At 37.9% G+C, this 115,343-nt stretch carries 109 protein-coding genes, 1 tRNA gene and 1 pseudogene (2 of these 111 cut by a window edge); 50 read left to right on the top strand and 61 right to left on the bottom strand.

What is annotated here, in order from left to right:
• Positions 1–1,251: pseudogene (bglX, locus tag QOX35_RS10805) on the top strand (beta-glucosidase BglX); it begins 1,024 nt to the left of the window's first position.
• Between the two features lie 72 nt (positions 1,252–1,323).
• On the opposite strand, the gene QOX35_RS10800 reads toward bglX, so the two are convergent.
• Both QOX35_RS10800 and QOX35_RS10795 read right to left on the bottom strand, forming a co-directional pair.
• A complete protein-coding gene (locus QOX35_RS10800; RefSeq protein WP_283686896.1) occupies positions 1,324–1,653 on the bottom strand; it encodes a hypothetical protein in 330 nt (109 codons plus the stop codon).
• A 91-nt stretch (positions 1,654–1,744) separates the two neighbouring features.
• A complete protein-coding gene (locus QOX35_RS10795) occupies positions 1,745–3,007 on the bottom strand; it encodes a phosphoglycerate kinase (RefSeq protein WP_135103471.1) in 1,263 nt (420 codons plus the stop codon).
• A 556-nt stretch (positions 3,008–3,563) separates the two neighbouring features.
• Here QOX35_RS10795 and QOX35_RS10790 point away from each other — a divergent pair.
• The 13 genes from QOX35_RS10790 to QOX35_RS10730 all read left to right on the top strand — a co-directional run bounded on the left by QOX35_RS10790 (position 3,564) and on the right by QOX35_RS10730 (position 15,855).
• Positions 3,564–4,556: an AAA family ATPase gene (locus QOX35_RS10790; RefSeq protein WP_135103472.1), complete on the top strand. Its 993-nt coding sequence runs from the start codon at positions 3,564–3,566 to the stop codon at positions 4,554–4,556.
• Positions 4,557–4,608: 52 nt separating this feature from the next.
• On the top strand, positions 4,609–4,965 hold the full coding sequence (locus QOX35_RS10785; RefSeq protein WP_283686895.1) for a four helix bundle protein: 357 nt from the start codon (positions 4,609–4,611) through the stop codon (positions 4,963–4,965).
• A 40-nt stretch (positions 4,966–5,005) separates the two neighbouring features.
• Positions 5,006–5,875: a DUF58 domain-containing protein gene (locus tag QOX35_RS10780; RefSeq protein WP_283686894.1), complete on the top strand. Its 870-nt coding sequence runs from the start codon at positions 5,006–5,008 to the stop codon at positions 5,873–5,875.
• Positions 5,876–5,898: 23 nt separating this feature from the next.
• The gene (locus QOX35_RS10775; protein ID WP_283686893.1) at positions 5,899–6,960 is read left to right on the top strand and encodes a hypothetical protein; all 1,062 of its coding nucleotides are present in this window, start codon (positions 5,899–5,901) and stop codon (positions 6,958–6,960) included.
• An 11-nt stretch (positions 6,961–6,971) separates the two neighbouring features.
• On the top strand, positions 6,972–7,955 hold the full coding sequence (locus QOX35_RS10770) for a vWA domain-containing protein (RefSeq protein WP_135103478.1): 984 nt from the start codon (positions 6,972–6,974) through the stop codon (positions 7,953–7,955).
• A 24-nt stretch (positions 7,956–7,979) separates the two neighbouring features.
• Positions 7,980–9,008, top strand: a complete 1,029-nt coding sequence (locus QOX35_RS10765) for a vWA domain-containing protein (protein ID WP_283686892.1) — start codon at positions 7,980–7,982, stop codon at positions 9,006–9,008.
• Between the two features lie 110 nt (positions 9,009–9,118).
• On the top strand, positions 9,119–9,916 hold the full coding sequence (locus QOX35_RS10760; RefSeq protein ID WP_283686891.1) for a tetratricopeptide repeat protein: 798 nt from the start codon (positions 9,119–9,121) through the stop codon (positions 9,914–9,916).
• A gap of 2 nt (positions 9,917–9,918) precedes the next feature.
• A complete protein-coding gene (locus QOX35_RS10755) occupies positions 9,919–10,773 on the top strand; it encodes a BatD family protein (protein ID WP_006844558.1) in 855 nt (284 codons plus the stop codon).
• A 52-nt stretch (positions 10,774–10,825) separates the two neighbouring features.
• On the top strand, positions 10,826–12,661 hold the full coding sequence (locus QOX35_RS10750; RefSeq protein WP_135103485.1) for a BatD family protein: 1,836 nt from the start codon (positions 10,826–10,828) through the stop codon (positions 12,659–12,661).
• Positions 12,662–12,672: 11 nt separating this feature from the next.
• The gene (locus tag QOX35_RS10745; RefSeq protein WP_283686890.1) at positions 12,673–13,515 is read left to right on the top strand and encodes a tetratricopeptide repeat protein; all 843 of its coding nucleotides are present in this window, start codon (positions 12,673–12,675) and stop codon (positions 13,513–13,515) included.
• A 44-nt stretch (positions 13,516–13,559) separates the two neighbouring features.
• On the top strand, positions 13,560–14,255 hold the full coding sequence (locus tag QOX35_RS10740; protein WP_006844561.1) for a phosphatase PAP2 family protein: 696 nt from the start codon (positions 13,560–13,562) through the stop codon (positions 14,253–14,255).
• Positions 14,256–14,333: 78 nt separating this feature from the next.
• Entirely contained in the window at positions 14,334–14,588 is a 255-nt protein-coding gene (locus QOX35_RS10735; protein ID WP_135103488.1) for a DNA-binding protein, read from the top strand.
• Between the two features lie 145 nt (positions 14,589–14,733).
• A complete protein-coding gene (locus QOX35_RS10730; RefSeq protein WP_006844563.1) occupies positions 14,734–15,855 on the top strand; it encodes a universal stress protein in 1,122 nt (373 codons plus the stop codon).
• Between the two features lie 97 nt (positions 15,856–15,952).
• Here the strand turns inward: QOX35_RS10730 and QOX35_RS10725 are convergent, their stop codons facing one another.
• On the bottom strand, positions 15,953–17,860 hold the full coding sequence (locus QOX35_RS10725; protein ID WP_283686889.1) for a TlpA family protein disulfide reductase: 1,908 nt from the start codon (positions 17,858–17,860) through the stop codon (positions 15,953–15,955).
• Positions 17,861–18,134: 274 nt separating this feature from the next.
• Between QOX35_RS10725 and QOX35_RS10720 the strand changes: the two genes are divergently transcribed.
• Together QOX35_RS10720 and QOX35_RS10715 are read left to right on the top strand one after the other, a co-directional pair.
• Positions 18,135–20,225 (top strand): dipeptidyl-peptidase 3 family protein, encoded by a 2,091-nt coding sequence (locus tag QOX35_RS10720; protein WP_283686888.1) that lies wholly within the window; start codon positions 18,135–18,137, stop codon positions 20,223–20,225.
• Between the two features lie 111 nt (positions 20,226–20,336).
• Positions 20,337–21,401: a tetratricopeptide repeat protein gene (locus QOX35_RS10715; protein WP_283686887.1), complete on the top strand. Its 1,065-nt coding sequence runs from the start codon at positions 20,337–20,339 to the stop codon at positions 21,399–21,401.
• A 4-nt stretch (positions 21,402–21,405) separates the two neighbouring features.
• On the opposite strand, the gene QOX35_RS10710 is transcribed toward QOX35_RS10715, so the two are convergent.
• Entirely contained in the window at positions 21,406–22,047 is a 642-nt protein-coding gene (locus QOX35_RS10710) for a hypothetical protein (protein ID WP_283686886.1), read from the bottom strand.
• The gene (locus QOX35_RS10705) at positions 22,028–22,837 is read right to left on the bottom strand and encodes a metallophosphoesterase family protein (protein WP_283686885.1); all 810 of its coding nucleotides are present in this window, start codon (positions 22,835–22,837) and stop codon (positions 22,028–22,030) included. The genes QOX35_RS10710 and QOX35_RS10705 overlap by 20 nt, the downstream gene beginning before the upstream one ends.
• 416 nt (positions 22,838–23,253) lie before the next feature.
• On the opposite strand from QOX35_RS10705, the gene QOX35_RS10700 reads away from it, so the two are divergent.
• Positions 23,254–23,535, top strand: coding sequence for a hypothetical protein (locus QOX35_RS10700; protein WP_006844569.1), 282 nt, complete (start codon positions 23,254–23,256; stop codon positions 23,533–23,535).
• Between the two features lie 123 nt (positions 23,536–23,658).
• On the opposite strand, the gene dnaG is transcribed toward QOX35_RS10700, so the two are convergent.
• Entirely contained in the window at positions 23,659–25,659 is a 2,001-nt protein-coding gene (gene dnaG / locus QOX35_RS10695; protein WP_283686884.1) for a DNA primase, read from the bottom strand.
• 289 nt (positions 25,660–25,948) lie between these two features.
• On the opposite strand from dnaG, the gene QOX35_RS10690 reads away from it, so the two are divergent.
• Together QOX35_RS10690 and QOX35_RS10685 are read left to right on the top strand one after the other, a co-directional pair.
• Positions 25,949–27,268, top strand: a complete 1,320-nt coding sequence (locus QOX35_RS10690; protein ID WP_283686883.1) for a YihY/virulence factor BrkB family protein — start codon at positions 25,949–25,951, stop codon at positions 27,266–27,268.
• A gap of 9 nt (positions 27,269–27,277) precedes the next feature.
• Positions 27,278–28,651, top strand: coding sequence for an MATE family efflux transporter (locus QOX35_RS10685; protein ID WP_283686882.1), 1,374 nt, complete (start codon positions 27,278–27,280; stop codon positions 28,649–28,651).
• Positions 28,652–28,685: 34 nt separating this feature from the next.
• Here QOX35_RS10685 and queF read toward each other — a convergent pair whose 3' ends face one another.
• The 4 genes from queF to QOX35_RS10665 form a co-directional block, all read right to left on the bottom strand.
• On the bottom strand, positions 28,686–29,153 hold the full coding sequence (gene queF, locus QOX35_RS10680; protein ID WP_283686881.1) for a preQ(1) synthase: 468 nt from the start codon (positions 29,151–29,153) through the stop codon (positions 28,686–28,688).
• 1 nt (position 29,154) lies between these two features.
• Entirely contained in the window at positions 29,155–29,811 is a 657-nt protein-coding gene (queC, locus tag QOX35_RS10675; protein WP_283686880.1) for a 7-cyano-7-deazaguanine synthase QueC, read from the bottom strand.
• Between the two features lie 164 nt (positions 29,812–29,975).
• The gene (locus tag QOX35_RS10670) at positions 29,976–31,607 is read right to left on the bottom strand and encodes a M56 family metallopeptidase (RefSeq protein ID WP_283686879.1); all 1,632 of its coding nucleotides are present in this window, start codon (positions 31,605–31,607) and stop codon (positions 29,976–29,978) included.
• On the bottom strand, positions 31,607–31,978 hold the full coding sequence (locus tag QOX35_RS10665; protein WP_283686878.1) for a BlaI/MecI/CopY family transcriptional regulator: 372 nt from the start codon (positions 31,976–31,978) through the stop codon (positions 31,607–31,609). The genes QOX35_RS10670 and QOX35_RS10665 overlap by 1 nt, the downstream gene beginning before the upstream one ends.
• 227 nt (positions 31,979–32,205) lie before the next feature.
• Between QOX35_RS10665 and QOX35_RS10660 the strand changes: the two genes are divergently transcribed.
• Positions 32,206–32,278: transfer RNA gene (locus tag QOX35_RS10660), tRNA-Lys, on the top strand.
• Positions 32,279–32,634: 356 nt separating this feature from the next.
• On the opposite strand, the gene catB is transcribed toward QOX35_RS10660, so the two are convergent.
• The 4 genes from catB to QOX35_RS10640 all read right to left on the bottom strand — a co-directional run bounded on the left by catB (position 32,635) and on the right by QOX35_RS10640 (position 35,688).
• Positions 32,635–33,267, bottom strand: coding sequence for a type B chloramphenicol O-acetyltransferase (gene catB / locus QOX35_RS10655; RefSeq protein ID WP_283686947.1), 633 nt, complete (start codon positions 33,265–33,267; stop codon positions 32,635–32,637).
• A 371-nt stretch (positions 33,268–33,638) separates the two neighbouring features.
• The gene (locus QOX35_RS10650; protein WP_283686877.1) at positions 33,639–34,205 is read right to left on the bottom strand and encodes a bactofilin family protein; all 567 of its coding nucleotides are present in this window, start codon (positions 34,203–34,205) and stop codon (positions 33,639–33,641) included.
• 36 nt (positions 34,206–34,241) lie between these two features.
• Positions 34,242–35,264 carry a ParM/StbA family protein gene (locus QOX35_RS10645; RefSeq protein WP_135103585.1) on the bottom strand — a complete coding sequence of 341 codons (1,023 nt, stop codon included), beginning with the start codon at positions 35,262–35,264 and terminating at the stop codon, positions 34,242–34,244.
• Positions 35,265–35,316: 52 nt separating this feature from the next.
• Positions 35,317–35,688 (bottom strand): bactofilin family protein, encoded by a 372-nt coding sequence (locus tag QOX35_RS10640; protein ID WP_135103586.1) that lies wholly within the window; start codon positions 35,686–35,688, stop codon positions 35,317–35,319.
• 644 nt (positions 35,689–36,332) lie between these two features.
• Between QOX35_RS10640 and QOX35_RS10635 the strand changes: the two genes are divergently transcribed.
• From QOX35_RS10635 to QOX35_RS10605, 7 genes are all read left to right on the top strand, one after another.
• Complete coding sequence (locus QOX35_RS10635) at positions 36,333–38,120, top strand: L-fucose isomerase (protein WP_283686876.1); 1,788 nt, start codon at positions 36,333–36,335, stop codon at positions 38,118–38,120.
• 29 nt (positions 38,121–38,149) lie between these two features.
• Entirely contained in the window at positions 38,150–38,794 is a 645-nt protein-coding gene (locus QOX35_RS10630; protein WP_283686875.1) for a class II aldolase/adducin family protein, read from the top strand.
• Positions 38,795–38,798: 4 nt separating this feature from the next.
• Positions 38,799–40,259 carry a rhamnulokinase gene (locus QOX35_RS10625; RefSeq protein WP_283686874.1) on the top strand — a complete coding sequence of 487 codons (1,461 nt, stop codon included), beginning with the start codon at positions 38,799–38,801 and terminating at the stop codon, positions 40,257–40,259.
• Positions 40,260–40,281: 22 nt separating this feature from the next.
• Positions 40,282–41,622: an L-fucose:H+ symporter permease gene (fucP, locus tag QOX35_RS10620; protein WP_283686873.1), complete on the top strand. Its 1,341-nt coding sequence runs from the start codon at positions 40,282–40,284 to the stop codon at positions 41,620–41,622.
• 323 nt (positions 41,623–41,945) lie between these two features.
• The gene (locus QOX35_RS10615; RefSeq protein WP_283686872.1) at positions 41,946–42,821 is read left to right on the top strand and encodes an alpha-1,2-fucosyltransferase; all 876 of its coding nucleotides are present in this window, start codon (positions 41,946–41,948) and stop codon (positions 42,819–42,821) included.
• A 184-nt stretch (positions 42,822–43,005) separates the two neighbouring features.
• Positions 43,006–44,007 carry a glycosyltransferase family 2 protein gene (locus QOX35_RS10610; protein ID WP_283686871.1) on the top strand — a complete coding sequence of 334 codons (1,002 nt, stop codon included), beginning with the start codon at positions 43,006–43,008 and terminating at the stop codon, positions 44,005–44,007.
• Positions 44,007–44,813, top strand: a complete 807-nt coding sequence (locus QOX35_RS10605) for a LicD family protein (protein ID WP_283686870.1) — start codon at positions 44,007–44,009, stop codon at positions 44,811–44,813. Before QOX35_RS10610 ends, QOX35_RS10605 begins: the two co-directional genes overlap by 1 nt.
• Here the strand turns inward: QOX35_RS10605 and QOX35_RS10600 are convergent.
• From QOX35_RS10600 to rpmB, 7 genes are all read right to left on the bottom strand, one after another.
• Positions 44,808–46,145 (bottom strand): HU family DNA-binding protein, encoded by a 1,338-nt coding sequence (locus tag QOX35_RS10600; protein WP_283686869.1) that lies wholly within the window; start codon positions 46,143–46,145, stop codon positions 44,808–44,810. The genes QOX35_RS10605 and QOX35_RS10600 overlap by 6 nt on opposite strands.
• Complete coding sequence (locus QOX35_RS10595) at positions 46,138–46,428, bottom strand: HU family DNA-binding protein (RefSeq protein WP_283686868.1); 291 nt, start codon at positions 46,426–46,428, stop codon at positions 46,138–46,140. The genes QOX35_RS10600 and QOX35_RS10595 overlap by 8 nt, the downstream gene beginning before the upstream one ends.
• Positions 46,429–46,445: 17 nt before the next feature.
• Positions 46,446–47,741 carry a 30S ribosomal protein S12 methylthiotransferase RimO gene (gene rimO, locus QOX35_RS10590; RefSeq protein WP_283686867.1) on the bottom strand — a complete coding sequence of 432 codons (1,296 nt, stop codon included), beginning with the start codon at positions 47,739–47,741 and terminating at the stop codon, positions 46,446–46,448.
• A 3-nt stretch (positions 47,742–47,744) separates the two neighbouring features.
• On the bottom strand, positions 47,745–48,698 hold the full coding sequence (gene ftsY, locus QOX35_RS10585) for a signal recognition particle-docking protein FtsY (protein WP_283686866.1): 954 nt from the start codon (positions 48,696–48,698) through the stop codon (positions 47,745–47,747).
• A 146-nt stretch (positions 48,699–48,844) separates the two neighbouring features.
• Positions 48,845–49,006: a DUF4295 domain-containing protein gene (locus QOX35_RS10580; protein ID WP_135103598.1), complete on the bottom strand. Its 162-nt coding sequence runs from the start codon at positions 49,004–49,006 to the stop codon at positions 48,845–48,847.
• A 14-nt stretch (positions 49,007–49,020) separates the two neighbouring features.
• Entirely contained in the window at positions 49,021–49,209 is a 189-nt protein-coding gene (rpmG, locus tag QOX35_RS10575; protein WP_006842174.1) for a 50S ribosomal protein L33, read from the bottom strand.
• 17 nt (positions 49,210–49,226) lie between these two features.
• Positions 49,227–49,466, bottom strand: coding sequence for a 50S ribosomal protein L28 (rpmB, locus tag QOX35_RS10570; RefSeq protein ID WP_006842175.1), 240 nt, complete (start codon positions 49,464–49,466; stop codon positions 49,227–49,229).
• A gap of 183 nt (positions 49,467–49,649) precedes the next feature.
• Between rpmB and QOX35_RS10565 the strand changes: the two genes are divergently transcribed.
• From QOX35_RS10565 to gap, 3 genes are all read left to right on the top strand, one after another.
• Positions 49,650–50,663, top strand: coding sequence for an NAD-dependent epimerase/dehydratase family protein (locus QOX35_RS10565; RefSeq protein ID WP_283686865.1), 1,014 nt, complete (start codon positions 49,650–49,652; stop codon positions 50,661–50,663).
• Between the two features lie 242 nt (positions 50,664–50,905).
• On the top strand, positions 50,906–51,778 hold the full coding sequence (gene rluF / locus QOX35_RS10560) for a 23S rRNA pseudouridine(2604) synthase RluF (protein ID WP_283686864.1): 873 nt from the start codon (positions 50,906–50,908) through the stop codon (positions 51,776–51,778).
• A 267-nt stretch (positions 51,779–52,045) separates the two neighbouring features.
• The gene (gene gap / locus QOX35_RS10555) at positions 52,046–53,050 is read left to right on the top strand and encodes a type I glyceraldehyde-3-phosphate dehydrogenase (RefSeq protein ID WP_006842178.1); all 1,005 of its coding nucleotides are present in this window, start codon (positions 52,046–52,048) and stop codon (positions 53,048–53,050) included.
• A 79-nt stretch (positions 53,051–53,129) separates the two neighbouring features.
• Here gap and QOX35_RS10550 read toward each other — a convergent pair whose 3' ends face one another.
• The 8 genes from QOX35_RS10550 to QOX35_RS10515 all read right to left on the bottom strand — a co-directional run bounded on the left by QOX35_RS10550 (position 53,130) and on the right by QOX35_RS10515 (position 57,903).
• Entirely contained in the window at positions 53,130–53,591 is a 462-nt protein-coding gene (locus QOX35_RS10550; protein WP_283686863.1) for a DUF4252 domain-containing protein, read from the bottom strand.
• Positions 53,588–54,148, bottom strand: a complete 561-nt coding sequence (locus tag QOX35_RS10545; RefSeq protein ID WP_283686862.1) for a PG0215 family putative anti-sigma factor — start codon at positions 54,146–54,148, stop codon at positions 53,588–53,590. Before QOX35_RS10545 ends, QOX35_RS10550 begins: the two co-directional genes overlap by 4 nt.
• Positions 54,145–54,642 carry a GFO_1088 family ECF-type sigma factor gene (locus QOX35_RS10540; RefSeq protein WP_252638229.1) on the bottom strand — a complete coding sequence of 166 codons (498 nt, stop codon included), beginning with the start codon at positions 54,640–54,642 and terminating at the stop codon, positions 54,145–54,147. Before QOX35_RS10540 ends, QOX35_RS10545 begins: the two co-directional genes overlap by 4 nt.
• Before the next feature lies 1 nt (position 54,643).
• Positions 54,644–55,147 (bottom strand): DUF4252 domain-containing protein, encoded by a 504-nt coding sequence (locus QOX35_RS10535; RefSeq protein WP_135103607.1) that lies wholly within the window; start codon positions 55,145–55,147, stop codon positions 54,644–54,646.
• A gap of 50 nt (positions 55,148–55,197) precedes the next feature.
• Positions 55,198–55,668: a DUF4252 domain-containing protein gene (locus QOX35_RS10530; protein WP_283686861.1), complete on the bottom strand. Its 471-nt coding sequence runs from the start codon at positions 55,666–55,668 to the stop codon at positions 55,198–55,200.
• Between the two features lie 181 nt (positions 55,669–55,849).
• Complete coding sequence (locus QOX35_RS10525; protein ID WP_283686860.1) at positions 55,850–56,671, bottom strand: META domain-containing protein; 822 nt, start codon at positions 56,669–56,671, stop codon at positions 55,850–55,852.
• Positions 56,672–57,082: 411 nt separating this feature from the next.
• The gene (locus QOX35_RS10520; protein ID WP_283686859.1) at positions 57,083–57,622 is read right to left on the bottom strand and encodes a 1-acyl-sn-glycerol-3-phosphate acyltransferase; all 540 of its coding nucleotides are present in this window, start codon (positions 57,620–57,622) and stop codon (positions 57,083–57,085) included.
• Positions 57,622–57,903: a hypothetical protein gene (locus QOX35_RS10515; RefSeq protein WP_135103604.1), complete on the bottom strand. Its 282-nt coding sequence runs from the start codon at positions 57,901–57,903 to the stop codon at positions 57,622–57,624. The genes QOX35_RS10520 and QOX35_RS10515 overlap by 1 nt, the downstream gene beginning before the upstream one ends.
• Before the next feature lie 152 nt (positions 57,904–58,055).
• On the opposite strand from QOX35_RS10515, the gene QOX35_RS10510 reads away from it, so the two are divergent.
• Positions 58,056–59,708 carry a glycogen/starch synthase gene (locus QOX35_RS10510; protein WP_283686858.1) on the top strand — a complete coding sequence of 551 codons (1,653 nt, stop codon included), beginning with the start codon at positions 58,056–58,058 and terminating at the stop codon, positions 59,706–59,708.
• Between the two features lie 144 nt (positions 59,709–59,852).
• On the top strand, positions 59,853–62,438 hold the full coding sequence (gene glgP / locus QOX35_RS10505) for an alpha-glucan family phosphorylase (protein ID WP_283686857.1): 2,586 nt from the start codon (positions 59,853–59,855) through the stop codon (positions 62,436–62,438).
• Positions 62,439–62,524: 86 nt separating this feature from the next.
• Here the strand turns inward: glgP and mazG are convergent, their stop codons facing one another.
• From mazG to QOX35_RS10490, 3 genes are all read right to left on the bottom strand, one after another.
• Complete coding sequence (gene mazG / locus QOX35_RS10500; protein ID WP_283686946.1) at positions 62,525–63,307, bottom strand: nucleoside triphosphate pyrophosphohydrolase; 783 nt, start codon at positions 63,305–63,307, stop codon at positions 62,525–62,527.
• 46 nt (positions 63,308–63,353) lie between these two features.
• Positions 63,354–65,390: a protein-disulfide reductase DsbD family protein gene (locus tag QOX35_RS10495; RefSeq protein ID WP_283686856.1), complete on the bottom strand. Its 2,037-nt coding sequence runs from the start codon at positions 65,388–65,390 to the stop codon at positions 63,354–63,356.
• A gap of 152 nt (positions 65,391–65,542) precedes the next feature.
• Entirely contained in the window at positions 65,543–67,189 is a 1,647-nt protein-coding gene (locus QOX35_RS10490) for a phosphoethanolamine transferase family protein (RefSeq protein ID WP_283686855.1), read from the bottom strand.
• A 147-nt stretch (positions 67,190–67,336) separates the two neighbouring features.
• Between QOX35_RS10490 and QOX35_RS10485 the strand changes: the two genes are divergently transcribed.
• The gene (locus tag QOX35_RS10485; RefSeq protein ID WP_283686854.1) at positions 67,337–68,530 is read left to right on the top strand and encodes an outer membrane beta-barrel protein; all 1,194 of its coding nucleotides are present in this window, start codon (positions 67,337–67,339) and stop codon (positions 68,528–68,530) included.
• Positions 68,531–68,588: 58 nt separating this feature from the next.
• Here the strand turns inward: QOX35_RS10485 and trpA are convergent, their stop codons facing one another.
• The 11 genes from trpA to trpB form a co-directional block, all read right to left on the bottom strand.
• Positions 68,589–69,362, bottom strand: coding sequence for a tryptophan synthase subunit alpha (gene trpA, locus QOX35_RS10480; protein WP_283686853.1), 774 nt, complete (start codon positions 69,360–69,362; stop codon positions 68,589–68,591).
• Positions 69,355–69,978, bottom strand: coding sequence for a phosphoribosylanthranilate isomerase (locus QOX35_RS10475; RefSeq protein ID WP_283686852.1), 624 nt, complete (start codon positions 69,976–69,978; stop codon positions 69,355–69,357). Before QOX35_RS10475 ends, trpA begins: the two co-directional genes overlap by 8 nt.
• A complete protein-coding gene (gene trpC, locus QOX35_RS10470) occupies positions 69,975–70,757 on the bottom strand; it encodes an indole-3-glycerol phosphate synthase TrpC (protein ID WP_283686851.1) in 783 nt (260 codons plus the stop codon). Before trpC ends, QOX35_RS10475 begins: the two co-directional genes overlap by 4 nt.
• A gap of 8 nt (positions 70,758–70,765) precedes the next feature.
• On the bottom strand, positions 70,766–71,980 hold the full coding sequence (locus QOX35_RS10465) for an MFS transporter (RefSeq protein ID WP_283686850.1): 1,215 nt from the start codon (positions 71,978–71,980) through the stop codon (positions 70,766–70,768).
• Positions 71,944–72,516 (bottom strand): NAD(P)H-dependent oxidoreductase, encoded by a 573-nt coding sequence (locus QOX35_RS10460; RefSeq protein ID WP_283686849.1) that lies wholly within the window; start codon positions 72,514–72,516, stop codon positions 71,944–71,946. The genes QOX35_RS10465 and QOX35_RS10460 overlap by 37 nt, the downstream gene beginning before the upstream one ends.
• 20 nt (positions 72,517–72,536) lie before the next feature.
• Positions 72,537–73,535 (bottom strand): anthranilate phosphoribosyltransferase, encoded by a 999-nt coding sequence (gene trpD / locus QOX35_RS10455; RefSeq protein WP_283686848.1) that lies wholly within the window; start codon positions 73,533–73,535, stop codon positions 72,537–72,539.
• Positions 73,536–73,606: 71 nt separating this feature from the next.
• Complete coding sequence (locus QOX35_RS10450) at positions 73,607–74,971, bottom strand: TrpB-like pyridoxal phosphate-dependent enzyme (RefSeq protein WP_283686945.1); 1,365 nt, start codon at positions 74,969–74,971, stop codon at positions 73,607–73,609.
• Positions 74,972–74,982: 11 nt separating this feature from the next.
• Positions 74,983–75,549, bottom strand: a complete 567-nt coding sequence (locus QOX35_RS10445) for an anthranilate synthase component II (protein ID WP_283686847.1) — start codon at positions 75,547–75,549, stop codon at positions 74,983–74,985.
• Positions 75,546–76,109 (bottom strand): cysteine hydrolase family protein, encoded by a 564-nt coding sequence (locus QOX35_RS10440; RefSeq protein ID WP_283686846.1) that lies wholly within the window; start codon positions 76,107–76,109, stop codon positions 75,546–75,548. The genes QOX35_RS10445 and QOX35_RS10440 overlap by 4 nt, the downstream gene beginning before the upstream one ends.
• A 4-nt stretch (positions 76,110–76,113) precedes the next feature.
• Positions 76,114–77,520: an anthranilate synthase component I family protein gene (locus tag QOX35_RS10435; RefSeq protein ID WP_283686845.1), complete on the bottom strand. Its 1,407-nt coding sequence runs from the start codon at positions 77,518–77,520 to the stop codon at positions 76,114–76,116.
• Positions 77,521–77,554: 34 nt separating this feature from the next.
• Positions 77,555–78,739 carry a tryptophan synthase subunit beta gene (gene trpB / locus QOX35_RS10430; RefSeq protein WP_283686844.1) on the bottom strand — a complete coding sequence of 395 codons (1,185 nt, stop codon included), beginning with the start codon at positions 78,737–78,739 and terminating at the stop codon, positions 77,555–77,557.
• Between the two features lie 362 nt (positions 78,740–79,101).
• Between trpB and QOX35_RS10425 the strand changes: the two genes are divergently transcribed.
• Positions 79,102–80,106, top strand: a complete 1,005-nt coding sequence (locus QOX35_RS10425) for a metallophosphoesterase family protein (RefSeq protein ID WP_283686843.1) — start codon at positions 79,102–79,104, stop codon at positions 80,104–80,106.
• Positions 80,107–80,142: 36 nt separating this feature from the next.
• On the opposite strand, the gene QOX35_RS10420 is transcribed toward QOX35_RS10425, so the two are convergent.
• From QOX35_RS10420 to QOX35_RS10390, 7 genes are all read right to left on the bottom strand, one after another.
• Positions 80,143–80,574 (bottom strand): acyl-CoA thioesterase, encoded by a 432-nt coding sequence (locus QOX35_RS10420; protein WP_135103626.1) that lies wholly within the window; start codon positions 80,572–80,574, stop codon positions 80,143–80,145.
• Between the two features lie 5 nt (positions 80,575–80,579).
• Positions 80,580–80,873, bottom strand: a complete 294-nt coding sequence (locus tag QOX35_RS10415; RefSeq protein WP_135103627.1) for a DciA family protein — start codon at positions 80,871–80,873, stop codon at positions 80,580–80,582.
• Complete coding sequence (recF, locus tag QOX35_RS10410) at positions 80,870–81,979, bottom strand: DNA replication/repair protein RecF (RefSeq protein ID WP_135103628.1); 1,110 nt, start codon at positions 81,977–81,979, stop codon at positions 80,870–80,872. The genes QOX35_RS10415 and recF overlap by 4 nt, the downstream gene beginning before the upstream one ends.
• Before the next feature lie 164 nt (positions 81,980–82,143).
• On the bottom strand, positions 82,144–82,860 hold the full coding sequence (locus QOX35_RS10405; RefSeq protein ID WP_283686841.1) for a terminase small subunit-like protein: 717 nt from the start codon (positions 82,858–82,860) through the stop codon (positions 82,144–82,146).
• A 249-nt stretch (positions 82,861–83,109) separates the two neighbouring features.
• Positions 83,110–83,847, bottom strand: a complete 738-nt coding sequence (locus QOX35_RS10400) for a NigD1/NigD2 family lipoprotein (protein WP_283686840.1) — start codon at positions 83,845–83,847, stop codon at positions 83,110–83,112.
• A gap of 191 nt (positions 83,848–84,038) precedes the next feature.
• Complete coding sequence (locus QOX35_RS10395; RefSeq protein ID WP_283686839.1) at positions 84,039–84,650, bottom strand: polysaccharide deacetylase family protein; 612 nt, start codon at positions 84,648–84,650, stop codon at positions 84,039–84,041.
• Positions 84,651–84,713: 63 nt separating this feature from the next.
• Positions 84,714–88,181 carry a protein O-mannosyl-transferase family gene (locus QOX35_RS10390; RefSeq protein WP_283686838.1) on the bottom strand — a complete coding sequence of 1,156 codons (3,468 nt, stop codon included), beginning with the start codon at positions 88,179–88,181 and terminating at the stop codon, positions 84,714–84,716.
• Between the two features lie 280 nt (positions 88,182–88,461).
• Between QOX35_RS10390 and QOX35_RS10385 the strand changes: the two genes are divergently transcribed.
• The 6 genes from QOX35_RS10385 to QOX35_RS10360 all read left to right on the top strand — a co-directional run bounded on the left by QOX35_RS10385 (position 88,462) and on the right by QOX35_RS10360 (position 95,591).
• The gene (locus tag QOX35_RS10385) at positions 88,462–89,019 is read left to right on the top strand and encodes a hypothetical protein (RefSeq protein ID WP_283686837.1); all 558 of its coding nucleotides are present in this window, start codon (positions 88,462–88,464) and stop codon (positions 89,017–89,019) included.
• Between the two features lie 145 nt (positions 89,020–89,164).
• Positions 89,165–89,728, top strand: coding sequence for an RNA polymerase sigma factor (locus QOX35_RS10380; RefSeq protein ID WP_283686836.1), 564 nt, complete (start codon positions 89,165–89,167; stop codon positions 89,726–89,728).
• A complete protein-coding gene (locus QOX35_RS10375; RefSeq protein WP_283686835.1) occupies positions 89,703–91,025 on the top strand; it encodes a porin family protein in 1,323 nt (440 codons plus the stop codon). Before QOX35_RS10380 ends, QOX35_RS10375 begins: the two co-directional genes overlap by 26 nt.
• 303 nt (positions 91,026–91,328) lie before the next feature.
• Positions 91,329–93,593 carry a GH92 family glycosyl hydrolase gene (locus tag QOX35_RS10370; protein ID WP_283686834.1) on the top strand — a complete coding sequence of 755 codons (2,265 nt, stop codon included), beginning with the start codon at positions 91,329–91,331 and terminating at the stop codon, positions 93,591–93,593.
• A 167-nt stretch (positions 93,594–93,760) separates the two neighbouring features.
• On the top strand, positions 93,761–94,348 hold the full coding sequence (locus QOX35_RS10365; protein WP_283686833.1) for an acyl carrier protein phosphodiesterase: 588 nt from the start codon (positions 93,761–93,763) through the stop codon (positions 94,346–94,348).
• A 148-nt stretch (positions 94,349–94,496) separates the two neighbouring features.
• A complete protein-coding gene (locus tag QOX35_RS10360) occupies positions 94,497–95,591 on the top strand; it encodes a glycosyltransferase family protein (protein ID WP_283686832.1) in 1,095 nt (364 codons plus the stop codon).
• A gap of 130 nt (positions 95,592–95,721) precedes the next feature.
• Here the strand turns inward: QOX35_RS10360 and QOX35_RS10355 are convergent, their stop codons facing one another.
• Positions 95,722–96,498 carry a hypothetical protein gene (locus QOX35_RS10355; RefSeq protein WP_283686831.1) on the bottom strand — a complete coding sequence of 259 codons (777 nt, stop codon included), beginning with the start codon at positions 96,496–96,498 and terminating at the stop codon, positions 95,722–95,724.
• A 290-nt stretch (positions 96,499–96,788) separates the two neighbouring features.
• On the opposite strand from QOX35_RS10355, the gene QOX35_RS10350 reads away from it, so the two are divergent.
• From QOX35_RS10350 to QOX35_RS10335, 4 genes are all read left to right on the top strand, one after another.
• Positions 96,789–97,064 carry a zinc ribbon domain-containing protein gene (locus tag QOX35_RS10350; protein ID WP_283686830.1) on the top strand — a complete coding sequence of 92 codons (276 nt, stop codon included), beginning with the start codon at positions 96,789–96,791 and terminating at the stop codon, positions 97,062–97,064.
• 9 nt (positions 97,065–97,073) lie between these two features.
• Positions 97,074–97,964 carry an AraC family transcriptional regulator gene (locus QOX35_RS10345; RefSeq protein ID WP_283686829.1) on the top strand — a complete coding sequence of 297 codons (891 nt, stop codon included), beginning with the start codon at positions 97,074–97,076 and terminating at the stop codon, positions 97,962–97,964.
• Positions 97,965–98,520: 556 nt separating this feature from the next.
• Entirely contained in the window at positions 98,521–99,282 is a 762-nt protein-coding gene (locus QOX35_RS10340) for a GNAT family N-acetyltransferase (protein ID WP_283686828.1), read from the top strand.
• 250 nt (positions 99,283–99,532) lie between these two features.
• Entirely contained in the window at positions 99,533–100,060 is a 528-nt protein-coding gene (locus tag QOX35_RS10335; RefSeq protein ID WP_135103643.1) for a hypothetical protein, read from the top strand.
• 72 nt (positions 100,061–100,132) lie between these two features.
• Here the strand turns inward: QOX35_RS10335 and QOX35_RS10330 are convergent, their stop codons facing one another.
• The 8 genes from QOX35_RS10330 to bamJ (QOX35_RS10295) form a co-directional block, all read right to left on the bottom strand.
• Positions 100,133–100,711 (bottom strand): DUF4468 domain-containing protein, encoded by a 579-nt coding sequence (locus QOX35_RS10330; RefSeq protein ID WP_135103644.1) that lies wholly within the window; start codon positions 100,709–100,711, stop codon positions 100,133–100,135.
• Positions 100,712–100,784: 73 nt separating this feature from the next.
• Complete coding sequence (locus tag QOX35_RS10325; protein ID WP_283686827.1) at positions 100,785–101,933, bottom strand: hypothetical protein; 1,149 nt, start codon at positions 101,931–101,933, stop codon at positions 100,785–100,787.
• Positions 101,934–101,937: 4 nt separating this feature from the next.
• Positions 101,938–102,918 (bottom strand): D-alanine--D-alanine ligase, encoded by a 981-nt coding sequence (locus QOX35_RS10320; protein ID WP_283686826.1) that lies wholly within the window; start codon positions 102,916–102,918, stop codon positions 101,938–101,940.
• Between the two features lie 24 nt (positions 102,919–102,942).
• On the bottom strand, positions 102,943–104,010 hold the full coding sequence (locus QOX35_RS10315) for an RluA family pseudouridine synthase (protein WP_283686824.1): 1,068 nt from the start codon (positions 104,008–104,010) through the stop codon (positions 102,943–102,945).
• Positions 104,010–104,633 (bottom strand): PASTA domain-containing protein, encoded by a 624-nt coding sequence (locus tag QOX35_RS10310; RefSeq protein WP_283686823.1) that lies wholly within the window; start codon positions 104,631–104,633, stop codon positions 104,010–104,012. Before QOX35_RS10310 ends, QOX35_RS10315 begins: the two co-directional genes overlap by 1 nt.
• Before the next feature lie 161 nt (positions 104,634–104,794).
• Positions 104,795–105,259, bottom strand: coding sequence for an Lrp/AsnC family transcriptional regulator (locus QOX35_RS10305; protein ID WP_006842228.1), 465 nt, complete (start codon positions 105,257–105,259; stop codon positions 104,795–104,797).
• A 142-nt stretch (positions 105,260–105,401) separates the two neighbouring features.
• Positions 105,402–106,421 (bottom strand): BamJ family beta-barrel-assembly machinery protein, encoded by a 1,020-nt coding sequence (gene bamJ / locus QOX35_RS10300; RefSeq protein WP_135103649.1) that lies wholly within the window; start codon positions 106,419–106,421, stop codon positions 105,402–105,404.
• 16 nt (positions 106,422–106,437) lie between these two features.
• A complete protein-coding gene (gene bamJ / locus QOX35_RS10295; protein WP_283686822.1) occupies positions 106,438–107,025 on the bottom strand; it encodes a BamJ family beta-barrel-assembly machinery protein in 588 nt (195 codons plus the stop codon).
• A 171-nt stretch (positions 107,026–107,196) separates the two neighbouring features.
• On the opposite strand from bamJ (QOX35_RS10295), the gene QOX35_RS10290 reads away from it, so the two are divergent.
• The 4 genes from QOX35_RS10290 to QOX35_RS10275 all read left to right on the top strand — a co-directional run bounded on the left by QOX35_RS10290 (position 107,197) and on the right by QOX35_RS10275 (position 111,178).
• The gene (locus tag QOX35_RS10290) at positions 107,197–107,892 is read left to right on the top strand and encodes an SIR2 family NAD-dependent protein deacylase (protein ID WP_283686821.1); all 696 of its coding nucleotides are present in this window, start codon (positions 107,197–107,199) and stop codon (positions 107,890–107,892) included.
• Between the two features lies 1 nt (position 107,893).
• Positions 107,894–108,991 (top strand): carbohydrate-binding family 9-like protein, encoded by a 1,098-nt coding sequence (locus QOX35_RS10285; RefSeq protein WP_283686820.1) that lies wholly within the window; start codon positions 107,894–107,896, stop codon positions 108,989–108,991.
• A 13-nt stretch (positions 108,992–109,004) separates the two neighbouring features.
• Positions 109,005–110,084, top strand: coding sequence for a family 10 glycosylhydrolase (locus QOX35_RS10280; RefSeq protein ID WP_283686819.1), 1,080 nt, complete (start codon positions 109,005–109,007; stop codon positions 110,082–110,084).
• A 170-nt stretch (positions 110,085–110,254) separates the two neighbouring features.
• On the top strand, positions 110,255–111,178 hold the full coding sequence (locus QOX35_RS10275) for a hypothetical protein (protein WP_283686818.1): 924 nt from the start codon (positions 110,255–110,257) through the stop codon (positions 111,176–111,178).
• A gap of 65 nt (positions 111,179–111,243) precedes the next feature.
• Here QOX35_RS10275 and QOX35_RS10270 read toward each other — a convergent pair whose 3' ends face one another.
• A complete protein-coding gene (locus QOX35_RS10270) occupies positions 111,244–112,698 on the bottom strand; it encodes an aminoacyl-histidine dipeptidase (RefSeq protein WP_283686817.1) in 1,455 nt (484 codons plus the stop codon).
• A 303-nt stretch (positions 112,699–113,001) separates the two neighbouring features.
• Positions 113,002–114,015 (bottom strand): lysylphosphatidylglycerol synthase transmembrane domain-containing protein, encoded by a 1,014-nt coding sequence (locus tag QOX35_RS10265; RefSeq protein ID WP_283686816.1) that lies wholly within the window; start codon positions 114,013–114,015, stop codon positions 113,002–113,004.
• Between the two features lie 107 nt (positions 114,016–114,122).
• Between QOX35_RS10265 and rsmA the strand changes: the two genes are divergently transcribed.
• Together rsmA and corA are read left to right on the top strand one after the other, a co-directional pair.
• Entirely contained in the window at positions 114,123–114,920 is a 798-nt protein-coding gene (rsmA, locus tag QOX35_RS10260) for a 16S rRNA (adenine(1518)-N(6)/adenine(1519)-N(6))-dimethyltransferase RsmA (RefSeq protein WP_135104453.1), read from the top strand.
• Between the two features lie 32 nt (positions 114,921–114,952).
• A protein-coding gene (gene corA / locus QOX35_RS10255; RefSeq protein WP_135103656.1) for a magnesium/cobalt transporter CorA crosses the window boundary here: on the top strand, positions 114,953–115,343 show its 5' portion. The gene runs 554 nt beyond the window's last position; only the first 391 of its 945 coding nucleotides appear in the window; it begins with the start codon at positions 114,953–114,955; its stop codon lies off the right edge, out of view.

Here is a 115,343-nt window from a genome sequence, read left to right as displayed (position 1 = left end):
GAAGAGTGCTTGAAGCTAAATATAAACTTGGTTTGTTTGAAGACCCTTTCCGCTATTTGAAACGTGTAGGAGAGCCATTGGTGACACCAGAATCGAGAGCTTTGGCTCGTGAAGCTGCCAGACAATCTACTGTTTTACTGAAGAATGCAAACCAAACTTTGCCTTTACAGAAAAAAGGAAAAATTGCTTTGGTCGGTCCTCTTATGGATTCCCAATATGATATGATGGGTACATGGGCACTTACTGCCGATAAGAAATATTCGATAACACTAAAAGAAGGGATTAAAAATGCAGTAGGTGATAATGCCACTGTAGTATATGCAAAAGGAGCAAATATAGTTGATGATGAGTTTATCTTTGATAAGTCAAATTTTTATGGTTTCCCATTTGTATCCAAAGATCCTAAATCTCCGGAAGAATTACTAAAAGAAGCTATTGAAGTTGCAAAACAGTCTGACGTTGTAGTTGTTGCTTTAGGTGAAGGAAATAGCCAAAGTGGAGAATCGGCATCAAGAACAAATATTGATCTTTTCGAAAACCAAAAAACATTACTTAAAGAACTTGTGAAAACAGGTAAGCCTGTAGTATTGGTGTTATTCAACGGACGTCCTCTTACATTAACCTGGGAAGATGAGAATTGTGCTGCCATCGTAGAGGCTTGGGCTCCCGGTAGTGAAGCAGGTAACGCTGTGGCAGATATCTTATTTGGCGATTACAATCCATCGGGTAAGATAACAATGACTTTCCCGCGTTCGGTTGGGCAAATTCCTATCTATTACAATCACATGAATACAGGTAGCACCGTATGTAGAAGGCGGGCCTCATAAGTTTAAAGCAAATTATATTGACGAGGTTAATGAGCCGCTTTATCCATTCGGATATGGTCTTAGCTATACTACTTTCGAGTATGGTGATGTTAAGCTCAACTCAAATAAGATGAATGAGAACGGAAGTGTAGAAGCTAGTATAACTGTATCGAATACAGGAAATAAAGATGGAAATGAAATCATACAGCTATATATCAGAGATGAGGCTGCCAGTATTTCAAGACCGGTGAAAGAACTGAAAGGTTTTGAGAAGATATTCCTGAAAGCAGGTGAAACAAAAACAGTTAAGTTTACAATAACTGCCGATCAGTTGAAATTCTACAATAATAATATAGATTATGTTTGTGAGCCGGGTATGTTTGAAGTCATGATTGGAAAGAATAGCCAAGATGTAAAATCAAGTAAATTCGAGTTGGTGAAATAATCGATTCTTTTTAAATATTATAATTATAACAGAAAAACACCTTCGGAATATTCATCCGAAGGTGTTTTATTATTATTTTGAGGTATCAGAGGACGAGGATGTAGATGGTCTGTTCTCAAATTCATATTTGTTTAACCATACTTTATTCCACCCCAACAGCTTGCCGTCCACAAACCTGAGTTTATATATTCCCTCATCAAACGCTTTATAGCCCCAAACTATGACATTGTCTTTAGCTTCCACTACTTCATATTGATCTCCCATAATAGAGACAATCTGTTGTTGAGACATTCCTATGCTAATATTCCTGATGTTTTTGTCTGCATTTTTCATGCTATTGTATGTGCTACATGAAAACAGGAGCATGCTGAAAGTAATTAAAAGTAATAGTTTTTTAGCCATAGCATTTGTTTTGATTATTTTAGAATAAAGATAAAAAAAGTCCGTATAATATTATACGGACTTTACATATTTTATTTGATTAATTAAAATCTTAGTATCCTCTGATAGCTTTAATTCCCGGAAGAACTTTACCTTCGATGAATTCAAGTAAAGCGCCACCACCTGTAGAAACATAAGATACCTCATCTGCAAGGTTGAACTTATTTACAGCAGCAACAGAGTCACCACCACCTACAAGAGAGAAAGCTCCGGCTTTGGTAGCAGTAGCAACAGCTTCAGCAGTTACTTTTGTTCCTTGAGCGAAGTTGTCGAACTCGAATACACCTACAGGACCATTCCAAAGAATAGTTTTTGAAGCCATAAGTACATCTGCAATTTCTTTTTCGCCTTTAGGACCTATATCTAATCCCATCCATCCGTCAGGGATAGCGTTAGCTTCTGATATTTCAGTATTAGCGTCGTTGCTGAAAGCATCTGCTATTTTAGCATCGCTTGCTATTACTAATTGTACACCATTCGCTTTAGCTTTGGCTACAATTTCGTTAGCAAGGTCTAGCTTGTCATTTTCTACAAGAGAATTTCCGATCTTACCACCTGCTGCTTTGATGAAAGTAAATGCCATACCACCACCAATAACAAGATTGTTTACTTTATCCAATAGGTTTTCAATGATGTCGATTTTTGAAGAAACCTTAGCACCACCAATGATAGCAGTAAACGGACGTGCTGTATCTTTCAATACTTTTTCTACAGCGTCAATTTCTTTCTGCATCAGGTAACCGAACATTTTGTGTTCAGCATCGAAGTAATCTGCAATAAGAGCGGTCGAAGCATGTGCACGGTGAGCTGTACCAAAAGCATCGTTTACATAAACATCTGCATAAGAAGCAAGTGTTTTAGTGAACTCTTTTTGGCTTTCTTTTATAGCCTTTTTTGCAGCAGCTTTTTCTTCATCGCTTGCATCTTCGGCCAAACCACGAGGCTTGCCTTCTTCTTCGGCATAGAAACGAAGATTTTCGAGCAATAATGCTTCTCCCGGTTGAAGGGCAGCAGCTTTTACTCCAGCATCTTCGCCTACACAATCGTTTGCAAACTGTACATCTACACCAAGAAGTTTAGATACGTGAGCAAGGATATGTTTCAATGAATATTTTTCTTCTACTCCTTTTGGACGGCCAAGGTGAGATGCTATAATTGGGCTACCACCATCAGCTACGATCTTTTTTAGGGTAGGCATAGCCGCACGAATACGAGTGTCATCTGTGATGTTGAATTGTGCATCTAGAGGCACATTGAAATCAACTCGTACAAAGACTTTTTTGCCTGCAAAGTTGAATTTGTCAATTGTAATCATGATTTGTTTTAGTTAAATATAAATAATATTACTGATTATCAATGCTTTGTTAGGGGCTGCTGCCCATTTTAAAAAGTGATACAAATATACTAAATTCTGTGAGAGATATTTTATGAAAAAATGAAATTATAGTAAAATTTGACAGAATATTAATTTAACTCGAAGATTTGTTAATCCGAGTTTGCAAAAAAGATAAAACTTTAGTTCACTCATTTTATAGGTGATTAAAATGAGAATGTACTTCTCTCTTTTCTTTATTGTATTTTTGAGATCAAAGGGTAAATCTTTCACTTGGCTATAGTTCTTTTTGTACAATGCGTATCTGAAGGTAATCTTTTCATAGTGTTATGATTGTTAGACTATAATTAAAGAATGGAAATATAAAAAGTTGATTTATGTTATATCTGCTTTTTGATATTTATTTCTAGGCCTTTAAATACTTCATTCTGCTTAATTTTTTTTAACTCCGAATTATCGCTTTTAAGATTTAACATTTCTATTTTTGTCGTGCTTACTAAAAATGAAGATCAATATAAACTCAAAATAGAAGAAAAATATGGCACATGTTGATATTCGGGAGCTTACCGAAAGAATTCAAAGCAAAAGTTCATTCGTCGAATCACTCACAATGGGAATGGATCGGGTTATTGTGGGCCAAAAGCATCTGGTAGAGTCGTTGCTTATCGGTCTGCTCGCTGATGGACATATATTGCTGGAAGGTGTTCCCGGTCTCGCAAAAACGTTGGCAATAAAGTCTTTGGCATCACTTATCGATGCTAAATATAGTCGTATTCAGTTTACTCCCGATTTGCTTCCGGCCGATGTGGTGGGAACAATGATCTATAGCCAGAAAACTGAAGAATTCTTAGTGAAACATGGGCCTGTATTCTCTAACTTTGTATTAGCCGATGAAATTAACCGTGCTCCAGCCAAGGTACAAAGTGCTTTGCTTGAGGCTATGCAAGAACGTCAGGTTACTATCGGAGAGAAAACCTACAAGTTGCCTTCTCCTTTCCTTGTGATGGCTACACAAAACCCTATTGAGCAGGAAGGTACTTATCCGCTTCCTGAAGCTCAGGTTGACCGTTTCATGCTGAAGGTGGTGATTAACTATCCGAAGAAAGAAGAAGAAAAATTGATCCTCAGAAATAACCTCGCCGGAGATTATGGTAGCCTTCAGCCGGTAATGAAAGCCGAAGAAATCATAAGTGCCCGTGAAGTGGTTCGTGATGTTTATTTGGACGAAAAAATTGAAAAATATATTGTAGATATAGTATTTGCTACTCGTTTCCCTGAAGATAACGGGCTGGCATCTTTGAAAGGTATGATCGGGTTCGGAGCTTCTCCACGTGCATCTATCAGCCTTGCCCTTGCTTCAAGAGCTTATGCTTTTATCAAACGCAGAGGATATGTGATACCTGAAGATATACGTGCAGTATGTCATGATGTATTGCGTCACCGTATCGGTTTGACATACGAAGCTGAGGCAAATAATACTACATCTGATGAAATAATAAGTGAAATCTTAAATAAGATTGAAGTTCCGTAATTGATCACAGTCAACAGTTAACAGAGAGCAGTTAGCAATGTAATAAACTGAAATGATAACAAACAGTCTTGTATATGAAAAAGCTTATTCTTTTGCAATAAGAATTGTAAATGCTTATAAGTTCTTGAAAGATAAACAAGAGTTTGTTCTATCAAAACAACTGTTGAAAGCAGGAACTTCTGTCGGAGCTAATATAGCAGAAGCCAACGGCGCTATTTCGGATTCGGATTTTTCAGCTAAAATCAGTATAGCATATAAGGAAATATTGGAGACTAAATATTGGCTTTCTTTACTTAAAGATACCGGATATATTTCTTCTGATACTTTTAATGACGTGCATGAAGATGCTGATGAAATAGCTAAAATGTTATACTCTATATTAAAGATAACTCGAATAAATAAAATTTAATAATTGTTGACTGTTAACTGATAACTGTTAACTGAACAAGATGGAAACAAGCGAATTATTAAAGAAAGTACGTCAGATAGAGATTAAAACCCGTGGATTATCCCGCAATATTTTTGCCGGTCAGTATCACTCTGCTTTTAAGGGGCGTGGTATGGCTTTTTCAGAAGTGCGAGAATATCAGTATGGAGACGATATCCGTGATATAGATTGGAACGTGACAGCACGATACAACAAGCCTTATGTAAAGGTCTTCGAAGAAGAACGCGAGCTTACCGTTATGTTGCTTGTCGACGTTTCTGCCAGTCAGGATTTTGGTACACACCTTTCTGTAAAGAGAGATGTGGTAACCGAAATTGCTGCTACTCTGGCCTTTTCTGCTATACAAAATAACGATAAGATCGGAGTAATCTTCTTTTCTGATAAGATCGAAAAATTCATCCCTCCAAAGAAAGGGAAGAAACATATCCTGTACATTATCCGCGAATTGATCAACTTTCAGGCAGAAAGTCCCAAAACTGATATGGGAATGGCTCTGAAATTTTTGACAAATGCTATAAAAAAGAGGTGTACAACCTTTATGATATCCGACTTTATTGATGTCAAAGATTACTACAATGCGCTCACGATAGCAAATCGTAAACACGATATTGTTGCGTTGCAGGTATATGATTCTCTCGAAACTCAGTTGCCTAGCATTGGTCTTATGAAGATACTGGATGCAGAGACCGGAAGCGAACATTGGATCGATACATCGTCTCGTAAGGTAAGGCAGACGTATAAAGATTGGTGGCAGAAACAACAGGATAGTATGCAAACCTCATTCAATCGCAGCAAGGTGGACAGTGTATCGGTGCGTACCGATGAAGATTATGTGAAAGCATTGTTGGCTTTATTTAAAAAGAGAAGTTGAAAATAAAATCGATACATTGATATATGTTGAAATTGAAAAATATAATACTGCTTAGCTTATTCTTCTGTTTGAGTTTTGCGCTTCATGCACAAAAGTCGACCGTAAGGGCTACTATACAGCCGTCGGATATCTTGATTGGTGAGCAGGCAGTTATAAATGTAGAAGTTATTGCCCCCAAAGGGAAGAATATTATTTTTCCTGCCTACAAGGATACACTAATCAGGGGGGTAGAAGTTCTCGCGATGTTGAAGCCGGATACAACAATGACTGAGGTGATGACTATCAATCAGAAATACATTGTTACATCATTCGACTCTACGCTGTATCATATACCTTATATGCTGGTGATAGATGGCATAGATACCCTGAAGACAAATGATTTTGGGCTCAAAGTGTCTGCTCCGCAACTATCCGACTCTACGTTAGCTTATCTCGAACGATTGAAAAATCATGAGACTGACTCTATCGATTTTGCTAAGCTTCAGATAAACGATATTAAGGATGTCCAATCTCCTCCATTTGTATGGCTCGACTATTTGGAATACTTGTATATACTTTTCCTGGCATCTCTTATTATATTATTGATTGCTGCCTTAGTTTATCTCTATTACAGGAAAAAGAAAAAAGGATATTATTTTACTCCTAAAATTGTATTGCCTCCCCACGTCGAAGCATTGCAGGGTCTTGATAAACTCAAGGATTCAAAAATGTGGCAGCGAGGTATGGAGAAAGAATATTATACCGAATTGACTGATATCCTTCGTAAGTATATTGGTCGTCGTTTTGATATTGCTGCTCCCGAAATGATATCGGACGATATTATTGCAGCTGTTCATCTGGTTACAGATACAAAATCTGCGACAGACGGACTTGCTCAAATCCTGAAACTGTCCGATCTTGTGAAGTTTGCAAAATATACACCTTTTGCCGATGAAAACGACCTTAGTTTGGTTAATGCATTCTTATTTGTAAATCAGACCAAAATAGAAGAAAGACCTACATTGGAAGAACAGAAGGAAGGAAAAGAAGCGCAGGGAGAAACAAGTGCAACAGGAAATCAAAATATGAATAATAAACCAAGCTAAAAGATACAGAAATGGAATATGCCAATCCGAAATATTTATACTTACTCTTATTGCTTATACCTCTTATTGGGTGGTATATCTTTAAGCTAAGGAAAATGCAGGCTACATTCAAGTTGTCTTCTGGCTATGCATTCGAAAAAGCACCGTCGACACTGAGGGTATATATGCGTCACTTTCCCTTTTTGTTGAGGGTAATTGCTATTGCCCTTGTTATAATAGTGTTGGCAAGACCTCAGAGTGTCAATTCTTCAGATATATCCAAGTCGGAAGGAATAGACATTATTATGGCGTTGGATATATCAGGAACCATGATGGCGAATGACTTCTCTCCAACTCGTTTGGAGGCGGCAAAAAAAGTTGCATCTGAATTTATCAACGACAGGCAAAGCGACCGTATCGGTTTGGTCATTTTTGCGGGTGAGAGTTTTACTCAATGTCCGTTGACTACAGACCACCGGGTACTTCTCAACTTACTGAGTGAAGTTAAATTCGGAATGATAGAAGATGGTACAGCCATAGGATTGGGACTAGCCAATTCCGTAAACAGATTGAAAGACAGTCAGTCAAAATCTCGTGTTGTTATCCTTCTGACAGACGGATCTAACAACGCCGGACAGATTGCTCCGTTGACCGCTGCCGAACTGGCTGCATCATACGGAATACGTGTGTATACGATTGGTATAGGTTCTAGAGGAACGTCAGTGGCACGTGTCATGACTCCGTACGGAATGCAATCGATGAATGTATCGGGTGACTTTGACGAACGCACATTGACCGAGATAGCCTCTAAAACGGGAGGTTCGTATTTCCGTGCTACGGACAATACCAGTCTGAGCGGCATATATGACGAAATAGATCAAATGGAAAAGTCTCATATAAGTGTAAATACTGTGACAAAGCGTAAAGAGCTTTATTTGCCTTTTGCAATTATGGCTTTAGTGCTGATCGGAGGAGAACTTATTCTACGACGTACATGGTTGAGAAATATTCCATAAATAAAACAAGTGTAAGCATTAATTATGAGTGTATTTAAGTTTGCAAATCCCGAATTCCTATATTTGTTCCTTGCCATACCTTTATTTGTTATTGGCTTTATCTTATTAAATATAGCTAAACGTAAAAGTGTGGAAAAGCTGGGGACATTGTCTTTGGTGAAGAAAATGATGCCGGAACTATCGTTAAAACGTTCTTATCTTAAATTTTGGATAACGATGGTTGCAATAGCATTTGGTATCATCGTTTTGGCTCGTCCACAATTTGGGACAAAGGTTGAGAAAGTAGATAAAAAAGGAATAGAGTTGGTTATTGCTATAGACGTTTCTAATTCGATGATGGCAGAAGATATCAGCCCGAGCCGATTGGTAAAGGCAAAGCAAATATTGACTCGTATCATCGATGAACGTAAGAATGATAAGGTAGCAATTGTGGTTTTTGCAGGAGAGGCATTTATACAGTTACCTCTGACACCTGACAACCAATCGGCGAAGTTATTCCTCGAAACGATCAATCCGAGTCTTGTGCCTGTACAGGGTACTGCCATTGGTAGTGCTATAGATATGAGCATGAGTTGCTTCTCTAACGATGCGGATATAGATAAAGCTATTGTCCTTATCACAGACGGAGAGGGGCATGAGGGTAATGCAGAAGAGGCTGCTGCCCGTGCTGCCGGTAAAGGTGTGCATGTGAATGTAGTAGGGATAGGAACAGCAGAGGGTGCAATGATTCCCGAAGCTGAAAATTCACGAGATATAAAAAGAGACACGCAAGGGCAACCCGTAGTTACCAAGCTTAATGAAGAAATGTGTCGTCAGATAGCAAAAGCCGGAGAAGGATTGTATGCGCATGCTGATAATTCTAACAGTGCGCTGAAAAGCTTACAGGCAGAGCTGGATAAACTACAGAAGAAAGAAATAGATGGTATTGCATATTCTGAATATGACGAAAAATATCAGATTTTTGCATGGGCTCTATTGGTTTTACTCTTTGTAGAGATTTGTATCTTCGAAAAGAAGAATAGAATATTCAGAAATATAAGGTTGTTTAAGTAAAATAAGTAATGCACGTTTTTTGTCATGCTAATTTAATGAAGAGCTTAGTCGGAGAGATATAAGATTTATTACTTTGTTTTGAAATGACATCATAATTGAATATCGACGAAATGAAAAAAATTATATTTATAACACTTTTTACCCTGATCGCAGTTAGTTTATCGGCTCAGAAAGAAGCACGCAAGGCCGTTCGCTCAGGTAATAAGGCATATAAAGACCAACGATATGGTGCTGCCGAAGCCGAATATCACAAAGCATTGAAAGATGATGCCGCATCGAAAGAAGCTTCTTTCAATCTTGCAAATGCATATTATAAACAACAAAAGTGGGATGATGCCTTGAAAGAGTATCAACATTATCTCACATTGGAGAATCAGAATCCAATTAAGATGAGTGCTGCTTGGAGTAATATGGGAAACACTTTCTTGAAAAAGAAAGCAAATGAAAAAGGACAAGGTCAACAAGCTCCTGTACCTCAGGGTCAGCAGCCCGCGCAGCCCCAACAGCAGCAAGGAGACAATCTTAAAATGTCGATGGAAGCGTATAAGAACGCATTGCGTTTGAATCCGAAAGATGACAATACACGTTATAATCTGGCTGTTGTACAGAAAATGATACAAGACCGACAAAACGAAGATCAGAATAAGGATCAAAATAAAGATCAGAACAAAGATCAAAAACAAGACCAAAATAAGGATCAAAACCAAGACCAGAATCAGAATAAGGATCAGAAACAAGACCAAAAAGATAAGAAGGATCAAAATCAAATGTCGCAAGACAATATGCAACAGATGTTGCAAGCTATAGAGCAAGACGAAAAAAATACTCAAGAACGCGTAAACCAAGCGAAGGCTCAGGAACGCAAGCAAAAGAATGAAAATAATAGAAAGCAGAATAAAGACTGGTAATAATGAAAAGAAGTAATATTCTCTCATTTCATCGGCTTTTAGTTTTGTTCTTCGCCTTATCTTTTTATATCTCTTTAGCAGGACAGGAGAACAAAGTGAGGATAAAAGCACCTGAAACAGTAACTGTTGGAGAGCAGTTTACAGTCGCTTATATTGTGGAAAGTGATAAGGAAGTGAAAGAACCTGTAATCATCAAAAATATGAATGGGTTTGAAATTCTTTACGGGCCTTCTTTGTCCGCATCAAGTTCTACCGTGTTCAAAAAAGGGAAGAGGGTACAGTCTTTTTCGGCTACATCAACCTATATACTTCGTGCACCCGAAAAAGGTAAGTTTTCTTTGCCACAGGCAGAAGTGAATATCGATGGTAAGAAGTATAAATCGGAAAGTTTTAAGATAGAAGTACGATCACTGGAAGAGAATATAGCTAAGGTGAAGGATGTAGATGCTTTTCTAAAAGTGGTAGCCTCCAAAACCAGTGTTAACCTCTCGGATACGCTAACCCTCTCTTATCGTCTGTATACAACAAAGGATATATATAAGATCGTGGATGTAGACTTTCCGTATCTGAATGATTTCTATTCAAGTGATATAACCCGCTTGAGACAGTCATTTTCTGAAGAAGTGATAAACGGAAAAACATACAAAGTCGTGGAAATGCGAAAACTACTCTTGCAACCGCGCAAAATCGGAGAAATGGTATTGCCCGAGGGCTCAGTGACTGTTCAGTATTCGACTCCTACGGGACGGAAAGTAAGAGATATTTGGGGAGATGTATACGACGAGTCGGTGACTAACGACAAGGTGCTGAAAATAGATTCGGTAGTTATACGTGTTCAAGACTTGAAAGCTATATAAAGTAAAAATATTACTTTTGTGATAATCTTTAGAAAAATAAATTGAGAGAGTAATGAAGAGGTGTTCGTTTTTATTGATATTATTACTCATAAGTGTTTCAAAAATATTGGCCGATGACATCTCGTTTGTCATCAATGCTCCTGCATCTACCGTAAAAGGAGCTCAGATACAGCTGCAATATATATTGAAAGGAGGGAGTGGAAACAATATCCAGATTCCTGATGAGATAAGAGGATTTGATATTCTTTTCGGACCCTCTGTATCCCAGGTTTATAGCTCTTCTAATATCAATGGGAAAGTTAGCTCTGAGAGCAATACAACTTTCACCTATGTGCTGATGGCTAATGCTGAGGGGACATTTACACTACCTGCTGCGTCAATTAAGGCTAATGGTAAGAATTATAGATCGGGAACGGCTCAAATAAAAGTATTGCCACCCGATAAGAACGCACAGCCTCAACAGCCGGGACGTAATCCTCAAGTTATTACGCAGACATCAAAAGAAGGAAATGTGAGTCCTGATGATGCCTTTGTAAGAGCCATATTCTCTAAAACTAAAGTAAAAGAACAGGAAGCTGTTGTCGTAACATTCCGATTCTATACCGTACTTAATATCAGAGATGTCGGTAAGATTCAATTCCCTGAATTTGAAGGCTTCATGACAGAGGATTTTGATATGGCCACAAACCGACAAATGACAGCTGAGCATTATAAAGGTCGAAACTACATGGCAATAGATGTAAAGAAGACCTTGTTGTTTCCTCAGCGATCGGGCAAGATAACCATTCCTTCGGGAACGATGGAGATTGTTTTTGAGGTTTCCTCAGGACGTAAAGTGCAGACCTTCTTCGGTCCTCAGGATGTGATGACAGAAGCTAAGAAGATATTGAAAACAACACCTGTTACTGTCGATATTTCGGCTCTTCCGTTACAAGATAAACCTGCTAACTTTTCGGGAGCAGTGGGTGCATTTACGTTTACGCCTACTATTTCTTCACAGAAAGTGAAAGCGAACGATGCTGTAACCATCAAGCTAAATATCTCGGGTACAGGTAACCTGAAGCTTATAAAGAATCCGGAAATAAAATTCCCTAAGGATATAGAGACTTACGATCCTCAGGTGAAAAACGATTATAAGTTGACTGAGAACGGTTTGTCGGGTACAAAGACGATAGAATATATGTTTATCCCTCGCTATCCGGGTAAGTTTACTATTCCTCCTATCGAATTTTCATATTTCGATACACGTACCAATACTTACAAAACAGTATCTTCTCCATCTTACGAATTGGATGTAGATAAAGATCCGAATGCCGGGAAGAATGTGTCAACAAGCTATTCTAATCAGAAAGAACTGGAGATAAATCAGGATATACGTTATATAAAAACAGGCAGCTACTCATTTAAGAATCCGAACGACTTCTTTGTAGGCTCTCTTTCCTATGTTCTTTGCTATCTCATCCCGCTTGCATTGTTTATTATCTTCTCGATTATATATAGGAAGCAAATACAGGCAAATGCAGATATAGCCCTGATGCGCACCAAGAAGGCAAATAAAGTTGCAACTAAACGCCTGAAACTTGCTAAACAATATTTGCTTACACATAAAAAGGATAATTTCTATGAAGAGATACTTCGTGCTGTGTGGGGATATCTGAGCGATAAACTGACTATTCCGGTAGCTGATCTCAATAGAGAGAATATTGAAACAGAGCTTCGCAAATACGGAGTTGGAGATGATATTATAGGAACGTTTATAAATATACTCGATACCGGAGAGTTTGCACGTTATGCTCCGTCAGAATCGGATGATGCGATGGATAAGCTCTATAACGACACGGTAGATGCTATCGGTAAAATGGAAAATACAATCAAAAAAATAAAATAATGATGCGTGAGATGAAACGAGTCATATTATCATACATATTCTTCCTTTTTGTATTCGCTATATCTTCATATGCACAAGATACAACTAATGTAAAATTAGATAGTGCAACAGTGAAGCCTTCTGCTACGATTGCAGACAATAAGGGCGGTGATAATACTGTATTTGATAAAGCGAACGAGTTATACAATAGCGGAGACTTCCGCAAAGCAATAGATTTGCTGGAAAACGAAAAGAATGAACAAAAGAAACAGGGGTTAGAGTCTGCGGAATTATATTATAACCTTGGTAACTCATATTATCGGGTTAATGAAATTGCAAAAGCCCGCCTATATTACGAAAGAGCACATTTGCTCGATCCGGGAGACAGGGATACGAAGCATAATATAGATTATATTATGACTAAGATTGAAGATAAGATTCCTGTTGCTGATACGTTCTTTCTTAGTATCTGGTTCAATGGGGTACAAAATCTGTTTAGCTCAAATAGCTGGGCGAATATCGGTGTTGTTTCATTTCTCTTATTGATCGGCTGTTTGGTGTTATTCTTCTTCACGAAACTGATTACGATTAAAAAAATAGCTTTCTATACCGGTATAGTATTCATTATAGTCGTTATATTTGCCAATGTGTTTTCGTTTAGGCAAAAGAGCCGCTTGGAATACCGGGACACTGCCGTAGTAATGGCTGCTTCGGCTCCTATGGTTAGCTCTCCCGATATAAATAGCAAAGAGCTTACCGTATTGCACGCAGGAACGAAAGTGTCGATAACAAAAGAAGATCGTAACTGGCTTGAAGTAGAAATCGATAATGGTACAGTGGGCTGGATACAGCGCGATAAACTGGAAATAATCTGATTCCTTTTCTTCCATTTATATATTTACATGAGAATATTATTTTAATGAGTTTAGTAGAACGAATTTTACCCTATGAGAGGAATCTCTTTTTGTGGCTTAATGATCAGCATACCTCTTATTGGGATGTTTTTATGTGGATATATAGCGGCAAGCTTGTATGGCTTCCACTTGCAATCGTTGCAATAGGTGTTTTTGTCTACAAAATAAAATGGAAAGAGGCACTTCTATTATTACTCTGTGCCGTTTTGGTTGGCGTGCTTTGTGACTATGTCTCTTCTTCTCTAATAAAGCCCTTTTTTGAACGTCTCAGACCTACCCATCATCCCGACTTTCAGAACTATGTAGACACTGTTCGTAATTACCGGGGAGGAAAGTATGGGTTTATATCCAATCATGCCGCTAATGGTTTTGGTATTGTCGCTTTTACATCTCTACTTTTCAGATATAAATATTATACAATCACCGTTCTTTTATGGGCATGCATAACAGGGTACTCCCGAATATACCTTGGTGTGCATTTTGTATCCGACGTTGTTGGAGGTGCAATATGGGGTGCATTGGTCGGTATTTCTATGTATTATGTTTATTTAACCTCACGCAGGTATATCTTAAAAGTTCCTAAAGAAGAATTGAAAATTCCTGTCTACACAAAAGTTAGGGCTCAGATACTAATGTGCACGATTTGGGTTCTGGTGATTTCGATCGCCATTTATAGCGCAGTATTTAATATTCCCACATAAAATCCATTGTTTTTCAAAAAAGAATTTTATAACTTTAGAACATATTCCTAATCATTTACCATTTAAAACTTAGAGAGTATGACTAGAGTTATCAGATTTGCAGAGCTAAGAAGGATTAAGGACACCTTACCGGATGGAAGTATACACCAAATAGCAGAAAAGTTAGAACTCCCGGTGGAAACTGTATGGAACTACTTTGGCGGATATAGTTACGAAAAAGGTCAAAGCTGCGGAATTCATATAGAACCGGGCCCGGATGGAGGATATGTCTCTATTGATGATACCACTATTTTGGATATGGCTTTAGAAATGATGGAATCAAGGGAGGCCTAAGAGAATAAGAGAGATGAATACGCCAAAAAGTGTTCATCTCTTTTCAAATATATCCGAACGTTTTTAGCTGCAAACATGATAATTTGCAATACTGAGAAAAAACGATTACAAAATTTGTACAAGAAATTATATAAATATGCCGATTATGGAAGATAAATTAGTAACACTAGCTATTCATACAAATGAAAAAGCCCAAATATTAAAACATGTATTGGAAGGTGAGAACATTGAAGTACATATCAATGATGTAGATCTTGATAATCCCGGAGTATCGGCCGGAGTTCGTATCCGAATAAAAGAATCTGATCTTCCTAAGGCGTTGAGTGTTGTAGAAAGTCGCCATCTGTTTAGCTACGATGAGGAAGAAACATATCGTACCGATGATGGACGCCAAAGGATTTTAATCCCTGTGGACTTCTCCGATTACTCTCTTAAGGCTTGTCGTATCGCTTTCAATCTCGCTCGTGAGCTGGGTGCAAAGGTCAAAATACTCCATGTGTATTTCAATCCTTATTATCCTACTGCCCTTCCTATGGCAGAGGCTTTTGCCTATCAAGGGAAAGAGGAAAAGGAATTTCAAAACATAATAGAGAAAGTAAAAGAAAATATTCAACGTCTCTGCAATACCATCGATAAGAAAGTCTCTGAAGGCGAATTTCCGTCAGTGAACTACTCTTATGTGCTTAGAGAAGGTTTGCCTGAAGAAGAAATTGTGACATTTACAAAGGAATATAAGCCATCAATCATCGTAATGGGCACTAGAGGGAAAGACCAGAAGGATGCCGACCTGATAGGTAGTGTAACAGCCGAAGTGATAGAAATGACACATGTGCCGCTGATAGCCATTCCCGAGAATACTCCGTTTAAGGATTTCAAGGATGTGAAGCACATTGCGTTTCTTACAAACTTTAGCCAAAGAGACCTTATTTCGTTCGACTTGTTAGCTAAATTATTACAACCTTATCAGGATATCCGTATCTCTTTGACTCATATTGCTGTGAAAAAATCGGATCAGTGGGACGAAATTAAGCTTCAAGGTATTAAAACGTACTTCTCGAAGCAGTATCCAAATTTGAATCTCGATTATAAGCTCATCGATACTTCCGATATGCTGAAAAGCCTCGACGAATATATAAAAGATGATGGAATACAGGTATTGGCACTAACAACCAGCAAACGCAATATATTTGCCCGGATGTTTAGCCCTAGTATCTCCCGCAAAATGTTGTTCCACTCAGATACTCCGTTATTTGTATTGAGAGGGTAGAGCGGCTTGATAAGACATATAGTTGTACTTTATATATCTATCCGTATCTCAGACAAGATACGGATAGCTTTTTTTTAATAGAGCTTATGCTATTCACTCACCATACTTTCGATAATTCTTCTAAGATTTTATCATTTCCGGGATATCCTGTAGTTTCAAAAACTTTCTTACCGTTCTTGTCAAAAATCATATAGGTTGGAATCCCATCTATATTATATTTCTTTTCCAAAGCACCCCATTGTAGATCTGTAAGGTAATAATGTAGACCACCGATCTCAGGCAGCATGCTTGTCCATTTACCCTTAGGCGATGTTTCTCCCGAAATATATACAGAAACAACTCCTTTTTCTTTCATTTGAGGTTTTATTGGTTTTATTGTTTTCATAGCCATCAGGCACGGGCCGCACCACGTTGCCCAAAAATCGACAAAAACAACTTGTCCCTTGTATTTAGCAATAATAGATTCCAGTATTTTATCATTTGTCACAACCGGTGTTGATTCAATCATAAAACCACCCTTTGCCAATGCAGCTTCCTGTTCTCGCTTACTTTTTTCAAAGATTTGTGTATATACCTCTTTATAATACGGTGTTGAAGCTTCAGACAATTTCTTTTCATCATCTGACGTTAGTTCTTCCAAAAGAAAACCTTTCTTTATTATTTTTGAAACCTTTTCCATGTCTTGGAAATATCCGGATTTAGTATCTGTTATCTCTTCGATACTTAAATCAGCAGGTTTACTATTCAGCAAGTTTAATATCGTATAACTAAGATCATCAGAGTAAACCAACATCGGGTCATTAAGATCCAATTTTTTAAGAGCAAGAAAATCTTTTTCTGTTGCTTTAGGAAGAGTTTTTTCAACAGGTTTATTCCAATCCAGTTTATTTTTTTTGCGATAGCTCAATTCGTATACTCTGTGTTTCAGGGATATATTGTTTATAAGAGAACTTTTTAGATTATACTTCAGAATTTGCTTCATAGCCTGAGGCAGGTCTGATTTTTCAACTTTCTCTATCTTTTCGTCATAAAGCTTAAAGATATAATCAAGGTACTGCTGACTGTCCATGTCCAAAATTGCCGGATCGCTAAGATCCCAATATGCATGCAACATAAAATTATAAGCAATCACAGAATCTTTGTATTGTAAAAGCTGTGTATTCAGCTCGGATAATCCACCGGTGAATCCTCCGAAAGCCAAATTCGGCTGCGGGTTATAGCGAGAATTCCGTTTTGAGAAAGCCGTCGCATCATAATACACTTCCATATCTTCTCCCGGGTTGAGTATTACCTTTATCGATATATTATTACAAAAAAGATATCCTGTGGATGTAGAATACAGGTCTATATCGAAAGTGTATTTCCCATCTGATTCTTTTTTCCCTGCAACTTCATCCCTTTCCTGTGCAATTATATTTTCTACGCTAAGCTCGGGTTCGCCTATTGCATACCCATCTTTTAACCCTGTCAGGTATAAAGTCACTTTTGTCCTGCCGGACTTAAATACAGGCTCCGGTAGCTTGTAATCTTTATTGGTTTTATAATTCAATACATTATCAGGTAAAGAGGGTTTATAAGCTTTAGCTTTTCCTGTAAGGTCGATATCCCATATCTTGAAACAATTATCACAATCAGATTCAATAAAGTCTATTGTTTTAGTTCCTTTTGGTATCGGCGGAAAGAATAGTGTAAAATGAGTCTTGCCACTCTCGGGCATCCAATGCTCTTTATTGAGTTCTATGCTATCTGCTCCTGTTATTATATACTTTTTTCCATCAGCTTGAATATATGTGGCCGAGTCTATCCGAATCCAGGTTTCCGGATAAGAATAAGCATCTATATACAAAATTGTGGCCGAATCAGTCAGGATGATCTTGTCTATCTCAATCGTTTTTGTATTCTTTAATCCATACACAGGTCTTTCTATTATTTTAGGACCGGGTTTTGTACACTGGGTTATAGATAAACTCAAAAGAAGGAGAAAAAATAAATAAATTGTTTTCATGGTATTGTTATTATGATAGTTAGCAATACAAAAGATTTTCCTAAGTTAGTTAAATAATCCAGACCAGAATCATTTGTAATAAACTATGTCATGAATTATAAGATATATTCTTTGCTATTTTTATTACTTTTGGAATAAAATATCTAATATATCGTTTAACCTGTTCTTCGCAATAAAAAGGTAACACGTAAAAACAATCAAAAAAGTGTCACTTTTGTCACCTTTTTGAGATTATAGATATAATGAGACTATCGAACAATAAATATATAACTCAATGAAAAAAACAGTATTAATTGCTATGACAGGATTTTCAATGTTGTTTGCAGGCTGTGGAGGAACGCAAAAAGCATCCCATGGAGAGGCTGCATTGACAGACTCTGTTCCTGCTGATTTTAAATATGAGGTTGATGCCTTTGCCGATCTCCAAATTCTACGTTATTACGTTCCCGGGTTCAATAACCTTTCGTTACAACAAAAGGAACTGGTCTACTATCTATCGATGGCAGCCATCGAAGGGCGTGATATTCTTTACGACCAAAATAATAAATACAATCTGGCTATCCGCCGTGTGCTCGAAGCTATATATGAAAATTATAAAGGTGACAAGAATACGAACGATTATAAAGAGTTTGAGGTTTATCTAAAGCGTGTATGGTTCTCTAACGGTATACATCATCACTATGGAGAAGAAAAATTCCTTCCGGGCTTTTCTAAGCAGTTTTTTGCCGAACAGGTAAAAGCCTTACCTGATAATCTGATTCCAAGAACCAGCCGTTCGGGAAGCGAGTCTGTGAGTGCAGATGATTTTATAAAAATGATTACTCCTGTCATGTTTGATCCGAATGTAATGGCGAAGAAAGTAAATCAGTCGGGTAACGACCTTATTCTTTCTTCAGCTAATAACTATTATGGAGAAGGCGTCACTCAGAAGGAAGTACAGGCTTTCTATGGAGCTATGAAAGATACGACAGATCAAACTCCGATTTCTTACGGACTTAACAGCCGCCTTGTAAAACAAGGAAATAAGCTGGTAGAAGATGTATGGAAAGTAGGAGGTCTTTATTCTCCTGCTATTGAACGAATCGTAGGATGGCTTGAGAAGGCTGAGGCTGTAGCTGAAAATGATCAACAGAAAGCTGTTATCACTAAGCTGATTTCTTATTACAAAACAGGAGACCTAAAGACATTTGACGAATATGCGATAGCGTGGGTAGAAGATCTGAAATCTCAGGTTGATTTTGTAAATGGCTTTACCGAAGTATATGGTGATCCGCTAGGAATTAAAGCAAGTTGGGAATCGGTGGTAAACTTCAAGAATGTAGAAGCTACCAAACGAACAGAAGTTATCAGCTCAAACGCTCAATGGTTTGAAGATCACTCTCCGGTGGATAAACGTTTCAAAAAAGAAAGTGTGAAAGGGGTGTCTGCAAAAGTAATTACAGTAGCTCAACTGGGCGGAGATTGTTATCCTGCAACGCCTATAGGTATCAACCTGCCTAATGCCGACTGGATACGGAAAGATCATGGGTCAAAATCGGTGACAATAGAAAATATAATGGAGGCCTACGACGCTGCTGGAGCACATACAGGCTTTAATGATGAGTTTATGTGGTCTGAGCATGAAGTTAATTCCGTAAAGCAATATGGTTTTATAACAGACGTATTGCATACCGACCTTCACGAATGTTTAGGACATGGCTCGGGCAAATTGCTGCCGGAGGTTGATCCGAATGCATTAGGAGAATTCAGCTCGACAATAGAAGAAGCCCGTGCCGATTTGTTCGGACTTTATTTCCTTGCCGATCCTAAGCTTGTAGAACTAGGCATAATACCGAATGCTGATGCATACAAAGCAGAGTATTATAAGTTTATGATGAACGGTCTTATGACTCAGTTGGTGCGGATAGAGCCGGGTAAGAATATAGAAGAATCGCACATGCGCAATCGTCAGTTGATCGCTAAGTGGGTTTATGAAAAAGGAAAAGCAGACAATGTAGTCGAATATAAAGTGAGAGACGGAAAAACATACGTTGTAGTGAACGATTACAATAAATTGCGTACTCTGTTTGGGGATCTGTTAGCTGAAATTCAACGTATAAAATCGGAAGGCGATTTTAAAGGGGCAAAAGCGATTGTAGAAAATTATGCTGTCAAGGTAGATCAAAAATTGCATAGTGAAGTTTTGGCTCGTTATAAGAAGTTGAATATGAAGCCTTACAAAGGATTTGTAAACCCTACTTTCGAATTGGTGAAAGATAGCAATGGTAAAATTACAGATGTGAAAATTAATTATAAAGAAGGTTATGCAGAGCAAATGATTCGATACTCGAAAGAGTTCTCTTCATTGCCAACATTCAATGATTAATGTTTTATAGACGTTAAGATAAATGCAAAAAAGATCGGAAATTATATCTCCGGTCTTTTTTATTTATATATTTGCTATGCTAAACACCATAAAAACATGTACTAGACGCAAATGAAAATCTTAATTATATCATCAATCTTCTTTCTTTCAACTCTTCCCTTGCTTTCGCAGTCCAAAAAGGATATTGCGGCACAAAAGGGAATAGAAGCAGTAAAATTAATGGACTGTGGAAAAGTAGAAGAAAGTATCACTCTGCTTAAGGAAGCTCAAAAGCTTGATCCGGCTAATATTGTGTATCCTTACGAAATAGCTTATGCGCATTGTCTCGAAGAAAATTATGAAGAGGCTATTAATATTTTGAAACCGATACAGGATAATGAAGATGCTTCGGATACGTTTTTCCAGATGTTGGGTATTTGCTATAACTCTATAGGAAATAATGAAGGTGCAATAAAGACCTTTGAGGAAGGTATAAAGAAATTCCCCGATTCAGGTGCTCTTTATTTTGAATTAGGAAATGTGTATATGGCTCAAGATGAAAAATACACTGCACTGTCTTATTTTGAGAAAGGAATCGCAGCAGACCCTAAATATCCGTCTAATTATTATTGGGCAGCTAAAATATATTTAGATACAGAAGATGAAGTATGGGGGATGCTCTACGGTGAACTGTTTATGAATCTGGAGCGTAATACACATCGCACAGTTGAGATGAGTAAGTTGCTCTATGAGACATATAAGAGTGAGATCACGATTGTGAGTGACTCTGCTGTGTCTGTCAGTTTTTGTAAATATGCAGGACTGGATTTAAAAAATAATTCGGAATCCTCTTTTGGTAGTGGGATTTACGAACCAATCCTTATGTTGTCTCTTCCGCATGTCAAAACTTTAGATTTGGCTACATTGAGTACGATTCGCACTAATTTTTTGAATATCTACTATAAAAATAATATAGAGAATATATATCCAAATGTACTGCTCGACTATCAAAAGTTGTTGATGAATGCCGGACACCTTGAAGCCTATAACTATTGGATATTGATGCAGGGAGATCCTTCCGAATTTCTTCAGTGGAAATCCGCGAATGAAAGTAAATGGAAAAGCTTTACAGACTGGTTTTCCAATAACCCGATCAAGCTGTCTTCTAAAAACAAGTTTGTAAAAGACCAGTATTGATTTTTTAAAAGAATTGGAGCTTCAAACCAAACGATAATCTTAAATAGTCTTTTGGCTTAAGGTACTTGTTCGTAAAAGCACTTGCAAGGTATAAGTCATTTGTACTTAGTTCGTAAAAAGCCGTAACAGACTTAGCAAAAAAGCGCTTTTCGTGTGGAATCTTATACGTAAGCCTTTGTCCTATATAGACATTAAAACGCATCTTTGTAGAGAACGAATAGTAATCGTTTGGATATTTGTCGGGTTCACTTATCCAAAAATCTCCGTTAAGAATAGTGTTGATATACAAGCCACAGGCTAGCGGATCTATATAGAATCCTTTTGTCCCTATTGGCTTTGTCCAGGGAATAAAGTTTTGCTTCAAGGTAAATGTTATCTTATTTTCTTTTGTTGAGTATTTAGGAAGAAATCCAAAGAACACATCCGTTTCCCACTGATTGTTTTTTCCATAGTCCCATCCTGTTCCTATCGATATAAGCCCCATCCCGCCTGCATACTGAAATTTTATATGTGTAGGAATGAGATTGGCCCACTGGTTCTGATATTTTTCTACACGTTTTTCGTAGCCATTCTGAGAATAACCGAATAGGTTGAATAATAGGACGAGTGATAAAAAAGATATATATTTAATAAGCGACCACTTCATAGTCATAGGTGTTATCTGAATTTAATGTGAATAGTAAATATTTCTTTTTAGCTATATTGGGTGTGCCATAATAGATTATTCCATCATCGAAGAGATCGTCTACTGCTATGTTGTGATCGTGAGCATTGAGGCAAAATTGAAGATTCGGAAATTCTTTTATATAGCGTTGAAATACATTGGCTATATTGTTGTTGAACTGCTCTGAAAAAGGACGGACATGCATTGCCATTACTGTTTTATCGTATTCATCCTTCTTGTCTTTTATTTCTTGTTCTATAAATTGAAAGTCGGGTACAGGGAGCGAATAATCAAATTCCAAGGCATTGGTGTTTAAACATACGAACTTCGTCCTTCCGGCAATGAAAGAGAAATTTTCTTCACCAAAAACTTTCCTGAAGACTTCTATTCCATTTGCGAGGCAATCGTGATTCCCCAATAAGACTACATAAGGTACTTTCAGTTTGTTTAGAATATCCCGTTGCCATAGAAATTCTTTGGTAAGCCCAAAATCTGATACATCACCTCCGTGAATAACGAAATCTATATCGTTTCTTTTATTTAGTGCATTCACAAAAGCCTCTGTTTCGTCATACCATCGTTGGGTATCGCCAATCATCGCAAACCGTATTGTTTCTTTGTTTCTACAAGTTTCCTCTATTCGTGCTATATTCTTTTTGTTGATATCTGTTTTCCCTGAAATGCGACCATCGTACGGATGATATTCGATCATCTCGCATGACTGAAATATACATAAAATACCAAGCAGTAATATTCCTATCGATTTTTTCATTTAACTTATTATTTGGAGGTACAAGAGTACTGCCAATAAATATAATTAGGAAAAGAAGGAAAGACCTGTACAATTTTATTGAGCTTTTTTAAGGATGTTTTAACGAAAAGTCCTTATCTATCCTTGATTCTTCGTGTCAACTATTCTGTAATAAATGATGCTTAGTGATTACTTGCGAAAAATATTCAGAGTTGTATCGTCATCGACAGAAGCCAATCTCAAAGTGCAAAATAAGGATGTGATAAAAACAATAAAGAAGCGGAAGATAATGACTGAGATATTTTATTTCGCACCTGTCACTAAGCTGTTTATGTATATATGTAAAAAGGCTTCTTTGTTAAGGCGTATAAATAGGAGAGTTAATCAAGCCTTGTCTAATTAAATAATGCTTACCTTTACTTTCAAAATATATAATAATGAAGCTAAAAGAAGAACAAAAAAACAAATCGGTACTGACAACCAGTTATGTACTAACAAACGGATCTCCCATAACCTTCGTCCTCTATGATGAAGACGGAGACTGGCAGTTGTTTGGTGATGATGAAGTTGATGACGAAGAGGATGCTTATCTGGTATCGGTAGATGAGATATTGGAGATGGAACCGATATTGAAGAAACTCCCTGATTTGCAACCGGGACAAGCTGCTACAAGAGAAAAAGATAGTACGCGCTGGTTTATAGTCGAGGATGAAGAATAAGGTACTCTAAGTTTCCACGAAGAGTTATTGTCGTATTTTATATAGATATGTGACTAAGCCTTTCCTTTTATAAAGGTCATTGATATGTGAGGATGAGGTACGGCAATAAATACTTTAGACTGTTTACCACCGTAGAATAATTCTTTCGCCTAATTCCTTTGCCAGAATCCTTTTTATTTCGTCCATTTCCTTAAGCTTTTGCATAAGGATCATAACTCCGTCCCAGTCTTTTTCCTTTTGTTTCTTTTCCAGATCTTCTTTGATCTCTTTCATCTGTTTCGATATATGAGCATCTTTTAACTCGGTAACTGCACGAGGTACGTTTTTCCAGAGATGTTTTTCTTCGGCAAGAGGAGTGTCTTCTTTTTTAAGATTCTCCCCAAATTGTTTTATATGCAGCTTACTCAACTGATATCTGTCGCTTACCAACTCGGCCGCAATCTTGCTTATGTGAGCGTCTGTATGCGCCAGAAAGTAACGGCTAGGGTTGAAATATTCATTAGCCGAGTGTTCTATTGCATCTTCCAGTATTGTTTTATATAAAGGATTCGTAAACCAAAAACCATCTCTTTGCAAGTCAAATTTCACCCAATCTATTACGGTTGTGGGCATATCGCCTGTTGCCGGATTGTTTTCTCCTCCTTCAATCAATATTTTCATTCCATACCGGACAATAAAGTAGAGGATCGCCAATTCAAATTTATCAATGTTAGTCTTTTTTACTCCCGCTTTCCCCCTGTGTGTTTCGGGCTGTGAGAGGTCAACGTTGATTGCCGATAGTTCCGGATCTATTTTCGGCTGAGGAGCCTTCTCTAGGTGAGCAAGCCTTTTCTTATTTACTTCCTGAATAAGTATCCGTTCGTCTATATTCAGTAGTATACTGCAATCTTTTATATATACACTGCGTATAATGTTGTCAGGAATAACCGCTATACTGCTTACTATGTCGGAGATAAGGGTTGCTCGCTTTATAGGGTCATTACCCGCATCATCTAATAGTAATTGTGTTTTGAAGCGTATGAAATCCACTTCATGTTCCTGTACATATTTTGTCAGCGACTCGGCATTTTGTTTGCGTGCAAATGAATCGGGGTCTTCACCATCAGGAAGGAGTACCACCTTTATTTTCATTCCTTCTTCAAGCAAGAGGTCTATCCCTCTCAGCGCCGCTTTTATACCGGCAGCATCACCATCGTAGAGTATAGTTACATATTCTGTAAAGCGATGAATGAGCCTGATTTGTCCGTGAGTAAGTGCTGTTCCTGATGACGCAACTACATTTTCTATACCCGCCTGATGCATCGATATCACGTCGGTGTATCCCTCTACCAGATAGCAGCAGTCGGCTTTGGTGATAGCCTGTTTTGCAAAATATATTCCATATAGTTCGCTTCCTTTGTGGTATATTTCACTTTCGGGAGAATTTACGTATTTTCCTGTGTTCTCTGCCTTTTTTAGAATACGTCCGCCAAAAGCAACAACTTTTCCCGATAATGTGTGTACGGGAAATATAACTCGCCCTCGAAAACGGTCGATGAGAGCGCCGTTACTCTCACTTTTTATAGTGAGACCTGTTTTTACAAGGAATTCTTCTTTATAGCCATTTCTTATAGCTTCCTGCGTGAGGCTGTCTCTTTGTTCGAGACTGTATCCGAGTTGGAATTTCTGTATAATATCTTCACGGAATCCTCTTTCTTTAAAATAACTTAGACCTACAGATTTACCCTCGATATGTTCATGCAGAGTCTTTACAAAATGATTTCGGGCAAAGTCATTTAATATAAATAGACTTTCACGCTCGTTATAAGCCTGCTTCTGCTCATCGGTTAACTCCCGCTCTTGTATTTCGATGTTATACTTCTTCGCCAGATAACGGAGTGCATCGAAATAAGAGAGCTGCTCATGCTTCATAATGAAGTGAACAGCGGTTCCTCCTTCGCCACAAGCAAAGCATTTACATATATTCTTGGATGGAGAAACGTAGAATGATGGAGTTCTGTCTTCGTGGAACGGACACAGCCCTACATAGTTTATACCTCTACGCTTGAGCGTAACAAACTGAGATACTACATCCACTACTTGTGCAGCATCTATTATACGGTCTATGGTGGCTTGATCTATCATTGTTATTTACTAACACGAAAGTAATAAAAATATCCCAGTATAGATATTTTATATTTCTATGCCAAAGTTAAATTATACTTATCGGTCTTCCTCTTTCGTGAATATTCTACACAGTGTCTCTTATGGTTAGGTTATTGGTCTAGTGTAGAGATTTTTTACAAATTTTAGCAATGAAGATTGATCTTATTGGTAGATATATTTGTTACTATTTTTTAAGATTCTATCTATCAAGTATGTTTACTTATAAAGAACAAGCTATATTTGTAAATATTTCGGATAAAAATCTCGTATGATTGAAAGAATAAAAGAGTTTGTAAAAAGAGTAATTCGATTTCTTACGTATGATATCTGGCGGATAAACAAGCGCGAGAGATCGTCTCGTAAAATGGGATTGTACGATATTATTAAGTCTTTTATCCTAGCCATCAGGAATATTGATGGAGAGCAACTTTTTACACGTGCATCAGCATTGACATATAGCACCTTACTGTCTATCGTCCCCATGCTAGCTGTATTGTTTGCCATAGCTCGAGGCTTTGGTTTTCAGAATATTGTAAAGACTCAACTCTTTAGCTATTTTGCAGGACAAGAGGAGATATTGAATAAGGCGACAGCTTTTATCGACAAATCGATCGAATATGCTCAGGGTGGGATTTTCTTGGGCGTCGGCGTCATCTTGTTATTGTATACTGTAATCAATCTGCTTTCGAACATAGAAGATAACTTCAATAAAATATGGCAGATAAAAAAAGGACGTACCTATTTTCGGATGTTCACGGACTATCTGGCTCTTATCATTATTGCGCCTGTTTTTCTTATATGCAATGCCGGGGTTAATATTCTTTTGAGTACTACAGCCGAGCAACAGTATATACTGGGACTGGTTATTGGGCCTTTTATGAAAGTTATTCCTTTTCTTATTACCATTTTACTCTTTACAATACTATATATCTATATTCCTAATACGAAGGTTAAGTTTACTAGTGCCTTATTAGGCGGTGTGTTTACGGGTATATGTTTTCAGGTATTCCAAATGCTGTATATTGGTGGTCAGATTTGGATATCTAAATACAATGCTATATATGGTAGTTTTGCTGCTTTGCCTTTGTTGCTCCTATGGTTGCAACTGACATGGTTTTTTGTTTTGTTTGGTGTGCAGCTATCTTTTGCTTATCAGAATGTAAATAAGTTTAGTTTCGAACATGAAACTTCTAAAATAAGTCGTCGCTATAAGGATTTTGTTGCATTACTAATAATGACTTTGATTGTTAAGCGGTTTGAAAAAGGTGATATGCCTTACACTGCTGATGAACTTTCGGAGCAATATAAAATCCCGACAAAATTGACTAGTGATACTCTTTTTTATTTGCAGGATATCGGGCTTATTGTAGAGACTCCATCTCAAAATGCATTAGTACCCGCTTTTATACCTGCTTTGGATATCAATCATATTACCGTAAGTTATCTGTTTGAGAAAATAGAGATGTATGGCTCAGAGGATTTTGTGATTGATACAAATGTAAAATTCAGGAAAGAGTGGGAGACTATTTTAGAAATTAAAGAGCTTTCGGATAGCGAAAATGGGGACAAACTGCTCAAAAATTTATAATTCATATACGTGAAATCAGGTATTCATAATCTTACCGAGGGAAAAATATTCTCTACCTTAATACGTTTGGCTTTACCCCTGATGGGTACAAGCTTTTTACAGATGGCTTACACGCTGATGGCTATGTCGTGGGTTGGCAGGCTGGGTACTGTATCTCATCCCGAAATAGCAACCAAATCGGAAGCTGCAATCGGTGCTATAGGTATGTTGTTGTGGTTGACTTCATCGGTCGCATATCTGGCTATGATCGGATCGGAGGTCGCAGTCGGTCAATCGATAGGTGCGAAGAAAATGAAACGTGCAGCTATATACGCCTCACATTCTACAACTACCTCTATCGTGCTTAGCGTGGTATGGGTGTCTACACTCTTTATTTTTGCTAATCCTATCTTATCTTTTTTCAAACTATCTGCTGATATTACAGCCGATGCGGTACTTTATTTACGAATACTCACTATTAGTCTTCCGTTTCAGTTCTTGTCATATAATTTCGCAGGGATATACAATGGTGCAGGGCGAAGTACTGTTCCGTTCAAAAATAATGCAGCAGGGCTTGTATTAAATATGATACTCGACCCTATATTGATGTTTGGTATGGGGATGGGATTGCACGGTGCCGCTATTGGCACAGTTGCTGCACAATTGTTTGTGTTTTCTTTGTTCTTTTATCAGATTAAATATGGTAATCGTATTTTAGGCGATTTCTCCTTCTTTATTAAGCCGAAAGGTATTTACCTTAAACGCATAATTTTTCTAGGAACGCCTGTTTCAATAATGAACTCATTGTATGCCATCATTAATATGAACTTGGCACGTGTTGCTTCTATTCATGGCGGTCATTTAGGCATGATGGCTCAGACAACCGGAGGACAGATAGAGGCGGTTACATGGAATACATCGCAGGGATTTTCTACAGCCCTAAGTGCCTTTGTTGCTCAGAACTATGCTGCCAATAAATTGGAAAGAGGTAAAAAGGCATATATCTATACGATACGTGTTATGTTTACGTTAGGAATTTTTGTCAGTATTGCATTTATTTTGTTTGGTGCTCAAATTTTTGGAATAATTGTTCCTGAAGAGAATGCTATGCGGGCCGGAGCCGAATATTTGTTTGTTATGGGGTTGGTTCAGATTTTTATGATGTTTGAGTTGACTACACAAGGTATGTTTAATGGTATTGGCCGCACAGTAGAGCCTGCCGTGATAAGTATTACATTCAATGCGCTACGCATCCCTTTGGCTTATTATCTGGCTTCGCAAATGGGCATTGTAGGGGTGTGGTGGGCAATTGCTATATCTACGGTATGTAAAGGCATAATACTGCCTGTTTGGTTTACAGTAGTCTATAAAAGAGTACAAAAACGAAGACCTAAGATTGCATAATCAGAATAAAAAAAGAGGCTTTGAAGCCTCTTAACTATTTATATATTTGCTGTGGGTTATGATTTATCAGACGCTCTTCTGCCAGTCGCTCAAACTTCGTACCCCGACGTCCATAGTTGCAAAACGGATAAATACTAATGCCTCCACGTGGTGTAAATATTCCTACCACTTCAATATATTTCGGATCCATCAGTTCAATAAGGTCTTTCATCATAATATTTACACAGTCTTCATGGAATGCCCCATGATTGCGAAAGCTAAATAAGTATAACTTAAGACTCTTGCTTTCTACCATTTTCACATCAGGTATGTAGTTGATGTGTATTGTTGCAAAATCGGGTTGTCCCGTAATAGGACATAGGCTTGTAAACTCCGGGCAATTGAATGTTACCCAATAGTCATTTTCCTTATGTTTGTTCTCAAAGGCTTCTAATACTTCAGGAGCATAATTATCTTTATATTCGGTTTTTCCGCCTAAATGGCTAAGTCCTTCTATTGTCATATTATAGTTTTGTCTTTAGATAGTTGTCTAATCCTTGTTTACGCAATTTGCAAGAAGGGCAGTGCCCGCAACCATCGGCAATAATGCCGTTGTAGCAGGTCAGGGTTTGAGTACGAATGATATCGAAAACACCCAGCTCATCAGCTAATTGCCATACAGCAGTTTTATCTCTCCACATCAATGGCGTATGTATCTGGAAATGTTCGTCCATAGCCAGATTAATAGAAGCATTTGTTGAAAGTATAAATGTGTCTCTACAGTCGGGGTAACCACTGTAGTCAGCTTCTGATACTCCTGTTACAATGTGGCGTATACCGTGCGAGCGAGCAATGACAGCCGCAAAAGTAAGGAATAATAGATTACGTCCCGGTACAAACGTATTTGGATAAGAGTCTGCCGGTTTTTCCTGATCCATAACAATATCGCTTGTCAAAGAGTTGACGGATAGTTGGCTGATAATAGATGCGTCCAGCAGTTGGAATGGTACATTGGCTTTTTCGGCAATAGCCTTTGCTACTTCTACCTCTTTGGAGTGACGTTGCCCGTAGGTAAAACACAGCGTGCGAACGGATGCGAAATTTTCAAGTGCCCAGTAGAGGCATGTTGTTGAATCTTGTCCACCCGAAAACAAGACTAACGCTGATTCTGTTTTATTCATTCTATAACTTTGTTTTTTACGTGGTTAATCCTAAGATACACGGAGGAGAAATCTCTCTTCGGCTACAAAAGTAATGAATAATAGGTGAAAAATGAAAAGTGAAAACGAAAAAGAGTTGTATCCTTATTTTGCGGATACAGCTCTCTTTGATACTTTAAGATTATTTATTGGGGCTTGATTCCATTTAGCAGTAAAACCATACCGATTATACTCTGTTGGATTGTTTCACCATTCAGGTTTTCAGTGTTTTTAGATATGTTTTTTTGAAACGGTCCGGGAGTGGCAGACTCTTGTCCGATTTTTTTATCACCATTATAGTAATTTGCCGAATCCAAGTCTATAACGATATAACCGTCTTTTTCGCTGAAATTTTTCCAGTCATCAAAGTTGATTCTCTTTCCGTTCCGATAGGCTTCTATCCTGTATTTATCCAAATCGATTGATTTAAAAAAAGCTTCTTCGCTTCCTGCTGCATTTATCATATCCTTTTGTTTTTCATGGGATATGGCATATGCAGCTATCATTCTGCGTTGTATTGTTGCTGCGTTTAAATTTTTGGTGTTTTCTGCAATGTGAATTGTTCCTCCGTGAGTATAGGATAGTATTTTATCACCTTTGTAATAAAATGCGGAGTCTGACGTAACAAGAATCTTGCCGTCTTTTCTTTCAAAGTTTTTCCATAAATTAAAATCGATTCTTTTGCCCTTTTTGTAGGCTTCTACCCTATACTTTTTCAGGTCGATAGTGTCGGAAGGGTGGGTGACAGGTTTTTGTTGTTCGACGTTTATTTCCGAATTTTCGGCTACCTCAGTTTTCTCATCAGTCTTGTCGGTCTTTTGCGAATAAGCATTTTTTTCTATACCTTCAGCGTCTGAAAGCTCGTCCAATTTACTTGTTAGTAGAGGGTGGGCAAAAATTGATACGGCAATTGCAAATACAGGAACCAGAAGTAGATACTTCATTTTTGCATGCGGATTGTTGTTTTCTTTTAACATCATAGTGATTCTTTTTTCGAGTTTACTGTGGTTAAAGCTGTTGGTCATAAAGGTGAGATGTTGTGAGCCGACAGCTTTTTTAATTAATAAAATTTGATATGTTTTAGCATCGATGCCTGATTTTAGTACACAGTTATCTGCTTCAAATTCGTGAACATTACGCAGTTCTCTTCTAAAAAGCCACGCAAAGGGGTTGTACCATTGAAAAAGTACGAAAAGCTCTGAAAAGAGTAAGTCGAATGAGTGCCTATTCCTTATGTGCGATAATTCGTGAGTCAGTACTATTTCTTTGTTTTCATTATAATCTTTTCGAGATATAATAACGTAATTCATCCAGCTGAATGAAGGGATGTCTTTATCTGTAATAAGAATATTAATCCCGTCTGTTTTCAGTCTTTCACATCCCTTTATCATAGCCAATATGTGCAAAGTAGAGTAAGTGTTACGTATCAGTATAAAGAGTGCTCCTGCCAGATAAATGATTCCCACTATCCTAATCCAATCTATTGTTGCATGTTCTGCGACTACTATGGAAGTGGCGGAGGTGGCGGGGATGAATTCTATCGGAGCCGATTCGCTGGTTAGTGATGATTCGTATGCGGCAATGGTCTGATGTACTTCGTTTAATGCAGAGGTTTTTATTTTTATAAGAAAGATAAAAAGGCTGCTGATATAAAATAAAAGAATACAAAATCTGTTTATTCTGAAAAATTTATTCCGGCTATATATCAGTTTATATATTATATAGAAGAAGAATAAAGCACAGGAAACCTTGGTGCTGTATATTAATAAGTCTGCCATCACTTTTTATTTTTAGCTGCATTTTCCACTTTTTCTATTAACCCCTTTAGGTCTTCGACGGAAATTTTCTCTTCTTCGACAAGTGAAGATACCGCTCCCAAATAAGAGTTGTTGAAGTATTCGCTGATTATCTTTGTCAGTGTGTGTTTTTTGAAGCTATCCTTGCTTACCAGTGCATAATACCTGTAAGCTTTTCCTGTAGGTTCGTAGCCCACATAACCTTTGTCCTCAAGTATACGAATTAATGTTGATATTGTGTTTACATGAGGTTTTGGGTCATCATACAGGTCTTGAATGTCTTTGACTCGCATAGGACCTTGCGACCAAAGAATGTCCATTATTTCCTCTTCTTTTTTTGTTAGGCTTTTCATGTTAGATATTTATTTAAAAACAAATATAACTAAAATTTTTAGTTGTAACTATATTTTTTAGTTAAAAGGTGTTTTCAGAAAAATTATTGTATTCAAAATCAATGTTTAGCTATATTTATAGTAGTGTATTATTTAAGACGAAGAAAAAGAGTGATTAATAAAAGCTAATTTTTCCTAGATTAATTTTCTTAAAAAGAATAATTATTATACTTTTGCACTCACCAAACGACTCCGTAGCTCAGCTGGTAGAGCAATTGACTCTTAATCAATGGGTCGAGGGTTCGAGCCCCTCCGGGGTCACTGATAATAGGCCACTTATGCATAGCGTAGGTGGTTTTTTATTACAATTTTGTCTAGTTTAAGATGGGGTTTCATATCCAAAGTTGAACCAAGAGTGATACTGTTCTTAAAATTTTTTAATAGGCATACTACCACTATCTACATACAAATATTATCCTTTACAATGTGTTTTCCACAAGATACATGTCGAAGTCATGAGAAATTTTATTGGTCATTTTGGAAGAGGGTAAAATGTGATAGCGAGAAAGTAAATAGACCACTTGGAGATATTTAATACTTGGAGATAGATTCTCATGTCTGTTTTTATAAATAACAATAAATCTTTGGGCTCTTCATGTGAAGAGCCCAAAGATTTATTAAACTATATGGTTGTGATAAAATTCATATAGCAATTCTATATTATCAGAACAAATTATAGGAATAGCTTCAGATAATTTTTCTTCATCCCAATCCCACCATTTGATTTCTAAAAGCATTTTGATGTGCTGTTCAGAAAATCGTGATTTGATAGTTTTCGATGGATTTCCGCCAATAATCGTATAAGGGGCAACGTCTTTAGTGACCACCGACCGACTGCCAATTACGGCACCATCACCGATTTTTACTCCTGACATGATTATTGCCTCGGTTCCAATCCAAACATCATTTCCGACAACGGTATCTCCTGCGTTTTCAAATCCATCAATTGCTTTATTGAAGATTTCCACCTCCGGCATATAAAAAAATGGGAAACTGGATATCCAACTGTGTCGATGCCCTTGATTTCCAGCCATAATAAAACTAACGCCACTTCCAATGGAACAAAATGAACCTATAATCAATTTATCGATATCATTTCTATCTAGCATTAAATAGCGAGCGCAGTCATCAAAAGAGTGTCCATGATAGTAACCTGAATAGTAGGAGTATTTGCCCGCAATAATATTGGGGTTGGTAATGTGGTCTTTGATTATTTTGCCTTTAAAAGGACTTTCAAAAAAATTAATCATTTTAGCAGATCTTAAAAATTTAACAAATAAAATTCTATGGCATTCACTGAGTGCCATGTACGAAACATTTATTTGCTGTATGCTAATCAGATTTCTTCATTAGACAAATATAATGAAAAGTACCTGGATATACCAAGTTTTCATGTGTTTATACCTTATTGAACGCCCTCACTATCTTTTTTGAGTTATTAGACTGTTTAGATTGATAAACCTTTTCCACGAATTTATCAGATTTATACGGACTGTTTTTTTATTGATTTAATCGTCTCAAATCTTCCAAGAAAGAGTCTGAGCTGTGGGGGCACATTTTATTAAAAAATTAAAGCTTGTAAAGAATTCTTTACAAGCTTTTGTTTTTATGAGTATATGCGTTACCACCAATTATCACTTTCATCCACAGGCTTTGCTTCAGTTTTTTTGTCTTGGATTATCGGGCTTTTTTGCTCTTTATTTGGTGGGTTGTTGAAAGCTCTTGAATCCTTTTGGGGAATTTCTTCTTCTATTTTGGAGAAAGAATCTACAGAGATCGTTGTTCCTTCTTTTTCAAGATAGTTTTTTGCTTCTGCAATCTTTATATTTAATATAGGAACTTCCAGTAGAGGATCTAATACAACTTCACCATTAACAACGCAACCCGCATTTATGACAGCTGCCTTGGCTGTAATTGTACCTTCTATAACCGCTGTCGGGCCAAGTTCTAAACTCTCTGCACAAATGATATTACCTGTTACTTTGCCGTCAATGATGCAACCTACGGCCGTTACACTACCGGTAATCTGAGCATTAATATCAACAGTCAGAGTGTCTTCTACATAGAAATTTTTCTCTTGTCCTTCGGTTAGGTATAGTGAGCCTAATACAATTACGTCTCGTCCCAATTCTACGATTCTGGCAGGTTGAGGCTCGATCTCATCAATTTTTCGCTTAAAGAGAAACATTCCTGATCTTTATAAAGTAATATTCTATACTATTATTTATTCTCCCGAAAAGTTAGCTACTACAGTAGTGGCATTTCCTATATCTATACCTACAGATGATTTGAATTTGCCATGTCCTACGCGTAACGAGTTAATTGCATAACCTTTACTTGCTAATGTTTCCGGATTATCTAAAACTGTTATTTCTGTGAATTTGCCGAATTCCTCCTTAAAGCAATCGATAAGCTCTTCATAATACATAGCACCTCCACACATATATATACGGTTGGCTTTAACCAGGTTGGAGTCATTAATGACACTGCGTAAGTTTGGAGATATGACTTCTTGATAATATGTTTGAATAACACTTTTACGTATTTCTCTTAAATCGATATTTTGACGATTCAAGAAAATATATCCACGTTTGAATGCTTCATCAATTTGATGTGTATTTCTAAGCTCTAAATAATATTTGCTCTTCAGTTCATTTATCATCAGATTTACAGCATAACGAATTCCATGCGTACTGATCATTGTTTGTTCAATAATACCCGAATCTGTACTAAGGATAGATTCAAATGTTCCAAACCCACAACTGAATACAAAGAAATTTCCTGAAACCTGAGGTTCACCTTTGCGTATTCCGATTGTACATCCTACAATTTCAGGAATCACTTCAACCTTCTGTACTTCTAATATTACTCTTTTCTTATTCCCCGCATTGTGTGTTGAAATGTCATAATCGAGCATATGAGTGCGTTGGAAAAATTCTATGGCTTTGTCTTTATAAATATAATAAGTAGAATAAGGAAAACCTGTGGTGATTGTTATCGGTTGCTCCACTTGATTTTCTACTAACAGCATAGCTGCTTTAGCTAATATCTGATAGTCTATATCATCCGGTGATGAGTTTATTAACTTATGAGGAGATTGACCTTCATTCAGGGCAAGGTCTCCACAGATATACCATTTATTATTATGTTGAATTTTCAAGCCGTGAAGCAAATCCTTCGCTGTTTGTGACAGATTTGTATTATTATTTTCAACTAAGCTGGGAAAAGATTGGATTTCATAAACCATAGCGATAAAATATTAGATTCGTTAATAATTATGGGGATAAATAAACTTTATTTTATGAAAGAAGAGGTTTCATAGCGATGAGTCCTTCGTATGTTGCGCCATGCTCTAATGTGAATATTTGCGCATTAAGTTTGCCCACTATTCTACCCGTACTTTTTATGGAGATAGACTCGGTTACGCATATATTACCTTCGATACGACCGAATACAACTAGATTTTTTGCATGAATATTTCCTCGAACTATACCTGTTGTACCAATTACAACAGTATGAGCCTGTTTTATATCTCCTACTATAGTCCCTTCCACGCGTATGTGATGCGTTTCTTCTACAGATCCATAGAGCACAAAACTTTTACAGATTATTGTAGGCGTTTGAGAGGAAAGATCAAACGAGTCTTGCCTAAAATCCTCCTTTTTAGCCATAGTCAATTACGTTAACAATATTTATATAGTCACATTTGTACAGAAATCCGGGCAATTCCTTAAAAACGAATTGTTATTTACAAATATATATGAAAAGTAATATTAATCATTAAGAAATGTATATAAAATTTATTTTCATATGCAATTAATTCTCTTTGAAAAGTATAAAGGATATGATTTTGTAGTGGTAAATGGTCTGATAATTAACTGTATATGCTTGTTGATTTGTGCCAATTAATATAATAAGGGCTGGAAATAGAGTCTAAAAAACGAAATAAAAACTGCCTGATGTCGAAATAGTACTATTCATTCATCGGAAAAATGAAAGCTTGTTGAGTATCTAAAATATATATTTGGAGTTATAAGTCGTTGTAATAGAGTGGATGCTGGACGAATAGAAAAAAGCTCATTCTAATTAACTTTTTATCTGATATTTCTTTAATGTTAGATTCAATGTCTTTGAATTTAATTCCTTAAGATATAATTATACTATCACCACCCCTATTTATAATAGTAAGGATATGGAACCGGTGGTAAGCTTGTAACAATTAAAAATCTAATTCAATCAAAGAAAACACAATCTCCTGTTTATTTATTGAATATAAAACCAAAATATAGTAATTAACCATTAATATCTAAAATATATGGCTGGGAAAAGATTTCAAGGTGAATGGCCTAAAATCGGTATTCGTCCTACTATCGATGGACGCATGGGAGGGGTGCGAGAGTCTCTTGAGAACCAAACAATGAATATGGCAAAAAGTGTGGTAGACTTGTTAACCTCTACTTTACGCTATCCCGACGGGTCGTCTGTTCAGTGTGTTATTGCAGATTCCACAATTGGTCGTGTAGCAGAGAGTGCAGCCTGTGCCGAGAAGTTTCGTAGAGAGGGAGTGGGGATAACAATCTCAGTTACTCCGTGCTGGTGTTACGGTAGCGAAACGATGGATATGGAGCCGCATACAATCAAAGCTGTTTGGGGATTTAATGGTACGGAACGTCCCGGGGCAGTCTATCTGGCTGCAGTCCTTGCTGGACATGCACAGAAAGGATTACCTGCCTTTGGTATCTATGGACATGATGTTCAGGATGGAGGTACTACCGAAATACCTGGCGATGTAAGACAGAAGTTGTTGCGCTTTGCTAAAGCTGCATTGGCTGTAGCAACTATGCGAGGTAAATCTTATCTTTCCATTGGTTCGGTGTGTATGGGTATTGCCGGTTCGGTAGTTAATACCGATTTTTTTGAAGATTATTTAGGTATGCGTTGCGAGAGTGTAGACGAGGTAGAAATTATTCGCCGCATGACAGAAGGGATATATGATAAAGAAGAATATGAAAAAGCCTTAGCTTGGGCGAAGACCCACTGTAAAGAAGGGCAAGATACGATAAATCGGGACGATTTGAAAAAAGATCGTGCGGCAAATGATAAGGATTGGGAATTCATTGTGAAAATGACATTGATTGTTCGTGATCTGATGATAGGCAATCCCAAATTGAAAGAAATGGGATTTGGAGAAGAGGCCTTAGGGCATAATGCTCTTGCCGCGGGCTTTCAGGGGCAACGCCAATGGACAGATTTCTATCCTAACGGCGATTTTACAGAGGCTATCCTCAATTCCTCTTTCGATTGGAGAGGTATTCGCGCACCATATATATTAGCTACAGAAAATGATTCGCTGAATGGTACGGCAATGTTGTTTGGTTATCTTTTGACAAATACCGCTCAGATCTTTGCAGATGTGCGTACTTATTGGAGTCCTGAGGCTGTAGAACGAGTGACAGGGAAAAAGTTAGAAGGTTTAGCTTCGGGTGGTATGATTCATCTCATAAATTCCGGTGCTGCGTCTCTGGATGGGAGTGGTCGCCAAAGCGATGAGGCAGGGAAACCTGTAATGAAACCTTTTTGGGATATTTCACAAGCCGAAGCCAAGTCGTGTTTAGATGCTACTACATGGATGCCTGCCAACCGTGAGTATTTCCGTGGAGGAGGTTTTTCTTCTAAATTTCTTACTCGTGGTGGAATGCCATGTACCATGGTTCGCCTAAACCTTATAAAAGGACTGGGCCCGGTCTTGCAAATAGCCGAAGGGTGGACTGTAGATCTAGATCCGGATGTGCATAAAATTTTAGATGAGCGTACAGATAAAGGATGGCCTACCACATGGTTTGTTCCTCGCCTGACCGATGATCCTAATTTTAAAGATGTGTACTCCGTGATGAACAACTGGGGAGCCAATCATGGTTCTATCAGCAGTGGACATATCGGAGCCGATTTGATAACGTTGGCTTCTATGCTTCGTATCCCTGTTTGTATGCATAATGTATCTTCGGATGATATTTATCGCCCTGCCGCATGGTCTGCTTTCGGGATGGATAAAGAAGGAGCCGATTATCGAGCTTGTCAGGTTTATGGTCCTCTTTATAAATAGTTTTTTGTACCTTCGATAATAAAAACAGTATGATAAACGCGGAATATATAGAACGGTTTATAGAAGCTGCCCATCGTGTAGGACAAGAACGTCTACAGCTTTGTAGCAGTGGTAATTTGTCGTGGAGAGTAAATAAAGATTTAGCTTTGGTTTCGGGTACAGGTTCGTGGTTGCCACGTATTGCCAAAGAAAATGTCGCTATCTGTAATATCTCTACCGGCATGCGTGTCGATGGTCCTAAGCCATCGATGGAAAGTGTTTTCCACCTGGGGGTTTTACGTCAGCGTAAAGATATGAATGTGGTGTTGCATTTTCAGTCAGAGTTTGCGACAATTGTATCCTGTATGAAAAACAAGCCGAAAAGCTTTAATGTAGTTGCCGAAGTTCCTTGCTACTGTGGCAAAGAAATTGCAGTTATACCATATTATCGTCCCGGATCGAAGGAACTGGCCGATGCTGTAACACATGCCCTGACTGATCATGATTGCGTGTTGATGAGTAAACATGGGCAGGCTGTTTGTGGAAAAGACTTTGATGATGCTTTTCAAAAAGCGGTTTTCCTCGAGTTGGCATGCAGCATTATTGTGCGTGCAGGTGAAGGAAATTATGATATCTTGAGCGATGATGAAATTCGCGATTTGGAAGTTTATATTTTAGGAAAAACACAAAAATAACAACATGGCATATTTGGCTCTGGATTTAGGGTCAGGAAGTGGACGGGCTATTGTAGGAACAATAGTGGACGGACGTATTTGCCTAGATGAGATCTACCGCTTTGGAAATGTTCCTGTAAAATTGGGAAGTACATTGTGCTGGGACTTCTTGTCGTTATTCCAAAATGTAAAACAGAGCATTTATTTGGCCGTAAAGAAGGGTTATGATTTACAAGGTCTTGCTGTTGATACATGGGGTGTTGATTTTGGGTTAATAGACAGAGCGGGAAGATTATTGTCCAATCCCGTATGTTATAGGGATAGTCGTACGCAAGGTGTTTCTCAAAAAGCGGAGGCTATCATTTCTAAAAGAGACATGTATGCTATCACAGGTATTCAGCAAATGGAGATCAATACCGTTTTTCAATTGCTGAGCATGAAAGAGCAGAATGCTCAGGTACTTGCTATTGGCGATGGTTTATTGTTTATCCCCGATCTGATAAATTTTTATCTTACAGGTAATATGTATAATGAATATACAATAGCCTCCACTTCGCAGTTGGTAAATGCTAAGACAAGAACGTGGGAGAAGTCTCTATTCGATAAGTTGAATCTTCCTTTATATCTTTTCAAAAATATTATTAAGCCTTGTTCTCTTGTCGGAAATCTTACCGATGATATTGCACAAGAAACGAATGCTGAAAATATTAAAGTTTTTGCCGTCGGGTCGCATGATACGGCAAGTGCCATTGCTGCTATTCCGTTTGATGGAGAAGAATGGGCTTTTCTTAGTTCGGGTACATGGTCTCTGCTGGGGATACAAACGGACAACCCGATTCTCACGCAGGAGGCTATGGATAACGAATTTACGAACGAAGGTGGGGTTGGAAAGATTCTGTTTATGCGTAATATTTCGGGATTGTGGATACTTCAACAATTAATAGCCGAGTGGGAGAAGTGTGATGAAGAATGTTCTTACCAATACCTATTGTCGGAAAGTGAAAAGTGTAAACCTTTCGGAAGCCTTATCAATAGCGACGATCCTGATTTTACCATTCCCTCATCTATGAAAGATGCTATACAATCGTATTGCAAGCGGACGGATCAATATGTACCTCATACCCAAGGCGAGTTGGTTCGCTGTGTTCTCGAATCACTAGCAGTGAAATATCATTTTGTGATGAAGAAATTGGAGCAGTGTTCCGGCAGAACGATTAAATATCTTTCGGTAGTAGGAGGGGGAAGCCGCAACGAACAGTTAAATCAATTTATTGCAGATGCTCTGAATGTAGAGGTTGTAACCGGGTTAACAGAGGCTACAGCAATCGGAAATATTATTCAGCAAGCAGTAACAGATAAAAAAATAAAAAATATAAGGGAGGGACATCAGATTGTAAAAAACAGCTTTAACTTTAAAACCTATTATCCTCAGAATTCGAGAGAGTGGGAGTTGTTTGCTACTAGAATGGAGCATTTGATAACGTAAAAACAACAAATTTAAGACCAATATGAAGACCAAATCAGAAAAGCTTTTATTTATCGGAAAAGATGGACAAAACTATTTGTTCCCTTTTATTCTGATAACCTCTTTGTTCTTTTTGTGGGGATTTGCCCATAGTCTGCTGGATGTGTTAAACAAGCACTTTCAAGACTCGCTACATTTATCAAAGGCGCAATCGGGAGCTGTTCAGGCTTCGGCTTATGGGGCATATTTTCTGATGGCTATTCCTGCGGGATTAATTGCTCGTAAATTTGGTTATAAAAGCGGAGTCGTTGTCGGATTAGCTCTTTTTGCATTGGGGGCTTTCTGGTTTGTTCCTGCCGTAGAGATAAATACTTTTTGGGCTTTTCTTTTAGGACTCTTAATCTTGTTTTGCGGACTTACTTGCCTTGAGACAGTAGCCAATCCGTATACTATTGTTTTAGGTTCGCCCGAAACTTCAGCAAGCCGTATCAATCTCGCTCAAACTTTTAATGCTATCGGTTGGATTTTAGGGCCCCTTGTAGGCTCTGTTCTTATATTTAAAAATGAGTCGGATCGGTCGACAATCGAATTATTTGTTGATGCTATTAAAAAAGTTTTTCTTGGTGCTAATGACGCGGTTGCAAATATTGTAGAAGCGGTTGGAGATCATACGAGCAATTCCGTTTTGATGTTTCCATACGTAGGATTGGGTTGTGTGGTAGTTCTGGTGTTGGTGTTTTTCTTGTTTGCAAAACTACCTGAAATAAAATCGGATAATCATAAAGATACGTCAATCCTAAATAATAATACCGTAACGCGAGATCTGCCATTGATAAAACAAAGACATTTTGTGTTGGCGGTCGTTGCTCAATTTTTGTATGTAGCAGCGCAGACGGGTATTGGTAGCTTTTTTATAAATTACGCAATAGAAGTAAAAGAGTTGCAACTGACCGAAATACAGGCCGGTTTGTTACTTGGCTTAGGCGGAATGTCGTTATTTGCAGTCGGAAGATTTTCGGGAAGTATGATTATGCAGAAGATGAAGCCGGGATCTCTGCTTGGTTTGTGTGCTGCTATAAATACATTACTGATGTTTTTTGTTATCATGAATCATAATCGGTTTGGAATAATCGCTCTGATCAGCTGTTACTTATTTATGTCTATCATGTTCCCATCTATTTTTGCGCTGGGTTTAAGAGATCTGGGTGATAAGACAAAAACAGCATCGTCCATTTTGGTTCTAACAGTTGTGGGGGGAGCCATCGCCCCATCGTTGATGGGGATATTGGGTGCCGAAAGTATGAATGTCGGATTTATTATACCGCTGATCTGTTTCTTATATATATCGTTTTTTGGATATGTAGGTAGCCGGATAAAAGCTTAAATCGAATAAAACACTCTTTTCGTTTTTATATATTACTTTAATTAAATAAGGGACTATCTTCTATGGAGTAGTCCCTTTCTCATTCGTTTAATATGTTTTTTTTGATGATTTAATCAATCTTTTACTTTATTGCTCTATATATTTTTATCCATCATATTATAAAAAGCAAGTTTCAGCCTCACCCTATATTACTGAGCGAATATGTAAAGCAAAAAGAATTATCGGAAAAGAGCACGAAATGATTTAACAATAATAAGAATGCAGGCATATTGTCGGAGCATTTTAATACCTTTGCAGATACTTGTAAAACGAATGGAAACTCAATGGTTGCAGTATTATTATCGGGTGGATTGGGGAATCAGATGTTTCAGTATGCGGCTGCCAAGTCGTTGGCTATTCGTTTAAATACGACTCTGTCTGTTGATCTATATACATTTTCTAAAAAAACGCAAGCTACGGTACGTCCCTACGAACTGGGTATATTTAATATAGAAGATGTAGTAGAAACCTCGTCTCTGAAAGCAAAAGCTGTAACTAAAGCGAGACCCTTTATTCAAAAGCACAGATCTTTTTTTCAGAGATTTGGAGTGTTTACTGATACATATGCAATCTTATACCAACCGGCTTTTGAAGCTTTGACGGGCGACGTGATAATGTCCGGCTATTTTCAGAATGAATCATACTTCAACAATATATCTGAGCTTTTACGGAAGGATTTTTCCTTCAAATATCCATTAACCGGAAAAAATAAAGATATCGCAGGGCAGGTTTCAGAAAATCAGTCTATTGCCGTTCATATACGCAGAGGGGATTATCTGAATAAGAATTCACAATCGAATTTTGCTATCCTTGAAAAAGACTATTACGAGAATGCCATCAACTATATATCTGCGCATGTAAAGAATCCTGAATTTTATGTTTTCTCAGAGGATTTTGATTGGATAAAGGATAATCTTAACTTTAAAGAATTTCCTGTTACTTTTATAGATTGGAATAAAGGAAAAGACAGCTATATAGACATGCAGTTGATGAGCTTGTGCAAACATAATATTATAGCCAATAGTAGCTTTAGTTGGTGGAGTGCGTGGCTTAACAACAATGAAGAGAAAAATATAATTGCTCCCAAACGATGGTTTGTGGATGAGCAAAAAAATGAATTGCTAGATTGTTTTTATCCTCAAGGGTGGATCAAGATCTGATATATATTTTAGTGTCAAGATTATCTTATTATATACGGTTGAGCCTTTCAGGAGGGAAAAAGGTAACAGTATAAAAACATACAATAAAGTGTCACTTTTGTCACCTTTTAACATAGTTGTAAGATTATGCTGTTTAGAATGAGTGTTTTACAAAAAGTGACAGTTTTTATTAAAATAGCCGATTATGCCAAAAGTATCGATATTAATGCCAGTTTATAATGCCGAGCAATATTTGTCTCAGGCATTAGACAGTATTGTATCGCAGAGCTTCGAAGATTGGGAGCTGATACTTATAAATGACGGGTCTACCGATCGCAGCGAGTCTATTATTATGGACTATGATGACGAACGGATTTTTTATATAAAGAATCCTGTCAATCTGAAATTGATAAAAACGCTAAATAAGGGTATTGATTATTGCGGAGGACAATATATAGCTCGCATGGATGCCGATGATATTTGTCACCCCGATAGATTGAAGCGTCAAGTTGAGTTCCTCGATTCGCATCCGCAAGTACTGATGTCTGGCACTGCTGCTGCAGTGATTGATAATAGTGGGAAGAAGACCGGAAATATTCATAATCTGACTAGTGATGATTATCTTCAGATCAATCTGATGTTTTCCCCTTCTTTTATTCATCCGAGTATGATGATTCGTACCGAAGTGCTGAAACAGAATAAGTACGATGAGGCGTATAAGCATGTGGAAGACTATGACTTGTGGTGCAGGATAGCCAAGCTCGGTAAGGTTGCAAATATTGATGATGAACTGCTCCGATACAGATGGCACGACAGCAACGTGTCGGTTTTAAATAGTGAAGTACAGCGTGAACTGAAAGATGAACTTATAAAAAGAGAGTTGAGCCGACTCGACTTAATTCCTACCGAATTGGAGCTATACTGTCATAAAGTAACTTTCCAATTGTATGCTTTGGGGAATAAGTTGGATGTCCCCGTTGACCGATTTGAAGATATAGCCAATTGGTTTACGAAGCTGATTCGACAAAATGAAATAAAGCATATTTATATACAGTCGGCGCTGGTTGCTTTTCTTTGGTCTCGCTGGGCAGTGTTGTGTATTTCGCAAAAGAAGTATGGGAAAGTTTTATTCCCTCCTTTTGCTAAATACAATACCGCTATATTGAGCCGACTAATAAAATTGATCTTTTTCTTAAGAAAAAAATAATGACAGATACAGAAGAACTTAGAGAAATATATAATCCTGATGGTTCTGAATTAAGGACGCTGCAACTGAAGATGTTGGATATATTATCTATTGTAGCTAATATATGTGACAAGCATAATATCCCATATTGGATAAGCGGCGGTACTTTGCTTGGCGCTATCCGGCATGGAGGGTTTATTCCCTGGGATGATGATATTGATATCGAATTGCTTTTTCCCGACTATCAGAAGTTATTGAAAATACTGCCTAATGAGTTGCCGGACAATCTGTATCTGCAAACTCCCAAAGAGAAAAGTTATAGGTTGTTGTTCTCTAAGGTGAGAGACAGACATTCTATTGTTTATTCCGAAGAGGAGGATATGGCAAGCTATAAGGAGAAAGGTATATTTATCGATATCTTTCCTGAGGAAAGAAGCTATCGGTGGATGAAGAATATTGTTGACTTTTTCTATGGAAGAGCTTTTAGGCGTCTAAAGAGAGGGAGGCCATTCTTTTCACTGACATATTTTTATGAATACGCAACATCTTTGTTGTTATACCCTATAGGAGTTTTGTTGAAATATACAGCCAGAGGAATTTGTTCTATTACAAAACCTGATAATATACTACATAGCTATGGAATAGGAAACTCTACGAATCACAATGCAGGGTATATGTTTCCGGTAGGAAAAGTTATATTCGAAGGGAAAGAGTTTTCAGCACCTAAGGAACCTGAAACATATCTGAAAAAGCAATATGGCGATTACATTACCATTCCTCCCAAAGAGAAGCGGGCAACCCACTTTCTTAAAGTTGAATATTTATAGTCCCATCGTCTTGAAGAGCTCTCTCTCTTTCGCTTTTGCCTTGTCTAGGGATGCTTGATCCTGAAGATTTATTCCATACTTTGATGGAGAAGGGATGGTTAGTTTAGTTCCAAGAGGTATACTGTTGATATTCTTTATTTTATCTTTGTTTTCCTCGTAGATATATACACAGAACGATTTGTGTCCATAATACTTTAGTGAAATATTACGTAAGGTATTACCCGGTTCTATCGTTATGATTGCCAGAGGTGTATTTCCTTTTGTGGCTGTTGGTTGCTCGTTTTTTTGAGTCTGAGGCTTTATCGAGTTTTCGCTAGCCAAGGTTTTCTCCGTTACAATGGCAATTGAATCTTGTTCTTTCGCTTTAGCTATAGAGTCGGAGAATACGGCAAGAGTATCTGTTTTTTTGTCGTCAATATTTTGGTTGTCAGTAACTATGGCTGTATTACCGTTTCCTGTGGGACCTTCGGTCAGGAATCTGGCAATTTCTTGGAAATACAATCCCCCGATCAGGAATGCTGCAATAATAAGGAATATGAAGAATCCTAAGGAAACGAATTTCTTTCTTCTCTTAGCCGCCTGTCTTGTCTCTTTCACGAGCCTTTCGTATTCCAGGTCTTTTTCTTTAGCAGCTAATTTAGCCTCTTCAATCCTCTGCTTATACTCTAGTATTCTTTCTTCAGAGACCTCATCAGTTAGTGGTTCAGGTATATTTTCAGTTTCATTTGGAGTTATTGCTTCATTATCAGATTGTCGCGTTTCTTCTTCCCGGTTATTTATTTCCTCTACTTGCTTTTCCTCTGTATGAGGGGCAGTGTTTTCTGTCTCTATTATAGTGGTGTCTTCACTCACTAATTCAGGCGTGAAGTCTTCATTCGTTACTTGGTGTGAATCTGCTGTTGGGGTAGGAGATACCTCATTTGTTTCTTCATCTACAGAAACATCTTCTTCCTCATCAGCCTCTTCTATATTTACTGTTTCGTCTTTTTCTATATTATCAAAAGAAACACCCTCTTCTAAAACGACACTCTCGAAGTGGACGAAAGGACGGTTTATAGCTTCCTTTAGTAACTTGTCAGGAGTGAAGCTTAGTTTGTAATGAGCCGCTATTTCGATAGCTTCGCCGGTATTTACATCTACGCTTTTACGTGCATTTACTTTTACCAGTTTAAAAGTCCCAAAGTCTTTTATCTTTACTGACTCGTTGCTTTCTATCGTTTCTGATATAACAGCTATTAACTCACGCAGAAATACTTCGGCTTCTTTTTTTGTAATCTCCTGTTTCTTAGCCAGAAGATCAATCAAATCCTGTAGACTAAGACGTTCATTCATTTATTTCAAGTTTTTTGAGGTTCTCTTTTATAGTTTGTCCGGGGCGGAAAGATAAAGTGATTTTAGGAGGAACCAGAAAACGCTGTTTCGAAACAGGATTAACAGAAATACGCTCAGCCTTCTTCTTTGTTTCAAACAATCCAAATCCCTGAATATTAACAGAGTTTTTTTCTTCTAGGTTTGAATTGATGATAGAAACTGTGGCTTCCAACACTTCTGATGTCTGACGCTGTGTCCAGCTCAAACGTTTTGCCAGTGCGGCTATTAATTCCTGGTTCGTCATAGATATTCCTATTAAGGTTAAATAACTTCTCCGTACAGATCAAACGATTGGGTGTCAGTTATCTTAACATTATAAAATTCCCCAATATTAAGCATTTTATTTTTCTTTATCAAGACCTCGGGATCAACTTCCGGCGAATCGTACTCGGTACGGCCTACGTAATAGTCGCTCTCCTCTTTATCTACAACCACTTTCAGTGTTTTGCCTATTTTCTCCTCATTCGTCTCGAAAGCTATTTTTTCTTGAGCCGACATCAGCAAGTCCATTCGTTCTTGCTTTGTAGCGTCTGATATGCTGTCCTTGTAATTGTCGTATGCGTATGTGCCATCTTCATGCGAATAAGGGAAAGCTCCCATTCGCTCGAAGCGCATATCATTTACAAACTGCAATAGTTCTTCAAAGTCTTTCTTTGTTTCGCCCGGATGACCTACCATTAATGTTGTACGCAGATGTATACCCGGTACTTCTTCTCGGATACGCTTCATCAGATCGTATGTTGCTTGCTTGGATATATTGCGTCGCATTTTGGTAAGCATATTATCGCTAACATGTTGTAGAGCTATATCCAGATATTTGCACACATTATCGTTTTCTCGCATCACTCTTAGCAGATCGTAAGGAAAGTTTGCCGGATATGCATAGTGGAGGCGTATCCATTCCACCCCTTCTATTTTTGCAATACGTTCGATCAGTTCGGGTAGTTTGGCTTGTTTGTAATTGTCGTATCCATAGAATGACAGATCTTGTGCTATCACCTGGAACTCTTTTACACCCGTAGCTGCCAGATTCCTAACTTCTTCTTCTATTTCTTCTATCGGACGAGATTGATGTTTGCCCGTCATGATAGGAATTGAGCAGTAAGAGCAAGTTCTGTTACATCCTTCCGATATTTTTAAATAAGCATAATGCTTGGGAGTTGTTATGCTACGTTCCAAAGCTATATCTTGTTTGAATGATTTACCCAAATCAGAGATAAGCATTTTCCAGTTAAACTTACCATAGAAATTGTCTACCTCCGGGATTTCGGCTTTCAGTTCATCCATGTACCTTTCGGTGAGGCATCCCATTACAAAAAGTTTACTAAGCTTTCTTGCTTTTTTTGCTTCTGCAAATTCAAGAATCATATTTATGGATTCTTCTTTTGCATCACCTATAAATCCGCAAGTATTGATTACCGCAATCTCTCCTTCCGGTTTGTCAGGGTCGTGCTTTACTGTATATCCATTTGCTAAAAGCTGTTTCATCAACAACTCTGAATCCACCAGGTTTTTAGAACAACCCAGTGTTATAACATCGATTCTGTTTTTTTTCATTCTTTATGCTCCAAAAAGACTGTCGACAAATTCCTTGCGTGTGAAAACTTGCAAGTCGTCGATTCCTTCTCCTAATCCAATATATTTTACCGGAATTTTAAATTGATCGGAAATGCCTATCACAACACCTCCTTTTGCCGTACCATCCAGTTTTGTTATAGCTAAAGCCGTAACATCGGTAGCGGCTGTAAACTGAGTGGCTTGTTCAAATGCATTTTGTCCTGTTGAGCCGTCAAGCACAAGCAGAACTTCATGGGGAGCCTCGGGAACAATCTTTTCCATTACCTTTTTTATTTTGGTAAGTTCGTTCATCAGGCCAACCTTGTTGTGCAAGCGTCCGGCAGTATCTATAATTACAACATCCGCATTGTTTGCTTTAGCAGAGCTCAGCGTGTCGAAAGCAACTGATGCAGGATCGGAGCCCATTGCCTGTTTTATTACAGGTACGCCAACTCTTTCTCCCCAAATAACCAATTGTTCTACAGCAGCAGCACGGAATGTATCCGCAGCTCCTAAATAAACTGATTTGCCCGCTTTCTTAAACTGATTTGCTAATTTCCCGATTGTCGTTGTTTTCCCAACACCATTTACTCCGACAACCATTATCACATAAGGCTTGTAATTTTCGGGTGTAGAGAAACCTTCTGTATCTGTGGTGTTGTTTTCTGTCAGCAGATGAGCAATTTCCTCCCGAAGAATTGAATTTAGTCCATCTGTGTTGATATATTTATCCTTTGCAACTCTTTTCTCTATTCTTTCTATGATTTTTAATGTAGTATTCACTCCTACATCCGAAGTAATGAGTACTTCTTCCAAATCATCTAATACGTCATCGTCTACCTTCGATTTGCCGGCTACAACACGTGACAGTTTAGAAAACATAGATTCTTTGGTTTTCTCTAAACCTTTATCTAGAGTTTCTTTTTTTTGCTTCGAAAAGAAATCGAATAGTCCCATAGTTTACTCTTTATTATCAAGTAATTATCGCATACTTGTTTAATGTTAAAACAGGCTTATTTCCTGCTATACAAAGCTACGAAATGGATAATAAAAAACCTCCCCACATGAAAATGAAGGAGGTTTTTTAGATATTTTTAACAAGATTATTTCGTGAAATAGTCTTTTACTGATTCATTCGGAACCATTTCTTCTTTAAATGTGTAAGCTCCTGTTTTAGGAGATTTTACCATTTTGATTACTTTTGCATAGTTACGACCGTCTTTCGTTGAAGCGTCGCGGTAACCTGCTACTGCTTTCTTTGCCATGGTTTATATTGTTTTTACTTTATTTCTTTATGTACAGTAACTTTCTTAAGAACAGGATTGTATTTCTTCAATTCTAATCTTTCAGTAGTGTTTTTTCTATTCTTTGTAGTGATGTAACGTGATGTGCCTGGCATACCACTTGCTTTGTGCTCTGTGCACTCAAGTATCACTTGGATTCTATTTCCTTTTGCTTTCTTAGCCATTTCTTGATCCTCCTAATTTATGCGTTCAAAAAACCATCTTCAGCCGCTCTTTTAAGCGCAGCATCCAATCCAATTTTATTGATTGTACGAAGACCGGCAGCAGAAACATTCAGGCTGATCCAACAATCTTCTTCTACCCAGTAGAATTTTTTTCTGAAAAGATTGACATTAAATTTTCTCTTAGTCTTTCTGTTTGAGTGAGAAACATTATTGCCAACCATAGCTTTCTTTCCTGTAATTTGACAAATCTTGGACATTGCTATTGTATTTATTATATGTTTATTTTTTAGTTTTATCGTGCAAAATCGGGTTGCAAATTTAGTTATATTTTTCAAACCTACAAATATTTAAAAGGTTAAAGTTACACTAAACGCAATAAATAAATTAATTGATTTTGAAAATGTAAGGAATACGCAGATTGTTGTAAATTTGTTCTCGATATGAGGACCAAACGTATTTTGATTACAGGAGCCAGTGGCTTTATAGGGAGTTTTCTTGTCGAGAAGGCTTTGGAGGAAGGGTATGAAACTTGGGCAGGCGTGCGTAAAAGCAGCAGTCGTGAGTATCTGAAGGATGATCGTATTCAATTTTTAGACCTGAACTTTGGGGATAAAAATAAATTGAAAGAACAGCTATCTCACTTTAAAAAGAAATTTGGCATGTTTGATTATGTCGTACACAATGCCGGAGTCACTAAATGTTTAGATGCCGAAGATTTTGATAAAATAAATTTTCGATATACAGCCAACCTTATCGATGCATTGCGAGAAGTAGAAGCTGTTCCCGATAAATTTGTATTGATGAGTAGTCTTAGTGCTTTTGGTGTAGGAGATGAAGAAAATTATACTCCTATTAAGATAACCGATACGCCGAATCCTAATACGGCATACGGGAAGAGTAAACTGAAAGCAGAATGTTATCTGCGCTCGATGGACGATTTCCCTTATATAATATTACGCCCTACAGGTGTATATGGGCCTCGAGAGAAAGATTACTTTCTGATGCTAAAGACTGTCAAATCCGGACTTGATGTGGGTGCAGGTTTTAAGCCACAACACCTGACTTTTATATATGTGAAAGATTTGGTGGATGCCGTATTTCTTGCGCTGAAGACGGAACTCAAGAATAAAGCTTATTTTGTAGCCGACGGAGATGTATATACAGACAAGGAGTATACGCAGTTGGTAAAGCAAGTTATAGAAAAGAAACGCGTGTTAAGCCTTAAAGTTCCTTTGTGGATATTGAAGGCTGTTTCTATTGTGGCTGAAAGTATTTCTAGGATAACAAAGAAGCCTTCGACCTTGAATAGGGATAAATATATAATAATGAAACAGCGCAATTGGGAGTGTGATATAACCCCTCTTGTAAACGATCTGGGTTTTACTGCTAAATACAACTTGAATGATGGGCTTGAAGAATCTGTGAGTTGGTATAAAGAAAATGGATGGTTGTAGAATTAGCTTTTATAGCTAAAAATGTGTAGCTTTACATAGTGGTTCGTGGTGAAAAAAGATAAGTAGACCTGAAAATATTTTATGCGTAAAGTGGGGTTGCCTACTTTTCATCCGGCACATCTTAGTTATCTATATCTGTAAAATATGTGCTACTAATTTTTTTTGATTCTTCTATCGTCGGTCTTATAACTTCGAAAAAATATCTCAAATTGTTTCTAACAAAAACATCTTAAATAAAGTAAATGCGTATAAATAAATATATCAGCGATAGCGGTTATTGTTCGCGACGAGAGGCTGATAAACTGATAGAACAGGGGAGTGTTACAATTAATGGAAAAAGAGCTTCTATCGGAAGTCAGGTGCTGGCCGGGCAAGAAGTGAAAGTCTATGGAGAGACAGTTACCTGTAATACCGAGCCTGTCTTTATTGCTTACAATAAGCCGATTGGAATTGTAAGTACCACAGATTTGGATGAGCCCAATAATATTATTGATGCCGTGGGACATGACGAACGGATATTTCCGATAGGGAGGCTTGATAAGGATTCGCAAGGTCTTATAATCCTGACTAATGAAGGAGATATGGTGAATAAGATGCTGCGCGTCGACAATAATCATGAAAAGGAATACCATGTAACTGTGGATAAGCTTATAAATGAGGATTTCGTTAAAAAGATGCAAGGCGGAGTGCCAATTCTAGGAGTTGTTACTCGTAAATGTGAAGTGGTTAAAACGGGGACTCATTCGTTTAATATTATATTGCGACAGGGACTGAACCGTCAAATACGGCGCATGTGCGAATATCTTGGATATAATGTAGTGAGGCTCGAGCGCATACGAATAATGCATATAAAGTTGGGTAACATAAAAGTTGGTCAATGGCGTAATATTACAAAAGAAGAATTGGAAATACTGCGTAAGAAAACAGTATCTTCTGTAAAAACTGAGAGTGCGCCGAAAAAGAAAACAAAACCACAAGAAACAAAGACTCCTCAAACTAAAGGCAAGTCTGCTAATTCATCATACAAAGAGAAAAAGATGCAGGCAGGATACAGAGAAGGTGGTAGTGGTATGAGAAATGGAAAATCAAGTGTAAGGAAGAAAACTCGAAAATAAAAAGAGGGTGGCAGAGGGTCTTTTTTTAGTCAAAAGAAATGTGTAAAAAAGATAACTCGACTTTACAAAAAGGCTAAAAAGGTGATTGTCACCACAACAAACAGCTTTATAGCCCTTAAAAATAATAAACAAAATTATTTGATAAGGAAAAAAATATTAACTTTGTACAGCTTTTCAGAAAGCATGTTTTATAACATAATTTCACATCTTCTCAAAAGCTTTTAAGTTGGATATACTCGATTTTTTAACTATAAAAATTAAAACAAAATGATTAAAGTAGGTATTAACGGTTTTGGACGTATTGGACGTCTTGTTTTCCGTGCTGCACAAAAAAGAAATGACATTCAGATTGTAGGTATCAACGACCTTATCGACGTAGAATATATGTCTTATATGTTGCGTTACGATACTATGCACGGTAGATTTGACGGAACAGTTGAAGTTAAAGACGGTAAATTGGTTGTTAACGGAAACGCTATCCGTGTAACTGCTGAAAAGAATCCTGCAGACTTGAAATGGAACGAAGTAGGTGCTGAATATGTTGTTGAATCTACTGGTCTTTTCCTTGAAAAGTCAAAAGCTCAAGGTCACATCGACGCTGGTGCAAAATATGTAGTAATGTCAGCTCCTTCAAAAGACGATACCCCTATGTTCGTTTGTGGAGTTAACACAGATAAATATGTAAAAGGAACTCAATTCGTTTCTAACGCTTCTTGTACTACAAACTGTCTTGCTCCTATCGCTAAAGTATTGCACGACAAGTTTGGTATCGTTGAAGCTTTGATGACTACAGTACACGCTACTACTGCAACTCAAAAAACAGTAGACGGACCTTCAGCTAAAGACTGGAGAGGTGGACGTGCTGCTGCCGGTAACATCATTCCTTCTTCTACCGGTGCTGCTAAAGCTGTAGGTAAAGTTATTCCTGAACTAAACGGAAAACTTACAGGTATGGCATTCCGTGTTCCTACATTGGATGTTTCTGTAGTTGACCTTACTGCTCGTCTTTCTAAAGAAGTATCTTACGATGATATCTGCAAAGCTATGAAAGATGCATCAGAAGGCGAATTGAAAGGTGTTCTTGGATATACAGACGAAGAAGTAGTTTCTTCAGACTTCCTTGGCGATGCTCGTACTTCAATCTTCGATGCAAAAGCTGGTATCCAATTGAGCCCAACTTTCGTTAAAGTAGTTAGCTGGTATGACAATGAGTGGGGATATTCTAACAAATGTCTTGATCTTATCGCAGCTATGGCTAAAGTAAACGGATAATACAAGTTATCTATATATAGTAAAGAGGCTGTCTAATATTTAGACAGCCTCTTTACTATTTAATAGCAAGGATCATATTTTATTTATCCATTACTTTTTTTATATCTTCCATCGTAAAACTACCTACGATACGAATAATAGTACATTCGGTATTTTGACTTATAACCATTACCAAGTCTTTGAATTTGTTGTTACCGTCTTTCTGTGCATAAAAATTGATTATCTGATCGCTCTCTCTTACAGACATCAGAGATTCGAATGCCTTATTCTTCTTCAAAGACTCAGCTTCAAGCATCATCTGTTTGATAGAGTTTTTGTTTTCGCTGGTGTATATTTCGAGTTGTTCCAGCTTATTTGCCAAACCTTTTACATTCATACCTCCGGTATCCATATTAGGAACCATAGACAGAAGAGCTTTAGAAATGTATACAGTTGTAATATCCTTGTTGTTAGAGAATCTTTCAAACATTTTATCTTGTGCCTGAACAGCTATAAGACTGAGCATAAACACAAATGCTGTTAGTAATCCTTTTAATTTCATGATTCTTTATCTTTTTTTCTGTTGAAAGTTTTATTTAATATTTCGTTTGTTTTATCCAGATTTGTTGATACTAAAGCCAGTTGATCCATACCTTTATTGAACTTCGACGATAACAGGACTAGAGCTTCTTGCGCTTCCTTTATCTTTTGTTCGTCTGCCTTGTCGATAGTCTTATCAATGGTCTGAGCTATAGGTGCCGTTGTTTCCTTCTCCTGTTTGTTGAAATATATGCCTGCTGTAATTAATATAGCTATACCCGCGGCGATGCTTCCTGCCCACCTCAGTATATATTTCTTCTTTGATGCAGGTTTTAGTTTTACCTTTACTGTTTCTTTTGCTGCTAGTTCATCTATCAGAGTGCCTAGCTTCGCTTCTAAATGAAGAGGAACGTCAATAGGCTCAGATTTGTATAAGTCGAGAAATAAATCCCTTTCTTTTAGCAATTCTTCCGCAACATCTTCACCCTGAAAATAACTTAGCAATAGCTTTTCTTCTTCTATTGTAGTCTCTCCATTGTAAAAAGCTTCGACTAATTTTTTTATTTCGCTTGTCTTCATCTTTGTTCTATTTTAGAGTATTGCTCTCTTATCGTTTTCCTTGCTCTGGATAGTATAACCCGTATGTTTCCGGGGCTTATTCCGGTAATGTTTTCTATTTCTTCATCAGTATATCCATCCCAGTGCTTCATCATTATCACCTGCCGTTGCTGATCGGGTAGCTTATTTATCAGATCTTTTACATATGCAGCGTCATCCTGTATTTCTAATTGCTTAGACAGAGATGAGCTCTCGGGTATTTCGGTATCATATGATGTATGATAGTCATTCTTTGCTTTTCTCAGATAATCGAGACAAGTGTTGCGAACGATGATAATGGCAAAGCCTTCTGTATTTTCGATCTGCTCCAATTCGTCTTTCTTGTTCCAGAGCTTGATGAACGTTTCTTGCACTATGTCTTCTGCATTGGCTGTATCCTGTACTATTCGGTATGCTATTCGGTATAACTTCTGATGATATGGTAGAAACACTTTTTTAAAAGTTTCTGCATCCATCTCATTTGTTTTTATTTTGTTCTTTAAGTATTTCCGTAAGATCCGATTCGGTAAGGTTGCCGGACATCTTTACAATCACAGCATCTTCATTATCTAATACCAGAATGTATACACCGGTAAATAAGTCACCTTCTTTGTGCGAGATAATTTTCACATTGTCGTCGGCTTCATTCACCGATAGTAGGGTTGCATATCCATTTCCATCTTTGAAACTTTGAATACCTTCCAGAAATTTAGTTTTTACCTCAGGACTATATTTTTCAATAGCAAGAACTTCTATAGAGTCTATCTTTTGCATGAATGCCGGCATTTTGGAAACCATTTGCCCGGTTGAATCAGCAGTCATGGCTGCCTTCATAGACATATCGAGCATAGAGCGATCTACTAATTGTCGTTGTACACCTTCTTGTTTCGAAAACTCAGACATAAAACTATTCAAATCTTGAGCATAAGTGAATTGTACTGCAACGAAGGTCAATACTAAAGAAAAAATATACTTTTTCATAATGTTCTGTTTTTTTATTTATAATTGTGTTTACGTAATTTTAATAGATCCTATTTGTCGTATTTCTGAACTAATTGGGTCAGATCCTCTTCTTTTATTTTACCCGAAAACTTCACTATAGTCGGGTCGTTTGCACTCATACAAAGTATAACCATGTCGCTTATTGTATTGTTTTTCTTTTTCATCATAATGCGTACATTATCATCTTTGTCTTTAGCCATTAGCAGCGTTTCGTAACCGTCCCCATCTTTTAATTTTTCCATTTGGTCGGTTAGATTTTGCTTTACAGCAGAGTTGCAGCTTGATAGGTCATATACTTCCATCGAATGTATTCCTCTGGCAACCGGCATATTACCCACTCCTCCAAATGCTTTTCCTAAAGTCATCATAAAAGGTCCGATTTTAACGGTTTCAATGTTTTCTACTTTAGATAAGTTATCCATCAACTTGTTTAAACTTTGGCCGTATGCTATCTGGCCCAACGCAATAGTTAATACCAGACAAATTAAATACTTTTTCATAAATGTTTTTATATTTGAGTCGTTATAAATTTGTTAGATGTGCGCTTTCATCCACTTTCTATTACTAAGACGAAACAACCCAAAAATTTGTTACAGCGAAAATGCAAAAAAAGTATTGAATTAAAAAAAGAGCTGTATTCTAGTTAAATACAGCTCCATATTATCTTGTTTTTATCGTTATTTATTTATCGCCTGTGTCTTTTGTAAATTCCAGTACAACTTTGCCTTCGCTCAAAAAGGTGAGTTTATCTCCTGTTAAAGCTGCTTGTAGAGGTGTAGACAATTTAGAAAGAAATAGAGATTCACCTTTTAAGCTCGGACATGCCATTTTGGTAGACATGGCAGGACCGAATTTAATCGTATTTTCTTCTAAAGTGAAAGTACTGCGATAGGTATTACATCCTGCATTACCAAAAACTTTACCGTCTGTTGTTATTTCCATCGAGGCTGGTTTGTCGGGGAATAATACTGCCATGTCTTCCCCTTCGATAGAACTCAAAATCCATTTTCCTGATATATTATCAATATTAACAATGTTTGTTACTTCCGAAGTGGCTGTTTTTTGAGACTTTTCGAACTCTAATAATACATTTTTTCCTTCCGAAAATGTGAGTTGCCCTTCTTTTGACAGAGAAACCACAAGATTAGGAGTTGATAAAGCTGCTAAAAACTCAGATTCCTTATTCGCATGCATACATGCCATCATGGTAGATGCTAATTGAGGCGCAGAAAATATATTTTTTTCACTCAATGTAAAACCTCCTGTATAACGATTACAACCTCCACTACCAGATAGCAGGTTTTTCGAAAAATCAAAATTTATATTCGGAAGTTCTCCCGAGAATGCTGTTTGTGCAGGCTCTCCCTTGAGTGTTTTCAAAACCCAAGAACCACCTTCTAGTTGAGCTTTTTCGATAGGTTTTACAGAATTACAACTTTGAATAACGAAAGCTAAAGTAAGAAGTGTAAGAAAAAAGGTTGCTGATTTTAAAAAGTGTTTCATAATGTTTCTCTTTTAATTTTGTCAATATTTATGTAGTTTTTTCTTTATGATTAATATTCTATATTGAATTATCCTCCGGAATTATACATATAAAACAATGTATATACGTATATTCATTTCTATTGTAAATTATATTTTAGACGGAAATAGAGTCGGTTCGTTGCATGCGCACCTGTTTTATAAATCATCAAGACTTTGTTTTTACAATATAAGTTTAAGGTCATGTATATAAATAAACAGATATTTAAGGTGTTATGTTCAAACGTTTATTGGGTCGTGATTTTTGATTATATTTCACTCAAACATAAATTAAAAATGAGATTAAGAAACAAGAACAAACAAAAAACTCTGACTTAAATGTTTAAGTCAGAGTTTTAAAAACAACAAATATTTTTGTTTTATATTCCTTTCTTATATCGAGAAGTGTTCGGGACGACGAGCTACTACATCTTTGTAAAGAGCTTTTATTTTGGCAATATCTCCTTCTACATTACCTGTAGGCATTATTATTTGCTTGAAGTTTGCCTCCTTCTTGCCATAGTCAAGAGCTGCAATTACAATAGGCACATCGGCTTCCATAGCTATAAAATAAAAACCTTTTTTCCATTCAGAGTTGGCTTTTCTAGTGGCTTCAGGTGTTATGGCTAGTTGAAAATTTTCTCTTTTAGAATATATTTCTGCCATCTGCTCTGTTAGTGATGACTTTCTGGAACGGTCGACAGGAATTCCTCCCAACAATTTGAATAATAGATTCATGGGAAAGAAAAACCATTCTTTTTTAATCAGGAAGGATGCTTTTCGTCCCATCGCTTTATAAACAATCAATCCCAATGGTAAATCCCAATTACTGGTATGTGGGGCAACACATATAACACATTTGTCTGGTAAATTATTCAGACCTGTAATCTTCCAACCTATAAGGCGGAGGATAAAATTACATATACTTTTCATTAACCTAAAGATTCTATTTCTTTGGCAATAGAGTTGATCTGCTCTTTGAAATCAGCTTTAACCTTTTTGTAATAAGCTTTTACTCTGCCTTTAACTTCTTTTCCCTCGTTTACATTCACTCTCTTCAGAAATTCTTCCTGAGTTTCTACTATTCGAGTTATTACTTTATCTGCAGCTGCCTGGTCAGCATCTATTACAAATACTTTGTAAAATACACAGTCAGTATATAATAAATCTATTGATTCGTTTATACTTTTTTTAAGCTTTCTTCTACTACTCACAGTCAAAATATATTTATATGTTTATTATCTTTGTTACCTTTGCGGTTTCTAAAAGCGAGGGCAAAGTTACTAAAAAAAGAGAACGATAGCCCTTATTTGCTTTTATTTAATTCTATTTATTCATAAACGTAAGACACGAATTAGCATCATTTATGGCAAAGCGACTCAATAATCCTGATTATATTTTTGAAACAAGCTGGGAGGTATGTAACAAGGTTGGAGGCATTTACACCGTGCTGTCGACCAAAGCAAAAACAATGCAGGAAAAGTATAAAGACAGAACAATCTTCATCGGTCCTGATATTTGGAAAGAGACTACAAGCCCTTGGTTTCAAGAAGACAACAAGTTGTTTGCCGAATGGGTAAAGACAATTTCGATATACGATAGGTTGAAGGTAAGAGTCGGGAGATGGCTCGTTCCGGGTGAACCTATTGTGATACTTGTTGACTTTGAAAGCCTCTTTGCTCATAAAGATGAGATATATAGCTACATGTGGCACAAGTTTGGGGTAGACTCTCTGCATGCGTACGGCGATTACGACGAAGCGTGTATGTTTGCCTATGCTACAGGTGCTATAATCGAAAGTTTCTATAGATATTATAATCTTGACAAAAAGAAAGTCATAGCACACTTCAACGAGTGGATGCTCGGGATAGGTGCACTCTATGTAAAAGATCGTTTGCCAAAAGTGGGTACACTGTTTACTACCCATGCAACATCCATCGGTCGCTCTATAGCAGGGAATGGCAAACCATTATATAACTATTTGTTTGCATACGATAGCGATCAGATGGCTCGTGAATTAAATATGCAAGCAAAGCATTCTGTTGAGAAAACGGCTGCTCAGGAAGTAGATTGTTTTACTACAGTGAGCGATATAACCGCTAAAGAATGTAAGCAATTACTTCACCGTGAACCTTTGGTAACACCAAATGGTTTCGAGAAAGACTTTATACCTGTTGGCGAAGAACACGAAGCCAAGCGTCTTGCAGCAAGAAAAAAACTAATCAATGTTACCGAAAAGTTATTAGGGTATGATATACAAGAAGATGCCCTTCTGGTGGTAACAAGCGGACGTTATGAATACAGAAACAAGGGGCTTGATGTATTTATCGACGCTATGAATAGGTTGGAACACATTAAGCAACTCGAAAAAGATGTGATTGCATTCATTATGGTTCCGGCGTGGATAGATACTCCACGTACAGACCTGCAAGAAAGATTGAGCAAAGAGGAAACCCCTGATACATCATTGACCTTTCCTCATATTACTCACTGGCTGAAAAACATGAATAATGACTCTATCCTGAATCAAATTTCGTATTTGCGACTACAGAACAGAAAGGAAGATAGAGTGAAAATTATCTTTGTTCCTTCATATCTGAATGGGAATGATGGTATTTTTAATATTCCTTACTATGACTTGTTGATAGGAATGGATGTATCTGTTTTCCCTTCATATTATGAGCCGTGGGGATATACGCCACACGAAAGTATCGCTTTTTCAGTTCCTACTATAACTACGTCCTTAGCCGGATTTGGCTTGTGGATGCGTAAAGAAGGGGATGAAAAAGGAATGGATGACGGAGCAGAGGTCGTAACGAGAGACGATTATAATTTTATAGAAGTTTCGGAAGATATTTGTAACAGAGTGTTTGAAATGACGACCAAAAGTGCAGAACAAGAACGTATCCTGCGTAAGGCTGCACTCGATAGAGCTGCATTGGCAGATTGGGCTCATTTTTTCAAATATTATGAAGAAGCCTATGATATAGCATTAGCTAAAGCTTCTGAAAGAAAGTAAATTAAACTTTGCAAACGTTTGCAGCTTTTATAAAAGTTATAATTAGGTAATATAACGATAAAGGTTGCTAAATATGTTATATTTGTACTTTTACAATTATACATAACGACATCAGATAATCACAAGTTTAAATATATAACATCTATGAGAATTAAAGCAAGTTATTCGAATAATCCTACATGGAGAAGTGCGCATACACAAGTGAACTTACCAAAAGAATTATTACCGCTTGAAAAAATTTCACGTAATTTATGGTGGGTATGGAACAATGAAGCTACTGATCTTTTCGCCGAATTTGATCCGGAACTTTGGAAAGATTCAGACAACAATCCGGTTCTATTGCTTCATAAATTATCTAATGAAAGAATAGAAGAGATTCTTAAAGACGCTACCTTAATGAATAAAGTAGATAACGTTATTAAGAAGTTCGATAAATATATGTCTCAAAAATTTGATACATCAAAACCGTCTGTTGCATATTTTAGTATGGAATATGGTTTTACTCATGTATTAAAGATATATTCGGGAGGCTTAGGAGTCTTAGCCGGAGACTATCTGAAAGAAGCAAGTGACAGTCATGTAGATCTTACAGGAGTGGGCTTCCTCTATCGTTACGGATATTTCTCCCAGTCTATTTCTCCTGACGGCCAGCAGGTAGCAAACTATGAGCCTCAAAACTTCGGAGACCTTCCTCTCGAGCCCGTGCTGAATGAGGATGGCAATCAGATGATTTTGGCTGTTCCGTATCCGGATAGAGATATATACGCAAATATATGGAAAGTGAATGTAGGGCGTATAAGCCTATACTTACTCGATACGGATATCGACTTGAATAGCGAATATGACAAACCTATTACTCACCAATTATATGGTGGAGATTGGGAAAATCGTCTGAAACAAGAATATTTACTTGGTATCGGAGGTATCTTGTTGCTTAATAAATTAGGTATCAAAAAAGAAATCTATCATTGCAACGAAGGTCATGCTGCTCTTATTAATGTACAGCGTTTGCTCGATCTTATCGAAGGAGAAGGTCTTACATTTAATCAAGCGTTAGAGGTTGTACGTGCTTCAGGTTTGTATACTGTGCATACTCCTGTTCCTGCAGGACACGACTATTTTGACGAAGGTCTTCTTGGTAAATATTTAGGGAACTATCCTGCACGGTTAGGTATCTCTTGGCAAGACTTTGTAGACATGGGACGTGAGCATCCGGGAAGTGGTGAAAAATTCAGCATGAGTGTATTTGCCCTGAATACTTGCCTTGAGGCTAATGGAGTTAGTTATCTGCATGGTATTGTTTCCCGTCAGATGTTTCAGCCTGTTTGGCCGGCTTATTTCCCTGAAGAGTTGCACGTAGGACATGTAACAAACGGTGTTCATATGCCGACTTGGACAGCAAAAGAAATGAAGTTGTTGTATGAAAAAACATTTGACAAGAGTTTCTATGATGATCAGTCTAATCACGAAATCTGGGATAATATATATAGTGTAAAAGATGAAGAGCTATGGAATGTTCGTTCTATCTTGAAAAAACGTCTTATCAGCTATGTACAGGAACAAATGAAAGAAGGCTGGATAAAGAGTCAAAAGGCTCCTTCAGCTATTTTCAATATTGTAGATAAAATCAACCCCGACGCATTACTCGTTGGATTTGGTCGTCGTTTTGCTACTTACAAGCGTGCCCATTTGCTATTTACAGACCTTGACCGTTTGGCAAAGCTGGTAAATAATGAAAAATATCCAATCCAGTTCTTATACACAGGTAAGGCTCACCCTGCAGATGGAGCAGGGCAAGGCTTGATCAAACAGATTGTAGAAATATCACGCCGTCCTGAATTTCTTGGAAAGATAATCTTCCTTGAAAATTATGATATGCGTTTAGCGAAACGTTTGATTTCAGGAGTAGATATCTGGTTGAATACACCGACTCGTCCACTTGAGGCTTCGGGTACATCAGGCGAAAAGGCCGAAATGAACGGAGTTCTTAATTTCTCTGTACTTGACGGATGGTGGTACGAAGGTTACAAAAAAGAGGCCGGCTGGTGCCTTACTGATAAACGTACTTATTCCAATCAGGCTTATCAGGACGAATTAGATGCAGCTGAGATCTATTCTACTTTCGAGAATGAAATATTACCTCTTTACTATGCACGTAACTCTAAAGGATATTCGCCTGAGTGGATACAGTTTATAAAGAACTCGATCGCTAATATTGCGCCTGAATATACAACTAAGCGAATGATTGATGATTACATCAAGAACTTCTATAAGCCAGAAAGAGAACGCATCAAACTGGTTACAGCGAATAACTATGCTAAGGCGAAAGAATTGGCAGCATGGAAAGAAGATACTGCCACTAATTGGGACAAGCTTGTAGTAGAGAAGATTACTTTCAATGGTCAGAATATAAAAGACGGAACTCCGCTTGCATCAAACAATTTTACTGAAGGTGAAAAGATTAAAGTGGAAGTTGTTATTGACAAGAGAGATATGAAAGGCGATTTGGGCATAGACTGTGTGCTTACCGAATATGATGCGGATAAGAAAACAGACAAGTTTATCTCTTCTCAAGACTTTAAGCTTGTTAAGGCAGAGGGTTCGAAATTATATTTTGAATTGGATTCAATAGCCAAGATTCCGGGACTATGCAACTTTGCTTACCGTGTATATCCGAAGCATGCGGATATGGCACATCGTCAGGATTTTGCTTTTGTTCGTTGGATCTAATATAAATAGGATACTATCAAAAAAGACGCATTTAACAAAATGCGTCTTTTTTATTTATATCAGATAGTTAAATCCTTTTATGGAGATTATTCCATCTCTTTAGCCTGATTCCATAAAGCATCCATTTCGGCTAAGGTCATATCTTTTAAATTCTTATTTTGTTTTTTTGCTTCTTGTTCTATGTAATTGAAACGACGTATAAATTTCTGATTGGTACGTTCCAGAGCATTATCCGGGTTCACTTTATATAGACGTGCTGCATTAATAAGGCTAAAAAACATATCTCCGAATTCAGCTTCTGTTTTATCTTCATCCATTTTTGATATCTCGTTTTTCAACTCTTGAAGCTCCTCAGAAACTTTATCCCAAACGTCTTCTCGGTTCTCCCAATCGAATCCTGCGTTGCGAGCTTTATCTTGTATACGGTGAGCCTTTGCAATAGATGGTAATGATGCCGGAACACCTTCAAGAATGGTTTTGTTTCCTCCCTTTTCTTTTAGTTTTAGTTGTTCCCACGATTTTTCAACCTCTCCGGCTGTTTTCGCAGCATCATCTCCGAATACATGAGGATGACGATATATTAATTTGTCACACAAAGAATGACATACATCCGCTACATCGAATGTTCCTTTCTCTTCGCCGATTTTTGCATAAAATACAACATGTAGCAAAACATCTCCAAGCTCCTTTTTGATAGCCTCATCACTATTCTGAATAATGGCTTCACAAAGTTCATAAACCTCTTCTATCGTATTGGTACGCAAGCTCTCATTTGTCTGTTTTGCATCCCACGGACACTTTACCCGCAACTCATCCATGATGTCGAGCAAACGTCCAAAGGCTTCCATTTTTTGTTTTCTTGTATGCATCATCGTGTATAAATTTAGAGAAAGCAGGCTACTGCCTGCTTTCATTTTATTTTACTTCTTCTTTTTTCTTTTTGAAATTATCCAATCCTTTTTTCAGGAATTCGATGTATTTATTTACATCTTCATCGTATGCGTATGATGGTCCTATTGGTTTTCCGGCATGGTCTAAAAGAACATAATAAGGCTGAGAGTTTGTCGCAAATTTATGTCGTTGCAGATAACTCCACTTGTCTCCTATTGTTCTCAATTTTGTAGTCTTACCATTTTCCTGAACTTCCATCACCTCATTCAATTTTGTTTTGTCGTCTACCATCAAGGTGATAAGTACATACTCTTCGTCAAGCAACTGTTTTACACGAGGATCTGTCCAAACAGAAGCTTCCATCTTGCGACAGTTTACACAACCATAGCCCGAAAAGTCTATAATAACAGGTTTGTTTTTCTCCTGAGCATATTTCATCCCAGCCTCATAGTCTTCAAACTTGGCATGAACAACACCATTGTATAGGCTAAAGTCCTGAGTATATAATGGCGGTGCAAATGCACTGATCGCTTTGAGAGGAGCACCCCACAAGCCGGGAACCATATATACGGCAAAAGCAAATGATACAATAGCCATAAGTAAACGTGGAATAGATACATATTTCAGGTCGCTGTCGTGCGGTAGTTTCAATTTACCTAACAAGTAGACTCCAAGCAGAACGAATATCACAATCCATAATACTAGAAATACTTCACGGTCTAATATACCCCATTTGTATGCAAGGTCGGCTACTGATAAGAATTTCAGGGCAAGCGCGAGTTCTAAGAATCCTAATACGACCTTTACGGAGTTCAACCATCCGCCCGACTTTGGCATACTTTCGAGCCAAGAAGGGAATATTGCAAATAATGAAAATGGAATAGCTAATGCAACAGCAAAACCCAACATCCCGATTGCGGGAGCTATTATGCTACCCGACCCGGCAGCCTGTACCAATAATGTGCCTATTATAGGCCCGGTACAAGAGAATGAAACGAGTGCCAGTGTAAAAGCCATGAAGAAAATACTGATAATACCTGTAGTAGAATCGGCTTTTTGATCCATTTTGTTCGTCCATGAAGATGGTAAAACCATCTCGAATGCACCGAAGAATGATATAGCAAACACAACCAACAATGCAAAGAATATCAGGTTAAATATGGCGCTTGTAGCTAAATCATTCAGAGCGCTGGCTCCAAATATTCCGGTTATTAATAATCCGAGGGTGACATATATAATGATAATTCCCACTCCGTAGGTAATAGCATCTTTTATCGCTTTGCCTTTGTTTTTCTTATTTCGTTTAAGGAAAAAGCTCACAGTCATAGGTAGCATCGGCCATACACAAGGTGTAAGTAGGGCGATAAGTCCACCGCCAAAACCTCCTAGGAAAATCCAAAGAAGTGACATGTCGGAGGTATCTCCCGCAGCACCATAAGCTTTCAGTTCGCTTATTACAGGTGTCCAAAGTTCTTCACTGCTTACACTTGCTGTAGTACTTGATACCGATGAAGATAAGCTGTCAGCCGAAATTTGTTCAGCTGATAATCCTTCAGAGGTACTATCGGATTCGCCTGCTTTAGCAGCAACAACTGTAGCGGGTAAATCTTTTGATTTGAAGTCCAGATCAATTTTTATTGGAATACACTGCCCGTCAATCTCGCTACATACTTGTCCACGAAAATCACCTTCGAGAGCAAAAGCTGCTTTGTCGGTTATTTTAAGTGTTTGAACAAAAGTAGCCTGATTCTCATAGTAGCCATACTCCATCTGAAATATGTCGTCATATTTTTTCTTCAACTTGGAGTTGACTGCTTTCAGATTACCGATTTTAGTTGCACCCTTCAGCTTATCGATTGATATCGTTGTGGGCATCGGTCCATTTTCAGGAATAGTTATGTCAAAAATATGCCATGTAGGATCTATTCGAAAAGTTGTTGTTAATTCAACTTCTCCGTTTCCTTTATCAACAAGCTTGGTTGTCCACGACGCAGGTTGTTGCGCATAAAGCGATACTGACAGAACGATTGACAGGAAAAATAAGAATGATATTTTTTTCATAGAAAGTATCTATACGAATTATTTTAAAATAAGAAGTCCAAAGTTAGTAAAAAGACTCTATATAGATAGATAGCCCAATTGCTTTTATGATTAATTTACTTATTTATATTTATCAATATTTGCTTATCGTAATAGTCTTTATTTTTTATTAATTAATACTTAAACTTGATATATTCGGGTTCTTCTTTTATTTCTGAATATGGAGAATAGCTTTGATCGCTATGGCGCACATAGCGTCCTTCCTCAATAGATTTGTCTACGTACTTCTGTGGTATAATATATCCCATCATCTCAGCCAGTACATATATTGTGCTCGAATTGTTGATCAGCTTGGTTACAGGATCAATGTATTTATCCATTACGAAATTAATCCTACTTTCGTTCTTCTGTATGGTTATAAGTGGGATATCATATTGGGCAATACCATTTTTCCAAGGGCCGTGTCCTTTACCTAGGATCTCTCCATGATCCGAAAAGTGAAAGAAGACAGCCGTGGAGTCTTGTTGCATCACCTTGTATATTTCACGCATTACCCTGTCGGTATGATGTATAGAACGGTCGTAGTCTGTTTGCAGAGCAGAGCCAGAGCTAGGTGTTGCTTCGGCATCTATATTATCATATCTATCCGAATAGTTATTATGGCTTCCTACCAGATGTATAATAAAGAACTGTTTTTTACCGGGTTTATGCTCTTCTTTTAGTATCGGGATAAGATCGAAATCGTCATTAGCCAGATACCCCCCTTTAGTAAATACCGCTTTGTTTGTTCCGGCAGCTAAATAACCTAAATAAGAATCTTGAATCCCCGATGCTCCTTGATTAGACAACCAATAAGTTTCATATCCCGCATCATTGGCTAGGTTTATAAGTGTTTTCTCTTGATAAAACGGGGTCATATCTGTTGGCGATGCAAAAGACAAGGCTATACGTAAAGCATTCCGTGTAAAAGCTGCTGACGCAATACCATCATAGTAATTTATAGGGGAGGGTGTAGTCTGTGCCAAGCTATCCAAAAACGGAGTTGTTTTTATCGGATAACCGTACAGAGAAAGATGTTTGCGATGGGCACTCTCTCCGATAACAAGATATATTTTTTCGGGTTTTTGTACTGTATCGCTGAGTAGTATTCCTTTGGGAAGCTTTTTACTGCTCTGATCAGAGAACTTTCGTAGTTGCGCCATCTCTTCTTGGTAAGCTATAATTGTTGCTATATTGCCATAAAGAATAGGTGCATACATATTTACTTTATCTTGCCCTACCCGAATAGGGAATTCTGTAAACAGGTCTTCTTGATATTCGTAAGCGATGCGTTTATAACAAACAAACGGTAGGAATAAGAAGAGATAAATTAACAATCCGATTAAAGACCATTTTATAGAGAGCCTAGCTTTCTTTAGTTCCTTTTCTGATAAACATAGAAGCAGAGTTGTAGCAGCTAATGCTATCAGAGCACCGATCACCACTCCACCTTTCAGCATACTTGCGGCCTCTGTCGTATGCGTCTCGAATATCGAGGCCATCATATCCAGCGAAATATCGCTACCTAAGACAAATGCGAAATAGGCATTGAACGTAAGTATAAATGCGAGTATAAATGTAATTATAAATGTGTATTTGGTCTTGGCTAAAATATTCAAGATGAATACAAATGAAACAACATGTATGGCCATCGGAATACTTGAAGCTAAATTGATAGGCAAAAAGGCTATCAGACCAATATATATTAGAGCCAGTATAGTAAATTTATATTTGTATATAAGTTTTCCTATCCACTTTGTATATTCTTTAATCTTAGTCATTAACGAGGTAAAAAGTCGTGCGTAAGTTGATGAGCAAAGGTATTATTTTTTGCTATGGAATTTATATTAAAAAATGTTCTTTTTTGTTTAAATTTTTAATACATTCGCTTTTTGTATTAACATCTCACACTATGAAAAACTGAATTTATGAAAAGAAAATTATTTCTGTGCTCTTTTATTTTTTTTGTATTATTCGCATCTCTTAAAGCCCAAAGTAATTATAAAAAAGGCTATGTTATCACCAATGACAACGATACAATATATGGCTTGATCGATTTTAGGACTGATGCCATAAATGCAACACGATGTACATTCAAATCTGAGCAAGCCGAAAAAATATATTATCCCGGTGATATTGCGGGTTATAAGTTCTCAGATGAAGGAAAATACTATGTTACGCGTGAAGTGACAATAGATAGTATTCCCCAGAAATTTTTTCTTGAATATTTGGTTCAAGGTATGATGGATCTCTATTATTTAAGATCAGATGGTAAAGTATATTATTTGTTTGATAAAGATGGGGATTTAATTGAGATTACAAAAAAAGAAGATTTTATAGATGTTAATAGCCTACGTCTTATTAAAGATGTAAAATATAAGAATACACTGAAAAGATACTTTAAAGACTACCCTACAATAACAAGTCGATTAAGTAATATTGATTTTAAACAGAAGTCATTTATAAATATAGCAAAGTTGTATCATGATGAGACTTGTTCTACCGGCGAAGAATGTATAATATTTGAAAATCAACACCCTGATAAGAATCCGAGTGTTCTTCAATTAACTCTTTTTGGAGGATTACAATGGGGCACATATACACTGATTAATGATAAAGATCGAAAATACAAGTTTGGAGGTATGCAACCTACTATAGGGTTAAAAGGCAATGTGTTTAATCCTCGTTGGAGTCAATCTTTTGCAGTTCAATTAGAAGTCTCGTTTTCAAGAATTGATGCTTCTAATGAAGTTGTATTTTCCGGATATAAATTAAATTTTGATATGAATGTAATATATGGAACCGGTAAAGTTGGGTTAGAATATAAATTACCATTGAAAAAGATTCGTCCACTAATAGGTGGAGGGTTAGCATACACACGCATCTTTGCTGATAATGTTAAGTATTCTTATCAGAATTCACCAGAGAAAAAATATTTGTATAGCCTCCGAAATTCTTACTTTGGTTATTTTATAAATGCAGGTGTAAGCTATGCTCTAAATAAGAAACATGATCTTTTACTTCAAGCGTCTATACAACAGAACGGTACTGTGGACACTGCTCAGAAAAATGGATCGGATAAATTCAAATCCTATAACATAGTTTTAGGATATACCTTCTAATGGGATAATACAAAATAAAAAAATCCTCTACTTATAGTCCTATAAGTAGAGGATTTTTTTATTTACTCAACGCTTCTTTTAGAGCTTTTACTGCCTCTTTTATATTAGCACTTTCTTTTAGTAATGTGATAAATTTACTTCCTATAATCGCTCCGCTTGCATTCTCTTGTGCGGCTTCTAATGTTGCTTTGTTGGATATACCGAATCCAATCAAACGGGGATTGCGAAGATTCATTCCATTTATTTTGCGGAAATAAGCTTGCTTTTTATCATCAAAGTTACTCTGTGCGCCAGTAGTAGATGCTGACGAAACCATGTAGATAAAGCCATCGGTATGCTGATCTATCAGGCGTATACGCTCATCTGATGTTTCAGGGGTGATGAGCATGACTATTTTTATATCGTATTTGTCTGCTATTGGTTTATATTGAGATATATAGTCATTGAATGGAAGATCGGGAATGATAGCTCCGTCTATACCTGTTTCTTTGCATTGTTTGCAAAAGTTCTCAAAACCATATTGCATAATCGGATTGAGATAACCCATCAGGATGAGAGGTATAGTCACATCGCTACGGATGTCTTTCAACTGTTCGAACAAGACCTTTAATGTCATGCCATTGCGAAGAGCAATTGTTCCACTTTCCTGAATAGTCGGGCCATCGGCCATCGGGTCTGAAAATGGAATACCTATTTCTATCAGGTCGATACCATTTGCTTCTAATTCGCGAATAACATCACAGGTGTCATTCAATTGCGGAAATCCCGCAGTAAAATAGATGGATAATATATTCTTTTGTTTTTTTTCAAACAGTTGTTTTATTCTATTCATTTCTTAGTTGTTTTATAAATTGATCAAGAAGTTGTATATCTTTTAACCCCGGTTCTATTTCAAATTTGCTATTAAGGTCTACTCCGTATAGCCGAGGGTGCTTTATTGCTTCTATTTGCTCAACATCTTCAGCCGATATTCCTCCACTAAGGAAGAATGGAGTATCTCCATCATAAGCATCTAATATTGCCCAATCGAATTTTTTTCCCGAACCTCCATATTGTGAGGTTTTGGTATCGAATAAGAAATATCCCCGAAGCCCCTCGTATGCTTTGGTCTGTTCAAAGTCAGAAGCTTCAGAAATGCTGAAAGCTTTAATTATAGGGATAAACTTGTTTAACTCGCTACAAAAGTTTGGAGATTCGTTTCCGTGCAATTGGATTAAGTCTAACTTATATTTGTCAATCATTTTAACGATGAAATCTATTGTTGAATTCACAAATACGCCTACTCTTTTGATATTACGAGAGTGTATATCCCCTACGTTTTGCCATAGTTGATAATCAATATAGCGGGGTGATTTCTGATAGAATATCATACCCATATAATCAATAGGTAAATTGTTTAACTCTTGTATATTCTCAGGATATTTCATCCCGCAGACTTTGATCTTCATGCCAATTGGTTTATAAAGTCTTCCAATGCTTTCCCCGGATTATTTGTTTTCATAAAATTTTCTCCCATCAGGAATCCTTTATATCCTGCCTGTTGCAGATCTATGACTGTTTGAGGCTGGGAGATACCGCTTTCGGATATCTTAATAAAGTCGTTCGATATTTTATCTGTCAGATCAAATGAGATTTGTATATCTGTAACAAAGGTTCCCAGATTGCGGTTGTTGACTCCTACAACGTCTACCTTATCATTGATATGATGAAGTTCCTGCTCGTTATGAATTTCTAACAAAACATCAAGGTTTAGTTCCTTTGCTTTTTTTGCCAGTTGTTTTGTCTCATCTATCGTCAGAGCTGAGGCAATCAGCAATATGGCACTGGCTCCGGATATTTTAGCCTGATACAATTGGTATTCATCTACTACGAAATCTTTACGTAATAATGGCGTTTTTGTAAGACTTCCGGCTAATTCCAGATCAGCTAATTCCCCTCCAAAGAAATCCATGTCGGTAAGTACAGATATTGCACTGGCTCCGTTTTGGGAGTATAGAGGAATTACGTCTTCTATTTTTGCATCTTTAAAAATCCAGTCACGAGAAGGTGAGCGACGCTTAAACTCCGCAATAATCCCTGTTCTTGAATTCTTGATAGCTTCTTTAAAAGAAGCAGGAGTAGTGATTGTCGATAATCTTTTTTCTAACTCGTTGATAGAAGTGTCTTTTTTATGTCTTTCTACTTCCAACCGTTTGTTTGCAATTATCTTATCTAAAATATTAATCATATCTTATTTTATTGTTTTTCTTTCTTCAGAACGTTAATAACAGAGGCCAATGCTACAATGCAAATACCGAACATACCTATTAGTGCATAAGAATATCGCAAGTTGGTTGCACTTGCAATATAACCAATTAGAGGAGGTCCCATCAAAAAGCCGAGGAAACTTACACTGGATACTAATGTCAATGCTATGCTGGTTGATATCTTTGTTTTCTGTCCGGTAATACTATACACAGTGGGTACAATACCCGCCGTACCCAATCCGATAATCATAAAGGCTATGATAGTAGTTATGAAATGCGGAAAAACTACAGCAGCGAACAGACCTGTTGCTATAAGGATACCTCCTACTTGAACAACTCGTTGCGAACCCCATTTCTGAGTGGCTTTGTCGATAACAAATCGCCCTGATGCCATCGTTATCATATATGCTGCGAGCCCGATAGGAGCCATATGTACGGGAGTACCTACTACATCTATCAGATAAAGCCCGCTCCAGTCGGTCATAGCACCCTCGGCAGCCATGCCACAAAATGCCACAATACCCAGTAAGAACAGAAACTTCTCCGGCTTATTCTTTTTCCTAGCTGCAACATCTGACGGGTCTTTTTGCTTTTTAAGATCAGCCTGAAGATAGCGCATATTGAGATAGACAGCTATAAGAACAAGTGTTCCGATGATGCAAAAATGATAGATAGGTTTGAACTTTAGCGATGCCATTAACAGCCCTACAGAAGCACCCGCTAGCCCTGCCAGGCTCCACCCTCCATGAAAGGAGGCCATGATCGGTTTATTATAAGTAGCCTCAAGTGTTACAGCCTGAGTGTTGACCGATATATTGCAGAAGTTGCCGCAAAAGCCGAAAAATATAAGACTCATGATCAAGGCATATTCAGAACCAGAAAGCCCTACAAGCAGTAACGCTAAGACGTAGCCTGTAAGAGCTAAGGGTAGAATACGTTTACTTCCCACTCTGGATATGAGTAAGCCTGATATGGTCATTCCGCATATTTGTCCGATAGGGATCATTAACAGGATAGTACCCCATGCTGCATCACCCAGCCCTAACGAATTCTTTATATCGGGAATTCGGCTTGCCCAGCTGGAAAAGCACATACCCGAACAAAAATACAGACAGAAAATAGCTAGTCGTATACGTTCTTTCGATGTTGTATTGGTTGTTATATCCATTATTTGCGAGCTAATAGCTCTATTTTGTTTAACCATTTTTCCCGTTGTTCGGTAGTTGATCCTTTTATTGTTGCCAGATAAGTTGTTCTGATATTTTTAATACCACAAAATGCACCGATATTTTTTCTTATCATTTTTCCTCCAATATCTTTCACTATCCATTTGTAATAAAAAACAGGAGCATCCATTGTACTGATGATTTCAGATGTTTTTCCCATCAATAGCTTTTTTGGAAACGGAGACTTTTCCTGATATTCAAAAGTGAATCCCGGAAGGAATAACCTTTCTATAAATCCTTTCAATAGAGCCGGAGGGGATGCCCACCATGTAGGGTAAATCCAAACAATATGTTCTGCCCATTGCAACATGTCCCAAGCTTGCAACAGATCGGGCTCAAGCTCTGTTCTTTTGCGATAGCCATACATCAATATGGGATTGAAAGTCATTTCAGCGAGGATAATTTCTTTTACTTCATTGCCTTTCGCCAAGCTGCCCTTTTTATATTGCTGATGTAGCCCAAAGCAAAAGCTTTCTTTGTCGGGATGTCCGTTAATTATTAAAACCTTTTTCATATCAGAGTATCGTTGATATATTAAGTGTTTAACTCCAAGAATCTCAAAAATGTATCTTTTAGCCTTCCGCTTTCTATCGTTTCCCGCGCTTGTGCAATACTATCTTCGAAAGACATATTCGGATCAATTGTCTGAATTGCTGTAGCAGCGTTTGCAATCACCGCATTTTTTTGTGCTTTAGTCGCTGTATTACAGATGATATTATCAAAAATCTTAGCGGCATCTTCCGGCGTTGCGCCACCGTCCAGGTCGGCTTCTTTGCAACGTTCAAAACCAATTAGTTCGGGGCTGTATATTTTTTCTTCAAATTTATTGATTATTTTGAAATCTCCCGTTAATGATATTTCATCATATCCGTCTAAACTATGTACAATCGAATAATCCACATCCGTTTGTTGATACATATAGAAATACAGACGTGCCATTTTTAAATTGAAAACACCTAACACCGTGCGCTTTGGTTTTATTGGGTTAACCACTGGTCCCAGCATATTAAAGAAGGTGCGAACACCAAGAGCCTTACGTATGGGTGCAACCACCTTAAGCGCGTTGTTGAACAGAGGGGCATGCAAGTAAGCGATATTGGTTTTGTCCAAAGATGCTTCCAGCTTGCTTACATCGGATGTGAATTTCACTCCGTGCTGTTCCATTACATTGGACGCTCCACTGACTGAGGTTGCCCCGTAATTACCATGTTTGGCAACCTTGTATCCTGATGCGGCAACAACGAAGCAAGACAGCGTTGAAATGTTGAATGTATTCTTATTATCTCCGCCTGTACCGACTATGTCGATAGGGTTGTAAGCCGCCAGCGCATCTACATTGGCTCGCAGATCTAAAAGTGCATCTGCAAATCCGAGAAACTCATCAACACTGATACTGCGCATAAGAAAGACGCTGATGAATGCTGCGATTTGCGAATCATTATAGTCTCCGGCAGCCATCTTTGTCAATATTTCCTTTGCTTCACATCTGTTGAGATATTGATGCTCAAAGAGTCTGTTTAATATTTGTTTCATATCTTTAGCTGTTAACTTATAGCTTTTAGCCGTTATTCTATTTGCTAACGGCTATCAGCTAAGAGTTTATTTTACGGAACCAGATGTTCTAGTGTATTTGTTGTTTTCGCAATCTCTTCGTCGCCTAGCTCATGGTTCGATAATTCTCCATCAAAATAACGATCATAGGCAGCCATATCGATAAGCCCGTGGCCGGATAGATTAAACAAAATAGTTTTTTGCCTTCCTTCCTCTTTTGCTTTCAATGCTTCCTGGATAGCTGTGTGTATAGCGTGTGATGATTCAGGAGCCGGGATTATACCTTCCGCTTTAGCAAACAGTATAGCCGCTTCGAATGTATCGAGTTGCTTTACATCTACAGCTTCTATATATCCGTCTTTTTTCAACTGGCTGACAATAGTTCCTGCACCATGGTACCGAAGGCCACCCGCATGGATATTTGCCGGTGCAAAATTGTGCCCTAGTGTGTACATCGGTAGCAGTGGTGTATATCCGGCTTCGTCACCAAAGTCATATTCGAATTTACCTCGGGTCAGTTTAGGGCATGAAGCCGGCTCTGCCGCAATCAGGCGTACTTCTTTTCCTTCGGTCAATTTGTGACGCAGAAAAGGGAATGTGATACCGGAAAAATTCGATCCGCCGCCAAAACAGCCTGTTACTATATCGGGATATTCTCCGGCTATTTCCATTTGTTTTTCCGCCTCCAACCCAATGATTGTTTGATGCAGAGACACATGATTCAGAACACTGCCTAATGTGTATCTACAATTCGGTGTGTTCAATGCCAGCTCTATCGCCTCCGAGATAGCTGTACCGAGGCTTCCCTGATAAGTCGGGTTTTCTGTAATTATTTTACGTCCGGCTTTCGTGCTCATACTGGGCGAAGCTATAACCTCTGCTCCATATGCTTGCATAATAGATCGGCGGTAAGGTTTCTGGTGGTAACTGATCTTAACCATATACACAGCCAGATTCAGGTCGAAATGGCTTGCTGCATACGATAAGGCGGCACCCCATTGTCCCGCTCCGGTTTCGGTCGTGATATTTGTTATCCCCTGTTCTTTACAGTAGTATGCCTGTGCTATTGCCGAGTTTAATTTGTGCGAACCTACAGGACTGACACTTTCATTTTTGAAATAAATATGAGCCGGTGTGTCCAGCGCTTTTTCTAGACCGTATGCTCGTACCAACGGTGTAGGACGGTAATTTTTATATAGTTCCCGTATCGGTTCGGGGATTTCTATCCAACGGTCGGTATCATTTAGTTCCTGTTTGGCTAGTTCTGTCGCAAATATTGGTTCCAGATCACTTACCTCCAACGGCTTTTTGGTTGCCGGATGAAGCGGCGGGAGAGGTTTGTTTTTCATGTCCGCCACAATGTTATACCAGCATCTAGGAATGTCGTTCTCGCTTAATAAGATTTTCTTTTTCATTATATTAGTATTAATTATTTGTTCAGAAAGTTTTTTACTATTGTTTCTCCGGCAGGAGTTAAAACAGACTCGGGATGGAATTGTACTCCATGCACATCAAACTCCTTATGCTTTAGCGCCATTATCTGCCCGTTATTGTCTGTTGCTGTTATTTCAATACAGTCTGGAAGTCCGTTATTGTCTACTATCCATGAATGATAGCGTCCGACTTCTAATTCGCACCCTAGCGTATCAAATATATAATCCGGTTGTGTGATGTTAATCCGGGTTGCTACTCCATGATATACGTCTTCTAGGTTTTTCAACTGAGCGCCAAAAGCTTCGCCTATTGCCTGATGTCCAAGGCAAACACCTAATATTGGTCTTTTGCCTGCATATTCTTTTATCAGGGGTAATAGTAATCCGGCTTCGGAAGGGATACCGGGACCCGGAGAAAGAATAATTTTATCATATTTAGCAACATCTTCAAGTGCTATTTTGTCATTCCTGAAAACATCCACATCTGTATAGCCTAGCTCCTTTACCAGATGAACAAGATTGTATGTAAATGAATCGTAGTTGTCGAATATCAGAATTTTCATACCTCTGGTTTTAATAAGTTATCGTTCAAATATTGTTCAGTGGTGGTTACCTTTGCGTAAAAATAATTCAGTGCAGACAAGAATGAGTTTTGAACATCTTTAGCATCTGTCTTTTTGCCGAATATCTCCAAGTCTCGTGTAGCACAGGCATCTCCAATAATAGTACAATCATACCCTAAATCTTTTGCAGCCCGTGTTGTTGCATCAATGCACATGTGAGTCATCATACCACAAATAACAAGATCTTTGATGCCTGATTTATTCAAATAGCTATCGAGATCTGTTTCCCTGAAGCTATTGGGAAAATGTTTGACCACAATCTTTTCGGTATTTAATGGCTTTACACTTTCATGTATTTCTGCTCCATATGTATTGGGTAAGAAAAATCCTGATTCGGGTCTGGACGCTATATGTTGAACGATGATTATGGGAAGTTCCTTTTGTCTGAAATCTGTCAAGAGCTTTTTTGCATTCATAGCAGCTTCTTCAGAATTGGATAAGGGCATCATTCCTCTTTCAAAATAATCGTTTTGGATATCTATTATTAATAATGCTTTCATCGATTTAATTTTTTAATTCTTCGGCAAACCGAATAGCTTTGGCTAAAGCCCCCAGTTTGTTTTTTACTTCCATTACCTCTGTCTCGGGATTCGATTTAGATACGATTCCTCCTCCTGCCTGATAGTATAGTGTGTTATTACGACTCAAGAATGTACGTATCGTAATAGCCTGATTAAGGTCTCCGTTAAAACCTATATAGCCAATACAGCCGCCGTATACCCCGCGCATTTGTTTTTCGATATCACGTATCAGTTGCATCGCGCGCACTTTGGGCGCACCCGAGAGTGTTCCGGCCGGAAATGTATCGGCAAAAACAGATATGCTGTTATTGTCTCTATCTACAGTCCCACTTACACGAGAAACGAGGTGGATCACATGCGAATAGAATTGAACATTTTTGTAAAATTCTACTTGCACGTCGTGACAGTTGCGGCTGAGATCATTCCTCGCCAAATCGACAAGCATGACATGCTCTGCATTTTCTTTTTCATCATTCAGTAAGTTCTCTGAAAGGATGCGGTCTTTCTCATCGTCTCCGGTGCGGAAATATGTACCGGCAATGGGGTCTATATAAGCTTTGTCTTTTGTTACCTTGCAATGAGTTTCGGGTGATGAACCGAAGATGCGGTACGAACCAAAGTCGAAATAGAAGAGGTATGGTGAAGGGTTGATAGAGCGTAAAGAACGATATACTTTAAAATCGTCTCCTGCAAATTTTTGGGTGAAGCAGCGAGAAAGGACAATCTGAAATACATCACCACGTTTGCAATGTGCGATTCCTTTCTTTATCATTTCCTGATGCTCTTCATCTGTGATCATCGATTGCTCGTCTCCGATCGCTTCGAAATTATAAGATGGGATATTATTGTTAGTCAAAATAGCTTCAAGTTCAGGTGTCTTTTCCTGAGTGCCTTCCACTATGTTTTCTACGATGGTAAGTTCATTTTTTAGGTGATTAATAACTAATATGAAACGGTACAATATGTAGTAAAATTCAGGGATATCCGCATTTCTTAGTTTTGTATTCACCGGATCAACAGCCTCAAAATAGCGAATGGCATCGTAAGAAGTATATCCAAAGAACCCGTTTATATTTGTCTTGTTTTCTCCTTGTACATCAAACTGCTTGATAAAAGCATTGAATTTATCTGTAAGCTTTTCGTGTCCTAACAAGGTTTCCTGATGTGTTGTATTGTCGGGATAAGTCGTGGTTATTTCATCATTATCTACTCTGAATCTAGCAATAGGACTTATACCTATAAAAGAATAGCTGTTTTCGCCTCCGTGATAATCTGAACTTTCTAGTAAGGCAGACTCCGGATACACATCTCTTACCTTTAGATAAATTCCGACAGGAGTCTGTAAATCTGCCAGAAGGTTTTTGGTCTTTACCTGTATATTGTATTTCATACTATTTAGCTGATATTGTTAATCTATTCTTTGTTTAGCAGTTGCGATAGTTTATATAGGTTTCCATGTCTTTGTCGCCACGCCCGGATAGGCAAAGCACAACTACATCGTCGGCATTGAATTGCTTTTTGTTCAGAGCACCCAAGGCATGAGCCGATTCTATAGCAGGTATTATTCCTTCCAGTTTGGTGAGTTCAAAAGCAGCATCCATGGCTTCATCGTCTGTTACGGCAAGTACTTCAGAGCGACCGATCTGAGCAAGGTGTGCGTGCATTGGTCCAATCCCCGGATAATCCAGTCCGGCTGATATGGAGTAAGGCTCTTCTATCTGCCCGTCTTCCGATTGCATGAGCAGTGTTTTACAGCCATGTATAATACCTAATCTGCCTAAGTGGATTGTTGCAGCCGACTCTCCTGAGTCTATCCCTTTTCCGGCAGCTTCGGCAAGTACGATCTTTGTTTGGGGCTCATCTATAAAGTGATAAATTGTCCCCGCTGCATTGCTTCCTCCCCCTACACAAGCGATCAGATAATCGGGCGTTTCACGACCTTCTTTTTCTAAGAGTTGCTTACGGATCTCTTCGCTTATTACAGATTGCAGACGTGCCACCATATCGGGATAAGGATGAGGCCCTATGGTAGAACCAATCACATAATAAGTATCGGATGGATGACTGCACCAGTCACGGATAGCTTCATTCGTCGCATCTTTCAATGTCATGTTTCCACTGGTTACAGGAACTACCGTTGCACCCAACATTTCCATCTTCTGTACATTGAGCTTTTGACGGGCAACATCTGTTGCTCCCATATATACAATGCACTCCATATTCATCAGAGCACATACTGTAGCAGTGGCTACGCCATGTTGTCCTGCTCCTGTTTCGGCAAGTATGCGTGTCTTACCCATACGGCGGGCTATAAGGATTTGTCCCAAAGCATTGTTTATCTTGTGCGAGCCTGTATGGTTAAGATCTTCACGCTTGAGATATATCTTGCATCCGTATTTTTGGGAAAGCCTATTTGCTAAATAGAGAGGCGATGGGCGTCCTGCATAATCTCTTAGCAGGTCGTTATATTCTTTCTGAAAGCTGGGGTCGTTTATGATATCCAGATATGAGTTCTTTAATGTTTCCACATTGTCATATAAAATCTCAGGAATATATGCTCCCCCAAATTTTCCATAAAAGCCATTTGTATCAACTGCGAATTTTTCCATCTTATATAGTGTTTATTTTATTGTCATAAAAAAAGCCTATCGTGAGTTACGATAGGCTTTGTATTTTAAAAATTTTCTATTTGTAAATACACACCGATTTGGCTCACGACTTTTTGAGTTGAGAGTGCCACCACCAATATGTATTTGTTAATAGAAGATTCATTATACTTTCTTTTTGTTCTTGCAAAGATATAAAAAAAATGAAACGAACAAATGCTTGACATATATTTTTTGATTTGATTAAGAATTGTTTAAATTTTAATCCACCCTTTGCTTATCATTATGAAAGCTTATATCTTTGTTTAGACAGTATCAACCACCAAATTCTATTCGTACATAATAAATATTTAAACATGAAAAATATGCGTAATTTTATTCTCTTCCTCCTTATCCTATTCTCTATCTCAGTGAATGCCCAACACAAGTCTCTAAGCTTTAATAACAATGGTAAATTTAAGATTATCCAGTTTACCGATATCCACTATAAGAAGAATGTTCCCGAATCGGCAGTTGCCTTAAAGCTAATTAGTGAAGTGCTTGATGCCGAAAAACCGGACTTAGTTGTATTCACAGGTGATGTTATTTATGCGAAGCCTGTAAAAGAAGGGCTTGATGATATCTTCAACCTTGTGATAAAAAGGAAGATCCCTTGGGCCTACGTATTCGGAAACCATGATGACGAACACGAAACGTCTCGTCAGGAACTCATGGATTTCGTAACCCTCAAACCATACTGTCTTGCTCAGGCAGGAGACAAGTCTTTGAACGGAGTAGGGAACTATATCCTCGAGGTGAAGGGTGCTTCGGAAGATAAAGTAAAGTCGGTTCTTTACTTTTTCGATTCGGGAGCTTATGCACCTATCAAAGAGGTTGGTACTTATGACTGGCTTGCATTCAATCAGGTAGAGTGGTACAGAGCACAAAGTGCTGCATACACCAAACAAAATGCCGGAGAGCCTTACCCTGCTCTTGCCTTTTTCCATATCCCCTTGGTTGAGTACTCGATGATGAAAGCTGAGAAATACGACCAGCTGATAGGAAGCCGTGATGAGAAAGAATGCCACGGAAAGATGAACACCGGAATGTTTGCAGCTATGCGCGAAGCCGGAGATGTGATGGGTACTTTTGTAGGGCACGACCACGACAACGATTATATAGGAGAATACTATAACATATACCTCGCTTATGGACGTTATTCGGGAGGCAATACCGAGTACAACAACCTAGGTAAGAACGGATGCCGTGTCATAGAACTCGAAGAAGGAAAACGAACTTTCTCCACTTATATCCGACTGTTGGGAGGTGACAAATTATACCCTGTAACTTACCCTGATACATTTGCCAAAAAAGCAGAAGTAAAACAATAGAATAAATGTAGAGAGGCTGTCAAAAAAACAGTCTCTTTACAATTCTACTCCTTCATATTTGGAAATCACTGAACGCCATACGTCGGGTATGCGCATCGATGATTGTGTATCTGCATCATAAGTCACGAAAACGGATTCGCAACGGCATTTTACTTCATCGTTTTTTACACTTCGTATTTGTTGAAGGAATACGCCACTTTTGTCGCCCAGTTTTGTAATCTTGGTATCAACAACAATCTTTTCTTTGTAATAAATCGGGGAAAAGAAATCCACGTCGATATGCGCCAGTACAATCATTCCCTCAATCCAACTGACCGAAGCAGGCTTGATTACTTCAAAATAATTGGTTTTTCCTAAATCAAAAAAACTGAAGTATATATTGTTGTTTATATGTCCTAGTGCGTCTATATCGTTGAACCGGATTTGAACCGGGAGTGTAGCTTTAAATGTTTCTGGTTTTATTTCCATTCGTCTTATCTGAATACTATATCGTTTACAACAGGCATGCCTGCATGTTCATTCAATTTTGTTATTAATTTATCTTTAGCCATCATGAGCTCGGAACGTAATACCGATGAGCTGAGCGAGACATACAATACCCCATTCCGAAGGTAAATGTTTGTTGTATAAGATGAAATCATAGATCCCAGAAGCTTCGACCAGCCTGTAACAGCCCTGCTCTCGGCAAACTTTCTTTTGAAGAATTGATTCTCTTCAAAAAACTGTCTGAGTACTTCACCTATACTTTCTGTATTTCGTTTTCTCATACGGCTTTATTATTCTTTTGTACAACTTCGCCACCGCTTACTTCGTAGAGGTGATAACTGCTGTTTGTATGTGACAGTATTTCGTCGAGATGTTCACGGTTTGTATCGGTAACGAATATTTGCCCAAAGTCTTTATCCAATACAAGCTTCACTATTTGCTCTACACGTGTCGAATCCAACTTGTCGAATATGTCGTCGAGCAACAGCACAGGTGTTGTTTCTGTTGCCTTTCGTAGAAAATCGAATTGGGCAAGCTTCAACGCAACAACGTATGTCTTGTTCTGACCTTGCGACCCTACTCGTTTTATCGAATATCCATCCATCTGCATATCCAAGTCATCTTTGTGCACACCGATACTCGTGTACCCTAATATGCGATCTCGTTCCCGCTTTTGTTTCAGCGAACGTGCAAAGTCTGCATCGTCGAAATGCGATTCGTACCGTAACTCTACCTTCTCATTTGATAAACAGATAAAATCATAGAAACGTTGAAAGATAGGAATGAATTTCTCAATAAAATCTTTTCGTTTGGAATAGATAACCTTTCCCTCTTCTATCAATTGCTCGTCCCAAAGGTCGAACAAAGTTTCGTCGATATACGAATCCGTTTTCAGGAGTGCATTACGCTGTTGCAATGCTTTATTGTAGCGTATGAGAGAATGTAGATATTCCTTGTCGAACTGCGAAAGGAACATATCCATAAATTTTCTTCGCTCGTCACTTCCTCCATTTATCAGTTCGGTGTCGGAAGGAGAAACCATGATAAGAGGCAGAAAGCCGATATGATCGGATAGACGTTCGTATTCTTTTTTGTTCCGCTTGAATTGTTTCTTCTGTTTCCGTCTGAGGCTGCAAAAGAACTCTTCTTGCTTGTCGCCCAAAACATACCATCCTTGTATAACGGCAAAATCGGCATCGTGCCTTATATTTTGGCTGTCGATGGGGTTGTTGTGGCTTTTGCAAAACGAGAGATAATAGATGGCGTCCAACAGGTTTGTTTTACCCATACCGTTACTACCCAAGAAGCAATTGATCTTGGGAGACAGACTGAGTTCTGCCTGCTCTATATTTTTATAGTTGAGTATGGACAACCGCTCTAATATCATGCTCTGTAGAATTAATAGAATACAAAAATACGATTTTTTGTGAGGGTTACTAAAGTTTTTAATCCAATAGTTACATCTAAACATCAACGGTAATAAAACGGTATCAGTGTAACGTGTTTGTTATTATTTGTTTACTGAGAAAAAGGTGACAAAAGTGACACTTTTCAATCCGGTCGTATTATGTCACCTTCTTTCACTTCGCTCCTTTTCACTTTTCGGTACAGATGGGGCGGAGGGAGGCAATAATCCCTGATAAAGACATATTCCGATTCTTCTTTTTCTTGGGATACTGTTTCACCTTTTTCCTCAATGTGCGTATCGGGCAAACTAGCTGAATCGGACATCCGTTCGGTCGGTTCAGAAATAAACTCTTCCTTTTCTATTTTCTTTTCGACAGGTACATTATTATTCATCAGTTTCTCCCGCAGTTCATTCAAACTATCTCTCGTTTTGGGGTCTTGTACGATTATCGTTAAGGGTTGGCTGTGCTCTTTGTTCTCTTCTTCCTTTGTTTCGTTGTGCAACAATACCAGCCTGATAGCGTGTGTATCGGGGGCATATTCTTTTTGTCTGACTACCCGGGTTTTCAGTACTAGTTTGTCGGGATTCTCTTTGTCAGGCACATAGGTCGTTCGTATCTCGGTGAGGGTATAACCTTCCAGCTTTTTCTTTAACGATCGGCGGGCAGTGATTGCCAGCGTCTCATTCCTACTTTCAATTGCCGCTTCTATTGCCTTTCTAAATTCGGGTTTCTTGTCTCTCCATTCATAGAATGATTTGCGGGTTATTTTCAGGTGTTTGCAAATTTCTGTGATAGAGTATGTGTCTTCTTCTATTAGCGAGACAATCTTTTCTGCCAGTTTTTCAGTATACTTTGCCATATCTGTTATAATAATGTTGTTTATAATAGATAATTATTTAGAAAAGTGATAAATATGGATGAAAGAGGTAGGGGCAGAGGCTTGTCCCTGCCTGTTTATTATTCGGGCGACCACAAGGTATCACCCCTAGAGTTGCCAGAACAATTTGTGGATAAAAGAACGGTAAGTGATAAATGAAAAACGGTCAGAAAAAATCCGACCGTTTATGATGATGAACCCGCTTTTTAGAGTTTTGTTTATAACAAGAAGTTATTTTATGTTCGAAACACTTCTTTGAGCTGTAATTGCTGAGCTCTTAGGAGTTGCCTTACGTGTAGTGAAATCAAACTCGGTAGACTTGTTGCCGCTGAATGATTTCCATTTCAATTTTAACTTCACTGTTTTACCTTCCGTATCCGGCAAGTTGTTGATATTAAATGCTACTAGCCCATCAGCTTCACGTCCATAGGTATCTCCACTCGCATTATGTCTGAATTCCAGTTCATAAGGGTTTGAAGGATTTGTGTTTACTAACAGATTTACGTAATGCGTCTTACTTGCATCACCGAACAAAGTTCTGAATCTGAGAGTAAGATAGCCGTCTTCGGCAATGGTTACCCAGTCGTTCACTATTTCGATAGGATCTGTTCCGTATTTTGCATCGTTTTCAGCACCTAGGTTTGGAACGGTTTGCTTTGTAAGGATACTGTCTATCCAGTTTATATGTATAGCCTTCGTGTATCCTTGGCTAGGTTTGTCTACTTCATTGTAGTTGACAAGTGCCCTGACTTCTCTGTTGCCGTAAGGCGAGGTTGTCATATTGGTAGGCAGCAATGTTGTCTTTTCGTCCAGCTGTAAGAAAAAAGAATTTCCGTCAGTCGGCTTCACAGTTACAAGTGCATTTGGATACCTCCAGCTTGTGTTGTCATCATCATCCAAACAAGACTGAAAAACGATAGTCATGCCGATGATCCCAATAGTCATTAAAAAAAGTTTCAACGCTTTCATAGTTCTAACATCATTAATTATTGATTCTATAATATATGATGAGTTAGGTGTCAGAAAAGTTGCAGCATGCTATAATTAAAATATATTAATAAATATCTCATCTATTAACAATACGGGATAATATAGCCTGTAGTCGATTGGTTGACCCTATCTGATAGCTGAGGATATGCTATGAACAGTAGGATACTTTTTTACAGAAGTTTAAACGTGTACCCTTGTTCTTTTAGCCACTCTATACTTTGGGGTAAGGCATATTTCATGTTCTTCTCGGCTTTTAGCGAATCGTGAAAAACGATCACAGAACCATCACGGGTATATCTTTTTACGTTTTCGAATACCTTTTCAGGAGTCATCAGTTTACTGTAATCTCTGGTAACAACATCCCACATCACAATTTTATAATAGCGTCTCAGGGTAAAGAACTGAGGTACGCGCATGTGTCCATGTGGCGGACGGAATAGTTCCGAATCGATATATTCGGAAGCCAGTCGGGTATTTTCAAGGTATCTTTTTGAGAGTTTTCGTATACCTTGCACATGGTTGAAAGTATGATTCCCTACACGATGCCCTCTTTCCAATACCATTTTATAGATATCGGGATGTTTGCGAACATTGTCTCCTACACAGAAAAATGTCGCTTTAATTTCATATTTGTCCAAAAGATCTAATACCCACGGGGTAATATCGGGTATCGGTCCATCATCGAATGTGAGATAGACTGTTTTTTGTCCTTCTACAGGTTTGCGCCACAATGCTCCCGGAAACAGCATCCGGTATATCTTAGGGGGTTGTTCTATTAGCATAATCGATATAATAAACAAACAGATAATCGTAAGTATTCACGATTATCTGTTTGTTTATTTATTCTAGTTAGATCTGTATTTTTGCAAAAGACGAGGATTATATTTCTGCATCAGACCGGCGATGTGTTCGGCCATTGCATGTTCTTCTTTTTCCGCTATAGTATCTTCACCCGACAGGTAGAAGCCTCTCATTGTTACTCGCATAAGAAAATCGAGAGGGTGTCTGCTTTCACTGAAACTTACACCATTGCTAAGGTATAGCTCAGATAGGCTCATCAATTTGTTGAGGAGCACTTTATATTTAGCTCTGTCGTAGCGTTGATAGATATCCAAGATCTGAATTTCGGTATTTATATAATCCCGTATATCAGAACTACATGTGATCATGTCTGTTTGCTTCATGCTGGCATACCATTCCAAAGAGCCGTTTGATCTGTACATGATTTCGTCTATTATTTTTTGAGCCTTGTCAGCATGTCCGAGTTGGTAATATGCTTCAGCAAACATAACAGATTCTCCTCCGCGAGGAACAGTGTTGCCCGGTATTTTTGTTATACATGCATCAAGTGCTTGAAGTGCTTTCTCATTGTCGCCTTTTTCTAACAAGGCAGAGATTAGTTCGCCAAACAATACACGGAACGTGCGGCACATTCTCAGGTTGTTTTCATCCAGATATACTTTCGGATTTTCTATACCACCCCATTTGTACTTGTTGACCATATTGTCGAACATCACATCGGTATTTACTCCTGTACTGTCTGCTACACCCGGAATGATACGGCATATAATACCTTCTTTGATCGATTGTTTCTCAAGTTTCAAAGGTGGTTCGCCGATAGTCATCGCATAATAGATGCCACGTTTCCAGTCGTCATTGTTGATATTGTTCAACATTTCCAATATCATCATTTCCTGTCTGTAGATACCGCCCTTGTTGTCTCCAAGGTTGAATATAAACTGAGATTGAGGGCTTGCACCCATTTTCTTCCAGTCTACTTTCGATTCATTCACAGACATTTTCAATACACTACTTGGTATTACAACGCCCTTGTCGATGCCGAATGGATTACGAGGGGCATAGTTGTCTTTGGTTTTCAGTATATCCAATACCTCGCTTACTTGCATGGTATCTTTATATGCTGATGTATCATAATAGTCGTTGAAGTTGATTCTTCCCAGCCATGCTCCGTCTTGTGAGTTTTTGAGTTCACGGGTAATAATGCTTTCGATATCTTTTCGAGAAAGAACGTAAGCCGATTGTCCTTTAGACCCTTGATAGCGGTCTGATTCCCAATTGATAGGTAGTGGTGACGAATCGTATGCCTGACGGCGCATTTGGTCTACATACCAGTCTGTTTGCAGATAGCTGAGGTTACATACACGCACATCGGTGCGGAAACCTTCTACTTCCTGTGCATACCACAATGGGAATGTATCGTTGTCTCCCATAGAGAATAAGATACTGTTCGGCTCGCATCCTCTAAGGTAGTTCATCCCAAAGTCACGCATTGTATATCTGTCAGAGCGGTCGTGATCGTCCCAGTTTTGCCCTGCCATTTGTATCGGTATAAACAGCGATAGAGCTGTGGAGATTCCGGCTGCTACTGTGCTTGGCACCCATTTGCTTAATGTTTTCCATATAAAGGCAACACCAAACCCGATCCATATACAGAAGGCATAGAACGACCCGGCATAAGCATAGTCGCGCTCACGTGGTTCGAATGGTTGCTGGTTCAGGTATATGATAATAGCGATACCTGTCATAAAGAATAGCATAAATGTTACAAGGAACTGTTGCTCACCTTTACGTCCTTTAGTCAATTGGAAAACAATACCGAGAATACCCAGTATGAGTGGCAACATGTAATATTTATTGTGTCCTTTGTTCTCTGTAATATCCGGAGGAAGATTCCCCTGTGGTCCACGTCCTAGCAATTCGTCAATAAAGCTGATACCTGTAATCCAGTTACCGTTGCTTATATTTCCTACCGACTGAATATCATTCTGACGACCGGAGAAATTCCACATGAAGTAGCGGAAGTACATAAAGTCTAGCTGGTAGCTAAAGAAGAATTTCATGTTCTCAAACATTGTCGGAGGTACAGATGGGTCTTTGATGTTTGCCCAGATCTGATAACCCAGAACATGTCTGTCTTCGGTAGAATACATACGAGGCAACAGCATATTGTTCGTTGTAGAGTATGTAGGGATAGTACCTGTTACTACGTATTCATCTTTTTGGTCAGGTGACTTCTTTACTATCTTATCATATGTTTTCTTTTCGCTTTCAGGTGCTGCCATTCTGCCTGTAGAAGGGTCTTTCTTCTCGGTTGAAGCATATGTCCTGCCATAGAATAGCGGTCTGTCTCCATACTGTTCACGGTTGAGGTAACTTGCCAGCGTAAATACATTTTCGGGCGAGTTCTGATCCATCGGAGTATTCGCTATCGAACGGATAGGTATTAAAGCAAACGATGAATAACCTACCAGTATAACAAGTAAACACAGAACGGTTGTATTCAGAAAACGAGCATTGATTCCTTTATAAAAGAATAAGAAACCAGCGAGTGCAGCAATCAAAACGATCCACAGTACTACACTAGAGCCTATAAATACAACGCCGCTTAGAGCTAAAGCAATAAATGTAGCGATCTTAGCTCTTTTGATGCTTCCCTTCGATGAAAGAGTTTCGTATATTGCCCAAACAATAGAAATTACTGTCAGTAGAATATATGATAACGCACCTGTATTATATGAGAATCCGAGGCTATTGACAAACAGCATTTCGAACCATGCTCCTACTTTTGTAAATCCCGGGATAATACCATACATAAGAATTACAATAAGCAACAGCGAGCCTGCCAACGCCAGCAATATGCCTTTTACATCAGCGTGTTTGGCTTTTTTGAAGTAATATACCAAAACAATGGCAGGGATACACAGCAAGTTAAGCAAGTGGACACCGATAGATAATCCCATTGCATAGGCTATAATCACAAGCCACTTGTCTGCTCCCGGCTGATCGGCACGGTTTTCCCATTTCAGGATTAACCAGAATACAAGGGCTGTAAACATAGACGAGTATGCATACACTTCACCCTCGACAGCCGAAAACCAGAATGTGTCGGTAAATGTATAAGTAAGAGCTCCAACCAATCCGCTTCCGATAATGGCTATAAGTTGCCCCATAGTCATTTCTTTGTCGGTATCGGTATATATGAGCTTTTTAGCAAGATGTGTAATAGTCCAAAACAAAAATAGAATGGTGAGTGCACTTAATAGTGCAGACATACTATTTATCATTGCAGCAACTTGGCTGGGATCGGAAGCAAATAACGAAAAGAACTTCCCTGTGAGCATAAAGAATGGCGCACCGGGTGGGTGTCCAACTTCCAATTTATAGGCTGAAGTAATAAACTCGCCACAATCCCAAAAACTGGCTGTAGGTTCAATTGTCATCAGGTAAACAATAGCGGCTACGGCAAAACTAAACCAACCAAAAATATTGTTTATCAGGTTATATTTCTTCATAATGAACAGTTATTGAATGATATGCTGCTTGATTAAACAGTTGTTTTTTATACATTTGGGTGCAAAGATAGTTAAATCACTGAAAGTATTATTTTTTATTGCTTGGTTTTTAGTTGCTAAATTCAAAAACTTCTTAAAATAGAGGGTTTTCCTTTCTCTTTGAAACAAGCAGTTAGATGATGAGTCACATTTCTTTAAATAATATGCGGGTATGTGTTCTTATTTTTTTCTACATTTGCTAAACAAACTAAGACTCAAAAATGAAACAATAAATAAAACTATGATGAGAAAATATTATTTCCTGTTCTTGGCTTTGGCCGTAAGTTTCTTTATGGTATCGTGCTCAGGTAAATACGATGGAGCCATATCAAGCTATATCGAGTCTACTGAAGGACAAACTTCGAAAATAGAAGTTAAGGTAAATGAAGTAAAGGAGTTAAAGAAAGTAACGGTAGGCGACAGTATCAACTTCCTTAACATGAAGGCTGAAAAGGAATTGAAAGCACGAATCGAACAAGCAGAGAAAGAATTGGCGAGCTATCAGCAAGATCTTGTGAGAATAGGCACATCGTCGAAAGTTGTAACTGATGCATATACTGTGCAATTGACAAAGACTCAGCAAACAATTGACTCACTGAAAGCTGTAAAACCCGAACCTACTCGATTGTACGAAGGTCAAAAGACCGATCAGGTTTTGGCTGTCGTTGTAGAATGTAAGTATACAGTAACCAATGAGGCTAAAGAAAAAACAGACGTTGTGAAAAACTTTGTATTATCTACAGATGGCAAAACTTGCTATGGTGTAACAGATAATCCGGATATGAGTGCAGAAAAATAAATTAAATAATATATACGTTTGTAAAAGCTTCACTCTCTATCTGGTGAGGCTTTTTTGTTAAATAGATAAATAAAAAAGTTTATTTTTATACTCGATGCAACTTTTTGAATTTAACTCGCATCTTATTTAATAGAGAGAAAAACGAATGGACGAACTGCAATTAATCACCGGATGTAAACGTGGTGAGTCATGGGCTCGTAAAGAACTTTATGAGTTACATGCTCCTGCCATGATGTCTGTTTGCATGCGGTATGTTAATGATAGGGAGACAGCCAAAGATTTAATGCAGGATGGGTTTGTAAAGGTATTTACCAAAATACATACCTACTCCGGAACGGGTTCTTTTAATGGTTGGATGCGTCGGGTTTTTGTAACAACTGCTCTTGAGCATTTGCGTCGCAACGATATACTTCGTGTGACTTCAGATATAAATGAGTATGACGAAGCGATGGAAAGCGGTGATGTTTCGGCGTTGGAACAACTCTCTGTGAATGAGATATTGGCTTGTGTGGCTAAACTGCCTAACGGGTATCGCACTGTTTTCAACATGTTTGTGATCGAGGGATATTCGCATAGTGAGATAGCGGATATGCTTGGTATAAACGAAAGTACATCCCGGTCTCAGTTTATAAGGGCCAGGAAAATTTTACAAAAAAATGTGGAATCTTTAATTATGCATGAAAATGCAGCAGAACGAAAAAAAATATAAAGATCAGCTTGACGATTTCAGTAAATTGATAAAGCATCGGCTCGAAGATCACCGTATGCCTGTCGATGAAGATAGCTGGAATGCAATAGAGCAGCGCATCAAACCTGTGAGCAACAGGCGTACGATGTGGTGGACTATTGCAGGGGCTGCTGTTGCCGTCATTTTGCTAGTCTTGTTGATGTTGCCACTCAAAGAGCAAGACTATATTTCTCAAATAGGCACTGGCGCAACGCCTGCTAAAATAACAACATTTGTAGAAAAAGACAATAATGCCGTAAATGGCAAGGATAACGTCGTAAAAGAAGAAAATAAAATAAAAATAACTAAGAAATCTTCAGGAAGCGTCCGGTTGATTTCGCAACAAGTAAGTGAAGCAGTATTGATAGATGACAGTTCGTCCGGCACAACGAAATCTGTTGAAAATTCTCTGTTAATGATAGATACTGTGCAGCTTGCTCAAATTGGCAATTCTCTCGGAGTTGCGGAGCCTGATAGCGAATCTGATTTACCTGAAGTAAAGAAAGATTCTGTTCCTTCTCGTGTTTATAAAGATGTAAAGAAAAGTAATGAACCAACTAGAATCCTTATTGAAAAATCGAAGAGACAAGACAAATGGTTATTAGCCGCTTCTTTCTCTTCGGGAGGAAGCGCTTCATTTGGAGGAGGGGGACCGGATAAGAATGGTTATTATTCTATGATGAATTCCCTTCCTTCGAGTGAGAGCGGTGCACTTTCTGATGGAGGACATAATTCATACGGAAAGGAGTTTTTGGATTACAACGACTTTACAAATGTTAGTCACTCTGTTCCGTTATCATTTGGTGTTACTGTTCGTAAAGATCTGACTGATAGGGTAGGTTTCGAGACCGGGTTGGTATATACTTACTTGTCTTCTAAATTTAGGAGGAGTGGAACATCTTATCACACTGCCAAGCAAGAATTGCATTATTTAGGTATTCCACTCAATGCTGTTGTGTATCTCTGGAATAACCCGAATTGGAATATATACGTATCTGCCGGAGGAATGGTAGAAAAAGGTTTGCGAATGAATTATTCGCAGAGCGTTATACAACGAGAAGAGTCTAATTCTTTAAATTATTCTACCCATCAGAGTATTCGGGGGCTTCAATGGTCTTTAAATGCTTCTGTCGGCGTAACATATAAATTTTATAGCGATTGGGGAATATACTTCGAACCCCGCTATTCTTATTTCTTTGACAATAATCAACCGTTTAGCATACGTTCAGAAAACTCTCATGTCTTTGGACTGAGTGGAGGTTTGAGATATTCGTTTTAGAATTATCGCTATAGAAAAGTAAATCAAATTTTTAATTTTGTTGGAGCATCAGTTTTTTATAGCTGGTGCTTTCTTATGGATAGTTTCCGTGTTGTATATAAGTATGTTACGAAACGATGTTGATAACTTTATAGAAATATAAGCGGTGATATAAGTGTTTAAATATAAAAATGTTAACTTTATAGCCGGAATAAATAGTATGCCCTTAATCTGTTTTTCTATATATTATATAGCCCAAGTATAATAGATAGATGCAATAGATTGTACACTTTGCTTAAATAATATTAATTTAACCTTAAGAAAATGAAGAAAGTATTTATTGCAATTGTTGCTGGTATACTGAGTATAACTGCTACAGCTCAACTTGACCTTGTGAAGTATGTAAATACACTACAAGGAACCAATTCGGAACATGCCCTTACAAGAGGGAATACTTATCCTACTACTGCGTTGCCGTTTGGAATGCATACATGGTCACCCCAAACAGGGGAGAATGGAAGCGGATGGAAGTATCAGTATAAAAAAGATTCCATCAGGGGCTTTCAACAAGCTCACCAATGTAGTTCATGGACACGAGACTATTGCGTGTTTTCATTGATGCCCGTGATTGGACAACTGAAAGTAGATCAATATGACCGCGCCGCAAAATTTAGTCATGACAATGAGATCGGAAAGCCTCATTATTATAGTGTAAAGCTTGATAATGGTATAAAAGTGGAAATGTCTCCTACAGAAAGGGGAGCACATTTACGGTTTAATTATCCCGGAAAACAAAATGCATATTTAGTATTAGACGGATATATAGGTTTATCGAGTGTAAATATCGATCAGAAAAAAGGAAAGATTACAGGATATATAACAAATAGTTCTGGCAGACTATCGCAAGATTTTAAAAACTATTTCGTGATCGTCTTCGATAAGCCAATTATAGCTTATGGGACTTGGGATAACAAATCGAAGGATATAAAAAGTGGCAATAATGGTGATGCAGGAAAGGGAATTGGAGCATATGTTCAGTTTGCATCAGGAACAACAGTACAAGTTAAGGTTGCTTCATCATATATAAGCCCCGAACAGGCAGAGTTGAACCTGAGTAAAGAACTGGGAGGATATAAAAAACTTGAGGATACAAAAAATGCTGCATGGAAAATCTGGAATGATCATTTGAATCGTATATTGGTAGAGGATGATTCTGAAGAAAATAAAGCAACATTTTATTCCTGTTTTTTTCGTGCAAGTCTGTTTTCCCGTAAATTTTATGAAGTAGACGCTTACGGTGATTCATTCTATCGCAGTCCCAATGATATGAAGGTTTATAAAGGTTACTATTATACCGATACAGGATTTTGGGATACTTTTCGAGGACAGTTTCCTCTGACATGTATTCTCCACCCTACTATGCAAGGACGTTATATGCAGGCATTGGTAGATGCTAAAGATCAGTTCGGGTGGTTTCCTTCATGGGCCTTTCCTCACGAACAGGGCGGTATGATAGGAAATCATGGGATATCGGTTCTTGCTGATGCTTGGGCAAAAGGCATACGTACTTTCGATGCAGAGAAGGTGCTAAAAGGATATTATCATGAAATAACAAACGATGGTCCCGGTGCTCCCGCTAATGGCCGTAAAGGGTGGAAAGAGTATTTCACATTAGGTTATATTCCCTATCCTGACGTAAGAGAATCTACAGCTAAAACATTAGAGTATGCATACGATGACTTTTGTGGGTATCAATTGGCTAAAATGACCGGGAATGATTTCTATATGAATGTTTTTGGAAAACAAATGTATAACTATAAGAATGTTTATGATGCAGAATCCGGTTTTATGCGTGGGCGTCAAAAAGATGGAAAATGGGTTCCAAACTTTGATCCTTACGAATGGGGAGGTCCATTCACCGAAGGCTGTGCATGGCATTATCTATGGTCCGTTTTTCATGATCCGCAAGGATTGATAAACCTGATGGGGGGTGAGAAGAACTTTATCACTAAGATGGATTCGGTATTCACTGTAAGCAATAAGTTTAAGGTAGGTACATATGGACGTGTAATTCATGAAATGGCAGAGATGGAAATGGCTAATCTGGGACAATATGCACATGGTAATCAGCCTATACAACATATGATTTATCTCTATAACTATGCCGGTGAACCATGGAAATCTCAATTTTGGGCTCGTGAAGTAATGAAGAAACTTTATAATGCCACAGAGGATGGATATCCCGGTGATGAAGATCAAGGTCAGACATCATCCTGGTATGTACTCAGTGCCCTGGGATTTTATAGTGTATGTCCGGGAACGGATGAATATGTGATTGGAAGTCCTCTCTTCAGAAAGGCAACAATAACGATGGAGGATGGTAAGAAATTTATTATTGAAGCTAATAATAACGATACACAAAATGTTTATATACAATCGGCAACATTAAATGGAAAAAGCTTTGATAAAAACTATGTTCAATATAAGGATATTATAAATGGAGGAACCTTAAAATTTGAAATGGGAAGTCAGCCGAATAAGAATAGAAATACAACAAAAGATGCCGCGCCATTTTCTTTGACAAGATAATATTTTGTTACAAATAGTAGAAAAAGATTAGGAGATATTTTTTAGAATATCTCCTTTCTTTTTGATCAGACTTGTCCTTATTCTTATTCAGTATTGTTGGCCTCAAGTTGTATGTCTCACATATAACTAAAAAAGCATATCTTTGTGTCCAGAAAACTAGAGACATAATGAATTTCCTTGCACATGCTTACCTTTCTTTCGGAGATCCTGAAATATTAGTGGGGAATATGATTGCCGATATGGTAAAAGGTAAACAGATAGAACAATACCCCGAAGGGATACAACGTGGTATACATATACACAGGCAGATAGATACTTTTACCGACAGGCATCCCATACCCTTGGATACGATGACTATATTCAAGAAATCGGCTGGCAGATATGCCGGTCCCTTTTTAGATGTCTCTTACGATCATTTCTTAGCTCTCGACGATAGTAGCGAGCCCGGGGAAGGCTGGGAGGCATTTGCTCAGAAATGTTATGCCCAGATAGAACAAAGTGTGAAGCATCTTCCTTCTAAGTTTTGCTCAATGTATATGTATATGAAGAAAGAAGATTGGCTTTATAATTATCGCCACAGATGGCTGATAGAACGAAGCTTCGAAAGGCTGAAAAATAGAGCAAACTATCTTGATGATGATGCACCTGTATTTGCCGACTTCGAGAAGCATTATAAAGACATACAGGGGAGTTATAAATTGTTTTTCCCTCAATTGAAGGCATACGTAGAGGATATATCGGGTGAAGATATATAATCCCAAGATTATGAATAATTATAGTACGAGGAGAATTCATATTACTGATCAATCTAAATTCTATTATCTTTATACACAAAATACAAACTAAACCAGATTAGGGAGTTAAATTAGATATACACTTAATATTTTGCAAATACTATAATATATGAAGATACTTTTGATAGGAGAATATAGTCGGGTGCATCTTACTCTTGCCGAAGGTCTGAGAAGTATGGGGCACGAAGTTGTAGTTGCGTCAGACGGAGACGGTTTTAAGAACTATCCGAGGGATATTGACTTGTCTCGCAAAAGTTCGGGCATAATAGATACTTTGACGAGTCTGATATCCGTTCTTGGAAAATTTAAAAAGTTTAAGGGTTATGATGTTGTTCAGCTGATAAATCCATGCTTTACTACCCAGAATGTAAAGGTAAATAATTACTTGTATAAGAAGCTGAAAAAGAATAATAAGAAGGTTTTCTTAGGAGCTTTTGGCGACGATTCTTATTGGGTAAAGGCATGTCTTGGCAACGAAATATTTGATTATTCCGAGTTTTTTGTTGACGGCAAACCTATAAATGTAGACTTCAACCAACGGTTTATCGACAAATGGATAGATACTCCTCTCGAAGACTCTAACGTAATGATGGCAAATACATCCGATGGAATAGTTGCTTGCCTATATGAGTATTATGTAGCTTATGAGCCATTTTTTAAAGATAAAGTGAGATATATCCCTCTGCCTTTAAATACCTCAGAAATAGAATTTCAGCCTATAGCAGACGAACCCGAAAAAGTAAATTTCTTTATTGGTATCAACAAGGTACGAGAGAAGTTTAAAGGGACTGATGTTATGGAACGGGCATTGGCTAGAGTGAAAGACAAATATCCGGATAAGGTGATTGTTACCCGTGTAGAATCGGTAAGCTATGATGTATATCAAAAGTTGATGTCGGAGGCACATGTTGTTCTCGATCAGCTCTATTCGCATACTCCTGCCATGAATGCGTTGCTGGCTATGGCGCAAGGTAAAGTGCTGATAGGAGGGGGAGAGCCTTATATTTACGATCTATACGGCGAATACGATAATAGGCCAATAATAAATGTGCATCCTACCGAAGATGATGTCTTCGAGAAGCTGGAGTGGGTAGTATTGAATAAAAAACAAATACCCGAAATATCAAGAAAGAGTCGTGAGTTTGTAGAAAAAAATCATGACTTCCTTACTGTCACTAAGAAATATCTTGATTTTTGGAAATAAAAGTATTTATAGCAGATCTTCCCTTAGGTAAGAGATATTAATAATAAAGCGAGGATAATTCGACTCTGAATTACCCTCGCTCTCTTTATTTACTACTCACTATAAAAACCTATATGCCTAATTTATCTGCTTATCTGCTTCTGGTTGCTCTTTCTCTGTTCGAAGCCAGTCTGTAGTTTCCTCTTTCTTCAGAAGATGAACGTTTTACATTCGACTCTTTCCTGGTCTCTCTGCTGGAAGACGGTCTGCTGCTAATGTTATTATTAGTTCTTTCAGTTTGTCTGTTATCGTATCTTTGTTCTTTATTATTGTTTCTTCCGTTGTTTAAGTTTCTGTCGTTGTTGCGACTTTGTTCACGTCCATTGTAATTATAATCTTTGCGGTTATTGTCTTTTTTGTTATAATTATATCTGTCATTATCTCTTCCGTTGTATTTATATTCGTTACCCCTATAGTTGTTGTGTTTGTTGCCCGAATACCATGCTACTCTGTTGTTACGGCTGTCTCTGTAGCGATTATCGCGGCTATCACGGATGATCACTTGAGAGTGGTGTCCTTTATAACGACCATAGTCTCTACAGTGTATATGGTTGTATCTCCAAGGGTTTGCTACATTTACCAAAACTACTTTGTGCATTCCGTACAAATCGTAATTGCGATAAGCATACGGTAAATAACGAGCCGAGATCCATCTCCCTCTGTCAAAATAGAAAAATAGCCCTGAATTGACATTGAAGTAACAGTTAATATCAGGCATGTAGTAATAGTCTACATAATCATATCCCACAGGTCCCCAAGCAGGTTGACGTCCTATATTGATACTAATATTTATATTTTGAGCTTCTGATGTATTGTAGAATGATGCTACACCGATCAATAAAGCGAATGCTAATAGAAACTTTTTCATGACTATATGTATTAAAAGGTGAATACTTTTTTATCTCTTTGTATCTTTGATTCGATTAATATCAGAAAGATTAATCGGCAGAGACTTGTTTAACGTTAATTAACGAGGGGTTTCTTTTGTTATGCTGTGTAAATGTCTTATTTTTAATTTGTTGTTTGCATTTTGTGGATAAGTGAGCTATCTGCGTTTGTATATTAAAAAACCAAATAAGCAAGATTGGATAACCCTTCATTTTATCATATTTCCGTTATTTGTAGTGCCAATTAATTATTAATAAAACAAGAACTATTATGGACCAGAAATTTTGCCAAAGTTGTGGTATGCCTCTTAATATGAATGAAGATTTCGGAAATAATGCCGACAACAGTAAGAACGAAGATTATTGTCGCTATTGCTTTACTGATGGTAAGTTTACAGAAGACTTTACGATGGACGAAATGATTGTGCATTGTGCTCAGTTTGTAGATGAATTTAATAAAGACTCGGAGCAAAAGATGACAAAGGAACAAGCTATAGAACAAATGAAAATGTATTTTCCAAAGCTGAAGCGTTGGGCGCAGGCATAATTACTATTAATGAAGGAAACTACCCAAAGCGAATACGATAAAGCGGTAAACAATGTAGTTGACTATATCGATCGTCATCTTTTTGAAGTACCTGATATAAAAAGGTTGTCTGAGATAGCTAATATCTCCGAATATCATTTTCATCGTATATTTAAAGCTATAATTGGTGAAAATATAGGTGAGTATATCAATCGCCTTCGCTTAGAATATATTGCAGAACACTTGCAGATGACAAAGCATACGTTGAGCGAAATCGCCGTGAAAACCGGCTATGGAACAAAGTATGCTTTGTCAAAAGCATTCAAGAAGCATTTTGGTATTTCTCCTTCAGCCTTTCGTATGCAGGAAGAAGATGCGTCCAATTTTTTTAGAAAAGCTGAAAGAGTGACCATCTCCCTTGTTCCTGAAATAAGGAAAATCTCCTCCAAACAGGTTGTATATATTCGTATAATAGATAGCTACGGTGCTGCGGAATCATATACAATCGCATGGAAGAAACTGGGACAGTTTGCAAAAGAGAACAATCTGGTGAATGATAAAACTGAGTTTATAGGACTCAGTTTCGATAATCCAACCATAACACATCCTCAAAATTGTAGATTCTATGCTTGTTTTACCGTAGATAGAGAAGTGAGACCTCAGGGAGCTTTCGGTTTACAAAAGATAAGTGGGGGGATGTATGCTATTTTTATACTTAAAGGTTCATATAGCGGATTGTTGGATATGTATTATAATATCTACCTCAGGTGGTTACCGCAAAGTGGCTATAAATTGCGAGGGGGATATGCTTTTGAGAAATATCTGAATAGTCCGAACAATGTTTCGGAGGATGATGTACTGACCGAAATATACATTCCCATTTCTAAGTTGGAAAATTTTGATCAGCCACTATTTTTGTAATTGCTACTTTAGGAGGTATGAACTAACCAAATTAAAATTCAATAACACTCTCCATCCCGAACCTCCCCAAGGGGGAGGTATTTGCTCTCAGAATGATGAGTTTTGATTCACTTTACAATTTATAGTTCTTCTGTAGAAGAATCAACGGTCGATGACCGAAGAAAGTTAAGGAAGGAAGTCGAATAAATAAAAAAACAAGAAAATTTCACTGTTAAAATCCATTGGTAACCGGAAGTCCGCAATAAGCAGGAGTTCCTCTCAGAATGTCGGTACGACTAGTGATTAATAAATCGAATAATCAACATCATTCAGATTACGTTCACCCCAATACCTTTGGATATGTAAAGGTATGGAGAATCGAAAAGTATGCTGTTTCATATTTACAAAAAGTACTGTTTCATATTTACAAATTCGGCTATAATTACCGCCTCTTTTATAGTGCAGATCAAATAATCGACTAGAAAATAAGATTATAGACAGAAGGCTGAATTGCCAACTATTTTTATAATTATTACTTTTACAATAAGGGGAGTTAGAATCGTTATTTTTGAAAAATATGAATATAATCAAGCTTACAGAAGAAAATCTATTAACAGAACATATTTGTTGTGCAATTAGTAGTAAGTCTACAACAAAAGGAGTTGAAGCTAAGAAAGAGTGGTTGAGTAAACGGTTTAAGGACGGTTTGAGATTTATAAAGTTCGATGTAAAAGGGAAGGCTTTTATAGAGTATATCCCTGCAAAGAATGCTTGGGTTCCTATCGATGCGGAGGGCTATGTTTTTATCAATTGTTTTTGGGTATCGGGCTCGTTTAAGGGGAAAGGATACGGAAAACGTTTGTTGGCAGAGTGTGAAAAGGACGCTCGCTCACAGGGTTACAAAGGTGTGGTTTTGATCGTTGGAAATAAGAAGAAACCTTTCTTGTCGGACAAAGCTTTTATGCTTCATAATGGATATGAGGTGTGTGATACTTGTGACCCTTATTTTGAATTGATGGTAAAAAATTTCGATCAAACAACAACAACGCCCTCCTTTAAACAATCAGCAAAGTCCGGGATGGGAGACGGCGTAAGAGGTATCGATATTTTTTATACAGAGCAATGTCCTTTTACTGTTCCTTACACAAAATTGTTAGAGCCTATTATTCAAGCTTCAAGCTATCCTGTAAGGTGTCACCGGATAGAAACAAAGGAAGCTGCTCAGAATCATTTTTCGCCTGTAACAACTTATAGCCTGTTTGTGGATGGCAAATTTTATACAAACGAAATATTGACTGCGGATAAGTTAAATAAGTTGATTGAAGCGGTAAGAGGTTGATTATATACTCGTTGTTTTATGCCTAATTATGATATTTGTCTTACTTCTAATTGTAAAGTTAAGATTATCAGTTCTCAAAGGGGATGTGTTAATGTAAAAGCATGAGGGTGAAAATACATGAGGCTTTCCTCTGTATGAAATATATTTGTTCTATTTTCAAAAAAAGCATTATTTTTGTGTCATCATTAACAGAAATTTTAGAATACACAGTGCCTAAACAAACCAATAAAACTAAAACAACAATTAAATTATGAGAAAATTAGCATTTATTTTATTTACAATAACTACGGTTTTTGCCTTAACCTCTTGTGGAAGTGATGATAAAAAAGAACAAGTATTTTTTAATGGTGATTGTAAACAATCTGTTGTACTGGAATCTGGTCCGGCAAATTCGTCAATAACAACAAGTGAAGTTTCGGCTACCCTTGATGATATGTTAAAGGGTGCAACTGGTTATGGCTCTCCGGTTTCAACCGGCGAATTCCATGTAAATGGAGCTAATACAGTTGTGAAGATAACAGGTCTTCCCGATAATACTGTTCTGAAAAACTTTAGTTTAGAAATCAATGGTCTTAAGAATGACTTTGGTGATATTCCTGTTACTCATACCAATCTTTATACAGGCAACTCCACCTACTTCCAAAAGGTATTTGATAAAATGATTAAAGATAAGAAGCTCTCAACGAAAGCGACATTTACCCCAACCGAGAAAACCTCTTCCGATGTAAAATTAGAAATAGTATTGTCGGGAAGATTTTCATACTGGGCAAAGAAATAAAATACTGATTTAGTGAATTACAAAAGAGGGCTATTCTACAGAATAGCCCTCTTTGTGTATTTTAGTGAATCTTTATTGAGACTTGTATATATTTTCAAAATCCTCGTTAAGCTCGTTCAGAAAATACAATGTGCTTTTACTTGTATTCACTTTCAGCTCTTGGAAGCCATCACTTGCTTTTATTGCATCGTTCGTAATAAAGTCTTCTGCTCTGATTATACGCGTAAGGAGATTGCCTTTTCCTGAATTTTCATACAGATAAGAGATATCTGTAATTTCCAGTACACATTTATCCTGAAATAAGAACCCGTTTACTCGGTAGCGCATAATCATTTTTTCACGCACTCCTTTCGAGTCGGCAGGTAGTAATAACTCTATCCTCGATTTTGCTATAAATTCGTGGTTCTGATAACCATATCGTATACTGGATATAAAAGGGTCTTTCCCGTACTTTGTTCCGGCCCAATCTTTTAGTATCTTATAATTATCTTCTATGGATAAGTTTGGTTTTGCCGGAATTTCCTTTATAAACGTCACTTTCCCTTCAAATACAGGGATAGACGTAAATTTCTGACCTTGCTTTATTACTTGAGCAAAACATGCGGCAGAAATGAGACTACATACGATATAAATCAAAAACTTTTTCATCATTTTATCTTTTTTGATTTATACAAATATATGAATATATTTTTAACTTAAACCCTTGATCGGAATTATCCTGTAATCAAGACTCTATTGTAGTCAGATAGTTCTTCAATGTATTCGAATACATTTCCAGCATTTTATCCCATACAAAGTCGTAGTCGATATAATCGAGGTCTATTTTCTTTATTTGCTTATCCAAATAGTCCTTAAACTCTTCCAATTGCTCTGATGTATATTTGTCCTCAAACCTTGTTTCTTTATAGAAGAGATCATAGGCTATGTAGTTGCACGGAAATATTTCATAATTGCGGTGTATTTCCTTATCTATTATCTGGGCTGCAATTTCGGGTTGCAATCGTTTGTCGGGTTCGGTGATTTTATCCAACTCATCATTGATGCAGTTGCCAAAGCGAAATACGACATTGCCTTTCTTACCTAAAATGCCGATTTCCATGTTTAGAAGGTCGTCACGCTGAGTTTTTTTGAAATCAGGATTGTCTCTCTTCTGTTGAAACTCTTTTGCTTTCAGATAATCGCAAGGGTCGTATTCGTATGATATGGATAGCGGAATAAGATTCAGCTCCTTAAGACTTTCGATAAAAGATTTGTCTTCGGGATATAGAGCTAGCATTTTTAATAAACTGTCTTGGGTGCGGTCGTCCGAGTTTTTAGCTCGTCCTTCACGTTGAGCAATCCATACCGATTCTTTTTTCTCAGAAATGGCATAGTGTATATATTCAGACATATGTTTTGATGCTATCAATCTTTCTTTTATAGATAGTCCACGTCTTACAATAAAGCTCTTGTTGAGGCGCACAAGCTTGTCTATCCAAGGATGGATAAGCAGATTGTCACCTATTGCTATTTCTGTGGTTTCGAAGCCTTTCTCGTGGCGCAGAATATTTAGCAGCCCGGCATCGAGTACAATATCTCTGTGGTTTGATAAGAAAAGATGCTCTACCGAGCGGTCGATACTTTCCCAGTTGTCGAGCTTCATGCTCGATGATACTCTCATACCCAATGCTTTTATCACAGGGTATATCATACGGCTTTGAAATTCTTTTTTTGTTGCGTATTTAGACATTTCAGCAGAAAACTCAGCCCAATCTATTTCGGGCATAATATATTTTACTGCGTGCTGAAAACCGGGGTCAACCAGTATGTCCTGAATGGCTTGCTTCACCTCGTGGTCGTAGAGAGGTGCTATATCGTCAAATTTGCTACTCATGGTATCAATTTACATTAAATTCGTTTTCTATAATCTCTGTTAAGACTTCAGTAATATTTAAGCCCGCAGCAGCTATCTGTTGAGGGATAAAGCTGGTCTGAGTCATGCCCGGAACGGTATTTACTTCTAATAAGTACGGCTTATTATCTGAAATGATAAAATCAACTCTGATAATGCCTTTCGCTCCTACCAAATCATATATTTTACGAGTTAATCGTTGTATCTCTTCTGTTATTTCCTGTGATATCCTTGCCGGAGTTATTTCTTCAACCTGTCCTTCGTATTTAGCATCATAGTCAAAAAAATCATTTGATGTAACTACTTCTGTCAAAGGAAAAACAACCTCTTTATTTTTTGTTTTGTAACAGCCGCATGTAACTTCTGTTCCCTTGATAAAGCTTTCGATAATCACATCCGGTGTTTCGCCGAATGCCACGTCAATTGCTTTTTGTAGTTGATCAACGGACTTTACTTTAGTTGTTGCAAAACTTGAACCACCTGTATTCGGCTTTACAAACATGGGTAAGCCCAATTTTTCGGTGATACTATTTATATCGTACTTAGAATCCTTATTCAAATATAATGAATCGGCAACTCTTATCCCAAAGTTTCGAAGAAAATTGTTGCACACAAACTTATTCATTGTTAGTGACGATGCCATCATGCCGCATGTGGAGTAGGGGATGTCAAGCATATCAAAGTACGCTTGCAAGTGACCGTCTTCTCCGGGCGTTCCGTGTATGATGATAAACGCAAAGTCTATTTTAATCTTTTCTTTTCCCGGTGTATGAAAGGTAAAGTCATTTTTGTCAACAGGAAGTGTTTCTCCATCGATCTCAACAGTCCACCCTTCTTTAACGATCTTTACTTTATACAGATTGTATTTTTCCTTGTCCAAAAAAGAATAAACACCAGCCATGCTTTTTGCTGAGACGATAACTTCGGAGGAATAGCCTCCCCATACAATGGCTATATTACGTTTCATTTTATACGAATGATTATATATTTATTAAATGTCTCTATATGCTATATATCCACGCCATTTTTCTACTAGCTGAGCCATGTCGTCGGGTAGTGGAGCTTCGAACATCAATTCTTGACCTGTTCGCGGATGTACAAATCCTAATGTCTGAGCATGAAGCGCCTGTCTTGGGCAGATATTAAAGCAATTTTGTACAAACTGTTTATATTTAGCAAAATTAGTTCCCTTTAATATTTCATTTCCGCCATACCGTTCGTCGTTAAATAAGGTATACCCGATGTGCTTCATGTGTACGCGTATCTGGTGGGTACGTCCTGTTTCCAGCCTACACTGAATGAGTGTGACGTAGCCCAGTCGTTCCAATACTTTATAGTGCGTAACGGCATGTTTGCCGTAGTCTGCTTCGGGGAATACAGTCATCAGCATACGATTTTTCAGGCTGCGACCAATATTGGCCTCTATGCGTCCTTCGTCGTCACTGATATTACCCCATACTAAAGCTATATATTGTCTTTTTGTTGTCTTATTGAAAAATTGGGCTGATAGATGCGTTTTTGCATAAGCATTTTTAGCCACAAGTATAAGTCCCGATGTGTCTTTGTCGATCCGATGCACAATCCCCAATCGAGGATCTTTCGAATCATATTCCGGCGTATCTTTCAATCGGTATGCGATAGCATTTACCATTGTGCCCTGATAATTGCCAAATCCCGGATGCACGACAAGACCCGGAGGTTTGTTTATCACCATTAGGTCTTCATCTTCATATACTACATCTAATGGGATGTCCTCGGGTATAATTTCCAATTCCCGTGGAGGGCGATTCATAACCACCGATATGACGTCGAGCGGCTTGATTCTGTAGTTGGATTTTACCGGAGTATTATTTACTAATATGCAGTCTGCTTCGGCTGCTTGTTGTATGCGGTTGCGCGAAACACCAACTATATGCATAGCCAGATATTTATCAACGCGTATCATACCCTGACCTTTATCGGCTACAAAGCGATAGTGTTCAAATAACTCGGAATTCTGATCTTCTACAAGTTCGTCTTCCGAAAGGTCATCTATTTCATCAAATGAATCGTCGATCATTATTCAAAAAAAGATTTTTCGATGTCTTGTGAGTCAGATTGTTCAGATATACTGTCTCCCTCACTTATATCACCTCCGGCTCCTACGGTCATTACCAGCGGAGATCCTTTTGGTATTTTCTGATTCGGTGTTAGCTGTTTTCCTCTATACGAAATAGATATTACTAACCCTTTATAAGCGGCAGGTACTTCCTGTATGGTTACTTTGTTAAAGCCTAAAGAAGCTAACTGAGCTTCGGCTTGCCTTCTCGAATAGTCTTTCAGTTCGGGCACAGATACCAGTTGCACACCTTTAGCTTTTATAACTAAAAATACGGTACGTCCTTTTTTAACTTTCGATTGCTCTTTCGGGATCTGTTCGATAATAGATCCGGGAGCACCTTCCGCCTGGAAAATGGAATCACTGATCTCGTATCTCAAATCCGATGACTCCAGTATTCCTGCTGCATCTTGTACTTGCAGTCCTTTTACGGTAGGAACAGTGATGGACTCATTATGCTTGGTATAAAAATTGAGAAGAAACAATACGATTATAACCAGTCCTACAAAGGCCCCGATCATCATCAGTACATTCTTCACATAGATATTTTTTAATAACCTAAATATGATATTCTCTTTCTTCATGTATGGCTATCCTTATCAAACGACGGTACAAAAATATTAAAAAAATACTTCTTTCATTTGTTTTACCTTACTTATTTAAGTTATAATAAGATAAATGAGAAGGATAATTGATTTCGCTTCAATTATCCTTCTCATCTATAATAGTATATAATAAGTTTCGATTATTCGGATTTAGATATCGGAATCTGGCGTTTTACTCCCTGACTCAAAGAAATCATAGTTTCTGTAGCTACAACTCCCGGAATGTCTTGGATTTTGTTGTTCAGCAAGTCCATCAAGTGCTCGTTATCCTTTGCATACAACTTGATCAGAATGGTGTATGGGCCCGTTGTAAAATGAGATTCTACAATTTCAGGAATCTTATCCAATTCAGGAATTACTGTTTTATACATTGAGCCTCTTTCGAGTTTTACTCCTATATATGTACAAGTGTTGTAACCAAGAACTTTAGGATTAACAAAATATCCGGAACCTACGATTACATCCATCTCGATCATGCGTTGTACACGCTGATGGATTGCGGCACGTGAAACACCACATTCAAGAGCTACATCCTTAAATGGAATTCTTGCATTCTGGGATATAATCTCTAGAATCTTTTTATCAAGTTTGTCAATTTTTTGCATAATATGAGCGTTTTATCGTTATTATATCTCAAATATATGATATTTTTTACAATCTGTATGCTTTTTGCTCAATAATTTACTGAACTTGTGCCAAATTATTATTTAAATCCGTTGTTTTAACTTATTTTCTGACAATGTCAGATTATTGTTTCGGATTGATCTCAAGCAATTCAACTTCGAAAATAAGAGTTGAAAAAGGTTTGATTCTGTCTCCGCTACCTTGTGCACCATAAGCAAGATCGTAAGGGATATAAAGAATCCATTTAGATCCTACAGGCATCAACTGTAAAGCTTCAGTCCATCCTTTGATAACGCGGTTAGCGTTGAATGTGATTGGCTCTTTACCTTCGTTGCTGTCAAATACAGTACCGTCCAGAAGTGTACCTTTGTAGTTCACTTTTACCATATCTGCTGCAGCTGGTTTTGCTCCTGTTCCTTCTTTTACAACTTTGTATTGCAATCCGCTAGGTAGAGCAACAACACCTTCTTTTGTTTTGTTTTCAGCAAGGAATTTTTCACCTTCAGCAATTACTCCTGCATTTGCTTTCTTCAATTCTTCTTCTTCTCTTGCTTGAGCTTTAGCCTGAGCTTCCTGCATTTTTGCATTGAATACTGTAGATGGTTCAGCAACTGCAAATTTACCTTGTTTCATAGCTGTAGCCATTGCAGCAAGGAATGCATCGCTGTTTAGTTTTTCTTTCGAATTAGGACCATATATTTGTTGTATGATACCAGGCATCATTTGTTTTGATATCTGACCTCCAACTGATACACCGGCCATATAAGCAGCCTTTGATTCAGGTGCATTTAAAGATTCTTTTAGTCCGTTTAAGAACTCAGAGATGTTTCTTGCGTTTGATTTTACTACAGAATCCATTTTAGCTTTCATCTCTTTTTCTAATGCTGTCTTTTTCTGAGCATCAGTTTCTGCGCTTATTTTGCTAAGATATCCGGCTTTGATGCTTGTAGTATCGCCTATGATACCTAGTTGTTGTAGATGCATAGACAATCCTTGCTCGTAAAGGCTAGCACCAAAAGCGTAAGAAATAGTATCGAGATCGGTCTTTAATGGAACGTTTGTAGAAACATTTCCACCACAAGATGTAAATAATGCTCCGAAAGCTACGATAGCCGAAAGAGCCACAACTTGAATTTTTTTCATTTTTTAAACTGAATTATTATTTGACAATATCTAAAATTTCCACTTCGAAAATTAAAGTTGAATTAGGTTCGATCGATTGTCCTGCTCCTGCTTTGCCATAAGCAAGATCAGAAGGGATAAATAATTTCCATTTCGAACCTACAGGCATTAATTGAAGGGCTTCTACCCATCCCGGTATTACCTGATTAACACCAAATGTGGCAGGCTGTCCGCGTTTTACAGAACTATCGAATACTGAGCCATCGATAAGCGTACCGTGATAATGACACTTAACCTGATCTGTAAGAGCCGGTTTAGGGCCATCGCCTTTTTTAAGTATTTCGTATTGTAGTCCACTCGGAAGAGTTACTACACCTGCTTTGTTTTTGTTGATAGATAGAAATTCTTCACCCGCTTTGAGGTTGATTTCCAATTTCTCGTCTTGTAATTTGGTGAAATAGTCGTTAATCACTTGTTTAGCTTCTTCATAATCCATGTCAGTGTCTCCTCCGTTGATTACATCCTTCATTCCTTTAAGGAAAGAGTCGAAATCAACTTTGTTGATACCTGAGCTAAGGAAGTTATTTCCGATGCTTAAACCTAGAGCGTAACTAATTTTATCCATATTCTTTTCGTTTTATATCAGTCTTGTATGTCAAAGAAGTATTATTTCATGATATGACTGAATGTTTATTTAAATTTGCCAACAAAAGTAATTCTTTTCATGGGACTTTAATAAAATTTACCCCTGAAAAAACTATATTTGTATATGCTACTTACATTTTTTTAATAGTTTATGAGACATATTGTTGTATTAACCGGCGCAGGGATGAGTGCAGAGAGTGGCATTGCCACTTTTAGAGACTCCGGTGGACTGTGGGAGCAATACTCTATCGAAGATGTTGCCACTCCTGAAGGATTCAGCCGAAACCCTCAACTGGTACTTGATTTTTATAATGCCCGACGCAAGGCTGCTTTTGAGGCTAAGCCCAATAAAGGACACGTAGGATTAGTGGAGATGGAAAAAGATTATAAAGTGTCCATTATAACGCAGAATGTGGATGAACTGCATGAGAGAGCAGGCAGCACAAATGTTTTACATCTTCATGGGGAATTGAGTAAAGTACGTTCGACGGTCGATCCTTCGTTGATTTATACCTTAACTCCTGATAATTGCGAGATTCACCTTGGAGACAAGTGTGAAAAAGGCTCACAGCTTCGCCCTCACATTGTTTGGTTTGGAGAGGCTGTGCCCATGATAGAAAAAGCAATGAAAATTGTACAAACGGCCGATATCTTTGTGGTGATAGGTACTTCTATGAACGTATATCCTGCCGCTGGCTTGCTTAATTATGTGCATACGGGTGTACCTGTCTATCTGATCGACCCGAAAGAAGTGAATGTGCATCAGCCCGGAATACACTTTATAAAGAAGGGTGCTTCTGAGGGTGTGGCTGAACTTCGTGATATCCTTAAATTTCAAAATCAGTAAAATGAATTATATAAAATTATTTTGTTCTATTTCTTTTCTTCTTGTTTTTAATTTTTGTTATGCCCAGAATCACTTTAAGGGATATGAAAACCTATTTACTATTCCGGCAAACTACGTAGTACCTTATGCATCCAAAGCACCGACAATTGATGGCGATATTAATGATCAAGTGTGGCTGAATACTCCTTGGTCTGATCGTTTTCAAGATATAGAGGGCGATGCCAAGCCTAAACCATATTACGATACTCGTGTGAAAATGCTTTGGGACAAATCATATCTTTATATAGCGGCTGAGTTAAAAGATCCGCATGTATGGGCTACCTTGGCCAAGCGTGATGAGATTGTGTTTTTTGACAATGATTTTGAAGTGTTTATAGATCCATTAAACACTGCTCACAACTACTTTGAAATAGAGGTCAATGCATATAATAATATTTTCGACCTGTTTATGCATAAACCTTATCGGAGCGGAGGCGCAGCGCTCTTCAGTTGGGATACTCAGGGAATGCAACATGCCGTAAAAGTGCAGGGTACTATCAATAATCCTAATGATACAGATACCGGATGGACGGTCGAGATGGCAATCCCTTTCAGGGCTCTTACCTTGGGGAATGCTGTAAATATTCCTAAAGATAAAGACGTATGGCGCATTAATTTCTCAAGAGTGCAATGGGAAACAGATATTGTAAATGGTAAGTATGTGAAAAGAAAAGATAGTGCAGGGAAGGTATTACCTGAAAATAACTGGGTATGGTCTCCTCAAGGTGTTATCGATATGCATAGACCTGAAAGATGGGGTTATTTATTCTTTTCGAAAAACAAAGCAGGGGAAAAACAACCTCAGTTTGTATTGCCATATACTGAAAAGCAAAAACAATATTTATGGCTTGTGTACTATAAGCAGCAAGACTATAAACGTGCGCATCAGCGTTATGCAACTAACTTTGCAGAGCTGAAAATGGATAAGCCGGAATTCGATATTGATAATAAAAGAAACAAACTCGAACTGTCTTCTACCGGCAGGAGATTCGAAGTCTCTATTAAAGATACTTCGGGTAAGAAGATTTATCTTAATGAAGAAGGATTAATAACTAAATAAAAAATAAAAAACTATGCGAAACCATTTTAAAATTTACTGGTTGACCTTATTCCTATTGCCTTTTTTGTTCTCGAATTGTACAAGCAATATTGGTAATAAGCAGGCCGAAAATACTTACAAACATTGGGTGTGGATTAACCCTCAGGATTCTGATACGGAAGAGGAACTAGCCGTGAGGTATAAAAAATATCATGATGCGGGTATTGCGGGTATTTTCTTCGAAGCCGATAGTGAGAAGCATTATAGGGTGGCAAAAGCTCAGGGATTGGAAGCTCACCGTTGGATGTGGATAATGAATAGGGGAGATGCGTTGAAGGCTCACCCTGGATGGGCTGCTGTAAACAGAAAAGGTGAATCGTGTGCCGATCATCCGCCGTATGTAGATTATTACAGGTGGATGTGTCCTTCTCGTCCCGAGGTTGCGGAGTTTCTGACTAAAGAGGTAGAGAATGCATTGTCTAAAGATTATGTTGATGGCATCCACATGGATTATGTTCGTTTCAGTGATGTGATATTGGCTGTTAATCTGTGGGACGTTTATGGTATTGTTCAAACACAAGAATTGCCCGAATATGACTTTTGCTATTGCGATGTATGTAAGGCTAAGTTTAAAGAAAAATATCATAAAGACATAGACAGTATTCAGTATCCTCAGGAAAACCTCTCGTGGAAATCTTTCAGATACGACGCTGTAACCGCAATTGTGAATAAGATTGGAGATGTGGCAAAAGCCCATCATAAGCCACTTACTGCTGCCGTATTTCCGACTCCGGACGTAGCGAAGCGTTTGGTAAGACAGGATTGGACAAACTGGCCTTTGGATGCTGTTTACCCGATGATCTATCATGGTTTCTATAAAGAGGATATACCATGGATCGGTGATGCCGTTAAACAGGGATTGAGAGGTATAGATGGTCGTTTCCCTCTCTATGCCGGATTGTATATACCCGACTTCAAAAACAATGAAGAAATCGAAGCCGGAATAAAATATGCTTTGGAAAACGGAGCTTCGGGCGTTTCTATTTTCGGAAATGTTTTTGACGAAATATTGGCTATATTGTCTAAGTATAAGCAGAAGCCCGAGAAAAAGTGAAAGGCATCAAATAAGAAAATATAATTTAAAAGCTATAGAGAGTAAGGCGTATTGTCTTGCTCTCTTTTCTTTTATAAATTATCTAAAATAAATTATATTGTATATCTTTACGCATCATTATTATTGTATTTAATAATGATAGATATAAACTTAACAAAACTATTATCGTAATGAAAAAACTACTATTTTTTCTATGCGCAACTATTCTGTTTGCGTCTTGTAGCAATGACTCGGAAGAAGTACCCACAACAAGTAAAACCTATAAGGTTACGTTTGATGTATCTAACTTTAGTGTAGATGTTAAATCATTGAAAGCTGACACCTATAACAATCAACTCTTTTATATCATTTACGAGAAAGAAAGTGGCAAAGGAGTGAAAGGGTGGAAGTTTAAAGAAATGGTTGGGCAGCTAACCGAGGAACTCCCTGAAGGTAACTACTATATTGCTTTTATCTCTTATCCGACCGGAGGTATGAGCTCTCCTCCAACAGAAGGAGCAATTGATGTAAAGGGTAATAATTTCTATACCGACTATTTTGAGAATCCTCCTACATGGATAATGGGGAATATGGGTAGTAGATATATATATTACGAAAAGGTTGACTTCTCGGTAGCTGCGAATAACTCGGATGTGCCAATACAGGTAACTTTACAGCCGATGTGGTCTGAGGTGACCGTTGAAGTGACCGATGCCAATACATGTTCTTTGCCCGAAGGTACAACTACAATTGGCTGTGTGATCACTCCTTTTTATTCCGGAATATCTATAGCAGAAGGTATTCCTACTCGTAGCTCAGAAGCATCTTGGGGATGGGGTGACCTATGTAATACTAATGTTGATAAATTTAGAGAACACAAAATAATTACAGATAGGCATGCAACAGCAGGTAAAGATGTTACTGTGAAGCTGGTATTTGTAAAGCAGATTACTACCGGTGATACTGTTCTAGGCGAAAGGGAGATATACAAAGGGGATATCGAAGGAGGTAAACGTATAACTTTCAGAGGAGCATTAGGCAAGGCTGCAACGTCTACAACATTTAAAGTGTCATTAGCAGACCTGACGGATGGAGGAATAATACCTTTTGATTGATATAGAAACGATAGATTAGAAAAGTAAAACGGCGGGTATTTTTGAATTTCCCGCCGTTTCTTCTTTTATTTTATGTTCTCTAGGGTTTTAACCAGATAATCATAGAATTTGCTTACTGTGTCTATTTCTACAAACTCATCAGGAGAGTGTGCATTTAAAATAGTAGGGCCAAACGATACAATGTCTAATCCCGGTGTACTACCCAAAATGATACCACATTCTAATCCTGCATGCACCACTACTACATGCGCGTCTTCGTTATACATATCTTTGTATAGCTTAGCCATCATATTTAGCGTATCCGATTGAGCATTCGGCTGCCATCCCGGATAACCATTTTCGATAGATACTTTTGCGCCTGCAAGGGCAAATACACTTTCGAGACTTGAGCAAATTTCATCTTTGCGTGTTTCGGAAGAGCTACGAGCAAGCATTTTCGCAGAAATACGACCTGCTTCAGACTTAACAGAGGCTAAGTTTGTAGAAGTTTCTACAATACCTTCAAAGTCAGTTAGCATACTGATTACTCCATTTTGGCAACCAATAACAGCATTGATAACGCTGTCTTGTATTTCCTCTGGGATAAGCGTTTTCGGTAATTCAGTTTTTGCTGCTTTGAATGAAAGGTTTGCTTCTACAGCTTTATATTCTTCTTTAAATATCTTTTCGTACTCTTTTACCAGTTTTAGGAAGTCCTTCTCATCTTCTTCGGGTAGAGTAACGATAGCTACAGCTTCACGAGGGATCGCATTTCTTAGTGAACCGCCATCGATGGCAGACAAACGCACCTCATAATTGCTTACTGCTTCTTTGAGGAAGTAAAACATAAGCTTGTTGGCATTTGCTCTTCCCATGTGTATTTCAGTTCCCGAGTGACCTCCTCTAAGGCCTGTAAGCGATATTTTATAAGCAATATCACCTGCTGGTACTTCTGCATCTTTAAATTCCCAATCGGCATTAACGTCTGCACCTCCGGCGCAACCTACGCATAGCTCGCCGATCTCTTCGGTATCCAGATTCAGCAATACGTTTCCTGAAAGAAATCCTTTCTTCAATCCACTTGCACCAACCATACCTACCTCTTCGTCTACTGTAAATAAGGCTTCTATTTTTCCATGTTTCAGTGTCCTGTCTTCGAGGACAGCCATCATGGCGGCAGCTCCGATTCCGTTGTCTGCTCCCAATGTGGTAGATTTAGCCTTTACTCGACTGCCATCTATTTGAGTTTCTATAGGGTCTTTTGTGAAGTCATGCTTTACATTCGAGTTCTTCTGAGGAACCATGTCCAAGTGCGACTGAAGTATCACTACCGGAGCTTTTTCCATTCCTTTGGTGGCAGGCTTGGTAATAACAATGTTTCCTGTTTTGTCCTGTTTTACTTCTAGTCCCAATGATTTGCCGAAATCAATGACAAATTTTGTCACCTCCTTCATCTGTCCTGTAGGGCGAGGAATCTGGGTCAGGTCGTAGAAGTGTTTCCACAACTGTTGCGGTTTTAGTTTAAGTATTTCTTTAGACATAATATGTTATGTTTTAAAATTACGAATAGTAACAAAGATAAGAATTTTCGATGAAGTCTTTTACATATATAATGAAAAGAGTAGACGGTAAACTCTTTTTTATAACTTTTTGTTATTCTTATTCTTTTCGTGCTTTTTTATTCAAAAGGTGACAAAAGTGACACTTTTTTACATGTGTTTTATTGTAACCTTTTCTTCTTTAATTTACCGGGGATTGCTTCTCTATGGAACGAAAGTACAAAGCTCTCATATTATTAGATAAATCTAAAATATAAAAGTGTAGATGTGGAAATGATGGAAGAATTATTTCTTTTGCTTTTTCAAAGCCAGCATGGCAATGCCGAACAGCCCGCAAATAATCACCCAGATAGATTGCACAGCAAACACGCCTGTAGCAAATGCCGTTGCGTGTAGTTTGTCTACCCCATACAGGCTTAACGATGCTATTACTGCTATTTGCCAAGGACCTAGTCCTCCGTTAGATGGTACTCCCATACTTATACTACTCAAGGCAAAAGCGATGAGTCCGGCGGTGATTCCCAAGTCGGCTGTAAAATCGAAAGCGAAGAATGTAATGTAGAAATAACAAAAATAAGAACCCCAGATGCCTATCGTATATAAGAATACACGCCCTTTGGTATTCATTTTCCAAATTGCTTTCAAGTCACTTGCTATACTTGATAGGAATCCTTTTATCTTACGTACAATAACATTTTCTTTGAAAAACCTAAAGACAATGTATGTGGTTATTATTGCAGCGCCGATAGCTAAATACAATAAAGGGGATTTAAATATACCGGATATAGTATTGAACGTTGTTTGGTTTTGTTCTAGTTGCGTCAAAAAGAATTGCATGTTGAACAAAAAGGCCACCAAAGATATTATAGCAACGGTAATTGTGTCAAATATCCGATCGAGAATCATCGTTCCGAATAATTTGGAGAAAGGGATGTTGTCTTCCTTGGCTATTACACCGCATCTCCATATCTCGCCCGCACGTGGCAAAGCAAAGTTAACGGCATAACCGCCATAGATTGCATAATTGAGGTTCGATATTTTGGGAGAGTAACCCAATGGAGTAATAAAAAGAGCCCAACGGTATCCTCTGATGGTATTTCCTAGAAGTCCGAATAATAGAGAGAATAACAGTATCCCCCAATTGGCATCTTTCAATATTTCCCAAAGTTGACTTGGGTCAATTTTACTGATAAGATAATATATGATCGCAATTCCTAATCCTAGGGGTAATACGACTTTTATAAGATTGTTTAATAAAGAGCTTTTCTTTTGTGTTACAACTTCATCTGTTTCTTCCATTCCCCAAATTTAAATGTAGCGGTTTCAGAATAAAGGTCTTTTAATACGAACGATTTTCAGTAATAAATACTACCTTTGCCGCTGCAAATATAATGATAATTATAAGTATGGGGGCAGTTAAGCCGAAGAAATTCTTAGGACAGCACTTTCTCAAAGATCTGGATATTGCACGTCGGATTGCCGATACATTGGACGATTTTACCGATGTGCCGGTAATTGAGGTTGGTCCGGGAATGGGTGTGCTGACTCAATTTCTTATCGAAAAGGAGAAAGACTTAACCGTTGTTGAGCTCGACCGCGATTCTGTGCCATATCTTAACGAGCATTATCCTGCTTTGCATGGGCGTATAGTAGAAGGCGATTTTCTTACTCTTGATTTGTCGGCTATTTATCCTGACAAATTCTGTGTGATAGGAAATTATCCTTATAATATTTCGTCCCAGATATTTTTTAAAGTTCTTGAGTATAAAGACAAAGTTCCGTGTTGCTCAGGAATGCTCCAGAAAGAAGTTGCCGAACGTATAGCCGCTAAGCCGGGAGGCAAGACATACGGCATATTAAGCGTTCTGCTACAAGCATGGTACGATATAGAATATCTATTTACGGTGAGCGAAAAGGTATTCGACCCTCCGCCGAGGGTAAAATCCGCCGTGGTTAAGCTGGTTCGCAATAAGAGGGAGCATCTGGACTGTGATGAAAGATTGTTTAAAACTGTTGTGAAAACAGGATTTAATCAGCGTCGAAAGACCCTTAGAAACTCTATGAAGCCTCTGTTAGGAAAAGATTGCGAAGCGTATGCCGACCCTATCTTTGACGAACGACCCGAGCGCCTCTCGGTTGCAGATTTCGAAAAGTTGACAAATATAGTCTCAGCTTTTCTGCCCGGGAGAAGTAGTGAGAAGTAAAGGAAGTCCTAACACTTAAAAAAGAATAGCTCATGTCAGAAGTAAAATTATTCTATCACAAAGACAATGTCATACGAATGAGCCGTAGCATTGAATTTTTGAAAGCCACCCCTATTAAGGATTTTCTATGGATCGACCTTAATAATGTAGATGAGGAGATAGAAAGCGAGTTAGAAGATTATCTGAAAATATATATCCAGGAAGAAGAGGAGATGGTAGAGATCGAGATGTCGTCCCGTTATATGGAGACGGCAGACTCATTGGTTGTGAATTCCAACTTCTTACTTGGAACTTTCGAGAGAGAACCGGTTTCTTTTATCATAAAGAACAATATTCTTATCACCGTCCGCAGCGAGGATTTATCGTCTTTCCACGAGACAATAAAGAAAATCTCCGCTAATCCTAAGATGTATCCTACCGGTT

This window comes from Dysgonomonas sp. Marseille-Q5470 (assembly GCF_951230145.1).
Classification (GTDB): domain Bacteria; phylum Bacteroidota; class Bacteroidia; order Bacteroidales; family Dysgonomonadaceae; genus Dysgonomonas.
Note: the sequence above shows the minus strand (reverse complement) of the source record. Positions and strands in the feature narration are given on the sequence as shown.

Coding starts and splice junctions, on each gene's coding strand:
- QOX35_RS10670 (WP_283686879.1), bottom strand. CDS start 31,607: ATGGCAGACTTATTAATATACAGCACCAAGGTTTCCTGTGCTTTATTC.
- QOX35_RS10465 (WP_283686850.1), bottom strand. CDS start 71,980: ATGGTTAAACAAAATAGAGCTATTAGCTCGCAAATAATGGATATAACA.
- QOX35_RS10775 (WP_283686893.1), top strand. CDS start 5,899: ATGTTGAAATTGAAAAATATAATACTGCTTAGCTTATTCTTCTGTTTG.
- QOX35_RS10355 (WP_283686831.1), bottom strand. CDS start 96,498: ATGAAAAAGTTTCTATTAGCATTCGCTTTATTGATCGGTGTAGCATCA.
- QOX35_RS10345 (WP_283686829.1), top strand. CDS start 97,074: ATGAAGGAAACTACCCAAAGCGAATACGATAAAGCGGTAAACAATGTA.
- glgP (WP_283686857.1), top strand. CDS start 59,853: ATGAGAATTAAAGCAAGTTATTCGAATAATCCTACATGGAGAAGTGCG.
- QOX35_RS10615 (WP_283686872.1), top strand. CDS start 41,946: ATGGTTGCAGTATTATTATCGGGTGGATTGGGGAATCAGATGTTTCAG.
- QOX35_RS10310 (WP_283686823.1), bottom strand. CDS start 104,633: ATGAAGAAAGAGAATATCATATTTAGGTTATTAAAAAATATCTATGTG.
- QOX35_RS10665 (WP_283686878.1), bottom strand. CDS start 31,978: ATGAAAAGCCTAACAAAAAAAGAAGAGGAAATAATGGACATTCTTTGG.
- QOX35_RS10400 (WP_283686840.1), bottom strand. CDS start 83,847: ATGAAAGCGTTGAAACTTTTTTTAATGACTATTGGGATCATCGGCATG.
- QOX35_RS10335 (WP_135103643.1), top strand. CDS start 99,533: ATGAGAAAATTAGCATTTATTTTATTTACAATAACTACGGTTTTTGCC.
- QOX35_RS10630 (WP_283686875.1), top strand. CDS start 38,150: ATGATAAACGCGGAATATATAGAACGGTTTATAGAAGCTGCCCATCGT.
- bamJ (WP_135103649.1), bottom strand. CDS start 106,421: ATGAAAAAAATTCAAGTTGTGGCTCTTTCGGCTATCGTAGCTTTCGGA.
- QOX35_RS10535 (WP_135103607.1), bottom strand. CDS start 55,147: ATGAAAAAGTATATTTTTTCTTTAGTATTGACCTTCGTTGCAGTACAA.
- QOX35_RS10795 (WP_135103471.1), bottom strand. CDS start 3,007: ATGATTACAATTGACAAATTCAACTTTGCAGGCAAAAAAGTCTTTGTA.
- QOX35_RS10640 (WP_135103586.1), bottom strand. CDS start 35,688: ATGGCTAAAAAGGAGGATTTTAGGCAAGACTCGTTTGATCTTTCCTCT.
- QOX35_RS10360 (WP_283686832.1), top strand. CDS start 94,497: ATGAAGATACTTTTGATAGGAGAATATAGTCGGGTGCATCTTACTCTT.
- QOX35_RS10475 (WP_283686852.1), bottom strand. CDS start 69,978: ATGAAGATCAAAGTCTGCGGGATGAAATATCCTGAGAATATACAAGAG.
- QOX35_RS10375 (WP_283686835.1), top strand. CDS start 89,703: ATGCAGCAGAACGAAAAAAAATATAAAGATCAGCTTGACGATTTCAGT.
- QOX35_RS10485 (WP_283686854.1), top strand. CDS start 67,337: ATGAAAAGAAAATTATTTCTGTGCTCTTTTATTTTTTTTGTATTATTC.
- QOX35_RS10460 (WP_283686849.1), bottom strand. CDS start 72,516: ATGAAAAAGGTTTTAATAATTAACGGACATCCCGACAAAGAAAGCTTT.
- QOX35_RS10320 (WP_283686826.1), bottom strand. CDS start 102,918: ATGAAACGTAATATAGCCATTGTATGGGGAGGCTATTCCTCCGAAGTT.
- QOX35_RS10605 (WP_283686870.1), top strand. CDS start 44,007: ATGACAGATACAGAAGAACTTAGAGAAATATATAATCCTGATGGTTCT.
- QOX35_RS10755 (WP_006844558.1), top strand. CDS start 9,919: ATGAAAAGAAGTAATATTCTCTCATTTCATCGGCTTTTAGTTTTGTTC.
- QOX35_RS10750 (WP_135103485.1), top strand. CDS start 10,826: ATGAAGAGGTGTTCGTTTTTATTGATATTATTACTCATAAGTGTTTCA.
- fucP (WP_283686873.1), top strand. CDS start 40,282: ATGAAGACCAAATCAGAAAAGCTTTTATTTATCGGAAAAGATGGACAA.
- QOX35_RS10550 (WP_283686863.1), bottom strand. CDS start 53,591: ATGAAATTAAAAGGATTACTAACAGCATTTGTGTTTATGCTCAGTCTT.
- QOX35_RS10540 (WP_252638229.1), bottom strand. CDS start 54,642: ATGGATGCAGAAACTTTTAAAAAAGTGTTTCTACCATATCATCAGAAG.
- QOX35_RS10405 (WP_283686841.1), bottom strand. CDS start 82,860: ATGGCAAAGTATACTGAAAAACTGGCAGAAAAGATTGTCTCGCTAATA.
- QOX35_RS10440 (WP_283686846.1), bottom strand. CDS start 76,109: ATGAAAGCATTATTAATAATAGATATCCAAAACGATTATTTTGAAAGA.
- QOX35_RS10600 (WP_283686869.1), bottom strand. CDS start 46,145: ATGAATGAACGTCTTAGTCTACAGGATTTGATTGATCTTCTGGCTAAG.
- trpD (WP_283686848.1), bottom strand. CDS start 73,535: ATGAAACAAATATTAAACAGACTCTTTGAGCATCAATATCTCAACAGA.
- QOX35_RS10765 (WP_283686892.1), top strand. CDS start 7,980: ATGAGTGTATTTAAGTTTGCAAATCCCGAATTCCTATATTTGTTCCTT.
- QOX35_RS10490 (WP_283686855.1), bottom strand. CDS start 67,189: ATGACTAAGATTAAAGAATATACAAAGTGGATAGGAAAACTTATATAC.
- QOX35_RS10315 (WP_283686824.1), bottom strand. CDS start 104,010: ATGATCGACGATTCATTTGATGAAATAGATGACCTTTCGGAAGACGAA.
- QOX35_RS10650 (WP_283686877.1), bottom strand. CDS start 34,205: ATGTTTCTCTTTAAGCGAAAAATTGATGAGATCGAGCCTCAACCTGCC.
- queF (WP_283686881.1), bottom strand. CDS start 29,153: ATGACAATAGAAGGACTTAGCCATTTAGGCGGAAAAACCGAATATAAA.
- QOX35_RS10290 (WP_283686821.1), top strand. CDS start 107,197: ATGAGACATATTGTTGTATTAACCGGCGCAGGGATGAGTGCAGAGAGT.
- QOX35_RS10720 (WP_283686888.1), top strand. CDS start 18,135: ATGAAAAAAACAGTATTAATTGCTATGACAGGATTTTCAATGTTGTTT.
- QOX35_RS10760 (WP_283686891.1), top strand. CDS start 9,119: ATGAAAAAAATTATATTTATAACACTTTTTACCCTGATCGCAGTTAGT.
- QOX35_RS10700 (WP_006844569.1), top strand. CDS start 23,254: ATGAAGCTAAAAGAAGAACAAAAAAACAAATCGGTACTGACAACCAGT.
- dnaG (WP_283686884.1), bottom strand. CDS start 25,659: ATGATAGATCAAGCCACCATAGACCGTATAATAGATGCTGCACAAGTA.
- QOX35_RS10790 (WP_135103472.1), top strand. CDS start 3,564: ATGGCACATGTTGATATTCGGGAGCTTACCGAAAGAATTCAAAGCAAA.
- QOX35_RS10270 (WP_283686817.1), bottom strand. CDS start 112,698: ATGTCTAAAGAAATACTTAAACTAAAACCGCAACAGTTGTGGAAACAC.
- QOX35_RS10425 (WP_283686843.1), top strand. CDS start 79,102: ATGCGTAATTTTATTCTCTTCCTCCTTATCCTATTCTCTATCTCAGTG.
- QOX35_RS10645 (WP_135103585.1), bottom strand. CDS start 35,264: ATGGTTTATGAAATCCAATCTTTTCCCAGCTTAGTTGAAAATAATAAT.
- rpmB (WP_006842175.1), bottom strand. CDS start 49,466: ATGTCCAAGATTTGTCAAATTACAGGAAAGAAAGCTATGGTTGGCAAT.
- trpC (WP_283686851.1), bottom strand. CDS start 70,757: ATGATTAATATTTTAGATAAGATAATTGCAAACAAACGGTTGGAAGTA.
- QOX35_RS10545 (WP_283686862.1), bottom strand. CDS start 54,148: ATGAAGACAAGCGAAATAAAAAAATTAGTCGAAGCTTTTTACAATGGA.
- QOX35_RS10530 (WP_283686861.1), bottom strand. CDS start 55,668: ATGAAAAAGTATTTAATTTGTCTGGTATTAACTATTGCGTTGGGCCAG.
- QOX35_RS10800 (WP_283686896.1), bottom strand. CDS start 1,653: ATGGCTAAAAAACTATTACTTTTAATTACTTTCAGCATGCTCCTGTTT.
- rimO (WP_283686867.1), bottom strand. CDS start 47,741: ATGAAAAAAAACAGAATCGATGTTATAACACTGGGTTGTTCTAAAAAC.
- QOX35_RS10370 (WP_283686834.1), top strand. CDS start 91,329: ATGAAGAAAGTATTTATTGCAATTGTTGCTGGTATACTGAGTATAACT.
- QOX35_RS10445 (WP_283686847.1), bottom strand. CDS start 75,549: ATGAAAATTCTGATATTCGACAACTACGATTCATTTACATACAATCTT.
- QOX35_RS10580 (WP_135103598.1), bottom strand. CDS start 49,006: ATGGCAAAGAAAGCAGTAGCAGGTTACCGCGACGCTTCAACGAAAGAC.
- recF (WP_135103628.1), bottom strand. CDS start 81,979: ATGATATTAGAGCGGTTGTCCATACTCAACTATAAAAATATAGAGCAG.
- QOX35_RS10780 (WP_283686894.1), top strand. CDS start 5,006: ATGGAAACAAGCGAATTATTAAAGAAAGTACGTCAGATAGAGATTAAA.
- rpmG (WP_006842174.1), bottom strand. CDS start 49,209: ATGGCTAAGAAAGCAAAAGGAAATAGAATCCAAGTGATACTTGAGTGC.
- QOX35_RS10565 (WP_283686865.1), top strand. CDS start 49,650: ATGAGGACCAAACGTATTTTGATTACAGGAGCCAGTGGCTTTATAGGG.
- QOX35_RS10380 (WP_283686836.1), top strand. CDS start 89,165: ATGGACGAACTGCAATTAATCACCGGATGTAAACGTGGTGAGTCATGG.
- QOX35_RS10770 (WP_135103478.1), top strand. CDS start 6,972: ATGGAATATGCCAATCCGAAATATTTATACTTACTCTTATTGCTTATA.
- trpB (WP_283686844.1), bottom strand. CDS start 78,739: ATGGAAAAATTCGCAGTTGATACAAATGGCTTTTATGGAAAATTTGGG.
- QOX35_RS10350 (WP_283686830.1), top strand. CDS start 96,789: ATGGACCAGAAATTTTGCCAAAGTTGTGGTATGCCTCTTAATATGAAT.
- QOX35_RS10785 (WP_283686895.1), top strand. CDS start 4,609: ATGATAACAAACAGTCTTGTATATGAAAAAGCTTATTCTTTTGCAATA.
- QOX35_RS10690 (WP_283686883.1), top strand. CDS start 25,949: ATGATTGAAAGAATAAAAGAGTTTGTAAAAAGAGTAATTCGATTTCTT.
- QOX35_RS10420 (WP_135103626.1), bottom strand. CDS start 80,574: ATGGAAATAAAACCAGAAACATTTAAAGCTACACTCCCGGTTCAAATC.
- QOX35_RS10285 (WP_283686820.1), top strand. CDS start 107,894: ATGAATTATATAAAATTATTTTGTTCTATTTCTTTTCTTCTTGTTTTT.
- rluF (WP_283686864.1), top strand. CDS start 50,906: ATGCGTATAAATAAATATATCAGCGATAGCGGTTATTGTTCGCGACGA.
- QOX35_RS10705 (WP_283686885.1), bottom strand. CDS start 22,837: ATGAAAAAATCGATAGGAATATTACTGCTTGGTATTTTATGTATATTT.
- rsmA (WP_135104453.1), top strand. CDS start 114,123: ATGGGGGCAGTTAAGCCGAAGAAATTCTTAGGACAGCACTTTCTCAAA.
- QOX35_RS10365 (WP_283686833.1), top strand. CDS start 93,761: ATGAATTTCCTTGCACATGCTTACCTTTCTTTCGGAGATCCTGAAATA.
- QOX35_RS10725 (WP_283686889.1), bottom strand. CDS start 17,860: ATGAAAACAATTTATTTATTTTTTCTCCTTCTTTTGAGTTTATCTATA.
- QOX35_RS10280 (WP_283686819.1), top strand. CDS start 109,005: ATGCGAAACCATTTTAAAATTTACTGGTTGACCTTATTCCTATTGCCT.
- QOX35_RS10330 (WP_135103644.1), bottom strand. CDS start 100,711: ATGATGAAAAAGTTTTTGATTTATATCGTATGTAGTCTCATTTCTGCC.
- QOX35_RS10745 (WP_283686890.1), top strand. CDS start 12,673: ATGAAACGAGTCATATTATCATACATATTCTTCCTTTTTGTATTCGCT.
- QOX35_RS10730 (WP_006844563.1), top strand. CDS start 14,734: ATGGAAGATAAATTAGTAACACTAGCTATTCATACAAATGAAAAAGCC.
- QOX35_RS10435 (WP_283686845.1), bottom strand. CDS start 77,520: ATGAAATACAATATACAGGTAAAGACCAAAAACCTTCTGGCAGATTTA.
- QOX35_RS10510 (WP_283686858.1), top strand. CDS start 58,056: ATGGCAAAGCGACTCAATAATCCTGATTATATTTTTGAAACAAGCTGG.
- ftsY (WP_283686866.1), bottom strand. CDS start 48,698: ATGGGACTATTCGATTTCTTTTCGAAGCAAAAAAAAGAAACTCTAGAT.
- QOX35_RS10635 (WP_283686876.1), top strand. CDS start 36,333: ATGGCTGGGAAAAGATTTCAAGGTGAATGGCCTAAAATCGGTATTCGT.
- gap (WP_006842178.1), top strand. CDS start 52,046: ATGATTAAAGTAGGTATTAACGGTTTTGGACGTATTGGACGTCTTGTT.
- QOX35_RS10625 (WP_283686874.1), top strand. CDS start 38,799: ATGGCATATTTGGCTCTGGATTTAGGGTCAGGAAGTGGACGGGCTATT.
- QOX35_RS10710 (WP_283686886.1), bottom strand. CDS start 22,047: ATGAAGTGGTCGCTTATTAAATATATATCTTTTTTATCACTCGTCCTA.
- bamJ (WP_283686822.1), bottom strand. CDS start 107,025: ATGGATAAAATTAGTTACGCTCTAGGTTTAAGCATCGGAAATAACTTC.
- QOX35_RS10395 (WP_283686839.1), bottom strand. CDS start 84,650: ATGCTAATAGAACAACCCCCTAAGATATACCGGATGCTGTTTCCGGGA.
- QOX35_RS10595 (WP_283686868.1), bottom strand. CDS start 46,428: ATGACGAACCAGGAATTAATAGCCGCACTGGCAAAACGTTTGAGCTGG.
- QOX35_RS10265 (WP_283686816.1), bottom strand. CDS start 114,015: ATGGAAGAAACAGATGAAGTTGTAACACAAAAGAAAAGCTCTTTATTA.
- QOX35_RS10325 (WP_283686827.1), bottom strand. CDS start 101,933: ATGAGTAGCAAATTTGACGATATAGCACCTCTCTACGACCACGAGGTG.
- QOX35_RS10495 (WP_283686856.1), bottom strand. CDS start 65,390: ATGAAAAAAATATCATTCTTATTTTTCCTGTCAATCGTTCTGTCAGTA.
- QOX35_RS10385 (WP_283686837.1), top strand. CDS start 88,462: ATGATGAGAAAATATTATTTCCTGTTCTTGGCTTTGGCCGTAAGTTTC.
- QOX35_RS10740 (WP_006844561.1), top strand. CDS start 13,560: ATGAGTTTAGTAGAACGAATTTTACCCTATGAGAGGAATCTCTTTTTG.
- catB (WP_283686947.1), bottom strand. CDS start 33,267: ATGATTAATTTTTTTGAAAGTCCTTTTAAAGGCAAAATAATCAAAGAC.
- QOX35_RS10610 (WP_283686871.1), top strand. CDS start 43,006: ATGCCAAAAGTATCGATATTAATGCCAGTTTATAATGCCGAGCAATAT.
- QOX35_RS10340 (WP_283686828.1), top strand. CDS start 98,521: ATGAATATAATCAAGCTTACAGAAGAAAATCTATTAACAGAACATATT.
- mazG (WP_283686946.1), bottom strand. CDS start 63,307: ATGCATACAAGAAAACAAAAAATGGAAGCCTTTGGACGTTTGCTCGAC.
- QOX35_RS10715 (WP_283686887.1), top strand. CDS start 20,337: ATGAAAATCTTAATTATATCATCAATCTTCTTTCTTTCAACTCTTCCC.
- QOX35_RS10520 (WP_283686859.1), bottom strand. CDS start 57,622: ATGAAAAGTATATGTAATTTTATCCTCCGCCTTATAGGTTGGAAGATT.
- QOX35_RS10305 (WP_006842228.1), bottom strand. CDS start 105,259: ATGCAAAAAATTGACAAACTTGATAAAAAGATTCTAGAGATTATATCC.
- QOX35_RS10525 (WP_283686860.1), bottom strand. CDS start 56,671: ATGAAACACTTTTTAAAATCAGCAACCTTTTTTCTTACACTTCTTACT.
- QOX35_RS10415 (WP_135103627.1), bottom strand. CDS start 80,873: ATGAGAAAACGAAATACAGAAAGTATAGGTGAAGTACTCAGACAGTTT.
- trpA (WP_283686853.1), bottom strand. CDS start 69,362: ATGAATAGAATAAAACAACTGTTTGAAAAAAAACAAAAGAATATATTA.
- queC (WP_283686880.1), bottom strand. CDS start 29,811: ATGAATAAAACAGAATCAGCGTTAGTCTTGTTTTCGGGTGGACAAGAT.
- QOX35_RS10275 (WP_283686818.1), top strand. CDS start 110,255: ATGAAAAAACTACTATTTTTTCTATGCGCAACTATTCTGTTTGCGTCT.
- QOX35_RS10390 (WP_283686838.1), bottom strand. CDS start 88,181: ATGAAGAAATATAACCTGATAAACAATATTTTTGGTTGGTTTAGTTTT.
- QOX35_RS10735 (WP_135103488.1), top strand. CDS start 14,334: ATGACTAGAGTTATCAGATTTGCAGAGCTAAGAAGGATTAAGGACACC.